The 115343-nt window shown below is 33.4% G+C and carries 89 protein-coding genes, 4 tRNA genes and 1 pseudogene (1 of these 94 running past the window's edge); 41 read left to right on the forward strand and 53 right to left on the reverse strand.

All coding sequences use genetic code 11. The features are described from left to right. Positions 1-519: 519 nt before the first annotated feature. Together BXU01_RS17345 and BXU01_RS17350 are read right to left on the reverse strand one after the other, a co-directional pair. Positions 520-1527: an LLM class flavin-dependent oxidoreductase gene (locus BXU01_RS17345; protein WP_083694349.1), complete on the reverse strand. Its 1008-nt coding sequence runs from the start codon at positions 1525-1527 to the stop codon at positions 520-522. 93 nt (positions 1528-1620) lie between these two features. Beyond that, on the reverse strand, positions 1621-2859 hold the full coding sequence (locus BXU01_RS17350; protein ID WP_083694350.1) for a polysaccharide deacetylase family protein: 1239 nt from the start codon (positions 2857-2859) through the stop codon (positions 1621-1623). A gap of 180 nt (positions 2860-3039) precedes the next feature. Between BXU01_RS17350 and BXU01_RS17355 the strand changes: the two genes are divergently transcribed. The 10 genes from BXU01_RS17355 to BXU01_RS17400 all read left to right on the forward strand — a co-directional run bounded on the left by BXU01_RS17355 (position 3040) and on the right by BXU01_RS17400 (position 15997). Then, on the forward strand, positions 3040-4383 hold the full coding sequence (locus tag BXU01_RS17355) for a sigma-54 dependent transcriptional regulator (RefSeq protein WP_083694351.1): 1344 nt from the start codon (positions 3040-3042) through the stop codon (positions 4381-4383). Positions 4384-4772: 389 nt separating this feature from the next. Continuing rightward, the gene (locus BXU01_RS17360; RefSeq protein WP_055094560.1) at positions 4773-5054 is read left to right on the forward strand and encodes a hypothetical protein; all 282 of its coding nucleotides are present in this window, start codon (positions 4773-4775) and stop codon (positions 5052-5054) included. Between the two features lie 190 nt (positions 5055-5244). Beyond that, the gene (gene kdpF / locus BXU01_RS17365) at positions 5245-5322 is read left to right on the forward strand and encodes a K(+)-transporting ATPase subunit F (protein WP_082421266.1); all 78 of its coding nucleotides are present in this window, start codon (positions 5245-5247) and stop codon (positions 5320-5322) included. A gap of 91 nt (positions 5323-5413) precedes the next feature. Continuing rightward, on the forward strand, positions 5414-7135 hold the full coding sequence (gene kdpA / locus BXU01_RS17370) for a potassium-transporting ATPase subunit KdpA (protein ID WP_083694352.1): 1722 nt from the start codon (positions 5414-5416) through the stop codon (positions 7133-7135). Positions 7136-7287: 152 nt separating this feature from the next. Then, entirely contained in the window at positions 7288-9321 is a 2034-nt protein-coding gene (kdpB, locus tag BXU01_RS17375; RefSeq protein ID WP_083694353.1) for a potassium-transporting ATPase subunit KdpB, read from the forward strand. Between the two features lie 125 nt (positions 9322-9446). Then, on the forward strand, positions 9447-10010 hold the full coding sequence (locus BXU01_RS17380; protein WP_083694354.1) for a K(+)-transporting ATPase subunit C: 564 nt from the start codon (positions 9447-9449) through the stop codon (positions 10008-10010). A gap of 396 nt (positions 10011-10406) precedes the next feature. Further along, a complete protein-coding gene (locus BXU01_RS17385; protein ID WP_083694355.1) occupies positions 10407-11483 on the forward strand; it encodes a porin in 1077 nt (358 codons plus the stop codon). A gap of 184 nt (positions 11484-11667) precedes the next feature. Next, a complete protein-coding gene (locus BXU01_RS17390; RefSeq protein WP_083694356.1) occupies positions 11668-12795 on the forward strand; it encodes a sensor protein KdpD in 1128 nt (375 codons plus the stop codon). A gap of 221 nt (positions 12796-13016) precedes the next feature. Next, positions 13017-14738 carry an ATP-binding protein gene (locus tag BXU01_RS17395; protein ID WP_083694357.1) on the forward strand — a complete coding sequence of 574 codons (1722 nt, stop codon included), beginning with the start codon at positions 13017-13019 and terminating at the stop codon, positions 14736-14738. 497 nt (positions 14739-15235) lie between these two features. After that, positions 15236-15997 (forward strand): phosphatase PAP2 family protein, encoded by a 762-nt coding sequence (locus BXU01_RS17400; protein ID WP_083694358.1) that lies wholly within the window; start codon positions 15236-15238, stop codon positions 15995-15997. A 178-nt stretch (positions 15998-16175) separates the two neighbouring features. On the opposite strand, the gene BXU01_RS17405 is transcribed toward BXU01_RS17400, so the two are convergent. Continuing rightward, entirely contained in the window at positions 16176-16949 is a 774-nt protein-coding gene (locus BXU01_RS17405; RefSeq protein WP_083694359.1) for a LexA family transcriptional regulator, read from the reverse strand. A gap of 98 nt (positions 16950-17047) precedes the next feature. Between BXU01_RS17405 and BXU01_RS17410 the strand changes: the two genes are divergently transcribed. The 6 genes from BXU01_RS17410 to BXU01_RS17435 all read left to right on the forward strand — a co-directional run bounded on the left by BXU01_RS17410 (position 17048) and on the right by BXU01_RS17435 (position 22393). Then, positions 17048-17497, forward strand: coding sequence for a LexA family transcriptional regulator (locus tag BXU01_RS17410; protein ID WP_083694360.1), 450 nt, complete (start codon positions 17048-17050; stop codon positions 17495-17497). A 73-nt stretch (positions 17498-17570) separates the two neighbouring features. Next, the gene (locus BXU01_RS17415; protein ID WP_083694361.1) at positions 17571-18830 is read left to right on the forward strand and encodes a Y-family DNA polymerase; all 1260 of its coding nucleotides are present in this window, start codon (positions 17571-17573) and stop codon (positions 18828-18830) included. Positions 18831-18914: 84 nt separating this feature from the next. Continuing rightward, entirely contained in the window at positions 18915-20294 is a 1380-nt protein-coding gene (locus BXU01_RS17420) for an exonuclease domain-containing protein (RefSeq protein ID WP_083694362.1), read from the forward strand. A 47-nt stretch (positions 20295-20341) separates the two neighbouring features. Then, positions 20342-21142 (forward strand): exodeoxyribonuclease III, encoded by an 801-nt coding sequence (gene xth / locus BXU01_RS17425; protein ID WP_255373794.1) that lies wholly within the window; start codon positions 20342-20344, stop codon positions 21140-21142. 7 nt (positions 21143-21149) lie between these two features. Continuing rightward, positions 21150-21776, forward strand: coding sequence for an alpha-ketoglutarate-dependent dioxygenase AlkB (locus tag BXU01_RS17430; RefSeq protein WP_083694364.1), 627 nt, complete (start codon positions 21150-21152; stop codon positions 21774-21776). A 155-nt stretch (positions 21777-21931) separates the two neighbouring features. Next, a complete protein-coding gene (locus BXU01_RS17435) occupies positions 21932-22393 on the forward strand; it encodes a DUF1810 domain-containing protein (RefSeq protein WP_083694365.1) in 462 nt (153 codons plus the stop codon). Positions 22394-22695: 302 nt separating this feature from the next. On the opposite strand, the gene BXU01_RS17440 is transcribed toward BXU01_RS17435, so the two are convergent. After that, the gene (locus BXU01_RS17440) at positions 22696-24108 is read right to left on the reverse strand and encodes an APC family permease (protein WP_083694366.1); all 1413 of its coding nucleotides are present in this window, start codon (positions 24106-24108) and stop codon (positions 22696-22698) included. 295 nt (positions 24109-24403) lie between these two features. Between BXU01_RS17440 and BXU01_RS17445 the strand changes: the two genes are divergently transcribed. The 7 genes from BXU01_RS17445 (at position 24404) to BXU01_RS17475 (ending at position 31092) form a co-directional block, all read left to right on the forward strand. Further along, on the forward strand, positions 24404-24856 hold the full coding sequence (locus tag BXU01_RS17445) for a hypothetical protein (RefSeq protein ID WP_083694367.1): 453 nt from the start codon (positions 24404-24406) through the stop codon (positions 24854-24856). Positions 24857-24877: 21 nt separating this feature from the next. Next, positions 24878-26578 (forward strand): hypothetical protein, encoded by a 1701-nt coding sequence (locus tag BXU01_RS17450; RefSeq protein ID WP_123774093.1) that lies wholly within the window; start codon positions 24878-24880, stop codon positions 26576-26578. Positions 26579-26588: 10 nt separating this feature from the next. Further along, positions 26589-26777 (forward strand): hypothetical protein, encoded by a 189-nt coding sequence (locus tag BXU01_RS17455; RefSeq protein ID WP_083694369.1) that lies wholly within the window; start codon positions 26589-26591, stop codon positions 26775-26777. Next, entirely contained in the window at positions 26777-27310 is a 534-nt protein-coding gene (locus tag BXU01_RS17460; protein WP_083694370.1) for a hypothetical protein, read from the forward strand. Before BXU01_RS17455 ends, BXU01_RS17460 begins: the two co-directional genes overlap by 1 nt. Before the next feature lies 1 nt (position 27311). Further along, entirely contained in the window at positions 27312-28865 is a 1554-nt protein-coding gene (locus BXU01_RS17465; protein WP_083694371.1) for an ATP-binding protein, read from the forward strand. Between the two features lie 423 nt (positions 28866-29288). Beyond that, positions 29289-30701, forward strand: coding sequence for a HAMP domain-containing sensor histidine kinase (locus BXU01_RS17470; RefSeq protein WP_083694372.1), 1413 nt, complete (start codon positions 29289-29291; stop codon positions 30699-30701). Between the two features lies 1 nt (position 30702). Beyond that, a complete protein-coding gene (locus tag BXU01_RS17475) occupies positions 30703-31092 on the forward strand; it encodes a response regulator (RefSeq protein ID WP_083694373.1) in 390 nt (129 codons plus the stop codon). A 14-nt stretch (positions 31093-31106) separates the two neighbouring features. Here BXU01_RS17475 and BXU01_RS17480 read toward each other — a convergent pair whose 3' ends face one another. After that, a complete protein-coding gene (locus BXU01_RS17480; protein WP_083694374.1) occupies positions 31107-32546 on the reverse strand; it encodes a peptidoglycan endopeptidase in 1440 nt (479 codons plus the stop codon). Positions 32547-32804: 258 nt separating this feature from the next. Between BXU01_RS17480 and BXU01_RS17485 the strand changes: the two genes are divergently transcribed. Next, positions 32805-34184, forward strand: a complete 1380-nt coding sequence (locus BXU01_RS17485; protein WP_083694375.1) for a kelch repeat-containing protein — start codon at positions 32805-32807, stop codon at positions 34182-34184. Positions 34185-34267: 83 nt separating this feature from the next. On the opposite strand, the gene BXU01_RS17490 is transcribed toward BXU01_RS17485, so the two are convergent. Next, positions 34268-36532: an aconitate hydratase gene (locus BXU01_RS17490; protein WP_083694491.1), complete on the reverse strand. Its 2265-nt coding sequence runs from the start codon at positions 36530-36532 to the stop codon at positions 34268-34270. 130 nt (positions 36533-36662) lie between these two features. Further along, complete coding sequence (locus BXU01_RS17495; RefSeq protein WP_083694493.1) at positions 36663-39434, reverse strand: bifunctional aconitate hydratase 2/2-methylisocitrate dehydratase; 2772 nt, start codon at positions 39432-39434, stop codon at positions 36663-36665. Positions 39435-39879: 445 nt separating this feature from the next. On the opposite strand from BXU01_RS17495, the gene BXU01_RS17500 reads away from it, so the two are divergent. Next, a complete protein-coding gene (locus BXU01_RS17500) occupies positions 39880-42378 on the forward strand; it encodes an XrtN system VIT domain-containing protein (protein ID WP_083694376.1) in 2499 nt (832 codons plus the stop codon). Beyond that, complete coding sequence (xrtN, locus tag BXU01_RS17505) at positions 42378-43616, forward strand: exosortase N (RefSeq protein WP_165689803.1); 1239 nt, start codon at positions 42378-42380, stop codon at positions 43614-43616. Before BXU01_RS17500 ends, xrtN begins: the two co-directional genes overlap by 1 nt. A 44-nt stretch (positions 43617-43660) precedes the next feature. Here xrtN and BXU01_RS17510 read toward each other — a convergent pair whose 3' ends face one another. Next, on the reverse strand, positions 43661-44614 hold the full coding sequence (locus tag BXU01_RS17510; RefSeq protein WP_083694378.1) for a MoxR family ATPase: 954 nt from the start codon (positions 44612-44614) through the stop codon (positions 43661-43663). A gap of 78 nt (positions 44615-44692) precedes the next feature. Then, complete coding sequence (locus BXU01_RS17515; RefSeq protein ID WP_083694379.1) at positions 44693-46123, reverse strand: peptidylprolyl isomerase; 1431 nt, start codon at positions 46121-46123, stop codon at positions 44693-44695. A 543-nt stretch (positions 46124-46666) separates the two neighbouring features. Between BXU01_RS17515 and BXU01_RS17520 the strand changes: the two are divergent. Together BXU01_RS17520 and BXU01_RS17525 are read left to right on the forward strand one after the other, a co-directional pair. Further along, a pseudogene (locus tag BXU01_RS17520) lies at positions 46667-48106 on the forward strand (alpha-amylase). Between the two features lie 151 nt (positions 48107-48257). Then, on the forward strand, positions 48258-49847 hold the full coding sequence (locus BXU01_RS17525; RefSeq protein ID WP_083694380.1) for a peptide chain release factor 3: 1590 nt from the start codon (positions 48258-48260) through the stop codon (positions 49845-49847). 149 nt (positions 49848-49996) lie between these two features. On the opposite strand, the gene BXU01_RS17530 is transcribed toward BXU01_RS17525, so the two are convergent. From BXU01_RS17530 to BXU01_RS17630, 21 genes are all read right to left on the reverse strand, one after another. Beyond that, positions 49997-51715, reverse strand: a complete 1719-nt coding sequence (locus BXU01_RS17530; RefSeq protein WP_083694381.1) for a LamG-like jellyroll fold domain-containing protein — start codon at positions 51713-51715, stop codon at positions 49997-49999. 27 nt (positions 51716-51742) lie between these two features. Then, positions 51743-53284 (reverse strand): apolipoprotein N-acyltransferase, encoded by a 1542-nt coding sequence (lnt, locus tag BXU01_RS17535; protein WP_083694382.1) that lies wholly within the window; start codon positions 53282-53284, stop codon positions 51743-51745. Between the two features lie 651 nt (positions 53285-53935). Then, complete coding sequence (locus tag BXU01_RS17540; protein ID WP_055094614.1) at positions 53936-54247, reverse strand: DUF3467 domain-containing protein; 312 nt, start codon at positions 54245-54247, stop codon at positions 53936-53938. 10 nt (positions 54248-54257) lie between these two features. After that, positions 54258-58568, reverse strand: coding sequence for a DNA-directed RNA polymerase subunit beta' (gene rpoC, locus BXU01_RS17545; RefSeq protein ID WP_083694383.1), 4311 nt, complete (start codon positions 58566-58568; stop codon positions 54258-54260). A 270-nt stretch (positions 58569-58838) separates the two neighbouring features. Next, positions 58839-62651, reverse strand: a complete 3813-nt coding sequence (gene rpoB, locus BXU01_RS17550) for a DNA-directed RNA polymerase subunit beta (RefSeq protein WP_083694384.1) — start codon at positions 62649-62651, stop codon at positions 58839-58841. A 264-nt stretch (positions 62652-62915) separates the two neighbouring features. Further along, positions 62916-63287 carry a 50S ribosomal protein L7/L12 gene (gene rplL, locus BXU01_RS17555; RefSeq protein ID WP_007807437.1) on the reverse strand — a complete coding sequence of 124 codons (372 nt, stop codon included), beginning with the start codon at positions 63285-63287 and terminating at the stop codon, positions 62916-62918. A 91-nt stretch (positions 63288-63378) separates the two neighbouring features. After that, positions 63379-63882, reverse strand: a complete 504-nt coding sequence (gene rplJ, locus BXU01_RS17560) for a 50S ribosomal protein L10 (protein ID WP_026985794.1) — start codon at positions 63880-63882, stop codon at positions 63379-63381. Between the two features lie 22 nt (positions 63883-63904). Further along, positions 63905-64594 carry a 50S ribosomal protein L1 gene (rplA, locus tag BXU01_RS17565; protein ID WP_055094620.1) on the reverse strand — a complete coding sequence of 230 codons (690 nt, stop codon included), beginning with the start codon at positions 64592-64594 and terminating at the stop codon, positions 63905-63907. A gap of 13 nt (positions 64595-64607) precedes the next feature. Next, entirely contained in the window at positions 64608-65045 is a 438-nt protein-coding gene (gene rplK / locus BXU01_RS17570) for a 50S ribosomal protein L11 (protein WP_007807442.1), read from the reverse strand. A gap of 67 nt (positions 65046-65112) precedes the next feature. Further along, positions 65113-65664, reverse strand: coding sequence for a transcription termination/antitermination protein NusG (gene nusG / locus BXU01_RS17575; RefSeq protein WP_029273444.1), 552 nt, complete (start codon positions 65662-65664; stop codon positions 65113-65115). Between the two features lie 10 nt (positions 65665-65674). Then, positions 65675-65872, reverse strand: a complete 198-nt coding sequence (secE, locus tag BXU01_RS17580; RefSeq protein WP_041517377.1) for a preprotein translocase subunit SecE — start codon at positions 65870-65872, stop codon at positions 65675-65677. 18 nt (positions 65873-65890) lie between these two features. Continuing rightward, positions 65891-65961 (reverse strand) — tRNA-Trp (locus BXU01_RS17585). A 56-nt stretch (positions 65962-66017) separates the two neighbouring features. Then, positions 66018-67205 (reverse strand): elongation factor Tu, encoded by a 1188-nt coding sequence (gene tuf / locus BXU01_RS17590; RefSeq protein WP_031456758.1) that lies wholly within the window; start codon positions 67203-67205, stop codon positions 66018-66020. A gap of 54 nt (positions 67206-67259) precedes the next feature. Beyond that, positions 67260-67331, reverse strand: a tRNA-Thr gene (locus BXU01_RS17595). Positions 67332-67414: 83 nt separating this feature from the next. Then, positions 67415-67495, reverse strand: a tRNA-Tyr gene (locus BXU01_RS17600). 54 nt (positions 67496-67549) lie between these two features. Continuing rightward, a tRNA-Thr gene (locus BXU01_RS17605) sits at positions 67550-67623 on the reverse strand. A gap of 91 nt (positions 67624-67714) precedes the next feature. Next, positions 67715-68017 carry a ribosome hibernation-promoting factor, HPF/YfiA family gene (gene hpf, locus BXU01_RS17610; RefSeq protein ID WP_055095163.1) on the reverse strand — a complete coding sequence of 101 codons (303 nt, stop codon included), beginning with the start codon at positions 68015-68017 and terminating at the stop codon, positions 67715-67717. A 37-nt stretch (positions 68018-68054) separates the two neighbouring features. Then, entirely contained in the window at positions 68055-68948 is an 894-nt protein-coding gene (locus BXU01_RS17615) for a tyrosine-type recombinase/integrase (protein ID WP_083694385.1), read from the reverse strand. Between the two features lie 137 nt (positions 68949-69085). Further along, positions 69086-69280 carry a 30S ribosomal protein S21 gene (gene rpsU, locus BXU01_RS17620; RefSeq protein ID WP_026985791.1) on the reverse strand — a complete coding sequence of 65 codons (195 nt, stop codon included), beginning with the start codon at positions 69278-69280 and terminating at the stop codon, positions 69086-69088. Positions 69281-69657: 377 nt separating this feature from the next. Next, complete coding sequence (locus BXU01_RS17625) at positions 69658-70797, reverse strand: acyl-CoA dehydrogenase family protein (protein WP_083694386.1); 1140 nt, start codon at positions 70795-70797, stop codon at positions 69658-69660. Between the two features lie 14 nt (positions 70798-70811). After that, positions 70812-71699 (reverse strand): helix-hairpin-helix domain-containing protein, encoded by an 888-nt coding sequence (locus tag BXU01_RS17630; protein WP_083694387.1) that lies wholly within the window; start codon positions 71697-71699, stop codon positions 70812-70814. 274 nt (positions 71700-71973) lie between these two features. Here BXU01_RS17630 and BXU01_RS17635 point away from each other — a divergent pair, with 274 nt between their 5' ends. Further along, complete coding sequence (locus BXU01_RS17635) at positions 71974-73425, forward strand: amino acid permease (protein ID WP_083694388.1); 1452 nt, start codon at positions 71974-71976, stop codon at positions 73423-73425. A gap of 85 nt (positions 73426-73510) precedes the next feature. Here BXU01_RS17635 and BXU01_RS17640 read toward each other — a convergent pair whose 3' ends face one another. From BXU01_RS17640 to BXU01_RS17670, 7 genes are all read right to left on the reverse strand, one after another. Continuing rightward, positions 73511-73738 (reverse strand): PspC family transcriptional regulator, encoded by a 228-nt coding sequence (locus tag BXU01_RS17640; RefSeq protein ID WP_007810860.1) that lies wholly within the window; start codon positions 73736-73738, stop codon positions 73511-73513. A 92-nt stretch (positions 73739-73830) separates the two neighbouring features. Next, positions 73831-75102, reverse strand: a complete 1272-nt coding sequence (locus BXU01_RS17645; protein WP_083694389.1) for a DUF2851 family protein — start codon at positions 75100-75102, stop codon at positions 73831-73833. A 77-nt stretch (positions 75103-75179) separates the two neighbouring features. After that, positions 75180-75662, reverse strand: a complete 483-nt coding sequence (locus BXU01_RS17650) for a 3'-5' exonuclease (RefSeq protein WP_083694390.1) — start codon at positions 75660-75662, stop codon at positions 75180-75182. Between the two features lie 83 nt (positions 75663-75745). Beyond that, positions 75746-77107, reverse strand: coding sequence for a pyridoxal-phosphate dependent enzyme (locus tag BXU01_RS17655; RefSeq protein ID WP_056245741.1), 1362 nt, complete (start codon positions 77105-77107; stop codon positions 75746-75748). A gap of 49 nt (positions 77108-77156) precedes the next feature. After that, positions 77157-79127 carry a putative porin gene (locus BXU01_RS17660; RefSeq protein WP_083694391.1) on the reverse strand — a complete coding sequence of 657 codons (1971 nt, stop codon included), beginning with the start codon at positions 79125-79127 and terminating at the stop codon, positions 77157-77159. A 181-nt stretch (positions 79128-79308) separates the two neighbouring features. Continuing rightward, complete coding sequence (locus BXU01_RS17665; protein WP_083694392.1) at positions 79309-80901, reverse strand: RagB/SusD family nutrient uptake outer membrane protein; 1593 nt, start codon at positions 80899-80901, stop codon at positions 79309-79311. A 9-nt stretch (positions 80902-80910) separates the two neighbouring features. Then, on the reverse strand, positions 80911-84015 hold the full coding sequence (locus tag BXU01_RS17670) for a TonB-dependent receptor (protein ID WP_083694393.1): 3105 nt from the start codon (positions 84013-84015) through the stop codon (positions 80911-80913). Positions 84016-84399: 384 nt separating this feature from the next. Here BXU01_RS17670 and BXU01_RS17675 point away from each other — a divergent pair, with 384 nt between their 5' ends. Then, positions 84400-85059 (forward strand): ribonuclease HII, encoded by a 660-nt coding sequence (locus BXU01_RS17675; protein WP_083694394.1) that lies wholly within the window; start codon positions 84400-84402, stop codon positions 85057-85059. Here BXU01_RS17675 and BXU01_RS17680 read toward each other — a convergent pair. From BXU01_RS17680 to BXU01_RS17695, 4 genes are all read right to left on the reverse strand, one after another. Next, on the reverse strand, positions 85056-85652 hold the full coding sequence (locus BXU01_RS17680; RefSeq protein ID WP_083694395.1) for an NAD(P)H-dependent oxidoreductase: 597 nt from the start codon (positions 85650-85652) through the stop codon (positions 85056-85058). The two genes, BXU01_RS17675 and BXU01_RS17680, sit on opposite strands and share 4 nt — an antisense overlap. A gap of 79 nt (positions 85653-85731) precedes the next feature. Beyond that, complete coding sequence (locus BXU01_RS17685) at positions 85732-86550, reverse strand: AraC family transcriptional regulator (protein ID WP_083694396.1); 819 nt, start codon at positions 86548-86550, stop codon at positions 85732-85734. A gap of 26 nt (positions 86551-86576) precedes the next feature. Further along, positions 86577-87275: a lipoyl(octanoyl) transferase LipB gene (gene lipB / locus BXU01_RS17690; protein WP_083694495.1), complete on the reverse strand. Its 699-nt coding sequence runs from the start codon at positions 87273-87275 to the stop codon at positions 86577-86579. Between the two features lie 4 nt (positions 87276-87279). Beyond that, positions 87280-88035, reverse strand: a complete 756-nt coding sequence (locus BXU01_RS17695) for a hypothetical protein (RefSeq protein ID WP_083694397.1) — start codon at positions 88033-88035, stop codon at positions 87280-87282. Between the two features lie 348 nt (positions 88036-88383). Here BXU01_RS17695 and lysS point away from each other — a divergent pair, with 348 nt between their 5' ends. The 3 genes from lysS to BXU01_RS17710 all read left to right on the forward strand — a co-directional run bounded on the left by lysS (position 88384) and on the right by BXU01_RS17710 (position 90710). Beyond that, positions 88384-90087, forward strand: coding sequence for a lysine--tRNA ligase (gene lysS / locus BXU01_RS17700; RefSeq protein WP_083694398.1), 1704 nt, complete (start codon positions 88384-88386; stop codon positions 90085-90087). A gap of 99 nt (positions 90088-90186) precedes the next feature. Next, positions 90187-90420: a hypothetical protein gene (locus tag BXU01_RS17705; protein ID WP_083694399.1), complete on the forward strand. Its 234-nt coding sequence runs from the start codon at positions 90187-90189 to the stop codon at positions 90418-90420. Beyond that, positions 90405-90710: a type II toxin-antitoxin system RelE/ParE family toxin gene (locus BXU01_RS17710; RefSeq protein ID WP_083694400.1), complete on the forward strand. Its 306-nt coding sequence runs from the start codon at positions 90405-90407 to the stop codon at positions 90708-90710. Before BXU01_RS17705 ends, BXU01_RS17710 begins: the two co-directional genes overlap by 16 nt. A 47-nt stretch (positions 90711-90757) precedes the next feature. Here the strand turns inward: BXU01_RS17710 and BXU01_RS17715 are convergent, their stop codons facing one another. The 3 genes from BXU01_RS17715 to BXU01_RS17725 all read right to left on the reverse strand — a co-directional run bounded on the left by BXU01_RS17715 (position 90758) and on the right by BXU01_RS17725 (position 93465). Further along, positions 90758-91360: a hypothetical protein gene (locus tag BXU01_RS17715; protein WP_083694401.1), complete on the reverse strand. Its 603-nt coding sequence runs from the start codon at positions 91358-91360 to the stop codon at positions 90758-90760. A gap of 36 nt (positions 91361-91396) precedes the next feature. Continuing rightward, positions 91397-92422, reverse strand: a complete 1026-nt coding sequence (locus tag BXU01_RS17720; RefSeq protein ID WP_083694402.1) for a 2-hydroxyacid dehydrogenase — start codon at positions 92420-92422, stop codon at positions 91397-91399. A gap of 119 nt (positions 92423-92541) precedes the next feature. Next, entirely contained in the window at positions 92542-93465 is a 924-nt protein-coding gene (locus BXU01_RS17725; protein WP_083694403.1) for a DUF4274 domain-containing protein, read from the reverse strand. A gap of 237 nt (positions 93466-93702) precedes the next feature. On the opposite strand from BXU01_RS17725, the gene BXU01_RS17730 reads away from it, so the two are divergent. Then, positions 93703-94143 (forward strand): hypothetical protein, encoded by a 441-nt coding sequence (locus tag BXU01_RS17730; RefSeq protein WP_083694404.1) that lies wholly within the window; start codon positions 93703-93705, stop codon positions 94141-94143. 164 nt (positions 94144-94307) lie between these two features. After that, positions 94308-95051, forward strand: a complete 744-nt coding sequence (locus BXU01_RS23900) for a hypothetical protein (protein ID WP_255373795.1) — start codon at positions 94308-94310, stop codon at positions 95049-95051. Between the two features lie 54 nt (positions 95052-95105). Here the strand turns inward: BXU01_RS23900 and BXU01_RS17740 are convergent, their stop codons facing one another. The 5 genes from BXU01_RS17740 to BXU01_RS17765 form a co-directional block, all read right to left on the reverse strand. Then, positions 95106-97583 (reverse strand): zinc-dependent metalloprotease, encoded by a 2478-nt coding sequence (locus tag BXU01_RS17740; RefSeq protein WP_083694405.1) that lies wholly within the window; start codon positions 97581-97583, stop codon positions 95106-95108. A gap of 177 nt (positions 97584-97760) precedes the next feature. Next, complete coding sequence (gene hemL / locus BXU01_RS17750; protein ID WP_083694407.1) at positions 97761-99047, reverse strand: glutamate-1-semialdehyde 2,1-aminomutase; 1287 nt, start codon at positions 99045-99047, stop codon at positions 97761-97763. 73 nt (positions 99048-99120) lie between these two features. Next, positions 99121-100017, reverse strand: coding sequence for a glucosaminidase domain-containing protein (locus BXU01_RS17755; RefSeq protein WP_083694408.1), 897 nt, complete (start codon positions 100015-100017; stop codon positions 99121-99123). Then, positions 100010-100906 (reverse strand): 1-aminocyclopropane-1-carboxylate deaminase/D-cysteine desulfhydrase, encoded by an 897-nt coding sequence (locus BXU01_RS17760; RefSeq protein WP_123774095.1) that lies wholly within the window; start codon positions 100904-100906, stop codon positions 100010-100012. Before BXU01_RS17760 ends, BXU01_RS17755 begins: the two co-directional genes overlap by 8 nt. 10 nt (positions 100907-100916) lie before the next feature. Continuing rightward, on the reverse strand, positions 100917-101252 hold the full coding sequence (locus tag BXU01_RS17765; protein WP_083694410.1) for a hypothetical protein: 336 nt from the start codon (positions 101250-101252) through the stop codon (positions 100917-100919). A gap of 101 nt (positions 101253-101353) precedes the next feature. Here BXU01_RS17765 and BXU01_RS17770 point away from each other — a divergent pair, with 101 nt between their 5' ends. The 4 genes from BXU01_RS17770 to ilvA all read left to right on the forward strand — a co-directional run bounded on the left by BXU01_RS17770 (position 101354) and on the right by ilvA (position 106206). Beyond that, complete coding sequence (locus tag BXU01_RS17770) at positions 101354-101536, forward strand: DUF5522 domain-containing protein (protein ID WP_083694411.1); 183 nt, start codon at positions 101354-101356, stop codon at positions 101534-101536. 539 nt (positions 101537-102075) lie between these two features. After that, entirely contained in the window at positions 102076-104052 is a 1977-nt protein-coding gene (locus BXU01_RS17775) for a urocanate hydratase (protein ID WP_083694412.1), read from the forward strand. 35 nt (positions 104053-104087) lie between these two features. After that, on the forward strand, positions 104088-104627 hold the full coding sequence (locus tag BXU01_RS17780; protein WP_083694413.1) for a DUF4136 domain-containing protein: 540 nt from the start codon (positions 104088-104090) through the stop codon (positions 104625-104627). 334 nt (positions 104628-104961) lie between these two features. After that, on the forward strand, positions 104962-106206 hold the full coding sequence (gene ilvA, locus BXU01_RS17785) for a threonine ammonia-lyase IlvA (RefSeq protein WP_083694414.1): 1245 nt from the start codon (positions 104962-104964) through the stop codon (positions 106204-106206). An 84-nt stretch (positions 106207-106290) separates the two neighbouring features. Here ilvA and BXU01_RS17790 read toward each other — a convergent pair whose 3' ends face one another. Then, positions 106291-108438, reverse strand: coding sequence for an RICIN domain-containing protein (locus tag BXU01_RS17790; protein ID WP_083694415.1), 2148 nt, complete (start codon positions 108436-108438; stop codon positions 106291-106293). A gap of 393 nt (positions 108439-108831) precedes the next feature. On the opposite strand from BXU01_RS17790, the gene BXU01_RS17795 reads away from it, so the two are divergent. Continuing rightward, positions 108832-109212, forward strand: coding sequence for a group III truncated hemoglobin (locus BXU01_RS17795; protein ID WP_083694416.1), 381 nt, complete (start codon positions 108832-108834; stop codon positions 109210-109212). Between the two features lie 4 nt (positions 109213-109216). Here BXU01_RS17795 and BXU01_RS17800 read toward each other — a convergent pair whose 3' ends face one another. Continuing rightward, a complete protein-coding gene (locus tag BXU01_RS17800) occupies positions 109217-110299 on the reverse strand; it encodes a DKNYY domain-containing protein (RefSeq protein WP_083694417.1) in 1083 nt (360 codons plus the stop codon). A 234-nt stretch (positions 110300-110533) separates the two neighbouring features. Between BXU01_RS17800 and BXU01_RS17805 the strand changes: the two genes are divergently transcribed. Next, the gene (locus BXU01_RS17805; RefSeq protein WP_083694418.1) at positions 110534-112291 is read left to right on the forward strand and encodes an aromatic amino acid hydroxylase; all 1758 of its coding nucleotides are present in this window, start codon (positions 110534-110536) and stop codon (positions 112289-112291) included. A gap of 322 nt (positions 112292-112613) precedes the next feature. Here the strand turns inward: BXU01_RS17805 and BXU01_RS17810 are convergent, their stop codons facing one another. Then, positions 112614-113243 (reverse strand): DUF4230 domain-containing protein, encoded by a 630-nt coding sequence (locus BXU01_RS17810; protein WP_055094690.1) that lies wholly within the window; start codon positions 113241-113243, stop codon positions 112614-112616. 231 nt (positions 113244-113474) lie between these two features. Further along, on the reverse strand, positions 113475-115343 hold the 3' portion of the coding sequence (locus BXU01_RS17815) for a BamA/TamA family outer membrane protein (RefSeq protein ID WP_083694419.1). 450 nt of this gene lie beyond the right edge of the window; the window shows 1869 of its 2319 coding nt (coding positions 451-2319); its start codon lies beyond the right edge, outside the window — the gene reads right to left on this strand; it ends in the stop codon at positions 113475-113477.

Genomic DNA, 115343 nt, shown 5'->3' on the forward strand with positions numbered 1-115343 from the left:
TTTTTATAAGTGGCTGGTTTGTAGTTTTTTACAATACAAAGTTTTTTTGATGCTTGTGAGGTTTTAGGTGGTTTGGGCTGATTTTACCGCAAAGACGCCAAGGATTTTCCTTTTTGGGTTTGTTTCGCAAAGAACGCCAGGCTACATTTTGACTTTTTTTTAATCTCGCAGAGACGCAAAGGCGCTAAGTTTTGATTTTGAAGCGTTTTTATTTCTCTTTATCTCAAATGTTCTTTTGAAAGCTGCTCTCCTAGCCCCGATAGTAGTGGAAATCCTTTTGCTTTTTCCTTTAAAAAGCAAAAGATTGAAACGGATAGCGGGAAATAGCTCCTGATCCTTAAAACTAAATTCCAAATTTTTCAAATTCCAAAATCTAAAATCTAAAGGCTTCGACTTCGCTCAGCGGGACAATAGTTGCTCTTATATATAGGTACAAAAATAAACCCGACAGCTTTTGAAAAACTGTCGGGTTTGGGGTTTGAAATCTTACCTTATATATTAGGAGAGAGAAAACTGTCCTTATATATTGTTTATACTATCTATTACTTCTTTTGTAATGTGGATGCTTTTGAGTTTGGCTTGATGATCGAAAATTGGACCTGTTGCCATTAGCTCGTCTACACGTGCGTAGTCGATGAACTTTTTAAGATCTGTTACTAGCTGTTCTTTGTTTCCTGTAAAGGTACATGCAGTCATTTGATTGACATGGAAACGTTCTTCTTCGCTCATAATATCGTCTAGTGAATCTACGGGTGGCTGTAAACCTTTACGGTCGTTTCTAATTAGGTTGAGAAACATTTGATATAAACTTGTAGATAACTTTTCGGCTTCTTCATTTGTATCGGCGGCAATGATATTGACGCAGGCCATTGTTTTTGGCTTATCTAAAACTGATGATGGCTGAAAATTTTCGCGGTAGAACTCAAAGGCCTGTATCATTTGGCGTGGTGCAAAATGTCCTGCAAATGCATACGGTAATCCGTAAGCTGCGGCAAGGGCGGCACTATCCATGCTTGAACCCAGAATCCAGATTGGAACATTGGTTCCCTCGGCTGGAAAGGCTCTTACTTTTGCTGTGGCATTTTCGGCTGAGAAGTAATCCTGAAGTTTGGTAACGTTTTGAGGAAAACGTTGTGCTTGCTCAAAAAAGTCTTTTCGGATGGCTTCGGCAGTTGGCTGATCTGTTCCCGGTGCTCTTCCTAATCCTAAATCGATTCTATTGGGATAAAGTGTTTCCAGGGTTCCGAATTGCTCGGCTACTATTAGAGGAGAGTGATTGGGTAACATGATTCCGCCTGAACCTACTCGTATGTCTTTCGTTTGACTGGCGATATAACCAATTAAGACTACGGTTGCAGAACTGGCAACGTGTGCCATATTGTGATGTTCGGCCAGCCAAAAACGCTTATAACCTAAGTTGTCTGCAAGTTGGGCTATTTCTTTTGTTTTTTGAAATGTTTCGGGTGCATTGCTATCTTGTGTGATGATAGCTAATTCTAATATCGAGATTGAAATTGGGTCTTTCATATATAATGTAGCTTTTATGCAAAATTAATTCATTTACGACAAAGCCTAAATTCTTTCGTGTTAATAGAATTATAATATTTGTACCTACAAGTATTATGGATTGAATTGAAGGTTAATGAGTTTATGTGTTGTTTTGCCATCATTGGAAATGGCAATATTGGATTCTTTTGATTCTATTTCGAATTTTGACTTTGTATCTACAATTAATGAAATAGCGCGATATCTAAATGTTTCGGGAATTTCAGGAAGTTCGATTGTAACTAAAACTTCTTTATCTTTTTGTTCATAGTTGATTTTGACTTTATCCCGCAACCAAATATACTCGTATACTTCTTGCCAAGGTGCCATCCAGATGGAATCATTTCCGGTTGAACCGTATTTGTTTGCGATTGTTGTCATGTAATATTTGAAATCGGGAAAACGCATACTTAAATTCCAAAGATCGTCATTCCCTACTCCGTGTGTAAATTCGTTGTACCAAATTGGATTGGGTAATTTTGCCACCGAATCAAACGTTGCTAAAAAGCGATCCATTGTTTTGAAACCAACTGTGTCTTTTGAACTCTGCACAAAAGTTCGGGCATAAATCATTTTATCTAGATTTACTTTTTGATCTACTTTGATAACCGGCCCTGCTCCTACATAAGACGCAACGGAAAAAGAACCATTGGCAAGGGCGTCTCTTTCGTATTCTAACTGATATCCGGGATCGCTTTCACCGCCTGGAACTACAAATTGCGACATGGTAAATCCTAAGTTTTTCTTTATCGAGGTTGTATTCTCTGTTACTTCGGTCAGGAAATTTGTTCCGTGTTTGGTAGCGTGATGCAAACCGTGATTTAAAATATCCCAACCTGCATCGTACATTTCTTTTACCTCAGCCCAGGAAAGATGTCCTCTATTTTGTGGTGCATCGCCAATTGCTCCTCCGTTTATGGCTAAAGCTAATTTGAAGGGGATTTTATTTCCTAAACCGTCTGAATAAAAAAGTCCTTTTGAGTTTGTACCATCTCCGCCTTGGTCATTTTTCCATTCACTTATTGAGGGAGCACTTATTTTTCCTCCATTTAATAAAGAAAAAGCGGCTAAGTAAGCAGATCGATAACCATCATCAAGCGTAAAACTATAGGCTAAATGTTTATTATATTTTAAAGGTGCTGTTTCAATTTTTACTTTTTGGGCTGATTTTAATTTGATTTTAAATGAAATCAAATTCGATTTGGGAGGATCTATTGTTCTTGTGATATTATTTGCTGAACAGAAAAACACTCCATTAATTATAAGTAACGCTGCTACTAAAATTGGTTTTGTTATTGGTTGTGGTTTTTTCATTTGAGGGGACTGATTTAGAGATTTTAAAGATACGTTTCTTTTACTAAATTGATCATGGTGAGGATTAATGTAATGATTTTGAAAATTTCGAAAGAATTTCTGATGAATCAAAAAAGAGAACTGATTTAAGTTCTAAATTTGTATCTCAAAAATAAATTTCTATTCTAGAATTTTCCTCAAATGACACATAAAATTTTAATTATAGACGACGAAGAAAAACTGAGAAGTCTGTTGGCGCGCATTATAAAATCAGAAGGGTTTGAAGTTTTTGAAGCCAAAGATCTTAAATCAGGTTTTAAGAAACTGGAACAAACTGAGATTGATGTTGTTTTATGTGATGTAAAACTGCCTGACGGAAATGGTGTTGATTTTCTGCAAAACATAAAAGGAAGTTTTCCTTTGATTGAAGTTATTCTGTTAACTGCTTTTGGCAATATTCCGGATGGCGTTCAGGCCATGAAAAATGGCGCTTTTGATTATATTGTAAAAGGTGATGATAATGACAAAATTATTCCGCTTTTATACAAAGCGGTCGAAAAAGCACATTTGCAGAAAAAGGTCAAACAGCTCGAAAAACGTATTGGCGATAAATACTCTTTTAATACCATTATAGGAAAATCAAAAGGAATTGAACAGGTTATTGATCTTGCCAAAAAAGTAGCCAAAACCGATTCTACCGTTTTACTTACCGGAGAAACGGGAACCGGAAAAGAGGTTTTTGCACAAGCGATTCATGAAAATAGTAATCGTGTTGGTAAATCGTTCGTGGCTCTAAACTGCAGTACTTTTAGCAAGGAAATTTTAGAGAGTGAACTTTTTGGACATAAACAAGGTGCTTTTACGGGAGCTTTAAAAGATAAAAAAGGATTTATTGAAGAAGCAAATGGCGGAACTTTGTTTCTGGATGAAATTGGAGAAATGCCAATTGAACTTCAAGCCAAATTATTACGTGTTTTAGAAACCAGCGAATATATTCCGGTTGGAGATACGACTCCCAAAAAATCAAATTTCAGATTGATTGCTGCAACAAACCGGGATTTGAAAACAGAAAGTGATGAACACCGTTTTCGTTCTGATTTGTACTTTCGTTTGAATATTTTCGAAATAAAACTTCCTCCGTTAAGGGAAAGAATTAAAGATATTGCTCCGATAACTCAATATTTCGTACAACAGTTTTCTGAAAAAACGAATAAAAAGACTTTGAACATTTCTGATGATTTTCTTCAGAAATTAGAAAATTATTCATGGCCGGGAAACATTCGCGAACTTAAAAACATTATAGAAAGATCTGTAATTTTAAGTAACGGAGATATTTTGACCGCTGATGTTTTGCCTTACGAAATGCAACATCAACCTGAAAAACCAACCAAATCTATGTCGGCTTTCTCGATGCAAAGTGTCGAAAAATTACATATTCAGAAGGTTTTAAATTATACGAAAGGCAATAAAGCAGAAACTGCTCGTTTACTCGAAATTGGAATTGCTACTTTATATCGAAAATTAGAAGAATATAGTATTCAATAATAGTATTTAAATTTCAATATCAATGACAAATTTCAAATTCAATTTTTAAAGCTTCAGAGAAGTGCCATATTTATAGATCGTTTATTGCTAATGATAAAAGCTCCAGCGGAGCGACACCTACACAATCCAAAAAAATGTCACCCCTCTGGGGCTCTCTAATATGGATTCAACATTTTCTATAAATATGACATCCCGCTGGGACTTTTAAAATTCATAATACAAATTCTAATACCTATCATTTCAATAAAAGCTTATCATTTTGATAGGCTTTTTTTATGCCTGATTTTTGGCACGAACACGCAATCCTTTTATTGACAGCACTTTGCTTATTATCTCTCTTTTTCGGTCTGACTTTTGGCATAAGTGGGAAGAACATAAAAATTCATCTCATGAAAAATCAAGTCACTTCAATCTACAAACAAGCGGAACGTTTTGCTGATATTACCAAAAAATCAATTATTTCCGGTAACATCGTTCGTGCAAAAAAATGTCTGGCACTTGCTGAACGCCTTTTTATTAACGGAAGTATCGAAACTAAAAACGCCATTTCTAATGTGTACGTTTTCTCGGTTTCTTCATTTATGGAGGTTCGTCACTGTAATATCTCCCACCTTTTTCCTCAAACGCTAAAAGCGGAATATATCAAGCAAGTTAATACTTCGGGAGTATAAAAAAGTTTAATCGGTTAATTGTTTATTCGGTTAATCGCTAAAAGTTTTAAATCTAAAATCAATCCCGAGGCTTCGGGACTAAAATCTAAAATCATCTAATATGTTAATCACTTTTCTTTTACTCGCATTAGCCGTTGTGTTGTTTGCGATTTGTTTTAAATCAGTTGAATTTTTTGAAAAAATCTAAATCATGACTGCACTATTTATTGTTTCCATCGTCGTTTTTGGCTATTTGGTTTATGTATTAATTAAACCTGAAAAATTTTAAATCATGTAAAAAATCAGATGTGAAATGTTAGATGTCTTACATCTTAATTACTTACAAATCACATTTTGCATTTTACAAAAACTCACATATTATGAACACAGAATTACTAGGCATCATCAGTATTTTTATCGTTTCAATAATTTTAGCCATTCCGTTAGGAAAATATATTGCTAAAGTTTATTTGGGAGATAAAACATTGTTTGATCCGATTTTCAATCCAATTGAAAAATTTATTTTTAAAATCAGCGGTATTAATTCGACTGAAGAAATGAACTGGAAACAACACTTAAAAGCTCTTTTAAGTATCAATATGATTTGGTTCTTTCTTTGCTTTTTTGTTTTATTATTTCAGGGATCGTTGTTTTTAAATCCTGATAACAACCCGTCAATGTCACCGGATTTGGCTTTTAATACCGCCATTTCATTTGTTGTCAATTGTAACTTGCAGCATTATTCAGGTGAAAGCGGTGTTTCTTACTTATCACAAATGTTCTTAATGTTCTTGCAATTTGTTTCTGCTGGTGTCGGTATGGCTGCTGCAGCAATGATTTTTACTGCAATGAAAGAGAGAACTACAGATAAATTGGGGAATTTCTATAATTATTTCATTAAAAGCTGTACACGTATATTGTTACCACTTTCAGTAATTGTTGCTACTATTTTAGCATTCAGCGGTACTCCGATGGATTTTGATAGTAAAGATGCTATCACAACTTTGCAAGGTGACCACGTAGAAGTTTCCCGAGGACCTGCAGCTGCTTTTATAGCCATTAAACATTTAGGTACAAATGGTGGTGGATTTTTTGGAGCCAACTCAGCGCATCCGTTAGAAAACCCAACTTATTTTACCAATGCTGTGGAACTTTGGTCACAATTAATTGTTCCGTTTGCGATGATTTTTGCTTTAGGTTTTTATCTAAAGAAAAAGAAATTATCATACGTAATTTTTGGAGTAATGACGATTGGTTTCTTATTACTGGTTATTCCAACAGTAGTGAGTGAAATCAACGGAAATCCGGCTATAGAAAAAATGGGAATTGCCCAAACAACCGGAGCGATGGAAGGAAAAGAAGTTCGGTTTGGACCAGCGGTTTCAGGTTTCTGGAGCATCGCAACAACCGTAATTTCTACAGGTTCTGTAAATAGTATGCACGATAGTTCAATGCCGGTTTCCGGAGCTATGGAATTGCTTGCCATGATGGTAAATGCGTTTTATGGTGGTTGTGGTGTTGGTATTCTTAACTTCTATATTTTCATTATTCTGGCAGTATTTATTTCCGGATTAATGGTTGGTCGAACACCAGAATTTTTAGGAAAGAAAATTGAAGCACGGGAAGTTAAAATTGCAGCTTTTATCGCAATCCTTCATCCTTTATTAATATTATCAGGTACTGCTTTGGCTTCTTATTTTGCTGCAAACGACACTGCAATGGGTTACTGGTTTAGCGGAAACGCAACAGGCTGGCTGAACAATCCAGGACATCACGGATTCTCTGAAATGTTATACGAATATACTTCTAGCGCTGCCAATAACGGTTCTGGTTTTGAAGGTTTGGGAGATAACAATCCGTTTTGGAATATCACTACAGGAATTGTGTTGTTATTGAGCCGTTTCATTCCTATCGTTGGGCCATTGGCAATTGCAGGATTGTTGGCTAATAAAAAATACATTCCGGAAAGTGCAGGAACTTTAAAAACCGACACTTCTATTTTTGGAATAATGGTTTTTGCCGTAATCGCAATTATTGCCGCTTTATCATTCTTCCCAGCGTTGGCACTTGGACCTTTAGCGGAGTACTTTACACTAAAATAATGCTCAATAAACATAGCTCGTGGTTTCAACCACGAGGACAAATTATGATATACGTTGCGCTCCAACGGTTGAAACCGTTGGCTATGTTTTCTAATCTATTTGTTTTCCAACGCATAACATTTAACAAATAACATTTAACTTTTTACAAGAAAATGACAACTAATAAATCCAATTCATTGTTTGAAAGCAAACAGGTAAAAGAAGCTTTAGTGCAATCTTTTGTCAAGCTGAATCCAAAAATGATGATCAAAAATCCGGTAATGTTTACCGTAGAAATAGGAACTGCCATTATGTTCGCCGTTTGTGTTTCCATTTTAATGGGAGCAACTGACCAAGGTAGTTTCATCTATAATTTAATTGTGTTCTTAATTTTACTTGCAACACTTTTGTTTGCCAATTTCGCCGAAGCTATTGCTGAAGCAAGAGGAAAAGCACAAGCGGATAGTTTAAGAAAAACACGTGAAGAAACTCCAGCAAGACAAATTTTGCCTAACGGAGAAATCAAAAATATCAGTTCATCTGAATTGAAAAAAGGAGATATTTTCGTTTGTGAATCAGGAGATTTAATTGCAACTGATGGTGAAATCATCGAAGGTTTAGCAACGATTGACGAAAGTGCCATTACAGGAGAAAGTGCTCCGGTAATTCGGGAAGCTGGTGGTGATAAATCATCAGTAACCGGAGGAACAAAAGTATTATCTGATAAAATTAAAGTAATCGTAACCTCTGAACCTGGCGAAAGCTTTTTGGACAAAATGATTGCTTTAGTTGAAGGTGCCAGTCGTCAGAAAACACCAAACGAAATTGCCTTAACGATTCTATTAGCTGCATTTACTTTAATCTTCGTGATTGTGTGCGTTACGCTAAAACCGTTTGCCGACTATGCAAATGCGCCTATCACGATTGCAGCTTTTATCGCGTTATTCGTTTGTTTGATTCCAACCACAATTGGTGGTTTGTTATCAGCAATTGGTATTGCAGGAATGGACAGAGCGTTGCGTGCTAACGTAATTACAAAATCTGGAAAAGCGGTTGAAACTGCCGGAGATATTGATGTATTGCTTTTGGATAAAACCGGAACAATCACGATTGGAAACAGAAAAGCAACAAACTTCTACCCTGCAAAAGGTGTTACTGAAGAAGATTTTATAAAATCTGCTGTGTTAAGTTCACTAGCAGATGACACTCCGGAAGGGAAAAGTATCGTGGAACTGGCAGGAGCCGAAACTGCCAATAAATTATCAATTGAAGGTGCTACTTTAATCAAATTTACTGCTGAAACCAGAACTTCCGGAGTTATTTTAAAAGATGGAACTAATATTAGAAAAGGTGCTCAGGATGCTGCAAAAAATATTGCAAAACAAGCCGGAAACTCTTTCCCTGAAGATACTGCTCAAAAAGTAATCGATATTTCGTCTAAAGGAGGAACGCCATTGGTTGTAATTAAAAACGATCAGGTTCAAGGTGTTATCGAATTGCAGGATATCATTAAAACAGGAATGAAAGAACGTTTTGACCGATTGAGAAAAATGGGTGTAAAAACGGTGATGGTTACTGGAGATAATCCGCTTACGGCGAAATTTATTGCCGAAGCTGCCGGTGTTGATGATTTTATTGCCGAAGCGAAACCTGAGGATAAAATGAATTACATCAAAAACGAACAAAACCTGGGTAAACTTGTTGCCATGATGGGTGACGGAACGAACGATGCTCCTGCCCTTGCGCAAGCGAATGTGGGTGTTGCCATGAACAGCGGAACGCAAGCTGCGAAAGAAGCCGGAAATATGGTCGATCTTGACAATGACCCTACTAAACTAATCGAGATTATTGAAATTGGAAAACAGCTTTTAATGACTCGAGGTACTTTAACTACTTTTTCTATTGCAAATGACGTTGCGAAATATTTTGCTATTGTTCCTGCTCTTTTTATTACTGCGATTCCTGCGCTTGAAGGCTTAAATATCATGCGTTTGCATAGCCCTGAAAGTGCGATTTTATCAGCTGTAATTTTTAACGCAATCATCATTCCTATATTGATTCCATTAGCGTTGAGAGGTGTTGATTATAAACCAATTGGTGCAAGTGCAATCCTAAAAAGAAACTTGTTGATTTATGGTTTAGGCGGATTGATTGTCCCTTTTATCGGAATTAAATTAATTGATTTGGTTGTAGCTCTGTTTATGTAGCTACTAAGATGCTAAGTTGCTAAGGTTCTAAGTTTTTTTTCTTAGCATCTTAGAAACTTGCCGCTCACAATCTTCAAAAAAATCTTAGAAACTTAGAGACTTAGTCCCTTAGAAACTTTAAAAAAATGAAAACAATATTTTCACTATTAAAATTGACACTGCTTACCGTAATTCTGTTTGCAGTTATTTATCCCCTTGCGATTTACGGAATTGCACAATTTGCTCCTAATCACGGAAAAGGAGAAACTATTTCGGTTAACGGAAAAGTGGTTGGTTACCAAAAAATAGGTCAGAAATTTGATAAGTCGAATTATTTCTGGGGAAGACCTTCGGCTGTGGATTATAATGCTGCCGGAAGTGCCGGAAGTAACAAAGGGCCAAGTAATGCTGAATATCTAGCTTTGGTTCAAAAAAGAATTGACACGTTTTTAGTGGTTCACCCTTATTTGAAAAAATCTGAAATTCCATCAGATATGGTAACAGCTTCAGGAAGTGGATTAGATCCTAATATTTCTCCTCAAGGTGCTTTGATTCAGGTGAAACGTATTGCCAAAGAAAGAAAATTGGATGAAGCTAAAGTAAAAGCTTTGGTTGAAGCAAACATTAATACGGCTGTTATGGGACCTGAAACAGTTAATGTTTTGGAATTGAATGTGGCTTTAGATGAGCTTTCTAAAAAAGGTTCTTAGATTCTGAGTCACTAAGGTTCTAAGGTTTTAAAAACCTGTTGGGTTTGACAAAGATATTCGCCTGTTTTGTCATTGCGAGGAACGAAGCAACCTCACTAACAATTATACATAAAGTTGATTTTGCAAATATGATTGCTTCGTTCCTCGCAATGACAAATCTATGGGCTGATCTATTGGAACGATTATAAACTTTATAAATAAAATAAATACCTAACAGGTTTTATCCCGAAGTTTCGGGACTGTTAGGATAATAAATACCCTTTTTTACCCCAAATCTCTAGCCCCGATAGTAGTGGAAATCCTTTTACTTTTTTCTTTAAAAAGTAAAAGATTGAAACGGATAGCGGGAAATAGCTCCTAAAAAAATCTACTAATAAATAATTGAATACCACAAAAATGAAAAAAATAATACTTACCGCTTTAATCGCTTTTGGTTTTAGCAACTTACATGCTCAGGAAGAAACAAAAAGTCCGTTTACGTTTTCAGGATATGTAGAGACTTATTATAGTTATGATTTTGGAAAACCGGAAGATCATACGCGCCCGAGCTTTTTTTACAATTATAATAAAAGTAATGAAGTGAATATTAATTTAGGTTTGGCAAAAGTGAATTACTCGAAAGATAATATTCGCGGAAATTTTGCTTTAATGGCGGGAACTTATGCCGAATATAACATGGCGGCTGAACAAGGTTTATTGAAAAATATATACGAGGCAAATGTGGGTGTGAAGATTTCGCAAAGCCATAATTTATGGATTGATGCTGGAATTATGCCGGCTCACATAGGTTTTGAAAGTGCTATTGGAAAAGATTGCCAGACTTTGACCCGAAGCATTTTGGCTGAAAACTCGCCTTATTATGAAACGGGAGTTAAAATTGGCTATACGTCTGAATCTGGGAAATGGTATTTGGCCGGAATGTATTTGAATGGATGGCAGCGTATTGAGAAGGTAAAAGGAAATCAAACGCCTGCTTTTGGAACGCAAATTACCTACAAACCATCGGACAAAGTAGTTTTGAACTGGAGCACTTATGTTGGAAATGAGCAACCGGATATTGACAAAAAATGGCGTTATTTTAATAATTTCTACGGACAATTTAAAGTAACGGATAAAACAAATGTTACGGCTGGTTTTGATGTTGGATCGCAACAGGCGGCTAAAAACAGTAATAAATACGACACGTGGTTTTCGCCAGTTTTGATTCTGCAATACAAACCAACTGATAAAATTCAGCTTGCCGCTCGTGGCGAATATTATAGTGATGAAAAAGGTGTTATCATCGCAACTGAAACACCAAATGGTTTTAAAACTTACGGATTTTCGGCTAACTTTGATTACTTAGTTACTGATAATGTAATGTTTAGATTAGAAGCAAGAAATCTTTCTAGTAAAGATCAGATCTTCACAAAAGATAACGTTCCAACGGATACGAATGCGTTTGTAACGAGTTCTTTGGCGATTAGCTTCTAGAAGAATATCATCCACAGATTAAAAGGTTTTTTTTCGCCACGAATTCACGAATTATTTTAAATCAAAATTCGTGAATTCGTGGCAAATAAATCTACACAAAGCCATTCAATAATCTTTTTAATTTGTGAATCTGTAGCTAAAAAAATAAAAAAAACTTTGTGACTTAGCACCTTCACACAAACATATGGAACAAGAAAAAGAAAATAACGCACAGCACTTTCTCGATTTAATTCAGAAATCACGAAAAGGGAAGTTTAAGGTCTACATTGGGATGAGCGCCGGTGTGGGGAAAACGTACCGGATGCTGCAAGAAGCACATTCGTTATTGAAGAACGGAATTGATGTAAAAATTGGTTACATCGAAACGCATATGCGAAAGGAAACGCATGAACTTTTATCTGGTTTGCCCGTAATTCCGCGGCGAACCATTTTCTATAAAGGGAAAGAGCTGGAAGAACTCGATGTTCAGGCGATTATCAACCTTAGACCCGAAGTGGTAATTGTTGATGAATTAGCGCACACTAATATTGAGGGAAGCAAAAACGAAAAACGCTGGCAGGATGTTTTGGAGATTCTGGAAGCAGGAATCAACGTAATTTCGGCAGTTAATATTCAGCATATTGAGAGTTTAAATGAAGATGTAAAACGTATTACAGGAATTGATGTTCAGGAACGCATTCCGGATAATGTTTTGCGATTGGCAGATGAAGTCGTGAATATCGATTTGACTTCTGAGGATTTGATTGCCCGTTTAAAAGAAGGAAAAATTTATACGGCTGATAAAATTCAGACGGCTTTGGCAAACTTCTTTAAGTCGGATCAAATTTTACAATTGCGTGAATTGGCTTTGAAAGAAGTAGCAAGTCAGGTGGTTCGAAAAGTTGAAAATGAAGTGCCTCAACTACATGCTTTAAGACACGAAAAACTTTTGGCCTGCATTAGCAGTAATGATAAAACGGCTAAAATTGTGATTCGAAAAGCAGCGCGTCTCGCGAGTTATTACAACGGATCCTGGTATGTTTTGTATGTAGAAACTCCGCAGGAAAGCAGTACTAAAATTGCGTTGGACAAACAACGTCACTTGATAAATAATTTTAAACTTGCCGTGCAATTGGGCGCAGAAGTTATTAAAATTGAACATAAAAATATTGCGGATGCGATTTTGATTGCCACCGAAGAAAAACAAATTACAACTGTTTGCATCGGAAAACCGCATTTTAATTTATTTAAAGTAATTTTGGCTACAACGATTTTCAGACGTTTATTAAACAGGCTGTCTTTATCGAATGTTGACCTTGTTATTTTATCTTAAAAATTTTTCTAACCATATAAGTTATATAAGTTCATTTAAATTGGAGGTGTGAAATTTAACCGCAAAGGACGCAAGGTTTTACACAAAGTTCGCTAGAGTTTTTGCTCGCAAAGTCGCAAGGACGCAAAGTTTTTTCTGCCTGTCTTAATTATGCGCTCTCTTATATTTTCTTATATTACTGATATGGTTCAAATAAAAAAACTTGTTTTTAAATAAACGTCATGAGAATTAAAACTAAATTGAATCTGGGAGTTGGGTTATTATTTTTACTAATAATAATACTCACATTGGTGAGTGCCTTTTATATTTTCTCGATAAAAAAAGACACTGAGAATATTCTGAAAGCAAATTATAATACGCTTGAATATTCTAGAAATATGCTTTTGTCATTAGACGAAATTAATTCTAATAAAGAGAATGCGATTGTTACTTTTAAAGAAAATCTTCAGAAGCAAACACAAAATGTTACTGAAGAAGGAGAGAAAAAAGGAACCGATAGTCTTAAGAGAAACTTTGCTCTTTTAGAAAAAAACAGTTCTGATGAGTCTTTAAAAATGCAAATCAGACAAGACATTTTCGAGATTATGAAACTCAATATGAATGCCATAAAGAAAAAAAGTGATATCGCTAAACATACGGCTGAAACCGCCAATTTATGGATTGCAATTGTGGGAACTCTGTGCTTTCTGATTGCTTTTAATTTACTGATTAATTTACCCAATAATATTGCAAATCCTATTAAGGAATTGACTTTGAGTATTAAGGAAATTGCGAATAAAAATTATTCGGAACGTGTGCATTTTACCAATCATAACGAATATGGAGATTTGGCAAAATCGTTTAATACAATGGCACAAAAACTGGAGGAATACAATAGTAGTAACTTATACAAATTGTTTTTCGAGAAAAAACGACTGGAAACGCTTATCAATAACATGCACGATCCTATTATTGGATTGGATCAGGAAGGTGTTATTTTATTTGTGAATGATGAAGCGCTGAAAATTATCGGAATGAAATCTGAGGATGTTATCGGGAAATCGGCTTCAACTTTGGCTTTATCAAATGATTTGATTCGGTCTTTGATTTTAACGGAATTAGCAACTGATTCTCAGAAAAAACAACCTTTGAAAATTTTTGCTAACGGAAAAGAAAGTTATTTCGATAAAGAAAAAATCAATATCACCATAACGCCAACGGGAGAAGAGAAAGAAATCAATATTGGTGACGTCATTATTCTGCGAAATATTACCTTATTTAAAGAACTTGATTTTGCGAAAACTAATTTTATTGCCACAGTTTCGCACGAATTAAAAACACCAATTGCCTCTATAAAACTAAGTCTTCAATTGCTTCAAAATTCCAAAACAGGTGATATGAATGATGATCAGAAACAATTGGTTGAAAGCATTAAAGATGATAGTCAGCGATTGTTGAAAATCACAGGTGAATTACTCAATTTATCACAATTAGAAACTGGAAATATTCAGTTGAATATCGAAAAAAGCAATCCTTATGCTATTGTAAATTATGCTACCGAAGCTGTAAAAGTTCAAGCCGATCAAAAACAAATCAAACTTATTATTGATGCCGATGAAAATCTCCAAAACGTAAAAGCTGACAGCGAAAAAACAGGCTGGGTTTTGATTAATTATCTATCGAATGCGATTACGTATTCTTCTGAAAAAAGTACGATTATCATTAAATTAAAAGAAGAAAAGGATCAGATTATTTTTCAGGTAATCGATACCGGAAAAGGAATTGATGCGAGATATAAAGACAAAGTTTTTGATAAATATTTCCAAATTCCGGGAAGTCAAAAATCAGGAACGGGATTAGGATTGGCAATTAGCAAAGAATTTATCGAAGCTCAAAACGGAGTTATTGGCGTTGAAAGTAATTTAGGTTTGGGAAGTACTTTTTGGTTTTCGTTGAAGGTTTAAGATTAATTGTGAATTGTGAATTGTTAAACGAAAAAAATATAAAAAGCTCGCGCGGTTTATTAGTCATTATTTTAGCGAAATCGATGATCTGTAGTCCCTACAGCACATTTTTACTGACGTTGGTTCTTTTTCTACCGACATTTAACCCCTAACGGGGTACTAATATTTAATTTCTATAAATATCTCGGAGAGATTATATGTTGGTAGAAATTTTATACATTAACAATATTTTTGTCCCGTAGGGACTACACCTATTATCTATTTAAAAATTGCGATTTTCATTTCTATTGTTCGTCTGAGCGAAGTCGAAGACCTTTAATGATATAAGTCCCTTCGACTTCGCTCAGGGTGACATTTAAACGATATAATATTTAGCCAATCTTAATACAACTATCCTATTTAAAACCAACAGATTAATATTGACTTAAGGTTCAATTAAGCCAAAAATACTTGAATCGAACATTCGTTATTATTGCAACTTATAACAATAAAGAAAGATGTTTTACAAAGCGGTTTCTCTGGTATTTTTATTCGGTTTTTTGAGTGCAAATGCACAACAAAATGACTCCATAACAAAAATTGACACTACATCAAATCACTTAAAATTCAATTACAAGCAATTAATCATTCCGGGAGTATTGATCGGTTATGGTGTTATTGGTCTTGAAAGTGATCAATTATTAACTTTTAATCATCAAATTAAAGCTGAAGTTACAGAAGATATTGATAATAAAATCACTATTGATGATTTCTCGCAATATGCGCCTGCAGCTTCTGTTTATGCTTTGAATGCTTTTGGCGTAAAAGGGAAGAACAATATGCGGGATCGGTCAGTAATATTTGTGACTTCGTATGCGATTATGGCGACAACGGTATTGGGTTTAAAATCACTTGTTCATGAAGAACGTCCGGACGGAAGTTCGAATAATTCTTTCCCTTCCGGACATACGGCAACCGCTTTTGCCGGAGCGGAGTTTTTATGGCAGGAATACAAAGACAAATCGATTTGGTATGGAATTGCCGGTTATGCCGTAGCAACCGGAACCGGATTATTTAGAATTTACAACAATCGTCATTGGTTAACCGATGTTGCTGCCGGAGCCGGAATTGGGATTTTGAGTACCAAATTGGCATATTGGATGAATCCGTACATTACCAGAAAACTTTTTAAATCATCTTCTGAAAGTAAATCAACTTCTATGATAATGCCTTTTTATAACGGGCAACAATATGGATTGGGTTTCGTGAAGGTTTTTTAGATTTTTTTTCCGCGACTAAGACGATAAGGCTCAAAGTTTTTTTAAGCTGCTTTTGTCTGGATTTTCCGCCACGACCCGAGCGATAGCGAATAGGCGAAGCAATTCACGAATTATTTTAAACCAAAATTCGTGAATTCGTGGCGGAAAAAAAATATTTAATTTGTGGTAAAAAACTTTTTTATGTATTCGCGGTATTATTTTTAATCTCCATAACTTCTCGTTTTACTTCTAAAAGCAAATCCTTCATACTTTGAGATTCTGTCACTTCATGTCGTTTATCACTTCGGCCAATGCTGCATTCGTATTCCCAGATTTCAAGAATATCAGAAGCTTTCACTTCATAATTTGGATAAAAACGATTGTCTGATTCCAGAACCAAAGCATTCTTTTTATTCTTGTTCAATCGTTTGTAGACCATTCCTTCATTTTTGGTAATCAGGATATACGTTCTACCATCCATCACCTCTCCCAGTCTTTCTACATAACGTCCAATAATAATCGAACCGTCTTCATGCGGCGGCATCGAATCACCTTCTACAGGAAATCCGCGGTGTTTTCCCGGTCCTAAAAACGGAAGCGAAACCTGTTGCAGACTTTCAATATATTCCGGATCGGCATAACCATTTAAATAACCTGCTTTTGCTTTTTGAGATACAATTTCGATATAATTCTCTCCAAAACTATCTACCTGAATGGGCAAAATAAGTCGGTTACCTTCTAATTTTATCAGGTTTTCAATGTGTATCTTTCGTATATCGACAGACAAAAGTAAATCGATACTCATATGAAAATATAAAGCAATCTGCTTCAAAATATCATATGGTGCCTCGGAGGTTCCATCTTCGTACTTAACGTATCTTCCTCGGGTAATTCTAAGGTTTTCAGCTAATTTCTCCTGAGATATTTTATGCTTAACCCTCAATGCTCTGATGTTATCTGAAAATAAGGACATAATTAATTTGTTATAATTTGGAACAACAAATATACAAAAAAATGTTATCATCTGTACTAATTTTGTAATGTCCAAAAAAACAAATTTTTAAAGTGGTTATGAAATTGAGAACTATAAATACCGAAAAATCAATAGAATTGTATATTCCGGATGTAAGTTCAGAAGTAAAATTACCTTTTTTTGACGTTGGAATCAGTGCAGGTTTTCCTTCACCTGCTGATGATTTTATCGAATTATCGATTGATCTCAATAAAGAATTCATCAAACATAAGTACACAACTTATTTTGCCCGGGTAAAAGGACATTCTATGAAAAATGTTGGTATTAATGACGGTGATTTATTAATTATTGATAAAAGCCTGGAACCGCAAAACAATAAAATTGCTGTTTGCCAAATTGATGGTGAATTTACTGTAAAGCGTATCAGGATAGAAAAAGACATCATTTGGCTCATTGCCGAAAATGAAGATTATCGGCCTATAAAAGTAACTCCGGAAAATAATTTTGTGATTTGGGGAATTGTGATTCATAGTATTAAATCTTTTTGAGATTCTTCTCCCGAAGCTTTGGGATCACTCAGGGTGACAAAACAGAAATAGAAATAAAAAAACACGTTTAGAAATGTTTGCTTTAGTCGATTGTAACAATTTTTATGCTTCTTGCCAAAGAGTATTTGAGCCGCGTTTAAGAGGAAAACCCATCGTTATTCTCTCTAACAATGATGGCTGTGTTATTTCGCGCTCTGATGAAGCTCGAGCTCTTGGCGTACCAATGGCTATTCCGGCTTTTAAGTATGAATCTATTTTTAAAGAAAAAAACATTTTTGTTTATTCTTCCAATTATCCGCTATACGGCGATATGAGCAATCGGGTGATGAACCTGCTTCAAACTTATACACCAGAAATCGAGATTTATAGTATTGATGAAGCTTTCCTGAAATTTTCAGGTTATAATTTATTTGATCTGAATACACTAGGCTTAAAAATGCGGAAAGAAGTAACACAAGGAACCGGAATTCCTGTTAGTATAGGTTTCGCTCCTACAAAAGCTTTGTCTAAAATGGCGAATAAAATTGCCCGAAAATTTGCAGATCGCACACAGGGTGTTTATTGTATTGACTCTGAAGAAAAAAGGATTAAAGCATTAAAGTGGACAAAAATTGAAGATGTCTGGGGAATTGGAAGAAAACATGCCAAACGACTTAAATCAAATAAAATAAACACAGCGTATGAATTTACCCAGCTTCCGGATGCGTGGGTAAGAAAAGAAATGTCTGTGGTGGGGCTTCGGTTAAAACACGAATTAGAAGGAAAACCAACTTTGGAACTAGAAGATGCTGTCGACCGGAAAATGATTGCCACAACGAGATCTTTTGAAAAAAAATATACCACTTATGAAGAAATCTCAGAACGAATCAGCACATTTACAGCTTCCTGTGCTGAGAAATTAAGGCGTCAGGATTGTCATTGTAATATGGTAACTGTTTTTATTCAGACTAGCTTTTTAAAGAATGAGCAATCGCACTATTCACGAAGTATTACTATCACTACTAATTTTCCGACCAACTCGACAATAGAGCTTAATAAGGCCGCACAAAAAGGATTTAAAGCTATTTTTAAAAAAGGTTATCGGTATAAAAAAGCGGGTGTAATTGTAATGGGATTAACGCCCAATAGTGAAACACAGCTTAATTTATTCGAAACTTCAAATCCTAAACATCAGTCTTTAATGAGCGCGATTGATAAAATGAACCAAAGTTATGGTAATAATAAAATTAAATTTGGTGTGCAGTCTTTAGGACGGCAATGGAAAATGAAGCAGAACAGATTGTCTCCCAAATTTTCTACTTTACTAAAAGATGTTATTACGATTAAAGTTTAAATGTTCTTAGATAAAAATAAAATAACTATAGATTTAAATTTTAATAAAACAACATAAAAACAATCGATTTTACGTTACATACAGATGAAAAAGCAAGAATATGCCATAGTAGATATCGAAACCACCGGTGGTAACGCCAGTGGCAGCCGCATTACCGAAATTGCGATCATCATTCATGACGGAGAAAACGTGATTGAACGTTATGAAACGCTTGTTAATCCGGAAAAAGAAATACCAATTTCGATTTTTGCACTGACAGGAATTAATAATGAAATGGTTGCCAATGCGCCAATCTTTGATGATATTTCAGAGAAAGTTCTGGAAATGCTTACTGATCGTGTTTTCGTGGCACATAATGTTAACTTCGATTATTCATTTGTTCGTCATCAACTCGAACAAGCAGGTTTTAAATGGACAGCAAGAAAATTATGTACGGTTCGCGCAGCAAGAAAAATCAGACCCGGATTGGGATCGTATAGTTTAGGAAATCTTTGCAATTCACTGGATATTTCTTTAGAAAACAGGCATCGTGCTGGTGGTGATGCAGATGCTACGGCCATATTATTTTCGAGATTACTCGAATGGGATGATGAAGGTCATATCGAAAAAATGATCAAAAATACGTCCCAAGATCAGCGTTTACCTCCTAACCTTCCGCCAGAAGATTTTAATAACTTACCGGAAAAACCGGGCGTATATTATTTTTATAATGAGGTAAAAAAAGTAATCTATGTGGGAAAAGCAATCAACTTAAAAAAACGTGTGGCTTCTCATTTTAGCGGTCATAAGATTAATCCGCAAAGACAACATTTTTTACGGGATATATATTCAATTTCATTTGAAGTATGTGGTAATGAGTTAATGGCTCTTTTACTGGAATGTACAGAAATTAAACACCTTTGGCCAACCTACAATAGAGCATTAAAGCGTTTTGAACCTAAATTTGGATTGTATCAATATGAAGCCCGAAACGGATATAAATATCTGGCGATCGGGAAACTCAATAAATTTCAGTCGTGTATTGAGCATTTCAGCAGCATACACGAAGGGACAAATATATTACGGAGTCTGGCAGAACAATTTGAAATTGATTATAGATTTTGCAAATATTTAAAACCTGAAGACGGAGAAATATTTAAAAATAATGATATAACAGATTTGCCAGATGTTGCACTCCATAATGAACAAGTCGACAATGCTATTGATTTTTTATTAAGCAACAGACCCACTTTTGCCATTATAGAGAAAGGAAGAACATCGCAAGAGCGAAGTTGTATCTGGATAGAAAATGGTCATTTTTATGGTATGGGATATATTCCTTTAGATGTTGCGATTACTGACCCTTTAGAAGTAAAAAATTATACTACGCCTTATAAAAGCAATCAATATATTGTACAATTGATTTTTGCTTATGCAGAAAAAAATCCGCGTAAAGTATTCTTTAACAAACAGTTTCTGAAATAAGAATATTAATTTATGTAAATATAAAGGCGCAAAAAGCTGTAAATTTAATGATACAACTAATTAAATCTACTATGAAAATAGCTACTTATAATGTAAACGGAGTCAACGGACGCTTAAATGTTTTATTGAAATGGCTTGAAGAAGCTGCCCCTGATATTGTTTGTCTGCAAGAATTAAAAGCACCACAGGATAATTTTCCGCTTAAGGCTATTAATGATGCCGGATATAATGCTATTTGGCACGGACAAAAGCAATGGAATGGCGTTGCAATACTGGCACGTAATATGGAAATAGAGGAAGTAACACATATTCTTCCGGGAGATGATGAAGATATTCAAAGTCGTTATATCGAAGCTGTGATTAATGGTATTGTTATCGCATGTCTTTATTTACCAAACGGAAATCCTGCGCCTGGACCAAAATTAGAATATAAACTAAAATGGTTTGAACGTTTAGCCGATCGTGCAGAAACATTATTGAGTTTAAAAGTTCCGGTAATATTGGTTGGCGATTATAATGTGATGCCAACAGAGCTGGATGTTTATAAACCTGAAAAATGGGTAAATGACGCCCTTTTTTTACCCGAAGTCCGGAAAGCTTTTGCAGCTATTGTCTCGCAGGGATGGACAGATGCTATTCGTACTTTATATCCTGATGAAAAAATTTACACCTTTTGGGATTATTTTAGAAAGGCTTACGAGCGGGATGCAGGCTTAAGAATTGACCATTTTTTACTAAGCCCGCAAATAGCAGAAAAATTGCTTTCCGGAGGAGTTGACCGCTATGTGCGGGGATGGGAAAAAACAAGCGACCATGCTCCGGTATGGATTGAAATTGACACAAAATAATCGAACAATGACACTATTTAGCGATACTGAATTATTTGCCACAGGTTTAGCAGGAAAGAAAGTATTCGACCTGCCTGATGCAGAACTTATTTTGATCGATAATTTCTTTACCAAAGAAGAATCTGATCGCTTTTACGAAAGAATACTCCACAAGACCAAATGGAGAGAATATGAAATGGAAATTTATGATAAAATCTATACTGTTCCCCGAATGATTTGCTGGTATGAGGACAAGGATAATCCCGGAGCAGATCAAAACGGACCTGACTGGACTTATGAATTATTGACTATCAGAGGCAGGGTCGAAAAAGAAACTCAGCTTGATTTTAATAGTCTTCTATTAAATTTATACCGGGACGGAAATGATGGCGTTGGCTGGCACAGCGACAAAGAACACAATACGGGACCGAATCCGATTATTGCTTCGGTGACTTTTGGCGAAACCAGGATGTTCAAACTCCGCCATAAATTTCGAAAAGAAATTCCGCAAGTAGAGATTCCTTTACATCACGGATCTTTTTTATTAATGGCAGGAACAACCAATAGTTTTTGGCAACATCAGGTTCCTAAAACAGCCAAAAATGTATTACCCAGAATTAATTTAACCTTTAGAAGAACTAAACGAAGTGAATGATTATAAAGCACTCAAAATGAGTTTTTTTTGATTACGAAACCACGAGGAAAATTCCTCCTCTAAAAGTTAAAATACTCAGTACATGAACCTTTTATTAGGCAGACCTCATCTTTTTTACTACTTTTGCAACCTTTTTTTATATATAAATTACCACAATGGCTTACTCCAACAATGATTTATTGCGTTTTTTAGATGCGCAAAACAAACTTTATCTTACTGCTTTTTCTGAAATCAAAAAAGGAAAAAAAGAGACACACTGGATGTGGTTCATTTTTCCTCAGATTAAAGGATTAGGTCAGAGTGATACTGCAAATTATTATGCCATTAACGATCTAAAAGAAGCAACTGAATTCCTTGAACATCCTATTTTAGGAAAACATCTTATCGAAATTTCAGAGTTGTTTTTAACCTTTAAAAGAAAATCAGCAGATGGAATTTTAGGAGATTTAGATGCACGTAAATTACGTTCTTCTATGACGTTGTTTTCTTTAGTAGAAAATACAAATCCAATATTTCAGGAAGTATTAGAAACTTTTTTCTCCGGAGAATCTGATCCATTAACTTTGTCTATTATTAATTCATCTATAAAATCTTCTCTTGAGACTGAAATGGTATAATTACCATTAAAAATTCATTAGATTATTACTTTTAAAGACACTACATTTTTTGCTTTTGCAAATTGTAGTGTTTTTTTTATGCCCACAGGTTTTACTGATGAAACGGATTTGCACGGATCATTTATTACTCAAAATAAACCATAAAAAAATGCCTTGCTAAAACAAGGCATTTATATTTTGAAGTAAAATTAAAGTAAAAAAAAGAAAACCTGTGTTAATCCGCTTAATCCGTACAACCCGCGGGCTAACTTTTATCACATTTAAACTTAGAAACTTAGTATCTCAGCACCTTACACCTCTTTTTAAACTTCTTTCGGTTTTGTTAAGTAATATACCGGAATTCCTGTTAGCATAATTAATACTCCCCAACCACAAGTCGAAAATTTTGTAATTAGTAGCGAAATACAAACTGCTGTTGCAATAACGATATATAACATTGGTAAAAAAGGATATCCAAATGCTTTATATGGTCTTTCTGCATCTGGCATTTTTTTACGTAAGATAAAAATTCCGTAGATCGTTAAAATATAGAAAATCAAAACAATGATAATTACAAAGTCCAGCAAATCACCATATTTACCTGTCAGACATAAAGCCGAAGCCCAAATACATTGCGCCCAAAGTGCCCAGGCCGGAACACTTGATTTATTTAAAATAGCTGCTTTTTTAAAGAAAAGTCCATCGTTTGCCATAGTATAATAAACTCTTGCACCAGCCATGATTAGTCCGTTGTTGCAGGCAAAAGTCGAAATCATAATCATAATTGCAATAATCAAAGTTCCAATATCGCCAAAAATATATTGTGAGGCTACCACCGCTACTCTATCAGATTTTGCAGTTGCAATTTCGTCTAACGGAACAACCGCCAAATACATTAAATTAGTCAGAACATAAATAATAGTCACAATAAAAGTTCCTAAGAACAAACTGAAACCAACATTTCGTTTTGGGTTTTTAATTTCTCCTGCAATAAAAGTAACGCCATTCCATGCATCGCTGGAAAATAACGATCCAACCATTGCGGCCGAAATTCCCGTAATCAAAGCTGTTCCGCTAATAGGCAACCATGATCCTGTATCTTTATTAAACGAACGTGTTGTCCAGGCATCTGTCCAGTTAGCATCCCAAACCGAAGCTTTGGCTGCCAGCGTTAATCCAAAGACAATTAATCCCAACAATGACAGAATTTTGATGATAGTTAGAACAGTTTGCAGAATTTTTCCGTTTTTAACTCCACGGCTATTGATAAAAGTTAGTAAAACAATCGTTAATATCGAAACAATCTGTGCCGCATTGAGTTTAAAAGATCCTAACTCGTACAATATATTTTCATCACTCAATGGTTCATAAAGATAAGCTGCAAACTTCGAGAAAGCAACACCAACAGCGGCGATCGTTCCAGTCTGAATTACAGCAAAAAAACTCCAACCGTATAAAAAAGCAATTAACTTGTTATAAGCTTCTTTCAGATAAACATATTGTCCTCCAGCTTTTGGAAACATAGCACTGAGCTCGCCATAACTTACGGCGGCAATAATGGTAATTAATCCAGAGATCAGCCAAATTAAAGTTAGCCATCCGGCAGAACCTACTTGTCTGGCGATATCAGCACTCACGATAAATATCCCTGATCCGATCATAGAACCAACCACTAGCATGGTTCCGTCTAATAATCCGAGTTCTCTTTTAAAATTTTCCTGGTCTTTTTCTTGCATGGTTTGTTTTTTTTGGTTGGCTAAAGATATACTTTTTTCTGAAATTTTAGATTTTAGATTGTTGATTTTAGATTCTTATTAAAAGCCTCATTGTTCTGTTTCTCTTCACAAAAGAATACCAACTTAATCAAAATTCACTGAATTCTGATAAAAATAAAATATAGTAAAGTAATCTCCCTGAAAATCTTTTCATCATTAGAAATTTGAGCTTTAAAATCTAGTTTACGGATTTCCATAAAATTATACTTTTTCATCGGTTTACATTTGATAATCAGAAATTAAAATAATAAATAGTATGACGAGAATCATTTTACAAAACAACGATATAAATATTAATACAGAGAAAAAACAGCATTTAACAACTGGCTTTATAAGTGACAGAGATGTTCTAAAGAAACGCTCAAAAAAATACCTCGATCTCATTGCCGGACTTGATTCCAAATCATTATCAGATACTAAAGGAATGAATGAACTCATTGAAGCTATTCAGGAAGAGTTTGGAACAGCAGAACTCCCAAGTTTACCAATAGGAATCGTTTCTAAATGTTTTCTTGGTCATCCTTATGAAGTACACACACTTGATTTAAGTGGCAGCCAAATTATTAAGCATTATAAAACATCAGAAACAATGGAAGCCGACTTCGAAAAAGCCAGAACAGTTGCTCAACATAATGCTTATGCAATGGTTGAAGTATATAAAGACAAAATCATTTTAATTCGCGAAGACGGAACTGCAACAAAATTATAAAACCAATTAACTAAAATAACTATGTCTCAACAAGTAATCTCATATGCAGACCTCTCTATTATAAATAGTGCATTAAGGTCAATTAGATCAGATATGTCCGGAGTACATTCTGAATTAGGAACATTAAATTTCAAACAAGACCAATTAGAAAGTGAACTGGTAAAACTAGCTGATTCGTTTACAGATTTTGTAGCAGCTGATTTAAAACACAAAGCTTTACAATTAGCCGAAACCAGACAAGGAAATCTAAAGCAAGATTTGCAAATTAAGTTTGGATATTATGCTGAAGTACGAAGAATGGCGACAGGAATTCTTCAGGGAGTAGATACAGGAATAATAAGTGATGATACTCTAAAATTTACCACAGAAGAGGTAATGATAAAGGCACCGGGATATTGGTTAGCTCCAGCATTAGTGTCTTTAGCTGCCTGGGTTAGAAATGATAAAAATACAACTGAGAAAGCTTTAAATGAAGCCCTAAAAAGAGATGATTACAAAACCACTCTTTTCTTTATGATGGTGATGCGAAGATTAGCGCGAAATGAATCCAGCTTAAAATGGCTGGAACGTTATTTTATGCATCAAAACCCTCATAATCTTGACAGAGAATTTATAATTATCCTGGAAGCCGTTACAACCGGTGTTTTCCCTCCTGCTGCAAGACAATTAATGATGATCAATGTTAAAAATTGGTTAGATCAACTTACCCAAGGCGATACATTTATAAATGAACAAAAATTGCAGTGGGTCAAATTCTTTGAAGCCTTGGGTCCGCTATCAGAAGGCAAATATCCTTTACTTGAAAAATTTGCATCTAATTGGAATCATTTAGAAAATTCTTTAAAAGAAGCAAAGACACACAATATCTTAGAGAAACATTTCAAAAGTATAATTTCATCATCTGCAGACTATTCAAAGGGTGTTAAAGTTCAGCTAGATGAAATTCTGTCCTTATTAGTTACAAACTTTGACGATGAAGAACTGCCACTGCAAGAACAAGTAAGATTTAATCAATTAATTATTCAAATGGATGGTGACAAAACAGCTGCACAAGCTGTAATGGATGCAGAAAAGCACATTTTTGATGAACAAGTCGATTTTTTACAATTATTGACTAATGCATCATTTAATCCTGAATTATCCGGTGCAACTAAAGTAACTCAAGCACTGGCAGTTTCAATAAGTCAGCCTTGGATAGTTGAAGCTCACAATACTTTTACTGCACAAAGTAGAAACAGAATTCCACAATATGTTGATTTTTCAATAGATGATTTTAAAACTTCAACAAAAGATGGAAGTGACGAAATTGAGCTTCTAAAAAAACAAGATGAATTTTACCAAAATATTTTAGAAGTTCAGCTAGCAGCGCTTTCATTTCCATATGCTGGTGTTATCATAGGAATATTAATATGTCTGCTTGGATTTTGGGCATTTACTTTTCATACTATTGTAGCTATTTTAGGAATAGGCATTGGAGGTGTTATAGTTTGGAATTCTGTAAATAATCATAAGAAAGCAAAAAACAATATTATCGAAAATATAGAAGAGCGAAAAGCAAAAGCAAAAGAAGTTTTAAGAGGTTGTATCGCTGAAACTGTAGATTACAGAAACGAACACGAAAATGAAGATAATAATGCCGAAGTAGTAAGACAGCTTTTATCTTCGATTACTCCTGAAGATTTTTCAAGTGTGTCAAAAGAAACAGTAAGAAACATTATTTAAATTAAAAAAAATGACAAAAATAATTTTAGGGAATCATTCAGAAGAATCTGAAAATACCATTCAGGAAATAAAAAAAGAAAACACTGTAAAACCAAATTTATTTCAGGGCAGAACAGAATCTGAATCAGGGAATGCAAAATTTCCGGATTGGGATATCGTCCCTCCAAACCAATTTATAAATCCACGAATAAAACCATAATGAAAACCGGACCAACAACTTATTCTGCATGGACAAAATTACTTGATCAATTTGGTGATGGCGATGATTCTGTTTTAACAGAATTGAATGAAGGCAGTTTTATAATTGATGCAGGAACAGCAACTCGCTTTTATATTAAGGTTGAAGAAATATATAAGAAGCGGAAACAGAATTGGCTGGATAAATTTCAACGCTCTTTTCAATTACAAAACTTTAAAACAGAAGATGATTTTGAAATAGCATTAAGAAACGGAAAGCAAAATCTTACTACAATTAGTAAATTTATAGCTATAGAAGGTTTACCGAATGATTTAAAAAAAGCATTGAAAAAGGATCTCGAGGAATTTGTAAATGAAATTAAAACTTCATTAAAAAATAACATCTCAGGAATTTCAAAAGGAAGAGAAAAAATATTAATCTTATTGAATTCTTTTGACCTGAATAGCACTTATAAAGAAATTACGGATATAAAAAATAAAGAACAAAGCACAAATGAAATAATTGCTTCAACGGGCAGAAAAATAATATTTTAAAATGGCAAATAAAGCAGAATTTAAGACTTCGCTTTTGCGAATGTTTAGAGCCAGAATACCCTTCATATCTATACGAAGTATCGAAAGAACAAGAGTTCTTGAAGTAATTCATCAATTAGCAGAAGAAATAAACATTCCTATTTACTTTCATAGTTTATCTCATGGAACTATTGATATTAAATCAAAAAAAAGTGTAAATGATGATCGATCAGTCGCAGGAGCTTTAGATTTTGCAGTGCAAAATATTTCTCAAAGACAAAACTTAACTTTTGTTTTTACAGAAGTCAGTGACATTGAAGATGACAATTTGGTTTCAAGACATCTTTATGATTGTGTAATTCAAGCCATAGAAAGAGGCGGAAGTATTTGTTTAATTACAACCAAAACAATTTGGCCTCAATTACAACGACTAGGAATGACTATTACACTTGATGCTCCAAATGAAGAAGAAATGCTCGAAGTTGTTAAGGAATGTGTAACGCCTTATAAAGGTTCGATTCCTCTTGAATGGGACGAAACAGATTATAAAATGGCGGCGACTATCTTGGCCAATATGACTAAAATAGAGGCCGAAAATGTTTTAGCAACTCAAATGGCAAAGGGTTCTTTAACAAAGGATGACATTAAAGAGTTGAGTAATGCAAAAGATAAATTATTTAGCGACATATCCGGATTAGAAAAAGTAAAACTAGATCCTTCTACACTTTCTGTTGCCGGATTAAGTGGTTTACAACATTGGCTAGATAATCAAAAACAACTTTTAACGGCTGACTTAAAAGCAAGAAAAATGAGACCTCCAAGAGGGGTTTTATTAGTTGGAGTTCCAGGTTGTGGTAAATCTTTATCGGCTAAATTTATCGCAGCAAATTGGAATTTACCATTATACAGACTAGATCTTGCAGCTATTCAGGGGCAATATCTTGGTCAATCTGAAAATAGACTAAAAGAGGCATTGGCATCTGCAGATAATGCAGCGCCTTGTATATTGTGGATTGATGAAATTGAAAAAGGTCTATCTGGTGCATCAGGTTCTAATGATGGTGGCACATCTACCAGAATGGTTGGACAATTTTTGTTTTGGCTTCAAGAAAGTATGGCAAAAGTTTTTGTTGTTTCTACAGCGAACGATGTAAGTAAACTTCCTCCTGAGCTTTTACGCAGAGGTCGTTTTGATGAACTCTTTTTTGTTGACTTACCAGGAGAACTGGAGAGAAAAGACATAATTAATTTATATATAAAACGCAATTTATTACTACAGCCATCTGCTAATACCTTAAATCAACTCGTTGAAATTTCTGAAGGTTTTGCAGGTTCTGATCTTGAAGGTGCAGTTAGAGATGTTGCTATTCAGGCAGTAATTCACGGTGATGATATTGTAGATGATCATTTATTTGAAAAATGCTTTAAAAATATTGTTCCTTTGAGTAAAACTGCTCCTGAAAAAATTGAGGCTATCAGAACATGGGGTCGTGAGAGAGCTGTACCCGCTTCCGGGGTCTCCTGGGAAGTCACATCAAATGATAAATTAACAGGCAAACGGTCTATTATTATTTAATTAGTTTGCAAACCCTTTAAAAGCTACAACTCTTAATTGATGTTGTAGCTTTTTTATCATATAACCTTTTGCTATATACATTAAACAAAAATATTTATTCTTTGTTTAACCAACTTTTATAGTTTTAACTTCAGTAATTTAAACTATCTAACAACAAACAACACAAATAACTGATAAACAAATACTTAAATTATAAAAATAAATTTAACAGGAAAAAATAAGTCAGTCGTCGAAACGTATCTTTTTTTTATTAAATTTGATATAAGTGTTCATCAGTCTTAAAAAAACAAACATTTTATTAACAGTTGTTTACTTTTTAACTCTGCTAAATCAGCTAAACCCCTAAGCTTATTTACAGAAAGACACGTTCAGACAAGCACTCTTATCAGACAGAGAAAATTATTAACCTACAAATCTAAAGTTATGTCTAAGAGTTCGTTTTTTAGAAACATACGTTTCCCGAATGTTTTCATTCTTTTGCTTATTGTATTTGTGTCTTGTGCTTTGCTTATTTGCATCAACTTCTTTACTATAAAAATACTATCTGCTAACAGAGCATATGTTAATGGGGAATCACATTACTCGAAAGGACAAAAAGATGCCTCCAGACACCTCATTACATATCTCTATACGAAGGATCCAAATCAATGGAAACTATATCTGGAAGAATTAAAAGTTCCTCAGGGTGATGGTATTGCAAGAAAAACACTTTTAAAAGCAGGTGATAATAAAATAGCACGAGAAGGATTTTTAATTGGACGAAATCATAGAGATGATTTAGATGATCTTGTTTGGTTGTTTGTGAATTTCCAGCAAGTTTCTTTTTTAGCTAAAGCCATTAATGAATGGGGACAGGGAGATGAGCTCATTTTTAAATTATTTATTGTTGGTCAACAAATTAATGCCGAGATCAGTCACAATCTTTTAACCCCCGCCAGCCAGCAAATTTATTTAAAACAAATTAGTTCTATCAGTGATAAACTTACCATCAACGAACGTAATTTTTCAAATACACTCGGCGAAGGAACCCGTAAAATCAAGAATCTCTTAATTATTACCAATATTGTATTCATTTTAATAATAGTATTAAGTGTGTGTTCTTATTATTCGATAATGGTAAAAAGGTTACTGGTTTCTAAAAAAGAAATTGAGATTAAAAATGAAAATCTGGTTATTGTTAATCGCGAATTAGATCGATTTGTATACAGTGCATCACATGATTTGAGATCACCAATAACATCATTAAAAGGTTTGATAGAAATCACTCAGTTAGAAGATGATGTTGACCAGATTAAAACTTATTTAGAATTGATGCACAAAAGCCTGACGAAACAGGATCAGTTTATAATTGACATTATCGATTACTCAAAAAACAAACGAAAACAAGTCGTAACAGAACCTGTAAGCCTACAGGAATTGTTTGATGAAGCTATCTCACAATTAATGCATATTGAAAATGCCAACAGAATAACTTTTACAAAAGAATTACTAGTAGACGAAATTCAAAGCGATGGATTACGTCTGCAAATCATTATTTCTAATTTACTTTCAAACGCAATAAAATATGCGGATATTAATAAACAGGAAATGTTTATTAGTGTCAAAACCTACTTCATTGATGGCTGCAATAAAATTGAAGTAACGGATAACGGAATTGGAATCAAAGAAGAATTCAAGGATAACATTTTTGAAATGTACTTTGGGACAAATAAAAACAAAGGTTCAGGATTAGGACTTTATATCGTAAAAGAAGCTGTAGAAAATATAAAAGGGAATATTTCAGTATTCTCTGAAAGCACTATTGGAAGCAGTTTTATTGTAACAATACCAAACTAATATGCAACTTAAACCTATATTTCTTGTCATTGAGGACAATTTAATCGATCAGCTTGTAATTACTCAATTATTAAAAAAAGTACTGGAGATCGATCAAATTATAATCGTTAATAATGGTAAGGAAGGAATTGACTGGCTTAAGATTCAGCAAAAGACTGCATCATTAATTATTTTATTAGACATACAAATGCCATTAATGAATGGTTTTGAATTTCTGGATGAGTTTCACAAATTAAGTAAAGAAACTAAGAAAGAAACTCAAATTTATGTCCTTTCATCAACTTTGGATCATGATGAACTGGAACACATTAATAAAAATGATTATGTGACCGGATTTTTAAACAAGCCTTTTCCGATTGAAGAATTTAAAAGGAATTTTAAATTCACTTAATAACTAAATTATTATTACTGCAGAATTCGATTTACCTGCGAAAATGTCCTTTGATAATAAGGTTCTTTAGTAGAAGAAATCATTACACCTCCATGAGTTGAAGAATGTACAAATTTAATTTCTCCATCTGTTACTTCAACTACCATTCCTACATGGTTAATTTGACGTCTTCCATTGGTTTTAAAGAAAATCAAATCTCCTTTTTGAGCTTCATCAGTACCAACTTTGGTTCCAATTCTGGATTGCTCAATAGAACTTCTTGGCAATTTAATATCAAAATTATTAAAAGTACAAATCATTAATCCTGAACAATCAAAACCAGCTTTTGTAGTTCCGCCCGATCGGTAACGAGTTCCAATATTTTCAGTTGCATTAACAATCAACTGATTTACTAAATCGGAATGATTGCTTATTCGGAACACTGAAGTGGTGTCTTTTTTAATTTCTGTATTATCAGCGACTTGAGATGGCTGCGCTAAACTATCATTAATTTGTGGAGTTGTAATTGCCGCCGCATTAGCCTTGTCTTTTGAAGTACGAATTTTTAATACATAACCAACTGGCAATTTACCTTTAATAAACGGATTTTGTTTTTCAAGTTCTGCAACTGTTATTCCGTATCTCTTTGCGATTGCAAATTTAGTTTCTTTTGGCTGTACCTCAACAACGACTTCTACATTATCTGAAGATGCAATTTCAGGTTTCGCTTCATCAGTTTTACTTATATTTTCTGAATTAGCAACTGCCGTTTCAGCAATCTGAGTTTGAGGCGTAACAGAACTATTGCTGATTTGCTGATTTGCTTTTTCTTTTGAAGTTCTAATTTTTAAAAGATAACCAACTGGTAGTTTTCCTTTAATAAATGGATTTTGCTTTTCCAGTTCTGCTACTGTTATTCCGTATTTTTTCGCAATAAGATATTTTGTTTCTTTCGGTTTTACTTCAACTATAACCTCAACATCTGTTGAAGGAATTAGTTCCGGTTTTTCTGTATTCTGATTTTTCGTTAGATTTTCAGTTGATGCAATAGCAGCATTAGACGGAATATTAAGTTTTTGTCCTATTTTCAAACCTTCACTTTCCAGTGTTGGATTTGCTTTTTTTAATTCGTCAACAGAGATATTATATTTTTTTGAGATTGCCCAAAGGCTTTCTTTTTGCTGCACTTCGTGTAAACCTGAATTTGGAACTTCGGAGGGAGTTGTATTGGCAACAATGTCAGTTTTTTTTGTAGTATCCTTTTTATTATTATTTGGAATTAATAAAACTGAATTTAGTTTTAGAACTTTAGGAGCATCCGGATTAGCGTCTTCAATATCTTTCGCTTTTACACCATATTTTTTAGCAATTACAGTAAGGTTCTCTCCTTTTGATATTTTGTGCCTGATAAACTTCTCCTGAGAAAAAACACCAACACTAAAAAAAAACAATACTATAATTAATCTAAAAACCATACCTGTTAAATTTAATTAATACTCCTTTAAGTTTAAATAATATAACTTTAAGCCTAAATAATATAACTTGAGAAAAAGCAAATATATTATGTAAAAAGCGAATTTAACTTTTTAATGTAAAAGATACACGTTTTTTAACAACTAATTTACCTCGAATTAACGCTATCGAGAAAAAAAACTAGTCAACACTTTGAAAATAGGTCTTTTAAAAGTAATGTAGTATTTTTATCAAAAACTAACATTAAATCAAAAAACAGCGTGAAAAAACTAGCTCTAATTTTCATTTTTTGTCCATTATTATCAATTGCTCAAAATATAAGCGGAACTATTGTTTCTCAAAATACCAACCTTCCGGTTGAAAATACCAATGTACTTGCATTATCAAGCAATATTGGAACAATAACGAATGACAGTGGAAAGTTTTCTTTACAACTTCTTCCAAAATATAATAATGATGAAATATTAGAATTCTCTCATATTGGATACCTTACAATTAAAATTTCTTTAGCAGATTTAAAAAAACTAGATTATAAAGTTTTATTACAAGAGGATATTCAAAATTTATCAGGACTAACTATTTCTGCAAATCAGAAATTGAAGTTAAAATCGAAACTTGCATTTAATAAATTAACTTCCTTAAAAAATCCAATCTTTGCATTTAGCTCATTTTTAAATGATGATAAAATTTATGTTATAGGCGGAAATGCTACTTTTGAAGCAGATGCATGGGAAAAAATTCGGTATGAAAAACCCGATTTCACAATGAAAGAATATTTAGATGAAGTTCGACATAATGCTACTTTTGAATATTACAAAGGAGACTTTTCTATTTATGATATTAAAACAAACACCTGGAAAAACTTAGATTTAAAACTAAAAAAAAGAGCTTATCATAATATTCATTATTATAACAATTCAATATATATTATAGGAGGAAAAAGAATTTCTGTAAATGGAAAATTTGAATATTTACAAGATCAGATTGAAGTTTTAGATCCTGATAAACAAATCATTAAAACCGATAATACAAATCCTCATCAAGCTGCTAATTTTGCTTCTTTTACTTATAAAGATAATATTATTGCAATAGGAGGTTCTGTAAAAATGAACGAAAGCGGTAAAAAAGATTTTACGAATAAGGTCCATTTATACAACATAACTTCAGGATATTGGTATGAACTTGCGAATATGCCAACAGCAAAAGAAACCACAGGAATTTTAATAGAGGACAAGATTTATCTTATTGGAGGGTATAACAGAAAACCGGTATCGGAGATAGAAAGTTTTAATTTAACAACGGAAAAATGGCAAATTGAAGGCGAATTATTTTCAGGATTAGAAAGACCGGCTATAACGTATCACAATGAAATAATTTACTTTTTTGAGGATCGAAAAATGTATGTCTATGATCTAAAACTAAAACAGTTAAAAGAATATGAAATTGAATTAGGCCTGAAATATTCAGCTATGTATTTTAACAATAATAAATTATATATTTTGGGAGGACGTACTGAAAATTATTATTCTAAAACACCTTCTTCAAATGTTTTTAGTATTGATATTGAAGAATTTCAAACTACAAAACCCAACAACATAAAAACTTTGTCATCAGAAACATATGTGAATAAAACTCCTTGATAGTTTAAAAAAAGATTTTAATATATAAAAAAAACGCCCTGTTATCACAGAGCGTTTTCTAATATAATTCAAGCTTTTAAAAATTAAGCTTTTCCGGCAGCAATTAAATTTAATGCTGAACCTGCAACGAACCAACCAATCTGACCAGCGTTGTAAGTGTGGTTTGCCAAAATAATATCTTTGGTACCATCAGCATGAACGAACTCTAATGTTAATGGTTTTCCCGGAGCGAACTCAGTTAAATCAGTAAAATTAATAGTATCGTTCTCCTGGATTTTATCATAATCCGTTTCGTTTGCGAATGTTAATCCTAAAAGACCTTGTTTTTTAAGGTTTGTTTCGTGGATACGGGCAAAAGATTTTACCAATACCGCTTTAACACCTAAGAAACGTGGCTCCATTGCAGCATGCTCACGAGAGGAACCTTCACCATAATTGTGATCTCCCACAACGATAGACGGAACTCCAGCCGCTTTATATGCACGAGCTACAGCAGGAACTGCATCATATGCTCCTGTTAATTGATTTTTAACCGAATTAGTTTTTTGGTTGAATGCATTTACAGCACCAATCAACATATTATTTGAAATATTATCTAAGTGTCCGCGGAAACGTAACCATGGTCCAGCCATAGAAATATGATCTGTTGTACATTTTCCGAATGCTTTGATTAATAATTTTGCACCTGTAATGTTTTTACCATCCCAGGCATCAAAAGGAGCTAATAATTGCAAACGCTCTGATGTTGGACTTACGACAACCTGAACCCCTGAACCATCTTCTGCAGGAACCTGGAATCCCGGATCTTTAACATCAAATCCTCTTGGAGGCAATTCGTCTCCTGTTGGTGCTTCAAGTCTTACTTCTTCTCCATCTTCGTTAATTAACGTATCTGTTAAAGGGTTAAAACCAAGATCTCCCGCAATAGCCATAGCGGTTACCAATTCAGGCGAACCTACGAAAGCTAAAGTATTTGGGTTACCATCTGCACGTTTTGAGAAGTTACGGTTGAAAGAGTGAACGATTGTGTTTCTTTCTTCTTTTTCTGCTCCATCTCTGTCCCACATACCAATACATGGTCCGCAGGCATTCGCAAAAACAGTTGCTCCAATTTTTTCGAAAGTATCGATAAATCCATCTCTTTCAATTGTATAACGAACTACTTCTGATCCCGGAGTAATGGTAAACTGAGATTTAGTTTTTAAGTTTTTAGCACTTACTTGTCTAGCCAAAGATGCTGCACGTGAGATATCTTCGTAAGATGAGTTTGTACAAGAACCAATTAAACCTACCTGAATTTGTAATGGCCAGTTGTTTTTGATGGCTGTTTCTTTCATTTTAGAAATTGGAGTCGCTAAATCCGGTGTAAAAGGACCATTTAAATGTGGTTCTAATTCTGTTAAGTTGATTTCGATCACCTGATCAAAATATTGTTCTGGATTAGCGTAAACTTCCGGATCTCCGGTTAAGTAAGAAGCTACTTTGTCTGCCGCATCAGCAACATCAGCTCTGTTTGTAGAACGCAAATAACGACTCATAGAATCATCGTATCCAAAAGTTGAAGTTGTAGCTCCAATTTCTGCTCCCATATTACAAATTGTACCTTTACCAGTACAAGACATAGAAGTTGCACCTTCTCCAAAATATTCAACGATTGCACCAGTTCCTCCTTTTACAGTAAGAATACCGGCAACTTTAAGGATAACATCTTTAGGAGCAGTCCATCCTGATAATTTACCAGTTAATTTTACTCCAATTAATTTAGGAAATTTCAATTCCCAAGCCATACCGGACATAACGTCTACAGCATCTGCTCCACCAACACCTATAGCTACCATTCCTAAACCACCTGCATTTACAGTGTGAGAATCGGTACCAATCATCATTCCGCCCGGGAAAGCATAATTTTCAAGTACTACCTGATGAATAATTCCTGCTCCCGGTTTCCAGAAACCAATTCCGTATTTATTAGAAACTGACGACAAGAAGTCGAAAACTTCATTACTTTGTGTTTTTGCTCGTGCTAAATCGGTTGCGGCATCTACTTTTGCCTGAATCAAGTGGTCGCAGTGAACCGTTGTAGGAACTGCCACCTTAGCTTTTCCGGCGTGCATAAATTGCAACAATGCCATTTGAGCAGTTGCATCCTGACATGCTACACGATCCGGCGCAAAATCAACATAATCTACTCCTCTTCCAAACGCCTGAGTTGGATTTCCATCCCAAAGGTGATTGTATAAAATTTTCTCTGTTAAGGTAAGTGGACGCCCAACAATCTCGCGTGCTTTATCAACACGACCCGGCATGTTCTCATACACTTTTTTAATCATTTCAATATCAAAAGCCATAAGTATAATTGTTTTTGTTTTTGTTATTTTGAACATGACAAGTTACGAAAAATAGAGTAGCCAGAAAAGAAAAAGCCTGAGTTTATTGACTCAGGCTTTTTATCTATAATGATTATAACTAATCGCGTGATTACATCACTAACAGTTTATGAGAAGGCGCAAATCTGGTTAGACTGATACCATCTACTGCAGCTGTATATTCAGCAAGTGTAGGAGTTCTACCCAAAATTGTAGACAAAACTACTACCGGCGTAGAAGAAAGCAATGATTCTCCTTTTTTACCTTCAGTATCTTCTACTACTCTTCCCTGGAAAAGACGTGTTGAAGTTGCCATTACAGTATCTCCTTTTGCTGCTTTTTCCTGGTTACCCATACAAAGGTTACATCCTGGACGTTCTAAGTATAACATGTTTTCATATTCTGTACGCGCTGCACCTTTAGGAGCATTATCGTCAAATTCGAAACCAGAATATTTCTGTAAAACTTCCCAGTCACCTTCAGCTTTAAGTTCATCTACAATATTATATGTAGGCGGCGCTACTACAAGCGGTGCTTTAAACTCCACTTTACCATGTTGGTTTTCTATATTTTTAAGCATTTGAGCCAAAATTTTCATATCGCCCTTATGAACCATACAAGAACCAATAAATCCAAGATCTACTTTTTTCTCTCCTCCGTAGAAAGAAAGAGGTCTAATAGTATCGTGTGTATATCTTTTAGATACATCAATGTTATTTACGTCCGGATCAGCAATCATAGGCTCGATAATCTGGTCAAGATCAACTACAACTTCAGCATAATATTTCGCATTTGCATCTGGAGTAAGAGCTGGTTTCTCAGCTGATTTAATCTCTGTGATTCTCTTATCTGCTTTATTGATCAATCCCTGAAGAACTTGTTTTTCATTGTCCATTCCTTTGTCGATCATGATCTGGATTCTGCTTTTTGCAATCTCAAGAGATTCAATTAAAGTATCATCTTCAGAAATACAGATAGAAGCTTTTGCTTTCATCTCTGCAGTCCAGTCTGTAAATGTAAAGGCCTGATCAGCAGTAAGAGTACCAAGATGAACCTCGATAATTCTACCTTGGAAAACATTTTCACCACCAAATTTCTTAAGCATTTGAGCTTGTGTTGAATGAACTACATCACGGAAGTCCATGTAACCTTTCATTTCTCCTTTAAAAGTCACTTTTACAGATTCCGGAATTGGCATAGAAGCCTCTCCTGTAGCAAGTGCAAGAGCAACTGTTCCTGAGTCAGCACCAAAAGCAACACCTTTTGACATTCTTGTATGAGAGTCACCACCAATAATGATCGCCCACTCATCAATCGTAATATCGTTAAGTACTTTATGAATAACATCGGTCATTGCGTGGTAAACTCCTTTAGGGTCACGAGCAGTAATTAAACCGAAATCGTTCATGAATTTCATCAATTTTGGAATATTTGCCTGAGCTTTTTTATCCCAAACTGAAGCGGTGTGACATCCTGATTGGTAAGCACCATCAACGATTGGTGAAATAACTGTAGCAGCCATAGATTCTAATTCCTGAGCAGTCATAAGACCAGTCGTATCCTGAGAACCTACAATATTAACCTCTACACGAACATCTGAACCTGCGTGTAAAACTTTACCCGGAGATATACCAACAGCGTTTCTGTTAAAGATTTTTTCTACTGCTGTAAGACCTTGTCCTTCAATAGAAATCTCTTTTGATGGAGCAAACACAAGAGGAGCTTCAATATCTAAAATTTTCGCTGCTAATGTTTGAAGCTTTTTACCAAATACAATTGCATATGATCCTCCAGCTTTTATAAATTCCATTTTTTGAGGCGTGAATGCCTTAGAAATGTCAATTAATTCTTTATCTCCATTATAAAGCTTCTTAGTTTTTGTATTGATAGTTAATACAGTACCAGTAGCAACAGAATACGCTTCTTCTAAGATTGGCTCATTATTCTCGTTACGAATAATATTACCATCTGCGTCAAGCTTTTTTACCCAGTTTTTAAGGTCTAAACCAATACCACCTGTAACATCAACAGTTGTTAGGAAAATTGGCGAAATACCGTTTGTTCCTGCAACGATTGGAGCAATATTAATAAATGGAACATATGGACTTGCTTGTTTACCTGTCCAAAGTGCCACGTTATTTACTCCTGACATTCTAGATGAACCTACACCCATTGTACCTTTTTCAGCAATCAACATAACGCTTGCGTCAGGATGTTTTGCCTGTAATGCTTTGATTTCCTCTTGTGCCTGAGGCGTAATCATGCATTTACCATGAAGTTCACGGTCAGAACGTGAGTGCGCCTGGTTACCCGGAGAAAGCAAATCTGTAGAAATGTCTCCTTCACCGGCAATATATGTAACTACTTTAATTTCTTCAACTACTTCTGGCAGTGTAGTAAAAAACTCTGCCTGCGCATAACTTTTAATAATTTCAATGGCAATTGGGTTACCATTTTTAAATGCTTCTTTCAAACGATCTGTGTCTGCCTCATAAAGGTAAACTTGTGTTTTAAGAACATTTGCAGCTTCTTTTGCAATAGAAGTATGATCACCAAGTGCTAAATCTAACAGCACTCTAATTGAGGATCCACCTTTCATGTGTGATAATAACTCAAAAGCAAATGCAGGAGTTATTTCTTTTACCACAGATTCACCGAGAATAATTTCCTTTAAAAATTGAGATTTCACACCAGCGGCACTAGTGGTTCCCGGTACAACATTATAAATAAAAAAGTGAAGAGAATTTTCTCTGTACTCGTTATTCACATCTTTAATTTGTTCAATGATTTCGCTTAATAATTCAGCTCCATCAATTGGTTTCGGGTTAAGCCCTTGACCTTTTCGTTCTTCAATCTCTTGGATGTAATCCTGATAAATATTCATAATAAAAGTCTTTTCTAGGTATTTTATTTTTTTGTATGCAAATTTACATATTAAAGCCGACAATTAAAAAAAATATAATAGAAGTCGCCTTTTCAAAAATTATTATTGTTAAAAAACGATTTTGACTGCTTGTTTTTGCCAAAATATCAATTTTGTATTAAAAAAATGAATTATTGATATTTTAAGATCTTTTCTTTAACAAAGTCGAAATTTAATGTGATAAACGAAGTGGGATTTTACTTCGTTTTTAACTAAGAACCTTTCTAAATTAGAAATTACATCGTTATAGTTACCAAATTATGTGACTTTCTTACTTCATAATCTCAACCAAACCCCACTACTTAATTTTAAAAATTCCGAACATTAAAAAAAATGAAATAAAAAACTTGTAATTCAAATTTTCTAATAACTTTGCATTTCAAAGTACTTTTAAAAAAATATAACTATGAAACACAAATTAGAATTATCAGAATATTATACTCAAAAAACCGGAGTCGTAATTAGTTTAATCGTAACACTAATTAGTAGTCTTTTCTTAATTAGCTCTCTTGTCTGCAAAGAGTACCGTTTGCACGATTTTGAACCCATTGCTTTACTAAGTCTTATATTTGAATTTGTATATGGAGTTGGACTTTCTTTTATAATCCTCAGAAGGAAAGAAACTTATATACACCTCACTCCTTTTTTAATCCTAAACTGGCTTATTGGCTGTTTCTGCTTAAATACATTTATTCCCGTTTTTCATGATCTTCCGGCATGGGTTTATTTAGCAACTCTGGCATTTTGCGTTTCTAATTTTTTCATCTACGGAAATTCATCCACAGGCAAAAACACTTCAATTGCCTTTTTTATAAATGGATTGTCGTTTTTGATGATCTTATATTTCGCTGTATACCTGATTCCTATTATGCCTTTTTCTTTTATGGCAATTTTAGCTTTAGGATTAGGATTTTATGGATTGGTATCCGCACTAGTACTTATTATTCATATCGCAACAATTTTTCGATACTTCAACAGGGACAAAATTTATGCTGTTTCTTTTAGTGGAGGTTTTTTAGTGGTACTAATTAGCATAATTGTTTTTACTGTAGGCTTAAATATTGAAAGCCGCAAAATAGCGCAATCAGCCACATTAAATTCTTTTGATCAAAATAATGATCTTCCGGATTACATCTCTATTTCTCAGCATTTAAAACCTAATTTTTTCAATGAAATTCTACTAAAAAAAGATATCGTTTACATTCCGCTTCATGATATATTCTCTTTTGGAGGATTTGATTCCTTTGGAAATAAACAATATAATGAGCGTAAAACACATAATCCTATTATATCCATTGCTTATTTGTTTTGCAATGACCTTAATCTAACAAATGATGATAAAATAAACATTCTAAAATCAAACTTTGACAAACGATTAGAAACGGAAGAGCAATTATGGAGCGGCGAAGATTTATTTACCAAAACTATCAAAGAAGATGTAAAACTATATCCGGAAGCACGTTTGGCGTATACCGAAATTACAATGAAAATTGCCTGCACAGAAGATTCATGGCGTGATCAGGAAGCCATTTATTCTTTTCAGCTTCCTGAAGGTTCAGTCGCGACATCACTTTCATTATGGGTCAATGGCATAGAAAGAAAAGGAGTTTTGACTACTAAAGAAAAAGCTGAAAAAGCATATAAACAAATTGTTGGTGTAGAATACCGCGATCCGTCCTTAATGCAATGGAAAGAAGGAAACAAAGTCGTGGTTAGGGTTTTTCCAATTAATTATAAAACGCCACGAATATTTAAATGCGGATTTACAACTCCGTTAAAAGTAGAAGATAATCAAATGAAATATCAAAGTCTTTCGATAAAAGGACCCAACATTTCGAATGCTGAAACGATATCAAGAATCCAGACTGTTGGAAATACAAAAATAGAAACAAGCAAGGATTTTGAACTTAATAAGGATTACTACATTAATCAATCGAAAGGATTAGACGATTGGCAAGCTTCTATGCCTTTATCTAAAACTTTAGAATCAAATTCGTTTGTGTGGAAAGATAAAGTTTATGAAGTCAAAGACATTCAGAAAACAACTATACCGTTTATACCTTCAGAAATTATATTAGATTTAAACAGCAGTTGGACTACCAAACAAATAGAATCTTTTGTGAACTTAAACAAAAAGAATTTATTTGTAATGATAAATGGCAAAAAGAAAGAAATTAATAAGGACAATTTTAAAGCTATAGAATTAGAATTTGAAGATTTGCATTATTCTTTATTACCTCTTTATAAAATAACTCAAAACAGTTTGATTATAACAAAATGCGGTACATTTTCGGCCAATTTTGAAGAACTTGGAGATTCTGATTATTTAAATAAAATAAGAACCGGAACAAAAAACAGAAATTTAAAAGTAATTAATATTTCATCGGATATCAATCCGTTTTGGCAAACCGTAAAAGAACAAAAATATGTAGATTATTTTCAGACGAGTTTAAAAAACAGTTTAGAACTCATTAATAAAAATCAATATATATTATTTAAGACGGAGAGAAATACGGTCAATATTGAATCTGCTAATATTTCTATCAAAGAAAGCCAACAAGACACTATTTCAAAAAGTAACGGACCAAATCATATTTACAGAATGTACGCTTTAGGAAAAGTTCTTGATGAACAAGTTAAAATTCAAAATGACACTTTAGCAAATAATCAATATGTAGAATTAGCAAAAGATGCCAATATTGTAACGCCAATATCTTCTTTAATAGTTCTTGAAACTGATGAAGACTATAAAAACAACGGAATCGAGAAAAACGTCGATACTCTTGGAAATGCTTCTGTAAGTAATGATGGATCTGTTCCTGAACCACATGAATGGCTATTGATTATCCTGGGATCTACAATACTTTTCTTTTATTACAGAAAAAACAAAAAACAAGTTATTTAATGAAACTTATATTTCAATATAAAAACGCAATTGCACTATTGATTCTGGTTTGCTTATTGGCTATAAACTCAAGTATTGTTTTATCCGGTCTTGACAGCAATCTTTTCGGAATTACATTTTCGATAACGTTATTTCTTATCGGGGGTAGAAAAACTTCATTTAATATGAACTATCCCCTTTTAGGACTAATTTTTCTATTAGAATTTATAAGCTATCGCTTACATACCAAATCTTTGCATTTTTTAGCTTTAGCTTTATTTGCATGTTTCATCTATTATAGCATTACAAGAAAATTTTCGTTCATTGCGTTTATTTGTATTTTCCTATTCTCTTCTATATTTAATACCTTTTTTGATTATTTAACTGTCGAAATTAAACAGACACTTTGTTATGGTGTTTACTTAGTTTTAAAAAACAGTATTCCGATTACCAAAATAGAAGGTGTAAATTTTTATATCAATAATGCAAAGATTACCATTGATACTGCATGTATGGGATTATCGATGTTTAAAACCGGATTACTTGTTGGTGCTTTCTTACTGACTTTAGAGGAACGTAAACAACATAAATATTTCAATATAAAACAAATCTTCCTGTTTTGTTTTATGGTGATTTTATTAAATATCATTTCGAATTATTTCAGAATCGTAACTTTAATTTTATTTGATTGCACAGAAGAGAATACTTTACATTATAGTATTGGTTTACTCTGTTTTGTATTTTATCAAATTATACCAATGCTCTTTATAGTACGTTTTTTTAAACCTAATCAGGAAGAAATATCAAACCAAACTTCTAATAAATTCATCTTCTTTCCTATCATAATAGCATTTTCAATAGTATTAGCAACGAGTTTAGAAATTAAAAAAGAATTAAAACATGATTTACTCGATAATCTAAATACAGTTTATAATGTTAAAAGTGGAATCTGGATTAATTCTGAAGTTTTTAAAATTACAACTCCGGAAAAACTTATTTACATAAAAACTCCCTCTCACAATCCTTTGATTTGCTGGACGGGAAATGGTTATAAAATAATTGAATCAAAAGTGATTAAAAAAAATAATGAAGAAATATGTTTTGTCAGAATGGAGAAAAACAAGATTCAATATTATTCATATTGGTGGTATGAATGCGGTGATAAAAAATACACCTCACTTGTAGAAGTTCTTTTAATAAAACTTTTTCACAATAAATCTGTTCGGTTAATAAACGAAACCAGCAATAGAGAGTTATAAAATAAAAAAGCCTGATACTATTTGCATCAGGCTTTTTTATTTTTTTACATTAGCTTCTGGATAATAATCTCTTCTGTGATTCCTTCAGCGTCAGCTTTATAGTTTTTAATAATTCTGTGTCGTAATATTCCGGTTGCAACTGCTTTTACATCTTCTATATCTGGTGAAAATTTACCATTAAAAGCGGCATGGGCTTTCGCAGCTAAAATCAAATTTTGAGATGCTCTTGGACCTGCTCCCCAATCCAGATAATTCTTTACAAAATCATTTGATAATACATTATCCGGACGCGTTTTACTTACCAGAGTTACTGCATATTCAATCACATTATCGGCTACGGGAATTCTACGAATTAAATGCTGAAAATCGATAATTTCCTGTGCGGTAAACAACGGATTAATAGTTGTTTTAGCATCTGATGTTGTACGTTTTACTACCTGAACTTCTTCTTCAAAAGTTGGATATTCTAATTTAATAGCAAACATAAAACGGTCTAACTGCGCTTCAGGCAAAGGATACGTTCCTTCTTGCTCAATTGGGTTTTGAGTTGCTAATACAAAATAAGGTAAATCTAATTTATAATTTTGCCCTGCAATGGTAACTGAGCGCTCCTGCATTGCTTCAAGTAAAGCTGCCTGAGTTTTTGGAGGTGTTCTGTTAATCTCATCAGCTAAAACAATATTCGAAAAAATTGGACCTTTTATAAATTTAAAATGTCTGTTTTCATCGAGAATTTCACTTCCCAGAATATCCGATGGCATTAAATCTGGCGTAAACTGAATTCTTTTAAAATCTAAACCTAAAGCCTGAGACAGGGTATTTATCATTAATGTTTTTGCCAATCCCGGAACACCAATTAAAAGGGCGTGTCCTCCGGAAAATATACAAAGTAAAATTTGATCTACAACGGCATCTTGCCCTACAATGATTTTTGCTATTTCGGTTTTTAATTCATTTCTTTTTTGAACTAATTTATGAATTGCTGCTACGTCAGACATTTAGATATGTTTTTAAAATTGAAAAGAGTTAGCTCTATGAATTCATAAAACTAACTCTTTTTATTTATTTAATAAAAATTATTTTTTTAACCAATTGTATACAAAATTACAATCTCTGTATTCTCCAATAATTTTAATATAGGTATCTTTTATTTTTGTATCAAACCATTTTGAAATTGTTGTGATTTGCTTTTCTTTCAATGCTAATTCTTTAATTTTAGTATAATCTTTAGCATAATCAGCAGTATGTGCATCAATTCTATTGGTAACAGTGATTAATTTATACGTTTTTTTCCCTTTATCATCTGTATTTAAAAGTGGTTGAGAAATTTCGTTATCTTTTAGATTAGAAACCTGGCTGTATAAAGTTGGATCCATTTTGGTCAACTCGAAACGTGTATCCTGAGTATTTGGATTCACTAAAGTTCCTCCGTTTGCTCTGGTTTCTTTTTCGTCAGACTCTGTTCTCGCAGCTTCAGCAAAAGTAATTTCTTTGTTTTCTATTTTATTTCTGATATTGGTAATTCTTTCTTTAGCATCTTTCAATGCTGTTTCAGAAACAGTTGGTGAGATCAAAATATGACGTAGCTCTACTTCCTGCCCTTTTATTTTATCTACCATAATAATATGATATCCAAATGTAGTTTTAAAAGGTTCTGAAACTTCACCTTCACCCAAACTAAAAGCAACATCTTTAAATTCTTTTACGAATGGTGTTTTTCTGGTCATTTTATAAAAACCTCCATTTGGTGAAGATCCCGGATCTTGCGAATACAAAACTGCTTTTGTAGCAAAACTTGAACCTTCAAGAACATCTTTTCTAATCGCATTTAATCTGTCAATTACCTTTTGTTCATCTTCTTTTGAAACTTTTGGCTCTACAACAATTTGTGCTACTTCCATTTCAGCTCCAAAAGTTGGCAATTCATCTTTTGGTATTTTTTTAAAGAAATTACGAACTTCTTCCGGTGTAATTTCTACTGCATCTACAATTTTTTTAGTCATTTCTGACGCCAGCTTTTGCTCTTTTAAGATATCTGCAAAATAGGTTTTAAACTCCTCTACTGAATTCTTTTTATAATAAGCAACAACTTTATTGATATCTCCAACTTGCTGAACCATATAATTCAACCTTTCATCCATCATACTTCTTACTTCGGCATCACTAACAACAATACTATCCTGAATGGCCTGATGTGCATAAAGTTTATCTTCTAAAAGTTTACCAAGCATTTGACATCTTGTAATATCTTTTGTAGAACCTCCTTGGGCAGAAATCTCTAAATATCCTTTGTCAATATCTGAATCTAAAACAATATAATCTCCAACGGTGGCAATAATACCATCAATTTTTTGCTTTTGACCAGAAGGAATTGCAACTGGTTTTTGAATCACAGTATCTTTAATAATTTCCTGAGCTGAGATAATTGAGGTGAAAAAAAATAAAAAACACATTGTCAACACTAACTTGAAATCAATTGTTTTTAACTGTAATTTTTTTAATAACATTATTTTAAATTTAATTTGAATGTAAAGATCTTGCTTTAGAGTTTCGTTTAAACTACAATCATTTTAAAAATGCATTTTCAATTCGTTAATGTGAAAATACTAAATAATTAAGATCTAGTTCTTTTTAACTTATAACGAACAAAAATAACAATTCAATTACATAATACAACTATCGTCTATACTATTAACAAAAAATTATATGGAACGTAATTGTTTTTACTATAAGCAGCTTGTTTCTCAAGAATAAACTTATGTAAAAAAGCATATAATATCCTTTCAAAAATTGCATAAAAAACAAATTCAACAACTTCAAATATTTACCGTCAGATTACTCTCTGCCAATCCAATAAAAAAAAGTTATTAATACTACAACGTTTTCGTGGTATAAATATTTTCTTATAAAAACAAATCGAATTAAAAATCATATACTTTAGATTAATAATTGATAATTTATTGATCTAAAAATTACGAATAACTCTTTTTTATAGACCAATAAATATGAATATTAAACTTTATTTATCTAACCTTAACCGAATTTACATTATGAGAAAACCTATTGTAAGGATTTGTTTATTAGCAATTACGACACTCTTGTATTCTTGCTCACAAAATGAAACAAACGAAACAGACACAAAAGCTGAAAGTCAGCAATTTAAAATTATTGATGTAACACATCATGATGGAAAACCTTTTAGTACAGGAAATTCCAATGCTTCTTTAACCGGTAAATATGTTGATAACCCAGGTGGCGGAGTCATGATGCAGGCTTTTTATTGGGATGTTCCGGCCGGTGGAAATTGGTGGAATACTGTTGCGACCAAAGTTACAGACTGGTCGAATGCCGGGATTGGTTCTATATGGCTTCCTCCTGCTTCAAAAGCTCAAAACGGTGCATTTTCTATGGGATATGACCCAACAGATTATTTTGATTTTGGAGATTACAACCAAAATGGAACTACAGAAACCAGATTTGGTTCTAAAACAGAATTGGTAACTTTAATTACAAAAGCACATACTGAAAATATCAAGGTATATGCCGACATTGTAATTAACCACAATAGTGGCGGACAATCTGAAGCAAATCCGTTTACGGGAACGAATACCTGGACAAATTTTAACGGAATTGCATCTGGAAAATTCAAACGTACCTATACTAATTTCTATAAAAATAGTTACGGAAATAATGACGAAGGAAGTTTTGGAGGTTTTCCTGATTTATGCCATGCTGATCCGTATGTGCAGGATTGGTTATGGAAAAGAGCTGACGGAGTTGGTAAATATTATAAAAACACCATGAAATTTGATGGCTGGAGATTTGACTATGTAAAAGGTTTTGGCTCGTGGGTTGTAAGAGACTGGAATGCAAATGTAGGCGGATTTTCTGTAGGTGAATTATGGGATTCTAATGTAAACATATTAAATGATTGGGCTAATAATGCCAACAGTTCTGTATTCGATTTTGCTTGTTACTATAAAATGAATGATGCTTTTGACGGAAATAATCTCGCACTATTGAATGATGATATGATGTGGAAAAGAAATCCATATAAAGCCGTAACTTTTGTTACGAATCATGATACTGACGAAATTTCGAGTAAATTATTAGCGTATTCTTATATTTTAACACACGAAGGATATCCTACAATATTTTACAGAGATTATGAAGAATGGCTGGACAAAAACAAATTAAACAATCTAATCTGGATTCATAATAACAAAGCAACCGGTACTACTTCTATCTTATATTCTGACAATGACGAATATGTTGCCAGAAGAAACGGATACAATGGAAACCCAGGATTAGTAGTTTACATCAACAACTCAACATCCTGGCAGGAAAGATGGGTTGAGACGAATTGGGCAAATACTCAAATTAAGGATTTTACAGGAAACTCAACCTGGTTTCCTACAACTTAAGCAGATAAATGGGTAAAAATTCAATGTCCGCCTAAAGGATATACAGTTTGGTCAATTAATCAATAATTGATAATCATTATAAGGTCGTTCTAAAAAAACGGCCTTATTTTTTGCTGGCAACTTATCTTTACTAAAATAAAAGAGTTCCTAATTTAAGAAGTGAATATTTTTATTAAGCCGTAATTAATAGTACTTTTGCAACCTATTTATACGAAATATGAGCTTTTTAAAAGAAATACAACGCAGAAGAACATTTGGAATTATATCGCATCCTGATGCCGGTAAGACAACTTTAACAGAGAAGTTATTGTTATTTGGGGGAGCAATTCAGGAAGCAGGAGCTGTAAAAAACAATAAAATTAAAAAAGGAGCAACGAGTGATTTTATGGAAATCGAACGCCAAAGAGGTATTTCGGTTTCAACATCAGTACTTGCCTTTAATTATAAAGATAAAAAAATCAACATTCTTGATACTCCTGGACACAAGGATTTTGCCGAAGATACTTTTAGAACTTTAACGGCTGTTGATAGTGTTATTGTTGTAATCGACGTTGCAAAAGGGGTTGAGGAACAAACAGAAAAATTAGTAGCTGTTTGTAGAATGAGGAATATTCCGATGATTGTTTTCATCAACAAATTAGACCGTGAAGGAAAAGATGCTTTTGACTTAATGGATGAAGTAGAACAAAAATTAGGTCTAACTGTTACACCTTTGAGTTTCCCTATTGGTATGGGTTATGACTTTCAGGGAATTTACAATTTATGGGAGCAAAACATTAATATTTTTAGCGGAGACAGTCGCAAAAATATTGAAGAAACAATTGCTTTTTCAGATGTTCAAAGTCCTGAATTAGAAAAAATTATTGGTCCAAAACCAGCCGACAGATTACGTGAGGAATTAGAATTAATAGATGAAGTATATCCAAAATTTGATCGTCAGGATTATTTAGATGGAAAATTACAACCTGTGTTTTTTGGTTCAGCTTTAAATAACTTTGGAGTTCGCGAATTGTTAGATTGTTTTGTTACAATCGCTCCATCTCCAAGACCTAAAGATTCTGAAACTCGTTTGGTAGATCCTGTTGAAGAAAAAATGACAGGTTTTGTGTTCAAAATCCATGCAAATATGGATCCAAAACACAGGGATCGTTTAGCCTTTATTAAAATCGTTTCGGGAACTTTCGAAAGAAACAAACCTTATTACCACGTTCGTCAAAAGAAAAATTTAAAATTTTCGAGTCCGAATGCCTTTTTTGCTGAGAAAAAAGAAATCGTTGATATTTCGTATCCTGGTGATATTGTAGGTTTGCACGATACAGGAAACTTTAAAATTGGTGATACTTTAACCGAAGGTGAAATCATGAGTTTCAAAGGTATTCCGAGTTTCTCTCCGGAGCACTTTAGATACATCAACAATGCTGATCCTATGAAAGCCAAACAACTCGACAAAGGTATTGATCAGCTGATGGATGAAGGTGTTGCGCAGTTGTTTACTTTAGAGATGAACAACCGTAAAGTAATTGGAACTGTTGGGGCACTTCAATATGAGGTTATTCAGTATCGTTTAGAGCATGAATATGGTGCTAAATGTACGTATGAAAATTTCCCTGTTCATAAAGCGTGTTGGGTAAAACCTGATGATGCTAAAAATGATGAATTTAAAGAATTCAAACGTATTAAGCAGAAGTTTTTAGCTCATGACAAATATGGTCAATTGGTATTCCTGGCTGATTCTGACTTTACGATTCAAATGACTCAAAATAAATATCCAAGTGTGAAATTATTCTTTACTTCAGAATTTGACTAAAATATTTTAATAAAAAATGCCAGCTTTTAAGTTGGCATTTTTGTTTAGATAAATCGTCTTCATAAAATAAACAGCAAACAAAATGACTTTTAAATCATTCTGTTTGCTGTTTTTAAATTTCTATTTTTTTAAATTCAAAATAATTAAATTTAATTTTTAATCAGTTTAACCGTTTTTGACTGATTGTTTTCATTCGTTATCTTTAGTAAATAAATTCCGTTTGGAGTGTTTCCTAAATTTAATGTAGTCGTTCCAACATTCACTTTTTGTGTTTGAATCGTTTTTCCTAATATATCAAATAAAACAGCTGTACCATTAGTATCGCTATTGATAAAAAATGCACTGCTAGATGGATTAGGATATACTTTTAAACTAGAAATCCCATCTAAATTATGATCATCTAAACCAAGTGTTGTGCAAGTATTACCCGTTTGAATAATTGAACCCGTTATCCAGTTAGAAGTGTTTGCTGATAAATCAAAATCTGTTAATATACCATCATTTCCATTTCCACTTGAATCTGTCAAGGTTGCAACTGCTGAATTATCTGCTCCTTCAACTCCATGATTGAATTTATAATAATTTATCAATCCAGGTTGAGCACCTGATAATTCGCAATTCATATTGTTCTGGATTTCAGTCTGTGTTAAAACTTTATTCCAAATACGAACTTCATCCATTACACCACTAAATAGATTTCCGCCCTGGTCAAATGCCCCAATCCTAACAACATTTCCTATAAAGGCAGGTACGTTATTATTTTCAGAAATAGCAACGCCATTTTTATACAATATCATTGTAGAAGTAGCTAAATCATAAGTTACAGCAACATGATACCAGGTATCTGCATTTAATGTTTCACTATCTTCTACTGCATCCCATTGTCCATTATGTCCTGAAGATAATACACCGCCAGGTAGATAAATTGCATGCTCGCCTTCTACACCGCCACCTGAAATAATATTATTTACCGGTGAAAAATCATTTATTTTTATCCAGGCTTCTTTGGTATACGTTGCAGGCATATTATTAGGAAGTTCTACATAACCTCCTTGAAACTCTAAGGAAGTACCATTAAGATCAACAACATTTACCTGTACTTCAGTACGTAAGCTTTCGCAAGATAAAGTTTGTGAAACATAATATAAACCTGTTGATAAAGGAGTAGTAACAGCTAATGGAGTGCCCCCAACAGCGTCAGCATACCATTTTATGTCAGTTCCAGTTGCTGCCAGATCAGAAACTTTTGTATTTATATTTAATTTTTGAGTTGAAGCTACTGTGGCTGCAGGAGTTGTACATATACCCACAGTACTTGTAAGCGTAGGAATATTTAATGCGTTAGGAACATTAGCAATTCTAAAAGTATAGGTTGTGCCTATTTTAATGAATGCAGTAGGCTTTAAAGAAAATTCCTGCTCAGTAAATTTATTTTGACCAGTAGCTAAGGTTATCATGCTACTTGAATCTGCGCTTAAAAATAAACCTGGGACAAACATACCAGGACTTGCTGTAGAAATTTGCTGTGTAGTTGCTGTTTCATGAGGTAAATCAGGATTAATTTCGAAAACAAATGGAGAATTCGAAATTAAAATGCTTTGCCAGCTGTTTCCGTTATTCTCAGAAAATTCAATCTTCGAGCTTATCCCTACTGTGCCCGAAGTACCAGTAGAATACTCTTCTGCAGCTATTCTAATTCTTAAAGCGTCAAAGTTATTGATTTGTATAGCAGTATTAAGTGGCGCTTTCCAGGTAGCTGTAGTTTCACTACCATTATTATTTCGCCAACGATAAGCTGAAATTCTTGTATTTGCATTCGCAAAAAAGAAATTAGCAAGCAGTAATGTAAAGAGTAAAGTTTTATTCATATTAAATTTATTTAAATTAATTATTTGTTATTTTTTTAATTCTTCATGTGTGTCTGCTCTTATAGTTTTAGGTTTTAAATATGTTAAATAAATGAATACAAAAATGATGAGAAGTATATTAAATAATAAAGGATACTTCGTAAATAATGATAAATTAGCGTTGGGATGAATAGACCCAAAAACCAATGTACTTCTTGTGTCTTTTTTTTCTGAAACAATTGTTCCATCACTATTTATAATAGCATTAATACCACAATTATTAGCAACAGCAATATCTTTACGGTTTTCTACTGCTTGTAATCGGGCGTAATAAAAATGAAGATCTGAAATGTAATTATCTTTAAACCAACCATCATTACTAAAATTAAATAAAAAATTAGCACCACTTCTTACTTGTTCTGAGCCACAATTTTCAGAAACAACTTCATTGCAGATTAAATTTCCAGCTTTCCCAAATTTCGTTTGAATTGGCACTTGATTCTTACCTCTTGACAAAACAAAACCTTCCTGACTCAAAAAAGGAATCAAAAAATTACCCAAAGGTTCCTCAATACCTTTTAGCAAAATTTGTTTGTTGTAAATTCCATTTACCTTGTTGTATTTATCAATATAAAAAACAGAATTAAAGAGTTTTTTATCCTCACTGTTTTCATTATTAATACCAATGACGTGAGTAATGTCCTTGGCGTTGCTTATTCTTACAATTTCTTTTAAAAGATCATCTTCACTAGAATAAGTCCAGGGCAATGCTGTCTCCGGCCAAATAATAAAATCAGGACCAAGTTTCGAAGCATCCTTGCATAATTGAAAATATTTGTTAGCAAAAGCATTTCCATTTTCACTATTCCATTTTATTTCAGGATTGGTGTTATCAGAGACGATGGCAATTTTAAATGATTTTCCAGCTGCTATTGGCGTGTAACTATAAAAACAAAGGCTTCCTATTACAAACATTAAGAATAAAACAGAGCCTGTATATATTAGATACAGTTGCTTTTTTTGCAAATAAAGTTCCGCTACAAAAAGATTTATTAAGACCGTTAAAAAACTTAATAAGGCTAAGCCACCAATACTAGTTAGCTGAATAAAATAAATATTTGTAACAAAAGGAAAACCTATTCTGAAATAATGCAAAGGAAAGTATTGCAATGCAAATGCTAAAACAGATTCTAAAACTGTCCATAATGCTGCTATACACAACCTATTTAAAAATAATGATTTGTTTGGTTTAGTATTTTTTATATAAATATTTGCAATGATCCAGGAAACTAAAGAAAAATAAAGTCCTAAAAAAATACTACTAATAAGATAAACAAAGCTTCCATAAATAAATCCATTTCCTGTATAATGATTAATTCCCTTTATCATCCAGAAGAACATGCCCAATCCAATTCCAAAACCAAAGAGAAAACCATTAAAGATTGATCGTTTTTTTGAGCTTTCATTTAGTAAAACAAATAAAGGAACAATGCTAAAACAAACGACTAAAATCGAAAGATGAGTATTGGCAAAATTAAGCGCCAATCCAGAAAACAATAATAGAATAGAAAACTTTAAGTTTTTTCCCATTTATAATAATTATTGAAAAATAAAAACAAATATTAACACATTTAACAAAGTAAATATAACCTATTAACATCTAAATACATAAGTTCATAACTTGTCATCAAAAAAAGATATGTAGGATAAAATCACCTTTTTAGATGCCTGAATATAATGTTAACCAAATCATCTATGCAATTAATAACATCTATTAAACTAATACACAATCAATTAAAAACTAAAATTCCCAATTAAGAATTTTAAAATATGACTTTGTTATTCTATAATAATAAAATTAAATTTTTGAAAAAAATCATATTTTTTTAAAGATGTAAAATAAGTTTTACAAAGAAAAAATAAATTCTATCACTAAATAATTTTAAAAATAATACACAGCAAATCGATAAATTCTAATGTTTTTTAAATGCTATAAAAAAAGCGCTAACTTCGATATTAGCGCTTTTTTTTAATTTGAATTAACCAACCTTGTAAGTTATTTTATTCCAAAAATCTCTCCTTTATATTAGGAGATACCAATATTAGAATAATAAATCGCAAACGAGAAATATAGTCGATGAAAGTAAAACTAAATCAGTTGAAATACATTATTTAAAGGTCAATAAGAAAAATTCTCTTTAAAATAAAAAAGTCCCATTTAAAAAATGGGACTTTAATAATTTATGCTTGTCCTGTAGGACCAAAATTAAGCGGTATTGGTGCTTGTTCTGTCTCTTTGATTTCGCCATGAGCGGCTTCAAAACGATGAATATTTTCTCCAATTGCTTTTAATAATCTTTTAGCATGTTGTGGTGTCAAGACAATTCTTGACTTTACCTTGGCTTTAGGAATACCCGGCATAATGCTCACAAAATCTAAAACAAACTCTGATGATGAGTGGTTGATTATTGCAAGATTAGAATAAATTCCTTCTGCAATTGTTTCGTCTAGCTCAATATTAATTTGCTCTTGTTGTTGTTTCGGATTACTCATAGTTTCCTAATTAATAGATATATTCTTCTTTATTAGCCATCATTTCATTATAATCGTCTTTAGATCCTACGATAGTGTTATCATATTCTCTCATACCAGTTCCAGCAGGAATTCTGTGTCCAACGATTACATTTTCTTTCAATCCTTCTAAATCATCTACTTTACCAGCTACAGCAGCTTCGTTAAGTACTTTTGTTGTTTCCTGGAAGGAAGCAGCAGAGATGAATGATTTAGTTTGTAACGAAGCTCTTGTAATACCTTGTAAAACTGGCGTTGCAGTTGCAGTAATTACGTCTCTTGCTACAACAAGATTTTTATCATTTCGTTTCAACAATGAGTTTTCATCACGTAAATCACGAGGAGAAATAATCTGACCTGGTTTTAATACAGCAGAATCTCCTGAATCTTCAACTACTTTCATACCGTATAATTTATCATTTTGAACGATAAAGTCTTTAGTGTGAATTAATTGATCTTCTAAGAATAATGTATCTCCTGGATCCTGAACTCTTACTTTACGCATCATTTGACGAATAACTACCTCAAAGTGCTTGTCATTAATTTTTACCCCTTGTAAACGGTATACCTCTTGAATTTCATTTACCAAGTACTGTTGAACAGCAGCTGGTCCTTGAATTCTTAAGATGTCATCTGGTGTAATTGCACCGTCAGACAATGGCACTCCTGCTCTTACGAAGTCATTTTCCTGTACTAAGATTTGGCTTGAAAGTTTAACTAAATACTTTTTAATCTCACCAAATTTAGATTCGATAACAATTTCACGGTTACCTCTTTTGATTTTTCCAAAAGATACAACACCGTCAATTTCAGAAACAACCGCTGGGTTAGAAGGGTTACGAGCCTCAAGCAACTCAGTAATTCTTGGTAAACCTCCCGTGATATCGCCTGCTTTAGAAGAACGACGTGGGATTTTTACTAATACTTTACCTGCTTTAATTTTCTCTCCGTTCTCAACCATAAGGTGGGCTCCTACTGGTAAGTTATACGAACGAATTAATTCACCTTCTTTACCGTAAACCAATAAAGTTGGAATTAATTTTTTATTTCTTGCTTCAGAAATTACTTTTTCCTGGAATCCTGTTTGCTCATCGATTTCAACCATGAACGATTGTCCTTGCTCTAAATCCTCGTAAGCAATCTTACCAGTAAATTCAGAAACAATTACACCATTATATGGATCCCACTTACAGATCACAGATCCTTTAGTAACTACTTCACCATCCTTAACGAAAATACTAGATCCGTAAGGAATATTGTGTGTATTTAAGACAATTCCGGTTTTCTCATCAACTAATTTTAATTCAGTTGAACGTGATACTACGATATCTACCGCATTACCTTCATTATCTTCACCTTTTACAGTTTTTAAATCTTCAATCTCAAGTCTACCGTTGAATCTTGTAACAATACTAGATTCTTCAGAAATACCTCCTGCAACCCCTCCAACGTGGAACGTACGAAGTGTTAACTGTGTACCTGGCTCTCCAATAGACTGAGCTGCAATAACTCCTACTGCTTCACCTCTTTGTGTCATCTTACCAGTAGCTAAGTTTCTACCGTAACATTTAGCACAAATACCTTTTAAAGCCTCACAAGTTAATGGAGATCTAACTTCTACTCTTTCAATCGGAGAAGCTTCAATAACTCTCATGATTGCTTCAGTAATTTGATGACCTGATTGAACTAATACTTCATTAGTAAGAGGATTAATAACATCTTGCAATGCAACACGTCCTAAAATTCTTTCTCCTAAAGATTCAACAATTTCCTCATTTTTCTTCAAAGCAGAAACTTCAACACCTCTAAGAGTACCACAATCTTCGATGTTTACAATAACATCTTGTGATACGTCATGAAGTCTTCTTGTTAAGTATCCGGCATCGGCAGTTTTAAGAGCCGTATCCGCAAGTCCTTTACGAGCACCGTGAGTAGAAATAAAGTACTCAAGGATCGAAAGTCCTTCCTTAAAGTTAGAAAGAATCGGGTTTTCAATAATCTCACCACCACCGGCAGTAGATTTTTTAGGCTTAGCCATCAAACCACGCATACCTGTTAACTGACGAATCTGTTCCTTAGAACCCCTCGCCCCAGAGTCAAGCATCATATATACAGAGTTGAAACCTTGTTGGTCTTCTCTAATATTTTTCATTGCTAATTCTGTTAACTGAGCATTTGCTGAAGTCCATACGTCAATAACTTGATTGTAACGCTCGTTATTGGTAATAAGACCCATGTTATAATTCACAGAAATACCTTCAACTTGCTCTCTGGCATCTGCAATTAATTTTGTTTTTTGTTCTGGAATTCTAATATCACCAAGAGAGAATGACAAACCTCCTCTAAATGCGAATTTATACCCCATGTCTTTCATATTGTCCAAGAAAGCAGCAGTAGTAGGTACATTAGTCACACTCAAAATGTGTCCAATAATATCTCTAAGGTTTTTCTTAGTCAATACATCATTGATATATCCGGCTGCTTCAGGTACTACTTCGTTAAATAATACACGACCTGCAGTTGTTTGGATAATTTTGTACACTAATTCTCCAGCTTCATTAAAATCTTTTGCTCTAATTTTCACACGAGCATTCAATTCTAATCTTCCTTCGTTTAATGCAATATTTACTTCTTCAGCAGAATAGAAAGTTAAGTCTTGACCTAAAATTATGTGTTCTGGCGTAGAGATACGTTCTTTGGTCATATAATATAGACCCAAGACCATATCCTGAGAAGGTACAGTAATTGGAGCACCATTTGCAGGGTTCAAGATATTGTGAGAAGCCAACATTAATAATTGTGCCTCTAAAATAGCCTCTGGTCCTAATGGCAAGTGAACTGCCATCTGATCCCCATCAAAATCGGCGTTGAAAGCCGTACATACTAATGGGTGCAATTGGATCGCTTTTCCTTCAATTAATTTTGGCTGGAAAGCTTGAATACCAAGTCTGTGTAACGTAGGAGCACGGTTAAGTAATACTGGGTGACCTTTAATTACATTTTCAAGGATATCCCAAACTACAGGCTCTTTTTTGTCTATGATTTTCTTAGCAGATTTTACTGTTTTAACAATACCTCTTTCGATCAATTTACGGATAACAAAAGGTTTGTATAACTCAGATGCCATATCTTTTGGCAATCCACATTCAAATAATTTTAATTCAGGACCAACAACAATTACCGAACGAGCAGAATAATCCACACGTTTTCCAAGTAAGTTTTGACGGAAACGTCCTTGCTTACCTTTTAAGGAATCAGATAATGATTTTAATGGTCTGTTTGATTCTGTCTTAACAGCAGAAGCTTTACGCGTGTTGTCAAACAATGAATCTACAGATTCCTGTAACATACGTTTTTCGTTTCTTAAGATAACTTCTGGAGCTTTAATCTCCATTAATCTTTTCAAACGGTTGTTACGGATAATTACACGACGGTATAAGTCATTTAAATCTGAAGTTGCAAAACGACCTCCATCAAGTGGCACAAGCGGACGTAATTCTGGTGGAATAACAGGAACCACTTTCATAATCATCCACTCAGGACGGTTTTCGCGGTTTAAGTTAGACTCACGGAAAGACTCAACAACTTGTAATCTTTTTAAAGCTTCAGTTTTTCGTTGTTTAGATGTTTCGTTATTAGCACTGTGTCTCAATTGGTAAGACAACTCATCTAAGTCGATACGAGCTAATAAATCCATAATACACTCTGCTCCCATTTTGGCAACAAATTTATTAGGATCCATATCATCTAAATATTGATTTTCCTGCGGAAGAGTATCTAAAATATTTAAATATTCTTCTTCAGTTAAGAAATCTAATCTTTGTAATGATTCTCCATCTGCATTTTTAGCAATACCAGCTTGAATTACTACATATCTTTCGTAGTAAATAATCATATCTAATTTCTTAGATGGAAGACCAAGGATATAACCAATTTTGTTTGGAAGAGAACGGAAGTACCAGATATGAGCAATTGGCACAACAAGGTTGATGTGTCCTACTCTGTCACGACGTACTTTTTTCTCAGTAACTTCAACACCACAACGGTCGCAAATGATACCTTTGTAACGAATTCTTTTATATTTACCACAAGCACACTCAAAATCCTTAACAGGTCCGAAGATTCTTTCACAGAAAAGTCCGTCACGTTCTGGTTTGTGAGTTCTGTAGTTGATAGTTTCTGGTTTCAAAACCTCTCCTCTTGATTCTTTCAAGATAGATTCAGGTGAAGCCAATCCAATTGAGATTTTATTAAATCTTTTAACTGGATTTTTATCCTTATTATTGTTTCTATTATTCATCATAGTTTTTACTATTGATTTATCTGCAATTAAAAATTGATTTTAACTTATAACCCATCTTATTAAAAAGACTAAATTATAAGTCGCTACCTCGGATTACTTCTCTAAACTTCAAACTAAATTTTGAAGTGCTAATTATAAAACTTTTCAGGTTTAAATAAAAAATCGGAACGGGTTACGGGTATAAATCCTAAAAACTTTTATTTTCATAAACAGCTTCAGTCTCAGCTTTCAGTGTGAACTGAATACTGAGACTGTAACTGAAAACTTTATTTATTCTTCTAAACGAATGTCAAGTCCAAGACCTTTCAATTCATGCATTAATACATTGAATGATTCTGGTAATCCTGGTTCTGGCATAGACTCTCCCTTAACGATAGCTTCGTAAGTTTTAGCTCTACCAATAACGTCATCCGATTTAACTGTTAAGATCTCACGTAGCGTACTTGATGCTCCATAAGCTTCAAGTGCCCAAACCTCCATCTCTCCAAAACGCTGACCTCCAAATTGAGCTTTACCTCCAAGTGGTTGTTGAGTAATCAACGAGTATGGACCAATAGAACGTGCGTGCATCTTATCATCAACCATGTGTCCTAATTTAAGCATGTAAATTACACCCACAGTTGCTGCTTGATGGAAACGCTCTCCAGTACCACCATCATAAAGGTGTGTATGTCCAAAACGTGGTACTCCAGCTTCATCAGTCAAGGCATTGATTTGATCTAAAGAAGCACCATCAAAAATTGGAGTAGCAAATTTTCTACCTAAATTTTGACCAGCCCATCCAAGAACAGTCTCATAAATCTGACCAATATTCATACGTGAAGGTACCCCAAGTGGATTCAATACGATATCAACCGGTGTTCCGTCTTCAAGGAAAGGCATATCTTCATGACGAACGATTCTTGCAACAATACCTTTGTTACCGTGACGTCCTGCCATTTTATCCCCTACTTTCAGTTTACGTTTTTTAGCGATATAAATTTTCGCTAATTTCAAGATTCCAGATGGTAATTCATCTCCAACTGTAATAGTGAATTTTTCTCTTCTTAAAGATCCTTGTAAGTCGTTCAGCTTAATTTTATAGTTATGAATTAAATCATTAACCATTTTATTAGTAGCGTCATCAGCAACCCATTGACCTTTGCTTAAGTGAGCAAAATCTTCTACTGCGTAAAGCATTTTTTGAGTATATTTTTTACCTTTTGGTAAAACTTCTTCACCCAAATCATTCATTACACCCTGAGATGTTTTTCCGTTAACGATAAGGAATAATTTCTCAACTAACCTGTCTTTTAATTCAACAAATTTAGTTTCGAATTCCATTTCTAAAGCGCCTAAAGCATCTTTATCCTGAGTACGTTTACGTTTATCTTTTACGGCTCTTGCAAATAATTTTTTATCAAGAACTACACCGTGTAAGGATGGAGACGCTTTTAATGAAGCATCTTTTACATCTCCTGCTTTATCCCCGAAGATTGCACGAAGCAATTTCTCTTCAGGAGTAGGATCTGATTCTCCTTTTGGTGTAATTTTTCCGATCAAAATGTCGCCAGGTTTAACCTCTGCTCCAATTCTGATCATACCGTTTTCATCTAAATCTTTAGTAGCTTCTTCAGAAACGTTAGGAATATCGTTTGTTAACTCTTCATTACCTAACTTAGTATCTCTAACCTCTAATGAATAATCATCAACGTGGATAGAAGTAAAAATATCATCACGAACTACTTTTTCAGAAATTACAATTGCATCCTCAAAGTTATACCCTTTCCATGGCATGAACGCAACTTTTAAGTTTCTACCTAAAGCTAATTCACCATTTTGAGTAGCATATCCTTCTGATAATACCTGACCAAGAATTACTCTGTCCCCTTTTCTTACGATTGGTTTCAGGTTAATACTTGTTCCCTGATTGGTTTTTCTAAATTTAATTAAGTTGTATGTTTTTTCATCAGCATCAAAACTTACCATTCTTTCTTCTTCAGTACGGTCGTATTTGATAGTAATGATGTTTGCATCAACATATTCTACAGTTCCATCTCCTTCAGCATTAATTAATACTCTGGAATCTGAAGCTACCTGACGCTCTAAACCTGTACCTACAATTGGTGCTTCCGGACGGATCAAAGGAACCGCCTGACGCATCATGTTAGATCCCATCAAGGCTCTATTCGCATCATCATGTTCCAGGAAAGGAATCAATGAAGCCGAAATCGAAGCAATCTGGTTAGGAGCAACGTCTGTATAATGTACTGCAGAAGGTTCAACAACCGGGAAGTCACCTTCCTCACGAGCAATAACATTAGTCGCCGTGATTTTACCAGTCTCATCCATTTCAATGTTTGCCTGAGCAATCATCTTTCCTTCTTCTTCTTCAGCACTTAAATAGATAGGAGTACTTTCTAAATCAACTACACCATCTGTTACTTTACGGTAAGGAGTTTCAATGAAACCCATTCCGTTAACTTTTGCATAAACACCAAGAGATGAAATCAAACCAATGTTTGGTCCCTCTGGAGTTTCAATCGGACATAAACGACCATAGTGTGTATAGTGAACGTCACGAACCTCAAATCCGGCTCTTTCTCTCGAAAGTCCACCAGGTCCAAGGGCAGAAAGTCTTCTTTTGTGTGTAATCTCAGCTAATGGATTCGTTTGATCCATAAATTGAGATAACTGGTTCGTACCAAAGAAAGAGTTGATAACCGATGATAATGTTTTAGCATTAATCAAATCGATTGGTGTAAACACCTCGTTATCTCTAACGTTCATTCTCTCACGAATAGTTCTCGCCATACGTGCTAAACCAACACCGAATTGTTGAGACAATTGTTCCCCAACTGTTCTAACACGACGGTTTGATAAGTGATCAATATCATCAATCTCTGCTTTAGAGTTGATCAATTCGATCAAATATTTTACAATGGTAATGATATCTTCTTTGGTAAGCACTTGCTTTTCCATTGGGATATCTAAACCAAGTTTTTTGTTCATTCTGTAACGACCAACTTCACCTAAGTTATAACGTTGATCAGAGAAGAACAATTTATCTATAATACCACGAGCAGTTTCTTCATCAGGCGGTTCTGCATTACGCAATTGTCTGTAGATATGCTCAACAGCTTCTTTTTCAGAGTTTGTTGGATCTTTTTGTAATGTATTGTGGATAATAGCATAATCTGCTTGATTATTATCCTCTTTATGTAACAAAATAGATTTAACGTTAGAATCAATGATTTCTTCAACATTATCTTTGTCGATAATAGTGTCACGATCAAGGATAATTTCGTTACGTTCGATAGAAACTACCTCACCGGTATCTTCATCAACGAAATCCTCGTGCCAAGTGTTCAATACACGTGCAGCAAGTCTTCTTCCAATATATTTTTTAATACCTGTTTTAGAAACTTTAATTTCCTCAGCAAGGTCGAAAATTTCAAGGATATCCTTATCTCTTTCGAATCCAATAGCACGGAATAAAGTTGTAACCGGTAATTTTTTCTTTCTATCGATATAAGCATACATTACGCTGTTGATATCTGTAGAAAATTCTATCCAGGATCCTTTAAAAGGAATTACTCTGGCAGAATAAAGTTTTGTTCCATTTGCGTGGAATGATTGACCAAAGAAAACCCCAGGAGAACGGTGTAGTTGAGATACTACTACACGCTCAGCACCATTGATAACAAAAGTACCGCTTGGAGTCATATAAGGTATTGTTCCAAGATAAACATCTTGTACAATAGTTTCAAAATCTTCGTGTTCTGGATCTGTACAGTATAGTTTTAACCTGGCTTTTAAAGGCACACTATAAGTAAGACCTCTCTCTATACATTCTTGAATTGTATAACGTGGCGGATCTACAAAATAATCTAGGAACTCCAATACAAAGTTATTTCTTGTATCTGTAATTGGGAAGTTTTCCATGAAGGTGTTGTATAACCCTTCGTTGCCTCTTTCATCAGATTTAGTTTCTAATTGAAAAAAATCTTTAAAAGATTTAACCTGAACATCTAAGAAATCTGGATAGTCAGGAATATTTTTTGTAGAGGCAAAATTCAATCTTTCAGTCTGATTTGTTATCATCAATGGACAAAATTTTGATTAAAAAAAAGTAATTTTTTGTGTAAACACACACTGTTTAATCTATACTTTCTTATTATAATCAATACATCTTTAAAAATAAACCAGTAAAATTAGTTCAATTTTTTTTCTTCGTATTGATCAAAAACTTTTTCGTATTTTAAACTATTTGATAATAAAACTTGATATATTTTATTATACGAAAAATGGTTTAGGCCATTGAGCGTTCACTCAAGACCTAAACCTAGTTCTTAAAACTGAGTTGAATTATTTAAGCTCAACTACAGCTCCAGCTTCTTCTAATGATTTTTTAAGACCTTCCGCCTCTTCTTTAGAAACACCTTCTTTAACGTTACTTGGAGCACCGTCAACTACATCTTTAGCTTCTTTAAGACCTAAACCTGTAAGTTCTTTTACTAATTTTACAACTGCTAATTTAGAAGCTCCAGCTTCTTTTAATACAACTGTAAATTCAGTTTGTGCTTCTTCAGCAGCACCTTCTCCACCACCAGCAGCAACTACTACAGCTGCAGCAGCAGGCTCGATACCATACTCGTCTTTTAATATTGTTGCTAATTCGTTAACTTCTTTAACTGTTAAGTTAACTAATTGTTCTGCGAATTGTTTCAAATCTGCCATTTTTTCTATCGTTTAAAATGATTTGTAAAATATAATTTATTTATTGTGCGCTAATTAAGCTACAAGGAAATTCAATTCCTCGTACGAATTATTATGCTTCAGCTTCTTCTTCGCTACCAGCGAATTTGTTTTGTAAAGCAGAAATAATTCTTTGTGCTGGTGATTGCAATAATCCAATAAGTTCTCCAAGAAGTTCTTCTTTAGATTTGATAGTTGCTAATGCATCTAATTGATCATCTCCAATATAAATTTCAGAATTAATATAAGCTCCTTTTAATACAGGTTTAGCCGATTTTTTTCTAAAATCTTTAATTATTTTTCCAGGTGCATTTGCAACATCTGAAATAAATATAGCACTATTACCAGTCAATACTGAAGGTAAATCACCATAGTCATTAGCAGAAGCTTCCATTGCTTTTGCAAGCAAAGTATTTTTTACAACCTCTAATTTAATACCTGCTTTAAAGCAAGCTCTTCTCAAGTTTGAAGTTGTTTCTGCGTTTAATCCAGAAATATCAGATACATAAATAATATTTGTACCAGCTAACTGTGCAGTTAAATCTTCAATCGCGATTGATTTTTCTTCTCTAGTCATACTAAAAATTATTAACTACCAATTATACTGCTTTAGGGTCCAATGCAATTGCAGGACTCATAGTGCTTGTAAGGTGAATACCTTTAATGTAGGTACCTTTAGCAGCAGTTGGTTTAAGTTTGATTAATGTTTGAATAATTTCGTGTGCATTGTCATAAATTTGCTCAGCTCCAAAAGAAACTTTACCAATTCCTGCATGTACGATACCAGTTTTATCAACTTTAAAGTCAATTTTACCAGCTTTCACCTCTTGAACAGCTTTTGCAACATCCATAGTTACAGTACCTGTTTTAGGGTTTGGCATTAAACCTCTAGGTCCTAAAATACGACCTAATGGACCTAATTTACCCATAACAGCTGGCATAGTGATGATAACATCAACATCTGTCCAACCATCTTTAATTTTTTGTAAATAATCGTCAAGACCTACATAATCAGCTCCAGCTTCTTTAGCTTCCGCTTCTTTATCTGGAGTAACCAATGCTAATACTTTAACGTCTTTACCTGTTCCGTGAGGTAATGTAACTACACCTCTAACCATTTGATTCGCTTTTCTTGGATCTACACCCAAACGAACTGCGATATCAACAGACTCATCAAATTTTGCAGAAGCTATAACTTTAATTAATGCAGCTGCATCTTTTAAAGAGTATAGTTTGTTCTTTTCAATTTTTGAAGCAGCCTCTTTTTGCTTTTTTGTTAATTTTGCCATTTCTTTCTCTTAATTAAAAAGGAGCATCTCCTGATACAGTTATACCCATAGATCTAGCAGTTCCAGCGATCATGCTCATTGCAGATTCGATTGTGAATGCATTTAGATCTACCATTTTATCTTCAGCAATAGCTTTGATAACGTCCCAAGTAACACTTGCTACTTTTTTACGATTTGGTTCACCTGATCCAGACTTTAGCTTTGCAGCTTCCAATAATTGGACAGCAGCTGGAGGAGTCTTAACAACAAAATCAAATGATTTGTCTTTATACACAGTAATTTGTACTGGGCATATTTTGCCAGGTTTATCTTGTGTTCTAGCATTGAATTGCTTACAGAACTCCATGATATTAACCCCAGCAGCTCCTAAAGCAGGTCCAACCGGTGGCGACGGATTCGCAGCACCTCCCTTAACTTGTAGTTTAACTACCTTACTAATTTCTTTAGCCATTTTTTAAAAAATTTAACACCATAATCATTGGAAGCGATTACAGTGGTTATTATAGATGTAACAAAAATTATACTTTTTCAACTTGCATAAAACTCAATTCTAATGGAGTTTTTCTTCCGAAAATTTTCACCATTACCTCTAGTTTACGCTTTTCTTCATTGATTTTTTCAACTGTACCGTTAAATCCGTTAAAAGGACCATCGATCACTTTAACTGTTTCTCCTAAGTTGAAAGGAATAGCACGAGTATCTGTATTTACAGCCAACTCATCTACTTTACCTAACATTCTATTTACTTCAGAAAGTCTCAAAGGAACAGGTTCTCCACCTTTGATCTCACCTAAAAATCCAATTACACTAGTAATAGACTTAATAATATGAGGTATCTCACCAACTAAATTGGCTTCGATCATAACATATCCAGGGAAATAAACTTTATCCTTAGACATTTTCTTTCCTTCTTTTACAGTAACTACTTTTTCTGTAGGCACTAAAACTTGGGAAACATAATCACCCATACCTAATCTGGCAATCTCAGTTTCGATGTAAGCTTTGACTTTATTCTCTTGTCCGCTTACAGCTCTAACCACATACCATTTTTTCACATTATTATCTGCCATCACAAAAAAATTATCCTTTTAACCAGTTAAAAAATCCAGCTAAAGCTTTTGCAAAAAATTCGTCTACTCCCCATGTTGCCAAGGCGAATAAAACCGAAAATACAGCCACAACAATTGTCAATTTTTGAACCTCAGCCCAAGCAGGCCAAGTAACATTTGACTTTAACTCTTCGAAAGCCTCTGATAAATAATTCGTAACTTTTGTCATTTGATATATTTTTTATTGCACGGGCGGAGGGATTCGAACCCCCATCAACGGTTTTGGAGACCGCTATTCTACCCTTGAACTACGCCCGTAATTAAAGCCAGTGATATCAGTTAAGAATCAACTGGCTTTTATAATTTTTATAGGATTATCCTACGATTTCAGTTACCTGACCTGCACCTACAGTTCTACCACCTTCACGGATAGCAAAACGTAAACCTACGCTCATTGCGATTGGGCTTAATAAAGCAACATTGATAGTCAAGTTATCTCCTGGCATTACCATCTCTACTCCTTCTGGTAAAGTAATAACTCCTGTTACGTCAGTTGTACGTACGTAGAACTGTGGACGGTAGTTATTATGGAACGGAGTATGACGTCCACCTTCTTCTTTTTTCAAGATATAAACCTCAGCTTTGAAAGTAGCGTGTGGTTTTACTGATCCTGGCTTAATGATAACCATTCCTCTTTTGATAGATTCTTTATCAATACCTCTTAACAATAAACCTACGTTATCTCCAGCTTCACCTCTATCAAGGATTTTACGGAACATCTCAACTCCTGTAATAGTAGAAGTTAATTTATCAGCTCCCATACCAATGATTTCAACTGGATCTCCTGTATTAGCAATACCTGTTTCGATACGACCTGTAGCAACAGTTCCACGACCAGTAATTGTAAATACATCTTCAACCGGCATCAAGAATGGTTTAGCTACGTCACGCACTGGCTCTTCGATCCAAGCATCAACAGCTTCCATTAATTCAATGATTTTTGGTACCCAAGCAGGATCATTATTCAATCCTCCTAAAGCAGAACCTTGAACTACAGGACCATTATCTCCATCATATTCGTAGAAAGATAATAAATCTCTGATTTCCATCTCAACAAGCTCTAACAATTCAGCATCATCAACCATATCCACTTTGTTCATGAAAACAACGATTCTTGGAATACCTACCTGACGACCTAAAAGGATGTGCTCACGAGTTTGTGGCATTGGACCATCTGTAGCAGCAACTACTAAGATAGCTCCGTCCATTTGAGCTGCTCCAGTAACCATGTTCTTTACGTAATCCGCGTGACCTGGACAGTCAACGTGAGCGTAGTGACGGTTAGCTGTTTCATACTCTACGTGTGATGTATTAATAGTAATACCTCTTTCTTTCTCCTCTGGAGCGTTATCGATTTGATCAAACGATTTTGCTTGACAGTAACCAGCATCAGACAATACTTTTGTAATTGCTGCAGTTAATGTAGTTTTTCCGTGATCCACGTGTCCAATTGTACCTATGTTTAAGTGCGGTTTGGAACGATTAAAATTCTCCTTTGCCATTTTACTTAATTTTTAATCTTAGTTATATATTAATTTCAATTTCCTACTTACTTGAGCCAATGTCGGGAATTGAACCCGAGACCTCTTCCTTACCAAGGAAGCACTCTACCCCTGAGCTACACCGGCAGAATCCTTGATTTAAGAGTCTAATTCAGCATTTTGTTTTATTTATCCAAAATCCGAAAAACATAATCTAAAAATTCGTTTTGTGGGGAGAGCAGGATTCGAACCTGCGAAGTTCACACAGCAGATTTACAGTCTGCCCTCGTTGGCCGCTTGAGTATCTCCCCTTTTTTTATCAATAATTGCATGAACAAATTTCAAATCGCATTTGAAATATTTTGAGCCGGCGGAGGGACTCGAACCCACGACCTGCTGATTACAAATCAGCTGCTCTAGCCAACTGAGCTACGCTGGCAATATCAATAAAAAAGTCCGCTATTTCTAACGGACTGCAAATGTAGCTATTTTATCTTTGAATCAAAACATTTTTTTAAAAAAATTTTCAATTATATGTGTGCTCTTATTTTTTCTTTCCTTTTTACTAATACACGTTCTAAAGATTCTGCCGAAAGTTCGACTGCCTCTTCAAATGTCTTGCATTGCTTTTTAACCAAAAACTCATCTCCAGGAACATTAATCTTAATCTCTACTGCCTTATTCTCCTTATCACTGGTTCGTTCGACTTTTAAAAAAATGTCAGCCGAAACAACTCGATCGTAATATTTTTCTAATTTATCCATTCTTTCCTGAATAAAATCCACCAACTTTCTGTCAACAGTAAAGTTAACTGCATGAACATCTACCTTCATAATACAAATTTTAGGGTTAATAAACATTTTAGAATCATTACTTATTCCTTGGATGCGCATCTCCATAAACTTTTTTAAGTTCTGCCAAACTATTATGAGTATAGACCTGCGTAGATGCCAAACTTGAATGTCCTAATAATTCTTTTACTGAATTTAAATCTGCTCCGTTATTTAATAAGTGAGTAGCAAAAGTATGCCGAAGCACATGCGGACTCTTTTTTACTTTTTCAGAGACTTTACTAAAGTATGAATTTATTAATCGATACACAAAAGATTCGCTCAATTTTAACCCTTTTTTCGAAATAAAAAAATAATCCTCGTCAACTATATTTTCAACAGAAGCCCTTTCCTGCAAATACAAATTAAACTGCCCAACAATTATTGGCAAAACAGGAATTATACGCTCTTTATTTCTCTTACCTAAAACTTTAATAACATTATTAGACAAATCAACATTATACTTCATCAGATGTATCAGCTCTGCCCTACGCATTCCGGTTGTATAAAAAAGATCCACAATAAGCTTATCTCTCACTCCTTCAAACCCATCAGGACTACCAACTTCACGCATGAGATCTGTTAATTCTTTTTCAGAAAATGGAATTTGAACAATTTTAGGTGTTTTTAATGCTTTATGCTTTAACATTGGACTCACCTCTATTTGCTTTGTCTTTAAGAGAAACCTGTAAAACGCTTTTAAGGAAGACATTTTTCGATTCACAGAAACATTAGAAATATCTTGATCAACAAGCGAAACAATCCAATTCCTAATCTGACTATAATTTACCTGCTCTATACTCTCCTGCTCAAAATGTTTTTTATTAAATACTTCAAAGCACAAGATGTCATTCAAATAAGCATTGACGGTATGTGGAGAATATTTTTTCTCTAATTGAAGATAATCACGAAACGCTTCTTTATTTGATTTCATAAAAATATATACTTTTTCATTTCACACAAACTTATATCCGACGACCAAAGAATATTACTTATCTCAAAATTAAGCATAAAAAAACCGTTAGTATCAAGATTTGATAACTAACGGTAATTATTTTTGAAAAGCTAATACTAACTCTCTAAACCATCTCTCATGTTTTGGATGTAAGCAGCTTTTTGAATTTGTGCTCTTTTGATAACAGAAGGCTTAATAAAAGCAGTACGTGCTCTTAATTGACGAACAGTTCCTGTTTTATCAAATTTTCTTTTATAGCGCTTTAATGCTCTATCGATATTTTCTCCGTCTTTAATTGGTATAATTAACATAATATTGACACCTCCTCTCGTTAAGGGTGCAAAAGTATATATTTATTATGAATTATGAGTTATGAATTGTGATTTTTTTTTGAGTATAGAAAAAAGAATATAGAAAACAGACTTTAAACCATCTTTAGCCTCACAAAACATTCATAACAAATTTAATTATTACTAATTTAAAAAAACTTACTAATTCACTAAGTTCTTACTACTGCTGAGCGCGTGAGGGATTGCAATGGAAATCCTTTTATGTTGTTTCTTTAAGAACATAAAAGATTGCAATGGAAAGCCCGACCCCCAAAAAGTAAAAAGCCACTCAACGTTTAGTGAATGGCTTTTTGTTTTTTTTAGGGCACGCCCAAATTATGATTCTACCCTATATTATATTACTTAAGTAAATTTCTTGAAATAACTAACTTTTGAATCTCAGTAGTTCCTTCACCTATCGTACATAGTTTTGAATCACGATAGAATTTCTCTACCGGAAAATCTTTAGTATAACCATAGCCCCCATGAACCTGAACGGCTTCGTTTGCAATTTTTACACAAGCTTCTGAAGCATACATTTTAGCCATCGCCCCAAGTGTTGTGACCGGTTTATGCTGTTGCTTTAAGAAAGCAGCTTTATGAAGTAACAATTCTGAAGCTTCGATTTCTGTTGCCATATCAGCTAGTTTAAACGAAATTCCCTGAAAACTACTAATAGGCTGCCCAAACTGATGTCTTTCTTTTGAGTATTTAAGAGCAGCTTCATAGGCTCCTTTTGCAATTCCTAATGACAAAGCTCCAATTGAAATACGGCCTCCATCAAGTATCTTCATAGCCTGAACAAATCCCTGACCTACTTCTCCTAACCTATTTGCATCAGGAACACGACAGCCGTCAAAAACTAACTCTGCGGTTTCACTGGCTCGCATTCCAAGTTTATTTTCTTTTTTTCCTGAAGTAAATCCTTTCATTCCTTTTTCAAAAACAAAAGCTGTCATTCCTTTAGAATCTCCTTTTTCTCCGGTACGCACAATTACCACAGCGATATCTCCAGAGATAGCATGTGTGATAAAATTCTTAGCTCCGTTTACAATCCATTCATCACCATCTTTTACTGCTGTTGTATTCATTCCGCCAGCATCAGATCCTGTATTATGTTCTGTTAATCCCCAAGCTCCAATATGTTCAGCGGTAGCAAGTTTAGGCAACCATTTTTTCTTTTGCTCTTCATTTCCAAAAGTAAGAATATGATTTGTACATAAAGAATTGTGAGCCGCAACAGAAAGACCAATTGAAGGATCTACTTTTGAAATTTCCTCAACAACCGTAATATACTCATGATACCCTAATCCTGATCCTCCGTATTCTTCAGGAACTAAAACTCCCATAAATCCCATTTCACCTAATTTTTTAAATAGGTCAATTGGAAAAATTTGAGCCTCGTCCCATTCCATGATGTTTGGTCTGATATTTTTTTCGGCGAAATCTTTTATAGATTGGGCAATCATTGACTGCGTTTCGTTATAATCAAAGTTCATTGTTTGCTAATTTTTTAGAACTCCAAATATAAACTAATTATTTTTGCTTTATCAACAGGAAAACCTTTAATTTTTGATAAATCCTCAATATTATTAATATTTCCATTCATACTTCTGTATGTTACGATTTGTTTTGCCAAGGTATATCTGAAATATGAAAATTGAGATAATTCTTTTAAAGAGGCTTCATTTATAGATATTTTTTTTAAATCTGCTGGTATTATTACCTTAAAATGGGTGTTTAATTCACTTATAACTTCAGGCGAAAGTCCCCAAACTTCATCCATTTGTTCCATAGAAACAAAACATCCTAAAATGGCTTTTTGTTTTAATATCCGTAAAGACAAAGCTTCACCAATACCATATATTTTAACTAAATCTTCCTGACTTGCCTGATTAATATCTAAAACTACAATTTTTTCTTTTTTGAGAAATGGTTTCTGAACAAACTCCTTTTTATTGGTTTTAAAATTTGATTTATCCTGAATCCAATCCGGAAATTTAAAAAGTGGCGAAATCACCTTTAATAATGAATCTGAGATTCTTGTTACATCCTGAAATTCTTTTGCAGAAGTTACATATTTATTCTCTTTTCTAAAAGCTAACAAACGATCAATCTCCAGAATAGACATTCCTAATTTATATCCTTTATAATCTGAAATAAAATTAGGGTTAAAGAGATACACTTTAGGTTTTTCTTTTGATTTAGCTAGTTTCACAGCATCAATTTCAGATTGCAAAGACAACCATTGTTCTTTTTGAGGAAAAGATTTTTCAGGCAGACTAAAATCAATGAAAAAATAAATTGTCTGCAACACTATAATAATAGCAAAAAGTAAAAAAATTCCTGTACGTTGATGATTTGTAAACTTCAAATCTTTTATTAATCCTTTAAAATTCATTTTTTATACCGTTTTGTATTTTTAATTAAACGCCTAAATTAAAGGAAAAAACATTAATTTAACAAGAATATTACTAAATAAAATATAAATTTAAAAATTACACATTTCACTATTAAAGCTTAATTAATTTAATGAATCTCAGGTTCTAAAGAATAATTACCACCTGTTTTATCATAAATTTTAATATTTTATAACTTAAAAAGAGATAATTGTTTTTATTTTTTACAAAAAACGATACATTTGGAGCTTAATAACAATAAACCAATATAATAGTATGTCAATTTGGAAAACTAAACCACTTTCGGTATTGCTTGACGAAGCATCCGAATCTGAAAAAGGCTTAAAAAGGACCCTGTCTTCACGCTCGCTTGTTGCGCTTGGAGTTGGAGCCATTATTGGAGCCGGATTATTCTCGTTAACAGGAATTGCTGCCGCAGAACACGCTGGTCCTGCAGTTACTCTTTCTTTTATTTTAGCAGCAGTTGGTTGTGCTTTTGCAGGACTATGTTATGCAGAATTCGCCTCTATGATTCCGGTTGCGGGTAGTGCATATACTTATTCTTATGCTACAATGGGAGAATTTATGGCTTGGATTATTGGTTGGGATTTAGTTTTAGAATATGCATTAGGAGCCGCAACTGTTGGTGTAAGTTGGTCCCGATACTTACTAGAATTACTAAATAAATACGGAATTCATCTCCCGCACGAATTTATATGTTCGCCCTGGGAAACTTTAAAACTAAGCGACGGAACTGTAATTGAAGGCGGTATTGTAAATTTACCGGCAATCTTCATTGTATCTATGTTATCATTATTATTGATAAGAGGAACAAAAGAATCTGCATCTTTAAATAACTTTTTAGTTGTTGTAAAAGTTGCTGTAGTTCTTGTTTTTATCGTATTGGGATGGAGTTTTATTGATCAATCAAACTATACACCTTATATCCCGGCTAACACCGGTGTTTTTGGTGAATTTGGATGGTCAGGAATTGCTGCTGGTGCCGGAACTGTATTCTTTGCCTTTATTGGTTTTGATGCTGTATCTACAGCTGCACAAGAAGCTAAAAACCCTCAAAAAGGAATGCCAATTGGTATTTTAGGATCGCTTATTATATGTACCTTATTATATGTGTTTTTTGCTCACGTAATGACAGGTCTTGTTAATTATAAAGAATTTGCTGGTGATGCTAAACCTGCTGCAACTGCTTTTGCAAAAACAGGTTACGACTTTTTACAAACTGGTTTAATTGTAGCTATTTTAGCGGGTTATACTTCTGTAATATTAGTAATGCTTTTGGGTCAAAGCCGTGTATTTTATACCATGAGTAAAGATGGTTTACTACCTCCATTCTTCAGTTCTATTCACTCTAAATTTCGTACTCCGTGGAAAACTAACCTTTTCTTCTTAGTATTTGTAAGTTTATTTGCTGGATTAGTTCCGGTAAGTGATTTAGGACACATGGTAAGCATTGGAACATTATTAGCCTTTGTACTTGTTTGTATTGGTGTAATGGTTATGCGTAAGAGAATGCCAGATGCTCCAAGATCTTTCAGAACTCCTTTAGTACCATTTGTACCTATTGCCGGTATTGTAATTTGCTTGGCTTTAATGTATTCATTACCTAACGAAAGCTGGATAAGACTTATAGTTTGGATGGCATTAGGAATAGCAATCTATTTTCTTTACGGTAAGAAAAACAGTAAATTAAATAATCCCGGGAAATAATTTTTCTAAGAGATATTAAATAAAAAAAGGATCATAGAGTTAAAAACTTTATGATCCTTTTTTTATTTTTATATTCTATATTAATTTATAAATCAAAAACTGAAGTACGTTTCGCACGAATTAAATCTTTTAGACGAATCCAAAATGCTAATGTCAGATAAACTCCAAATCCTAAACCGGCAGTAACAAATGAGATATAAATAAAAAACAATCTTACACTTGTTACGCGCATTCCTAATTTATCTGCAAGGCGTGATGAAACATGAAATCCATATTTCTCAAAGAAAAACTTAAGCTTTAAAATTGCTGACATGATGCATTAGATTTATCCTTCGACTTAGCTCGGAATGACATTAGTATTTGTTAAGAAATGCAAAAATACAAAATTATCTCATTGAATGTTTTCTAATTATTCTTTAGCAACTCCATTCCTAAAGCACATCTTAAACAGGCTTTTTGATTACAGTATTCATTTTTGAGTTCTAACAGGGTTTGGGTTTCAAAAGCATTTTTGCAAGAAACTCCAAAAGTTTCAAACTTATTTATAATGGCATTTTTTTCAGGCGAAACTTCATTCATAAAAGCAATTAAATCTTCAGAAACTGATTGTCCCATTACATTCGAATAGGCGAACTGAATGGGGATTATAGTATTTATAATAATCAAATCTAAGAAAGATTTTGATAAAGATTTTGGCTTTTTTATGCTCTCTTTATCAAACTGATAATGATTTTGCCAATATAAACTAGCACTGACACTCAACAAATCATAAACACTTTTAACCGATTTCAATACTATTATTTTCGAAAATAAATTTTGATGTTTCTGATATAAATTAGCCAACTGGGAAAGCCTGATCGTTGGAAAATTATCCGGACGATGTTTGAAAAATTGTACTGAATCTACATGATGTTTTTCTAACTGATATTTATTTAAAAGATAATAATACCTAATTTTTAAATCTGTAAAATAGACATCTTCTTTTTCATCATCGAGCAAACCTGAGGTACCCAAAAACAATGCTTCGAGATTTTCAATTTCTAAGCTTTCTTTTCTAATAACAGGAAATGGTATGGATTTCGCAATTTGCAAAAAAGCATTACTATTCGTATTTAAACCAAAATTTTTTGCAAGCAATAAAAACAGAACTGCTTCCCAATCTTGATTTGTTTCATCTAATAAATCATAAATAAATTTTGATTTTCGTTCTAGTCTGTCAAAAAATAATCTTTCCTGCCAATTTTTAAATATAAAATCATTTACCTCTCCAATACTTTTTTCGCAAAATATCCAGGATTTAGGAGTTACTAAAGAATTATAGTTGGACAAAATTTCTAAAGAAACGTAATCTTTTAATATCAAAACAGGAATTCTTCTGTTGTTTTTACCAAATATTTCCGTGTCATGTTCCCAAACTACATGTAAAATTACATTTTCATAGGCTACATCATTTTCATGACCATGAACATACCAATCAGATGATTTTAGGTGAATTTCAACATTTCCAGCCCATTTTTGATTTTCAATTTTTATTAGGGCATTAAAAAAATCAGGTCCGGCAAGTTCTAAATAATCTCCTGTCTTAATGATTATAATTTGCTCTTGTTGGGTAGTTCTTAAATTGAGTGTATCAAATTTCTTGAATCTCCAGAGATAATGAAGAAAATCTTCTTTCATTTTTTTGGCTTTTACTATGATTTATAAAAACCTAAATTTAATTAAAAAATAATACTAATCTTACAAATTATTTTTTATTATCTCAACATAAATAATTTAGCACAAGCTCGTGCATCAGATAATGCTTCGTGGTGGTTTAACTGAATTTTCATTTCCCGGCAACAATCACTTAATTTCGTTGGCTTAAATCCTTTTGCCTTGTATATCTTAACGGTACATTCCCACTTTTCGGCTATATTTAAATCTTCATAATTCAAGCCATAAAGTGCCATTGATTTGGTTAAAACATTTCGATCAAAACTTTCGTTATGCGCTACAATTACTCTGTTTTTTAATCTTTTTTCAATTTCAGGATAAACCTGTACAAATGATTTTGCATTGATGGTATCCTTTGGATAAATTCCATGAACGCGAATAGTAAATGGATTATATATATTATTTGGAGGTTTAATCAAAGTAACATATTCATCTATAATTATTCCGTTCTCTACAGTAACGATTCCAACCGAGCATGGATGGTGCCCTGTTGCAGTTTCAAAATCTATTGCAGTAAAATTCATTTTCGAATATATTAAGCTAAAAATCCATAAACCTAATCACTAGAATTAGACTTATGGATTTTGTAAAATTATTAAAAGCTATCTTATTTTATTGATCCAATAATATCATATTTAGTAATAATATGATGATTACCATTTCCAAGATCCACTAAAACAGCATCATTCTCTTTGGTAAATAATTTAGAAACCTCTTCAATAGGAGTTCCCATTTTTACAATTGGGAAAGGTTTACCCATTACTTCTTTAATTGGTTTTTCGGCTACGTTCTTATCCGCAACATAACTTCTAAACAAATCGGTCTCATCTACAGAACCAACAAATCCATTGATGTCTACAACAGGAATTTGCGAAATTTTGTATTTACGCATACGCTCAATTGCGTGCGACACTAATTCCTCTGTACGAACAACGATTAATTCTTTATCGATATGATCTTTAATAACATCTTCGGCCTTTGTAATATTTTCTTCTAAAAAACCACGTTCACGCATCCAGTCATCATTAAACATTTTACCCACATAACGACTTCCTGAATCATGAAATAATACTACAACTACATCTTCTGGTTTAAAATGCTCTTTTAGCTGCAGCAAACCTTTTATACAAGCACCGGCAGAGTTCCCAACAAAAATAGCTTCTTCAAGAGCAATTTTTCTGGTATAAACAGCAGCATCTTTATCTGTTACCTTTGTGAATCCGTCGATTAAAGAAAAATCAACATTTTTAGGTAAAATATCTTCTCCAATTCCTTCTGTTATATAAGAGTAGATTTCGTTTTCATCAAAAATACCCGTTTCGTGGTATTTTTTAAAAACGGATCCGTAAGTATCGATTCCCCAAATTTTAATATTTGGATTTTTTTCTTTTAAGTATTTTCCAACTCCGGAAATAGTTCCACCAGTTCCTACTCCAACTACAAAATGAGTAATTTTTCCATCTGTTTGTTTCCAGATTTCTGGTCCGGTTTGCTCGTAATGTGCCAAAGAATTTGACATATTATCGTACTGATTTACATACCACGAATTAGGTGTTTCAGTAGCTAATCGTTTTGACACAGAATAATAAGAACGTGGATCTGTTGGTTCAACGTCAGTAGGACAAACAACTACTTTAGCTCCTACAGCACGCAAAATATCCATTTTTTCTTTAGACTGTTTATCTGAGATTACACAGATTAATTTATACCCTTTAATGATAGCCACAAGCGCTAATCCCATTCCGGTATTTCCAGAAGTACCTTCAATAATAGTTCCTCCGGGTTGTAAACGGCCATCTGCCTCTGCATCTTCAATCATCTTTACAGCCATTCTGTCTTTTACAGAATTTCCAGGATTAAAAGTTTCGACTTTTGCCAATACTAACGCGTCAATTTCAGCAACAATTTTGTTGAGTTTTACCAATGGTGTATTACCAATTGTTTCTAAAATGTTATTTGAAAAGTCCATTTCTATTTAATTTTAATGTTTGGTTTTTAATATAATTAAGGCCCTGTTTTTATTGGAAGAAATTCCAAACTAAACCAAATCGGATAACAAAATCACGATAAGGATTATTAGGCGCTGCATAATAGTCGCTTTTAGAAAAAAGAGCATTTATATGTTCTGCTTTAAAATAAAATCGAGTTTGACGAATTCTTGCATTTACAAAAAGATCAAATAATGGATAACCACCAATTTCTTTGTTTTTTTGAACAAAAAATTCTCCTACAACCGGATTGTAATCATTTCCGTAATATTTTGTAAAATAATTAAAAATAACTCCAGTTTGCATAAACAATGCTTTCTTAAAAAAATGACCTGAGTAGTAAAATGTATTTCTGGTTACAAAATCCGGTACATTTAAAATCAAATCTGACTGATCTACTTTTTGATACAATAATGTATTATCTAATGCAAAACGACCAAATTTAAATTCACGACTTGCTTTTATTTCTAAGTAGTTAATGGCATTTCCGTACTGGGCAGGATTTATAATTTGTGTATTAGCGGCAATTTGTGCCGGCGATGAAACATCAGCAAAATATAAATGATCTTTTAGTACCGTATATTGAACTTCTCCATTTAACCAAGGCGTATTAACACTGGCACTAAGAGAATTAATCTTTTCATTTTTAAAATTATTAGACCAGTTATATTCTACATAACTACTTTGATATAAATTGTAGTTATTATTAGGTAATTTATTGATGTTACGATATCTAAAATCAAATTGAATTTTCTCGTTCCAATCATATTTTAATTTAGCATCTAAATTAGACAATGACTGATTTGTAATTGATCTTGAATATAAAAAACGTCCATTCCATTTGTTTTTCTGATATTCGTATTGTCCGCCTACATTATTGATCTGAAGAAATAAATTATCAGGAATAACGGTTTTTCCATTATCTTTTACTATAATTCTTCCGTATTCATAATTAGATCTGTAATCATCTACAAAAAAATTGAATTTCCCTAAAAGAGAATTTTCATAAGCAACTCCTACCTTATTATACAGTCTTTCATAATGGGTCTGATCATTTATACCATTAGTAAGATAGGATTCGCCAAAACGTTGTACCGGCGTTGTACCAACAGTTGAGAGTACAGTTGCCTGATTGTATTCGAAAAATTTATTCTCGTAATTAAATTGATGGTTTACGTATAAATTATTATTGCCATCAGTTGGATTTATTCTAAAAGCATGATCAAAAAACAAACGTTTTCCTTTTAAAAATGACTTTGCATCTGTAAGATAGACTTGTAATCTCTGACGGTTTTTATAATCTTTATTATCACTTTCAAAATCCGAAGGTGTTGTTATTCCGCCATTTTCTTCATTCGAAATATCCTGATACGTATAATGCGCATTGATCGCGTATCTTCTGTCAGTTGTAAAATAACTCGTTGTAAACCTGAAATTTCCCGCACTAACTAATTGATTGATGTAATCTCCCTCTGAACGCAAACCTTTGTAAGCAATAGAAAAATTAAGGTTTTTAGACGTATTTAATGTAATAAATGAATCTACGTTTTGACCTTTGTTTATTGTTGTATTAAAGAATAATTCTGTTAATGGAGTTGCTACTGAATAATAATTAATTTGATCAGCCTCTAAATAATTAAAATGTTTACCACCAAAACCAATTTCAGGATATGGAGAAAAATTAGTCCTACTGTATTGCAAAGTATTAAAAGTCTGCCCAATATTTGAAAAAGGCAAAAGTCCAAAATCGTCTTTTCGAAGGTGATTTTGTTTGTATGCACTTTTTAATGTTAAAGAAGTATCTACATATGTTGTATCATGTTCCAGAGTAATAATCTGATATTGATCTATTGTCGCAATTTTATCTTTTTTCTTTTTTACAGTATCTGTAATACTTGAATATTTAGTATTCATATCTAAACTATTTTTAGAAGTAGTTTTTTCCTGAGAAAACAATAAAGTTGGTACAACTAATAGATATAGAAAAACGAATATTCTCATTTGATGGCTTTATATGTAATTATTTCGATAAAATTTGTCAAGCAAAGGTAAAAGATAAAAACGTATAAAAAAACAAATCATTGTTATTGAGAGGTTTTTCAAAACAATTTTATTCAAGCAAAAACCCCCAACCAGAAAAGTGGTTGAGGGCTTTCAAAAAAATCAAAATATTTATTTTATCCTACCAGTCTGGATTTTGTCCTAAACCTGGATTAGTGTTCAATTCGATTTGTGGTATTGGCCATAAGAACTTAAAGCTTTCATATGCTATAGGAGCAATAGAAGTAGTAACAACAAAACTATTTCCTAGTACATATGCAGCAGCAGCTGGTGCACCATTAGCAAATTTTGCAGGGACTCCCTTATTAGCATCAGCAATAGATGCTATTGGATCACCTTGTAATCTATGAATATCTGTCCATCTACGTCCTTCTTGTAAAAATTCTATTCTTCTTTCTTTAAGAATAGCCTCAACTAAAGCAGCATCTGAAGCAAAAGAAGCAGCAGTGTAAGCTTGAGTAGCCGGAATAGCCAAAGATCTGTTTCTTACAGAGTTTAACAAAGTCAAAGCAGCTGTTGGATTAGACAAACGAGCCTGAGCTTCAGCCATATTCAATACTACCTCAGCATATCTGATAACCGGAGCAGCATCTGTTCTGTTAGTAATATCTGTATATTTATTAGAATATTTAATCCCTGTAGTAGGAGCAGTATAAATAAACTTTCCATTTTCTCTTCGTTTATCATCAGCTAACCACTTAGAATCTCTCCAAAGAATTGGACTAATACAAACTAAAGCCCTGTCTTTTAATATGCTAGCTAATGCAGCATTTGAACCAGGATTAGATATAGCAGAATGCTGAATAGAAAAAATAGATTCTGAGTTACTAGGTGCAGGACTTGTAGTATTCTGAAACGGAGCATAAGGATCAGCAGTAATTGCAAAAGCTGCAGTTAATTTATTTCCTTCAACTATTACATTTGCCCAATCTCTCTTTTGAAGATAAAGTCTTGTTTTAAATGCAATTGCAGCCCACTTAGAAGCTCTACCTACAACTCTAGATGTAAAAGTAGCTGAGTTACCTGTTGTAATTAAAGTTTCTGCATCGTTTAAGTCTGTTAAAACTTTTGCATAAACTTCAGCAACTGTATTTCTTGGTTTCACTGATTCTGTTGCAATTTCTTCACTTGTATTAACCCCAACTTCTCTGTAAGGAATACCTGGATGAGTAGCACCAGGAGTGAAAAAATATGGTCTTGCAAAATAAGTAAGTAATTCTAAATGCGTGATCGCTCTTAAAAACTTACATTGTCCAATGTAATCATTTGCTACAGCCTGAGTAATTATGCCCTTAGCAACAGCATCTGTTGATCCTTCGATCATGATATTACATCTGTTGATTAATCTGTATCCATCAACCCAGTAGTAAACATTATTAGCCGTTGTTGGATCATAAGTTCCTCTGTATGTTAACTCGTAAAAAGTTTGCATATTTACAACATCTTCACCTCTTGTTTCACCTTGTTCTACAAACGCAGCTCCCCAAACATAACCTCTACCACCATTAGGGCTCGTTGGTGCAGCATTATATTGCCCGATAGCTGCAGCATTATAAACACCGTTCATGTAGGTAGAAATTAACGTAGGCGTTTTAAAAGCATCAGGACTTAGAATATTGTTTACTGGTTTTAAATCCAATATTTTTTCTTCTGTACATGAGCTCATCCCGAGTACAACTACAGAAAGTAGAATTGTTTTTATTATATTTTTCATATGTCTTTATTATAAACTTACATTTAATCCAACTGATATCACTTTAGCACGTGGTGTACCATTAACATCTACTCCAGATGTTTCCATTTCAGGGTTTATACCTTTATAGTTTGAAATCAACCAGATATTTTGTCCCTGAACAAAAAGTCTAAAAGTATCAACACCAATTTTATCCATTAACATTTTTGGCAACGTGTAACCTAAACTAATATTATCAAGAGAGATAAAATCACCTTTCTCAACAAAACGAGTAGTTGCACTTCCTGAAAGGTTTGTAAATGTATTTGAACTTGCATATAATCTTGGCGTCCATCCGTCTCCAGGATTATCAACACTTTGCCATCTTCCTAAAATTTCAGTTCCGTTATTATTAAAGTTTTGGTTCATTAACTCTCTTCTTGTAGAGTTAAAAATTTTGTTTCCTCCACTGAATCTAACCATAAAACCAAAATCAAGATTTTTGTATTTCATTGTAGATGTAAATGATCCATAATATGTTGGTAAAGTATTTCCTAAAATAGTTTTATCAGCAGTTCCTAAAGAAGCTGTTTTTGCTACATTAGCAGGATCAGCAGGATCATAAACAGCATAAGTTGTTGTATTAAGATTTCCTTGTACTAAACTACCATCAGCTTTGTAATAAACCGGGTTACCATTTGTTTTGTTAACACCCCAATATCTATATCCGTATAAAGAGTTAATTGATTCTCCTTCTTTGATAATAATGTTAGGTGCAATATTTGTATCTGTAGATGAACCACCTATGATTGGTTGTCCGCCATATAAAGCCGTAACTTTGTTTTTAGTAAGCGTTAAGTTAGAAGAAACATCCCAAGAAAAGTTTGCATTGTTAATTGCTTTAAAACTAGCAGCAAACTCATAACCCTGATTGTACATTTTACCAACGTTTTGATTGATAGTATTATTTGGAATACCGATAGAAGGAGGAGTTGGCGCTGCCAAAACTAAATTATCAATATCATTTTTATAATAATCAAATGCTAAAGTCAAACGGTTGTTAAACAAACCTAAGTCTACACCATAATCAATTTTAGTAGAAGTTTCCCATTGTAATAAAGGATTACCAAATTGATAATAACCAATACCATTAGAACTAGCATATGGAGAACCAACTGTAAGATCTTTTGAAGGATAAGATGCACTATTTAAAACGTCAACGTTACCCACTTCAGAATAAGAACCTCTGAATTTCAAATCAGATATTGTACTGCTAATTCCTTCCATGAATCCTTCTTTAGAAACTGTCCAACCTGCAGAAACTCCAGGAAAGTTATGGTATCTAACATCTGATTCAAACTGAGAAATTCCGTCACGTCTAAGAGATCCCTGAATAAAATATTTCTCTTTATAGTTGTATGTCGCACGACCTAAGTATGATATAATCCCTTTTTCTAAAATACCACCACCAGTATCTTTAGTGTTAAAACTATTACTTACTAAATTCTTATCGAAGAAATCACTGATGATATCACTTCCCTGACCCCATAATGTTTTATCTTGTGATTTTTGATACTCAGCAACACCTGTTAAACCAAGGTTATGATCTTCAGCAAAAGTATGCTTGTAGTTCAAAATATTTTGCCAGTTCCATCTTAAAAGATTTCTGTTTTCCTGGTAAACATATCCGTTAAATGAACGTCCGTCTCCATGAATAGGATTCCAGTATTGATACCCATCAGTTGATGCGTTATCCGCACTAACTTGTAATTTATAACTTAAGTCAGAAGTAATTTTTGCATTTGCAAATACACTAGCGATAATTCTGGTTGTTGTTGATTTATATTTATTATGATCAAGAACATATACAATATTTGTAATAGCATCTCCTACAGCAGCTAAGTTATCCCATTGACCAACAGCAGTATTATTTGCATTAAGGTTATATCCTGTTGGGTCAAGAGCATCATAAATTGGTGTATTTGGTAACTGTCTGATAGTATTAAAAATATTACCTGACAAACCACTTGCACTACTATTCAATCCATTGTACTCTGTTCTGTTTACATTTAAATTTGTACCAAAACTTAACCATCTGTTTACATCCTGATCGATATTAGCTCTAACAGAATATTTTTTCATGCTATTTGATAAATTGATACCATCTAAATCTGTAATTCCTAAAGACAAATAGTATTTTGTTTTATCAGAACCTCCACTAAAATTAAGATTATGAGTAGTTTGAGGAGCATTTCTTAAAACAGCACTTTGCCAGTCTGTATTATAGGTGTTACCAGCTGCCCAAGGAGACAGTCCTGCATTTGTTCTTTTTTCGTTAGAAATAACCAAGAAATCAGGAGTTTGTAACACATCATATTTTTTAGCTGCGCTAGCAACACCAAAAACACTTGAATAAGATACTTTTAAAGTTCCTTTCTTTCCGCTTTTAGTAGTAATCAAGATTACACCATTTGCAGCTCTTGAACCATAAATAGCCGTTGCAGCACCATCTTTCAAAACATCAAAAGATTCAATATCTTCAGGGTTGATATCTGCCAAACCATTTGTAGCTGACACACCACCAATATCACCTGAATAAATAGGGATACCATCTACAACAATTAAAGGCTCAGTACTTCCAGAAATAGATCCAACACCTCTAATTCTGATTTTTGGAGCAGCTCCAAGAAGACCAGTATTAGTTAATACCTGAACCCCTGTTGCTCTACCAGCCAAAACACCCTCGAAACTTGGAGTTACCAGGTTAGCAATGTCTTTTCCGGCAATTTTAGAAATGGAACCGGTTACTTCCTTTCTTTTTTGTACACCGTACCCAACAACAACAACCTCATTCATTAATTGAGCCTCAGACTCCAATTCGACATTTACTGTGTTTGATGTACCAACAGTAACTTGTTTGTTATTCATACCTACGTATGAAAATACTAACACATCTCCTGTTTTTGCTTTTACAGAATAACTTCCGTCAAAATCTGTTTGAGTATTTGCCTTTGATCCTTTTACAGCAACATTTACTCCCGGAACGACACCTGTTTTATCAGATACCTTTCCAGTTACAGTTCTCTCCTGAGCAAAAGAAAACTGCATAGACAACGCTACTAATAGCGTACAAATCCATTGTAATTTTAATTTCATTTTAATTTATTTTGAATTAGTATGGGGCAAACATCTTAATTTTTTCTTAAAATAACAAATCATTTTAACTTAATTTTAATGCAAGATATTAAACATCTTTTAGTATCTGTCTTAAAATGACAAATTTTCATCATTTTTAATAGCAATATTCCTTATAATTTAGAATAATTTAAAATTTAAACAAATCAAACACTTAACATTTTTTTAACAACTACAATAACAAATCAATCAACCCCATAAAAAACCACAATCTCTTTTATGAACATCATTAAAATAGATGGCTTTTTTAAACTTTTGACAATTACAAGTTTTTTGTTTAAAAAAATATTCAAATTTGTTTTAGAAATTTTGTAATATTTGTGAATTAAAAGAAATAAAGAGAAAATGCTTGCAAAAAACTTTTCCGGATTTGTTATGGAAACCGGAACCGATGAGGCTGGACGTGGTTGTCTGGCAGGACCAGTAACAGCAGCAGCTGTAATTTTACCAGCAGATTTTGAAAATCAGATTTTAAATGACAGTAAACAATTGTCTGAAAAAACCAGAATATTATTAAAACCAATTATAGAGCAACATGCTGTATGTTTTGCAGTTACTCATTTATTACCAGACGAAATAGACGAAATAAACATACTTAACGCCTCGATGAAAGGAATGCAGGAATGTATTTTAAAGTTAAATCACGTTCCTGAATTTATTATTGTAGATGGTAATCGTTCTCTAAATGCAAAATTAGGTTTGAAAAATAGCTTTGGAAGACAATTCTCTTCAACTGAAATTGAGCTTTTAAAATCTATTCCCAATCAAAGCATTATAAAAGGAGATGCAAAATTTTTAAGTATTGCCGCAGCTTCTGTTTTAGCCAAAACTTATCGAGATGAATACATGGATCAAATTCATGAAGAATTCCCGATGTATAATTGGAAACAGAACAAAGGTTATCCTACCAAAGAACATCGGGAAGCTATTAAAAAATACGGAACTACAAAATATCACCGAATGAGTTTCAGACTCTTGCCGGAACAACTTTCGCTAGAATTCTAAAGCTTTTCATGCATTTCATTTTCTTTTAAAATTGAGATTAATTCATATTCCCATTTCAAAATATCTTCAGCAGAAGCCCTGTCAGCTTTATCAAAATAAAAGTGTTTCTGAATTTCTAATCCTGAATAAATAAAAATTCCAATATCAGATGTTAACGTTAAAGCTTTATCCATGCCGATTGCTTCATATTCTGCATTTGATTTTCCGTGAGAATTAATAATAATTGTTTTCTTGCCGGTTAATAAGCCTTTTTGAACACCCTGATCGTATCGATAAGCAAATCCGTAACTAAAAACACGATCGATATAACCTTTCATAATAGCCGGCATTCCTGTCCACCAAATTGGATAGATAAAAATAATGCGATCAGCCCATGTAATAAAATCCTGTTCTATTTTAACATCATCTGCAACTTTTCCTATTCTTTGTCCGTTCATATCTTCCAGAGATAAAACCGGATTAAAGTTGATTTCGTTCAAATCACGAATAACAATTTCCTGACCGGATTCCTGAAGATTTTCGACTAGAGTTTGTTTGAAGAAATGATTTAAACTACCTGAATTTGGGTGTGCATAAATAACTAAATTTTTCATGTTTTTATTTTTTAAGATTGAACATGACAAATTTAGAAAGCAAGGTTTGGGTACAATTGTAAGAAAACGAAAACCAAATCTAATCTGCTTTTGAACTGCAGATATCACTTTGGAATTTCAGAAATTTTGTTGGCGAAATATTCATATAATATTTAAAGTCGTGTATCAACTGACTTTGATCATAATAACCACAATGATCAACTATAGTAATCCAATCTGTAGTTGTGGAACTGACAGTATTTTTTTGAATTAGTTCAACTGCTTTCAAAAATCTTTCATAACGACTAGCCTCCTTAATTGTGTAACCAAAAAACTTCTTTTGATTAAGCTGGATATTTCTTTCGCTCTGATTTATTTTTGAAGCAATCGCTTTTATGGGATTTAAATTATCCTCTTTAAAATCGCCTAAAAGTGATGTTATAGTATTTTGTTCACGTAAATAAGGTTTACAAAACTCTAAAATATAATTTACCTGATCTTGTGTATTAGCTATTTCTTTTAACTCTTCCCATAAAGATGTAAAACAATTTTTCTGAATTAACACATCAGGATGAATAGGTAAAGCATCAAAAAGTACGCTCCCAAAGAATCGATAAAAAGCATCTTCTTTAAAATTGGCCACCAAAATCTCAGAGTCCGGATCTAAAGTATAATCGAAAGCTTGTTTTATAGGTCCTAAAACCAAACACTTTTCTACTTCCAGAAAATTATTTTGTTCAGATTTGAGAAAAGCTCGTGACCCAAAATTAAAAACCAGAATAGTCTGAAAACTTGGCAATAATGTTTTTGTTATTGGATGTGCCGTTTTATTTTCGGCAAAGTAAAAGTGAGAGAAAACATTTTCAAATGCTGAAGGAACGTTAATTCTATAATTGTTATCTTCTTCAGCATTTTTCATACTATGTTATATTTGAAAAGTAATTCTTAGACAAACTCAGCTTCAAACAATTGAGTCATGTGTTTTACAATTTTGTCTTTAACTTCTTGTTCATCAACTTTTTCTACACCAAGTTCTACTTGAAGAGAAGTTACACCTTTACCACGAATTCCACACGGAATAATATTATCAAAATATCCTAAATCAACGTTTACATTTAAGGCAAATCCATGCATGGTTACCCAGCGTGAAGCGCGTACACCTAATGCACAAATTTTTCGCGCAAAGGGAGTTCCTACATCCAGCCAAACTCCGGTTTCACCCTCGCTCCTTCCACATTTCAAGCCATATTCTTCTAAAGTCAAAATTATAGATTCCTCCAGAAAACGTAAATATTTATGAATATCCGTAAAGAAATTTTCTAAATCTAAAATAGGATAACCTACAATTTGCCCAGGTCCATGATAGGTAATATCTCCGCCACGATTGATTTTATAGAAAGTTGCTCCTTTAGCTTCCAGTTGTTTTTCGTTTAATAAAAGATTTTCAAGATCACCGCTTTTTCCTAAAGTATAAACATGCGGATGTTCTACAAACAACAAATAATTTGGCGTTTCCAGATCAAGTTCTTCTCTTCTGTTTTTGATTTTTAAATCTACTATATCCTTAAAAAGATCTTCCTGATATTCCCAGGTCGATTTATAGTCTTTATTTCCTAAATCTCGAAGTTGAATTTTTTTATTCATTTTATTATTTTTCAAACTCTACATCAAAGTTGAGTTTGTCAGGATTCTCCATATAATCCGTAAAAGGGAATTGAATTGTAATTGATTTACGATCGTCGCTAAACAAAGCATTTGGGTTAGACACTTTTTTGATACGTTTAGGAAAATGGTACTTTATAATATAGGTAGAAGAAGCAAAAATCATTTTTGACATATCTGCTGTAGAATCTTTTGCCTTCGCAGCTAATTTTTGTTTATCTATTACAGCTTTACGCGTAAATTTCTTTCCGTCATATGTATAGCTTAATGTACTATTATTATCTCCTAAACCATTCCCGAAAGGCGCTGCTGCACTTCCTGCTCCTTCTAATTTTTGAAGCGCACTTAAAGATTGCAAAACATCATGTAATTCATTTACCTTTTTAAAGTCAGTAGAAAGCGTCATTAAAAACTCTTTATTCTCTGCATTCATCTTGGTATTTACTACAAAGTTTTCCAGTTTTTTAAGCTCCTTTTGAGTTTCAGGAGACAATTTTGCGATACTGTCTTTTTTCTCTTCAAATAATTGTTTAAAGGTAAAAGTAGAGTCAATATTTTTTTTCGCGTCGGCTCCCATTTGATCGCCAAGCTGATCTCCTGCCATTGCCATTAAAGAAGAACCGTCCATATCAACAGAAAACTTTCCGGTTCCGTTATCATTTACATATATGTTTTCGGTCAAAGTGCAACTTACAAGAGTTGCTATTAAAAAAGAAAAACTAAGTAACTTGTATAATTTCATATCGTTAATTTTTATCAAAGATACAAAGACTATTCTATTTGGCGAATCGTTTATTTGATGAATTGTCTAATCATATTATTGCTTGTACTTATGATTGCTTTCTCTTTCTTGTCATCCTTAGACACTATTAAACAACGCTGCACAAATCTCTTTTAAAAACTAAAATTTCTCCTCTAGCCCCGATAGAAGCGGTATCCTTTTTTGCTTTTTCGGCAAAAAAGATACAAGCGGATAGCGGGACAAAAGGGTATTGAAAAACCTAAAATTTGTGCTTCAAAAAATCTAAAAACTGCATTCTGAAATCTACATTCTTTTCTTTATCTTTGCACACTTAAAAAAGAGCACAAAATGGCATTATCAGAACAAGAAATCATCCGAAGAGAAAAACTTCAAAACTTACGCAACTTAGGAATCAATCCTTATCCGGCTAATCTTTTTCCTGTAAATCATACTTCGAAACAGATAAAGGAATCTTTTGAGGAAGGTAAGAAAGTTATTGTTGCCGGGCGTTTGATGAGTGTTAGAGATCAGGGGAAAGCTTGTTTTGCCGAATTACAGGATAGTGAAGGTCGCTTGCAATTGTACGTGAATCGCGATGTTTTGTGTGAAGGTGATGACAAAACTTTATACAATACTGTATTTAAAAAACTAACTGATTTAGGTGACTTTATTGGTATTGAAGGTGAATTGTTTACTACAAAAGTTGGAGCACAATGTATTCGTGTGGACGGATTTACTTTTTTAAGTAAAACATTGCGTCCGTTACCTTTACCCAAAGTTGATGAAGACGGAAACATACACGATGCTTTTAATGATCCTGAGTTACGTTACAGAATGCGTTATGTAGATTTAACGGTGAATCCACAAGTTAAAGAAAACTTTATCAAACGTACGAAGTTGTATACTGCAATGCGTGGTTATTTTAACGATGCAGGATATCTTGAAGTTGAAACTCCGGTTTTACAATCAATTCCTGGTGGAGCTTCGGCAAGACCTTTTATCACGCATCATAATTCGCTTGACATTCCGCTTTACATGCGTATTGCAAACGAATTATATTTAAAAAGATTAATTGTTGGTGGTTTTGAGGGTGTTTATGAGTTCTCTAAAAACTTTAGAAATGAAGGAATGGACAGAACGCATAATCCTGAATTTACTGCAATGGAAATATATGTAGCTTATAAAGACTACAACTGGATGATGGAATTTGCCGAAGGTTTACTGGAACATTGTGCAATTGCCGTAAACGGAACCAGCGAAGTTACTTTTGGTGAACACCAAATTAACTTTAAAGCACCTTATGCACGTGTAACAATGACGGATTCTATCAAACATTTTACTGGTTTTGATATCTCAGGAAAAAATGAAGAGGAATTGTTTGAAGCAGCCAGAGGAATGGGAATTGACGTGGATAAAACAATGGGGAAAGGAAAATTGATTGATGAAATTTTTGGCGCTAAATGCGAAGGAAATTATATTCAGCCAACTTTTATCACTGATTATCCTAAAGAAATGTCTCCTTTATGTAAAGAACACCGTGATAATCCTGAGCTTACAGAACGTTTTGAATTGATGGTTTGTGGTAAAGAAATAGCAAATGCTTATTCTGAATTAAATGACCCAATTGATCAGCGTGAGCGTTTTGAAGACCAAATGCGTTTGTCTGAAAAAGGTGATGATGAAGCTAACGGAATTATCGATGAAGATTTCTTAAGAGCTCTTGAATATGGAATGCCGCCAACATCCGGAATGGGAATTGGAATGGATCGTTTGATTATGTATTTAACAAACAACGCTTCTATCCAAGAAGTTTTATTGTTCCCGCAAATGCGTCCGGAGAAAAAACAAGCTCAAATTGAATTGTCTGATGAAGAGAAATTTATCCTGGATTTATTGAAAGGAAATGAAAATAAAATGGATCTTCAGCAATTAAAAATTACTGCGAATTTAAGCGGTAAAAAATGGGATGCGTCTATGAAAAACTTATCTAAACATGGTTTGACAAAAGTGGCTGTTGAAGGTGATTTTAAATTTGTGGAATTAGTGGAGTAACTTTGTCTTATGTTATTATATATTAAACCCGATAAGCTTAAAAAGTTATCGGGTTTTTTGTTTAAATTTACATGAATTTTATTTATTAAAATAATCATTATGGGAGCTTTAGAGATAAAACTGGAGATATTTGATAAACTTAAAAACATTGAAGATTTAAGTTTACTTGAAAATATTAGAAACCTATTAAAAAATGCAGATACGTCTGGAGTATATCAATTTGAAGAACACGAATTAGATATGTTAAGAGAAGGCGAAGAAGATATAAAATACGGAAGAACTATTTCTCAAGAAGATTTAGATAAAGAAGATTTAGAATGGTTATCAAAATAATTTGGACTAATAGCGCTGTTGTTCAAAGAAGAAAAATATTAACTTACTGGAATAAAAGAAATAAATCAAAAACTTTTTCGAAAAAACTAGTTTTCGAAATTAAAGAAAGAGTTCAATTTTTAGTTAATAATCCCGAAATTTACATAGAAACAAACTTCCCAAATATAAGAGCATCTACATTAGGACATTATAACATCTTTTATAAAATAGTTCAACATGAATTGATTATCATCGCATTTTGGGACAATCGTCGAAATCCTAAAATACTTTATAAAATACTAGAAAAGTAAATAATATTCAAACCCGACAGGTTTTAAGAACCTGTCGGGTTTGAATATTAAAACGAATATTTCTCTAATTTCTTCCCATCAATATCCAAAACCTTTGCACTTTCTCTTGAAGCTTCTTCTTTGACAACTTCCTGAACAGATGGATTTGATGGATATTTTCCGTTTTTAAGTTTTAGAAGATGAAATTTCCCTCCACTTACCGCTATTAGATCATAAAATTTTTCAGATACTGAAGTGGTTACATAAATAGGAAAATCAGTTACAGAAAATTTATTAATTAAACTTCCGTCATCATTCAGAATAAATCCTGAGCAACCTCCGCTTCCGCAAAAATAAGCATTTGAGAAACCTACAAAATACTCGTCTTTTTTATCATTGTTTAAATCGAAAGCTTCGTAATAAAAAAACCGATCCTGTTTTGTCAGTGCAGGCAAATCTTTCTTTAATAAAACATTCAATTGTTTTCGAATCAGTTCTACTGCCTTATCGTATTTTACAGGAGCATCACTAACATCTGCAGTTCCTGCAACGGTTTTTGACAATGTATCTTCGGCAATTGTTTTAATTATACTTTTAGATTCTGTTTTATCTTTATTTTGACATGAAATGATTCCTAAAATTATAAATGCCACTAAAATTTTTATTTTCATAATTTCTCTTTTTTAATTCTTAAGATTACGTTTTTTTTAAACCAGCAAAGCCGCTTTATTTTCTATCTCATTATTGGTCAGCAAAGACTTTATATTATTAAAAGTAACCAAAGCAATCTGTGTTAAAGCCTCATTGGTAAAAAAAGCCTGATGCGCGGTAACCAGAACATTAGGAAAACTCATTAAACGCTGAATCGCATCATCCTGAATAATGTCTGCAGATAAATCTCTAAAGAATAATTTCTCTTCCTGTTCGTAAACGTCAATTCCCAAATAACCAATTTTACCTTCTTTTAAACCTTCAATAACGCAAGCTGTTTCTATCAATCCTCCCCTGCTTGTATTGATAATCATCACGCTGTCTTTCATTAAATCAATAGAATCTTTATTGATGATATGTTTCGTGTATTCGTTGAGCGGACAATGCAATGAAATAATATCGCTCGTTTTAAAAATTTCTTCTAGTGATACAAACTCAATTCCGTCCTTTATCATCGCATCATTTGTGACAATGTCATAAGCTAAAACTTTACACCCAAAACCAACTGCGATTTTTGCAAAAGCTTTTCCGATATTTCCCGTCCCAATGATTCCAATTGTTTTTCCGAATAAATCAAAACCTAATAATCCGTTTAGCGAAAAGTTTTGTTCACGAACTCTGTTATACGCTTTATGAGTCTTTCTATTTAAAGTCAAAATCATCGCCATAGCATGTTCTGCAACTGCCTGAGGAGAATATGCCGGAACGCGACATACTTTTATATGGTATTTTTTTGCAGCTTCTAAATCAGCATTGTTAAAACCGGCGCAACGTAATGCAATTATTTTTACATTCTTTTCTGCCAATTGCCTGATTACGGATTCGTTGACAATATCATTTACAAAAACACAAACTATAGAAGCATTTTCGATTAAAATTACGGTTTGAGGATTGAGTTGCGTTTCAAAAAAATCCAATTCAAAACCAAAATCCTTATTATACTTATCAAAGAAAGTTTTATCATAAGGCTGAGTCGAAAAAAAAGCAATTTTATTGTTGTTTGATGATATGTTCAAGCTCATAATAATTTATTTCAGGTTGTTAAATTCTAGTTTCACTAAATTACGGAATTAATTCTGAAGTAAATTTCTGATAATTAAAAAAGAGTTTCAATTGAAACCCTTTTGTCAAAATTCTTGGCTTATTCTCTAAATTTTAAATGATCTGTACTAAACAATAATCCAATACCACTGTAAGGATCTCTTTTTAAATCATAAAAATTGTTTACTCCTTCTAAATCTTTATACAAATCAAAAATTATTGATGAAGGCTGAAAACTATCTATGGTATGATTTATAATAGTATCTGATAAACATGTCAGTTCTTTTGTAATATTTGTAACTCCAATATTATTTCCAGTTTCCCAATCCCAAATAATCCAGTTCCAATTGTGTTTTTTATGAACACAATCCATCCATAAATACGATAGATTTTTAATTTTTATTTTTCCTAAATCTTTATCCTTCCAATATTCCACACTTTCTATTATGGCTTTTATCGCATCATCTGTTTGATTGTACACAAAATCAGGATTCGAAATTTGAATGGTTTTTATGGCATCAGCAACTTTTGTATTAATCGTTTTTAATTCTTTTTCGTTGGGATTTCTCAAGAAAGCAAACTCAATATCGAGTCGCTCAAAAACAATTCCCGACGATTTTACAAGCATTTCTGCAGGAATGCATTTTGTATTAGAATATTCATTTAAAAACTCTTCCTTTGGATCAAAAGAAAAATTCTCTTCTTTATAAAAACCGGAAATATATCTTTCTTCAATTTCTTTAATCAACTTATAAGAATCATAATTGAGATCTTCTTTTACTTCATCTTCATTTTTAAATTTACAAAAATAATCAGGCTGCAACAGCCAATACAAACAAAGCGCTGTTCCTTTATCCAGATATTTTTGTTTAATAATCCATTTAAAAGGCTCGATTCCGTCATCATAATTCCAATGCTGTACAAATTGATGCAACTCAGCAGCAGTTAATTTTTGATACGACATCTCGCTGTTTACTGCTTTAAGAACTCGATTTTTATTCTTCTTATTAAATAAATGTTCCATATTTATTTTTGTAATTCTATTTTTAAATTTCCAATATATAAGCAAATTTAAAAACCTATTCTCTTAAAAACATCACAATCAAACATAATTACTACAATTAAAAAACCCATACCAATCAAGGAACAATATTGCCGAAGATTTTTTCGTTTTGTTAAATAATTTACAATTCTGATTATCAGATTAAACCTATTCAATTTGATAAAGTCTAATTGCTATAACAATTAAAAAACGTACCTCATGAAAAAATTATTTATCGCAGCTTTGTTATTCGTTGGAATAGCGAGTTTTGCACAAGAAGCGGATCAAAAACCTGCACGCGAACCAAGAGAAAAATTAACTCCGGAACAACGCAATGAAAAACAGTTGAAAAAAATTACGTCAGAATTAAACTTAGATGCTAAGCAACAAGCCGAGGTAAAACTACTTTTAGCAGAAAGAAGCGCTAAAGCAGAAAAGTTAAGAGAAGAACGTAAAGATCGAAAAGACAGTAATACAAAACCGACGGCCGCAGAAAGAGAAGCTTTTAAGAATGAATTAAAAGTGGAAAAAGATGCTAATGATGCTAAAATGAAAGCGATTCTAAATGCTGATCAATACAAAAAATGGACGGCTATTCAGGAAGAAAAAAGAGAAAAAGCAAAAGAGAAAATGAAAGAATACAAACAAGAAAATAACTAATTACAGTTTACAAAAAGAGGCTCTGAAAGCCTCTTTTTTATTTTAGAATGTCATTATGTTTTCCTTAATACTTTGTGTTAATTAAAAGATAAATCAGACAATTCGATTAAACTTAATAAAATCATGGCAGTCTAATTGCTATAAACCTTTTAAAAAAACGAATTATGAAAAAATTATTTATCGCAGCTTTATTATTCGTTGGAGTAATAAGTTTTGCACAAGACATCAATCAGAAAGTAACACGTGATCAACGAGAAAAACTAACTCCGGAACAGCGTAATGAAAAACATTTACAAAAGTTAACTTCTGAATTGAGTTTAGATAAAAAACAGCAAGAGCAAGTAAAACAATTACTCGCAGAAAGAAGTGCTAAAGCAGAAAAGTTGAGAGATGCTAAAAAAGACAGTAAAACAAAACCAACTGCCGCAGAGAGAGAAGCTTTTAAAAAACAAATGGAAACTGAAAAAGCAGCAAACGATGCTAAAATGAAAGCAATTCTAAACGCCGATCAGTACACAAAATGGACTGCTCTTAAAAAAGAACACAGAGATCATATGGGTAAAGGTGATCACAGAGGCAAAAGAGATATGAAATCTCCACAAGAACGCAATCAGGCACATTTGCAAAAGCTAACAACGGAATTAAATTTAAATGCCGATCAGCAAAAACAAGTAAGCCAGCTTTTATCTGACAGAAGTGCAAAAATTGAAACGCTTAGAAAAAGCAGAGGTGATGCAAAACCAACTGATGCTGAAAAAGCAGCCATGAAAAAACAGATGGAAGAAGATCACAAAGCAACAGATGCTAAAATGAAATCTATTTTGAATACAGATCAATATAAAAAATGGAGTGCAATTCAAAAAGAGCACAAAGACAAAATGAAAGATCACCGAAAAGATAAAATGTAATTGAGATCAAAAAAAAGAGGCTTTAAAAGCCTCTTTTTTGTTTTTTATAAAATCTTATTTCGGATTTAAAATCAAATCAATTCGCTTGATACAATCTTCATAATGGTACTTTGTTTCTGTATTTACCGGCTTTGCTTTTGCTGCTGTAAGAGTTGATCTTAATGCAGATAATTCACCACGGACTAACGCTCTTACATCAGATTGTGCTACATTATAATAGATTACAGATCTGTCTGTTGGTTTAATTTCTTCAGTCATTAAAGCACCCATTCTGTCAATATAACCACGTTGCAGGTTTCTTCTGTATATCGTTACATTCGCCGGCGTAGCAGCTGCTTCCTTCCAGATTCCTTTTCGTGTATCTCTCATTAAATCCAAAGCTTTATACGTATCTGCACCAAGGATTTCATTATCCATCAATCGGCCAATTCGGCCAATACTCAATAAATTATTCAGATGCCTAATCTGCAAAGCTCTAAATCTTTCTGTATAACCTGAAACATCTGTGTTTTTTAAAGTATTGATGTTTACAATCCAGGTTGGTGACGCAAAAGCATTTGTCTGAAGCCAGTTCATTGCTTCTGTTTGTTTTGCTTTTGGAACCACTTCGTAAATATTTCCGGCTTGATTTGGTTTTTTAGTGTTTTCATAAACTCCTCCAACATTGGTTACAACATGACCTACATATCTGCTCCAGGCTTCCAGCATTTCTTTATATAATTCATCTAAATCTCCGTAATCATTGGTTACATTGCTTGTCCATTCACTTAAGTGACCCGCCACATATTCGAGATTTTTAAGTCCGTATGAACTTGCTTTCATCGAATTATTCCCAATGTCTTCTGTTTGGGTTGTAGGATCAAAAGCACTACTTTGTTTACCAAATTTATACAACGGATTTCCTGCTTTTTCTAAAATCCATTTGTCTAAAGCTGGAGTTTCATCCTGAGGAGATTTAGCATTTGGGATTACTCTGTATCCCCAATTTACTGCATATTGATCATACGCTCCCATTTTACGAACAAAACGAATATTTTTATCTCCCGGTTGAGCGATGTAATTAAAACGGGCATAATCCATTATACTTGCAGAGATTCCGTTTTGCTGTGTAAAATCACCATTTCTGTAACTCTCTACATCATAAGCACAACTTGCTCCCATATTATGAGGAAAACCTAAAGCATGACCTACTTCATGAGCAATTACCATTCGCATCATTTCTCCCATTTCTTCATCGCTGGTTTGCAAAGTTCTTGCCGAAGGATTTGCTGCTCCGGTTTCTAACAAATATCTGTTTCTGTACGAACGCAAATGATTGTGATACCAGATAACATCACTCTCGATAATTTCTCCTGTTCTGGGATCAGAAACACTTGGCCCAACTGCATTACGCGTTGTACTTGCTACATAACGAATCACAGAATAACGAATATCTTCAGGGCTAAAATCAGGATCTTGCTCTTTTGTTGGCGCATCTTTGGCAATAATAGCATTCTTGAAACCAGCAGCTTCAAAAGGTTTCTGCCATTCTTCGATTCCTTGTTTAATATATTTTCTCAGCTTTTCAGGTGTTGCAGGGTCTAAATAATACACAATTGGTTTTATAGGCTCAACTAATTCTCCTCTATTATAAGCTTCAGGATCTTTAGGTTCTAATCTCCAGCGGCGAATGTATGTTTTAAGATCAGATTTTAATTCATTACTTCCGTAATCGTATTGACTCACAGTAAACCATCCAACTCTGGGATCTGCTAATCTTGGTTTCATTGGTACTTCCGGCAATAAAACCATCGATTGATTCATTTGTATACTTATAGATTCTGTATCTTCTAACATTGATGGTTTCGAAGCATTATATGTCATATCCTGAATCACTTCGATATTCATTGGAAAACTTTTGATCGTGTTAATAAAACTTCTCGAATCATCAAGTCCTTTTACTTTATAAGTTTCACGCATTTCTGCAGATATTCCGCTGATCGCCTTAACATCTGTACTATAAAATTTAGTAACATCAATAACGGTATTTGCTGAATCTTTGCTAAAAGCTACAATGTCAAAAGCAAATAAAGTTGGCTCATAATTGTTCGATTTTACCGAAATACTGATTGGTAAAGTATCATTGGCAACGGCATTGTATGATTTTGATTTGATAAGGATTTTATCCTGAAAACGCTGCCAGATTATTAATTGCTCATTAGTTTCAGAACCGGCGTTTACATATCCACCACCCAAATTTGAAGGTAATTTTGAAAGTCTGCTTACTAAAAGCATGTCTTTATCTAAATATTTATTGGGAATCTCGAAGTAGTATTTTTTATCGACTTTATGAACAGTAAAAAGTCCCGGATCAGAAACAGCATCTTTAGTAATTACTTTACTGTATTCTTTAATTGTAGATTCTGATTTTTTCTCTGTCGGAGCAACTGTAGGTTCTCCTTTTTTGGGATCTTTCTTTTTAGATTGCGCAAATTGTTTAGTAGAAAACAGCATGAAAACTGCCATTGTAATAAAAATGAAAAATTTCTTCATTTATTGTAGGTTTAGTGGTTATTCGATAAACAAAAATAATTTTTATTCTAAATACAGAAAGAAAAACACCCTTATTAACTTTTCATTAACTAATTTAAAACAGCCCAATAAAAAAGGTTCAGCTTTAATTAAAAAGCTGAACCTTAATCGAAAAAGTATATTTTTAGTTTTTAAAATTTAAAATGTCTTTGACACTTTATCAATTGCATTAATTGTAAAATCTAAATCTTCATATGTTAATGCATCTGTAATAAACCAGGTTTCATAAGCAGATGGAGCGATATAAATACCTTCGTTTAATAAACCGTGAAAGAATTTCTTAAACGTTTCATTATCTCCTTTTGCAGCAGTTTGAAAATCTGTCACCGGATTTGCATCAAAGTGAACAGAAATCATTGAACCTACTCTATTAATCGTAAAAGCAACATTATTTGCTTTTAAAACTCTATCGATTCCAGCGGCTAAATAAGCTGTTTTTTCTTCTAAACGAGTAAAAATTTCACGATCATTATCAAGTGCCTGCAACATTGCCAATCCTGCAGCCATCGCTAACGGATTTCCTGACAATGTTCCTGCCTGATAAACCGGACCAAGCGGTGCTAAATAATTCATGATTTCTTCGCGTGCAGCAAAAGCACCAACCGGTAAACCTCCACCAATTACTTTCCCGAAAGTGACAATATCTGCATTGATATTATACAATTCCTGAACTCCTCCACGAGCCAAACGGAAACCAGTCATAACCTCATCAAAAATCAGTAAGATTCCGTTTGCGGTACACAATTCTCTTAATCCTTCTAAGAAACCTTTTGCTGGTGAAATACAACCCATATTCCCGGCAACTGCTTCAATAATAATTGCTGCGATTTCGCCTTTATTAGCTTCGATTAAAGTTTTTACATTCTCTAAATCATTGTATTTTGCCAACAAAGTATCTTTTGCAGTTCCTTCTGTAACTCCCGGGCTATTTGGCGATCCAAATGTTACAGCTCCACTTCCGGCCTGAATCAAAAATGAATCTGAATGTCCGTGGTAACAACCTGCAAATTTTATTATTTTATCTCTTTTTGTAAATCCGCGAGCCAGACGAATCGCACTCATACAAGCTTCTGTACCTGAATTTACAAATCTTATTTTGTCAATATTCGGAACCATCGAAACCGCCAAAGCAGCAATCTGAGTTTCGAGTTCTGTTGGCATTCCAAATGAAGTTCCAAGTTTTGCTTTTTCAATTACGGCATCAACAACCGGCTGATAAGCATGTCCCAAAACCATTGGCCCCCAGGAATTGATGTAATCTATTAACTTATTTCCGTCTTCATCATATAAATAAGCACCTTGGGCACTTTTTACAAAAATTGGAGTTCCTCCTACTGCTTTAAAGGCTCTAACTGGTGAATTTACTCCTCCCGGAATTACTTTTTCTGCTTCAGCAAAAAGCTGACTACTTCTTTTATATAACATTATAAATTTAGATTTCTGATTTTAGATTTTAGATTGATTTCAAAACTGAAAACGGAGACTGAAAACTAAAAAACTACTTCACTTTTAATCTTTGACCAATAGAAATGGCATTGTCTGAAAGATTATTTTTTCGTTTTAAGTCATCAACCAATACGTTGAATTTTTTTGAAATCGAGTACAATGTATCTCCTTGTTGTACTTCGTATAAATTAGGATCGTTTGAATTTGAGTTTGAAGAACTTTTTGCCGGAGTCGACACACTTTTTGCTGGAACCGTTTTATTAATAGGAACATAATTTCTTCCAGTAACCTGACAGTCATATTGATGTAAGTTGTAACGTTCAATATAGCTAATTAATTTATCCGGATAATTAGGATCTGTAGCATAACCTGCCGCTCTTAATCCTTTTGCCCAGGCTTTATAATCATCTTTTTCGTAAGTAAATAAAGTGGCGTATCTATTTTTTCCCACCAAAAATAAAGCATGATCTCTATATGATTCTGAAGCTTCGGGATATTTTCTAAAACATTCCTGAGCAGAATCATCATCGTGACGAACACTTTCTCCCAACCAGTCTTTGTGACATTTTATACCAAAATGATTGTTTGCTTCTACTGCCAAATCTCCTCTTCCGGCACCAGATTCTAAGATTCCCTGTGCCAAAATAATACTTGCGGGAATGCCGTATTTCTGCATATTTCCCATTGCAATATCTTTGAACTGTAAAATATAATTATTGATTAAATCGCTGGTTACAACTGTTTTTGAAGTCGATTGTATGACTTCAGTTGTATTATTTGTAGAAGGGTAGTTTTTACCAATAGGCTTAACCGGAGTTTGCTTTTTTGTTGTTGCTACTCGAGGCCTCTGAACCGCGGCGGCTTTTCTGGTCGTTGCAATAGTAGGTTTACTAGACGAACAGCTTGTCAATGTTGCGATTATGAAAGCTATTATAATTTTTTTAAACATTGCTTTTAAGTATTGGTAATTTTTTCTGCTTCAATTTTATATTCATTCCTGCAATACCCTGCAATCCGCCGGTATGAAGAAGTAATATTTTTGAATGATCAGGAAAATAGTTTTTATGGATTAAATCTATAACGCCAAAAACCATTTTTCCTGTATAAATTGGATCTAAAGGCACTTTTGTTTCTTCAAAAAAAGTGTTGATAAATTCAATTAATTCTAAATTTATCTTCCCATAACCTCCAAAATGATAGTCAGAAATCAAATTCCAGTTATCTTGTTTTGCAAAAATACGAATTTCATCGGTTAAAAAGTCACCTTTTAACGCCGGAAACCCTAAAATTTTCTGATTTGGCAACGCACTATTGATCAATCCGGAAATTGTTCCGCCAGTTCCTACCGCACAACAAACAAAATTAAAAATGGCGTCTTCCTCTGTCAAAATCTCTTCGCAGCCTTTTACAGCCAGTTCGTTTGTTCCGCCTTCGGGAACTAAATAGAAATCGCCAAACTTCTCTTTTAATTTTTCTATAAACGAGATTTCACTTTTCAATCTGTAATCTTCTCTGGAAACAAACTCAAACTGCATTCCGTTTTCCCGAGCAAATCTCAAGGTTGGATTTTCTTCTATTTTATCAAAAAGTTCATCGCCACGAATAACGCCAATAGTTTTAAAACCTTGTTCTTTTCCGGCATATGCAACTGCAGCAATATGATTTGAAAAAGCCCCGCCAAAAGTCAATACCGTTTCTTTATTTTCGGCTTTTGCCTGAAGTAAATTGTATTTTAGCTTTCTAAATTTATTGCCGGAAACAAACGGATGAATCAAATCTTCACGTTTTATTGTAAGCGAAATATCGTTTGGAAAATTAATATGAATTTCCTGGTTCAAAATCTATGTTTTATTTTAATGTTATGTATTTGAGAAACCGAAAGAAAGATCGTTTTTTCAAATAATTTAAATCCGTTTCATTTGCATAAGCTTCTCTTTCAAAACTTATATTTCGATACGCCAAGTCTTTATTTTTATATTGTAGTAACCTAATTGCATATTCAAGTCCATAAAAAATATAAAAAGGTAAAACCAATAATTCTAATTGTTGTCTCAAATGAATTTTTTCATGATTAACAAAAACAGGATTATTTTTATCAAAATCGTATTTTAAAACCACAAACGGAAACACAGCCATTCCGCGATATCCTTTCGGAATTAAATATTTAGCAACAATCAGAAACATTAGCTGTAAAATTTATAAATTTGTAGATAAAAAATGTTCAATTTCATTAAAATCACAATCAATTTGATTTTAAAAGCAGAACATAAAACCAATGCAGATTTATGAAAGAGCAAAGTAATGAAAATAAACTAATCGAAGGCGAAGATTTTTATTATACTCCCGAAGGTTATAAATGCTTTACTGAAAAACACCATCTAAAACGTGGTTATTGCTGCAAAAGTGGTTGCCGCCATTGTCCGTATGGATTTGATAAAAATACAGGTCAAATTAGAAAAAAAGTCTAATTAGGCAATGTGCCAATTTGATAATGAGATAATTTGTTAATGTAAAAATATATCAATTAGATAATTCAACAATCTAAAATCAATAATCTAAAATCTAAAATTGTAAATGGATATTCTCTTGCGAAAATTTAGGATTACCATCCACAAATCCTATCACAGGTCGGATATTCGTTATCCTTAGTTTTAATTAGAAAATGTTACAATGTGCCAATGAGATAATTTGAAAATGAGATAATTATTCAGATTAAATTTTTATTGCAATATTTCGCTCCTGTGGAGCTTATTAAATGTAAATTACCAAATAGATACAAAGCCTTGGAAAGGCGAAATATTTATAGAAAATAATAATTACACAATACAAAAGCTCCAGAGGAGCGAAATATTGGTAGAATCAATTCATCCTCAGTCGCATTATAGATTTAAGTCCGGTAGAACAAAATAATCCAAAAAACAAAAAATTAATCTGTTGTTAATCTTGCTAAATTATCTTAGCAATTTAGTCCCGAAGATTCGGGATAGCAACTTAGCATCTCTAAAAAATGACTTTTCAAGAACAAATAAAACAAGGAATTCCGTCAATATTACCTCCAAAAGCAACATACGATTTAGCCATTAACCACGCGCCAAAACGAAAAGAAATTCTTTCGGCAGAAGAGAAAAAACTCGCGCTAAAAAATGCATTACGTTATTTTGAGGCCAAACATCATGCAGAATTAATTAAAGAATTCTCAGAAGAATTAGAAACTTACGGTCGTATATATATGTATCGCCTACGTCCAGAATACAGAATGTACGCACGACCAATTGACGAATATCCTGGAAAATCTATACAGGCAAAAGCAATTATGCACATGATTCAGAACAATCTGGATTATGCTGTGGCCCAACATCCGCATGAATTGATTACTTATGGTGGTAACGGAGCTGTATTCCAGAACTGGGCGCAATATTTATTGACGATGCAATATTTGTCTGAAATGACAGATGAGCAGACTTTGACGATGTATTCAGGTCATCCCATGGGATTATTTCCTTCGCACAAAGAAGCGCCAAGAGTTGTCGTTACAAACGGAATGGTAATCCCAAATTATTCTAAACCGGACGATTGGGAAAAAATGAATGCTTTGGGTGTTTCGCAATACGGGCAAATGACGGCGGGAAGTTATATGTATATTGGACCTCAAGGAATTGTACACGGAACTACTATTACGGTTTTGAATGGTTTTAGAAAAATAAAATTAAATCCTGAAGGAAATTTATTTGTGACTTCTGGTCTTGGCGGAATGTCCGGTGCGCAACCAAAAGCAGGAAATATTGCGGGTTGTATTACAGTCTGCGCCGAAGTAAACCCAAAAATCACCAAAATTCGTCACGAACAAGGCTGGATTAACGAGATTGTAACTTCAACTGAAGAATTAGTAAAAAGAGTTACTTTAGCGAAAGCCAATAAGGAAGTGGTTTCGATTGCTTATTTAGGAAATGTGGTCGACGTTTGGGAATGTTTCGATCAGGAAAACATCAAAATTGATTTAGGATCTGATCAGACTTCGCTTCATAATCCTTGGGCTGGAGGTTATTATCCGGTTGGGATTTCGTTTGAAGAAGCATATGAAATGATGGCAAATAATCCTGAATTATTCAAAGAAAAAGTACAGGAATCTTTACGTCGTCAAGCTAAAGCAATAAACAGACATACCGCAAAAGGAACTTACTTTTTTGATTATGGAAATGCCTTTTTACTTGAAGCTTCGCGTGCCGGAGCAGATGTAATGGCAGAGAATAATATCGATTTCAAATATCCGAGTTATGTACAGGATATTATGGGGCCAATGTGTTTCGATTACGGTTTTGGACCTTTTAGATGGGTTTGTACTTCAGGAAAACCAGAAGATTTACAAAAAACAGATACTATTGCAAGTCAGATTTTAGAAGAATTGGCGAAGACTTCTCCTAATGAAATTCAGCAGCAAATGCAGGACAACATTAAATGGATCAAAGGCGCACAGGAAAATAAATTGGTTGTAGGTTCACAAGCCAGAATCCTCTACGCTGATGCAGAAGGCAGAATTAAAATTGCCGAAGCCTTTAATCAGGCAATTGCAAAAGGCGAAATTGGAACAGTTGTTCTAGGTCGCGATCATCATGATGTTTCCGGAACAGATTCGCCTTACAGAGAGACTTCTAACATCTATGACGGATCTCGTTTTACGGCAGATATGGCGATTCAAAACGTGATTGGTGACAGCTTTAGAGGTGCTACCTGGGTTTCGATTCATAATGGTGGCGGAGTTGGCTGGGGAGAGGTTATAAACGGTGGATTTGGTATGGTTCTTGATGGCTCTAAAGAAGCTTCAAAACGTTTAGCATCAATGCTTTTTTGGGATGTTAACAACGGAATTTCAAGAAGAAGCTGGGCCCGAAATGACGAAGCCATTTTTGCTATAAAAAGAGCAATGGAAGTTCAGCCATTATTAAAAGTAACTTTGCCTAATATTGTAGATGAAAATCTCTTTTAGGCAAAGAAGATTAGAACATTAAAATTTTTAAACATATGAAAACATTCAAATTAGTACCCGTTTTTTTGCTTTTGATACTAGCCTCATGCAGCACGGTAAGTGTATATTCTGATTACGATAAAAACGTAGATTTTGCACCTTATAAGACGTATGCTTTTTTTAAGCCCGGAATTGATAAGGTCGAAATTTCTGATTTGGATAAAAGACGTATTCTGCATGCTATAGAGGAAGAAATGCAAGCCAAAGGTTTTACAAAAAGTGAAAACCCGGATTTATTAGTAAATATTTTTACTAAATCAAGAGAACAAGTAAACGTAAACCAATTTAGCGCCGGTTGGGGTTACGGTTGGGGTTGGGGATGGAATCCTTACATGATGTACGGAGGAAATCAAACTACAGTATCTACTTCTACAGAAGGAACTTTGTTTATTGATTTGATCGATGCTAAAAAGAAAGAAATGATCTGGCAAGGTGAAGGAGTTGGAACTCTAACTAAAAACATCGATAAAAAAGATGCTAAGGTAAAAGAAATTGTATCAAAAGTTTTGGCACAATATCCGCCGGTTAAAAAATAGTTTTCAGTCTCAGTTTTCAGTTTTTTATAAAAACTAAAAAAAGTTATTGACTACTTTACAAAATAATCAATACATTTGTCATTCAATTATCTGAAATGAAAAACTTAAATATCATTATTATCTCTATTACTATTATTGCTATTCAGCAATAGTGGCGAGGTATTATATAAATAAGTAAACAAAATACAATTTATCAAACCTCCCACATCGGGAGGTTTTTTTATTTAAAAAACTATTAGCAATAGATTTTTTTGCCACAGATTACACAGATTTTCACAGATTAAAAATCTTTTTAAATCATTTAATCTGTGGCAAAAAATAACAAACAAAAATTATGAATTTATTTAACGAAGTACTTGCTGCAAAAAAGCAACTCGAAAATGTAGTTGCCGCTACTCCACTCACACAAAATTTAAATCTTTCAGAAGAGTTTCAATCGACTATTTTACTGAAACGGGAAGATTTACAAATTGTACGTTCATACAAAATTAGAGGCGCTTACAACAAGATTTCTTCGTTGAACGAAAAAGAAAAAGCAACCGGAATTGTTTGTGCAAGTGCTGGAAATCATGCGCAAGGTGTTGCTTATTCGTGTCATCTTTTGCAGATACAAGGCAAAATCTATATGCCTAAAACAACTCCAAAACAAAAAGTAAAACAAGTTCAGTTGTTTGGTAAATCGTTTGTAGAAATTGTATTAACCGGAGATACTTTTGATGATGCCTATGCTTCGGCAACAGCAGATGCTATCCAAAACCATAAAATATTTATTCATCCTTTTGATGATGAAAAAGTAATTGCAGGTCAGGGAACTGTAGGTTTAGAAATTCTGGAAAGTTTTAAAGAACCTATCGATTATGTTTTTGTGCCAATTGGCGGTGGCGGACTGGCTTCCGGATTATCTGAAGTTTTTAAGCATTTAAGTCCAAATACTAAAATTATTGGTGTTGAACCAAAAGGTGCTCCTTCGATGAAAACTTCGATTGAAGAAAATAAAAACACAGCCTTAAAAACGATTGATAAATTTGTAGACGGCGCGGCTGTAAAACAAGTTGGTGACAAAACTTTTGAAATTTGCAGATATAATCTCGAAGATATTATTCTGGTTCCCGAAGGAAAAGTCTGCACCACAATTTTACGATTATACAATGAAGAAGCTATGGTTGTAGAACCTGCCGGAGCTTTGACAATTGCAGCTTTAGATTTTTATAAGGACAAAATAAAAGGCAAAAATGTAGTTTGCATAGTAAGCGGGAGTAATAATGATATTGAAAGAACTGCAGAAATAAAAGAGCGTTCTTTACTTTACGAAGGATTGATGCATTATTTCATGATTCAGTTTCCGCAGCGGCCGGGAGCTTTGAAAGAATTCGTGAATAACATTTTAGGCCCGGATGATGATATCACTTATTTTCAGTTTGCCAAGAAAAACAGTCGTGAAGTAGGTTCTGTAGTCGTAGGTTTAGAATTGAAAAATAAAAATGACATTCTCGCAATTAAGATGAATATGACGAAAAATGGTTTTGAATTTCAATACCTCAATGATAATCAGGATTTGTTTACCCAACTAATAGGATAAAAACAAAAGGCTGTCAGGATATTACACCAGACAGCCTTTTTAAATGAGAAATAAAATTACTAATTAAATTCCCAAAATTTATAATTATTGCTTCAGTACTTTTTTAGAATAGGATCTCTCACTATCACTAACTTTAACAACATAAAGTCCTTTTGGTAATTTCGAAATTTCTATTTCCGCTTCATTTCCCCTTGTAAAATCAACTGTTCTTTTTAAAACACTTTGACCAGAAGCATTGTAAACTTCGACTTGACCGGAACCTGAATTTGGTGTATTAATTTTTAAATATTCATTTGTCGGATTAATGTAAAGAGAAAAATCTGATGGTGTAGTAACTTCTACATCTCCAACTTTTTTAGCCGCAGAAGCCTCAACTTGTACCAATTGCCACTGCTGATTCAATCCTCCTGTGTAAGACCAAACCTGAATATTAGCGCCGTTTGCAGTAGAAACATTTTCAACATCCAGCGATTTCCCACTGTTTACATTAATGATTTTATAATAACCTCCACCAAGACTTTCAACTGTCCATTTAAACTCATTTGAAGCTGAGAATGCTCTTTGCTGCACTTTTATTCCATCAGCAGTACTATTATTTTCTGTCGCTAGATACATTCCTGTCGATTTTACAATAATGTAATAATTCCCGCTTCCGTCCGGAACAAACTTCCAGCGTTGGTTATTTCCTCCTCCGTTTGTAATATCATATTGCTGAATACGTCCACCGCTTGTAGTCGAATTATCTGCAACATCTAATCCTTTATTACTGTTTCTGGAAATTATGTTATAATATCCGGGAAAAGAAGTTGATGGCGGCGATCCTGCTGACCAATTAAAAGTAACTGCCGATGAAGCCGGAACCGTATAATTAAATGCTGATGATCCGGAAACAATTTTGATTGTATTTGCTGATCCGGAGTTATAAATTACAAGCGCAATCGATCCGTCCGGGTTTTTAAATCCGGCTGAAAGAATAGTTCCGTTTGTACTGGAAGAATTTATTCTTAAAGCTCCCGGTTTTACAAATTTTGAAATTTGCCCAATAATATAATATGCCACATTCTTGGTGTAACTGGTACTATTATTTACGGTAATTGCACCCAAACAAGTGTTGCATCCGCCGGGAGTACGAGGGCCTAAACCTGAATTATTTGCCGCGTTCCATTCCAGAACTGTTTTTGCCCAGTTATTGGTACTTCCAATAACTACGTTTTGCATATGCCAGCCAAAATCCCCGCTAAAACTTCCGCCTGATCCTGTGTATTGTTCTGTAAAATAAACGTTTTTGTTCGTTGCATTTCGCACTGTCGACATTGCTGAAATATTTCCTAAATACAAGTGAAATGCTGCACCATCGACATAACTGCTATTGTTTAAGACATCAATAGGATACGCTGTATTATCGCAATTATGATCAAAAGCAATAATCTTTATATTTCCGTAACCTGCCGCAGCCATTTGTGGTCCAAGTTGTTGATTGATAAAGTTCTTTTGCTCCGTAGAATTCATTAACATACTTGGTTCGTTATTTGGATTTTCAGGTTCGTTTTGAGGTGTGATTCCCCAGATCGAAATTCCCTGAGCCTGCATTGCCGCAAAATATTTTACAAAATATCTCGCATAAGCTGCATAATATTGAGTTTGTAAACTTCCGCCAACCCATGAATTATTGGTTTTCATCCATCTTGGTGCTGACCACGGAGTTGCCAGAATTTTTATATTTGGGTTAATAATTTGTATCTTTTTTATAATTGGGATTAAATACGTTAAATCCGGTCCGTTAAGACTGAAGTTATTCATGTTTACATCACCGGAAGTTTCGTTATAACTGTACGAAGAACTGCTTAAATCTGAAGCAGCAATACTAATACGAACTACACTGGCGTTTAAACCTGTAACTGGATTGTACAAATCATTTAATAATTGATTTTGCTGAGTCGCAGCCATTCCGCTAATTACCTCGCAGCTTCCCTCAGTAAGTGTGTAACCAAATCCGTCCATGGTTTGGTAGGTTGTTCCTGCATTAATTGTGACTGTCGAAGGATTACTTCCGGAATTTGTTCCAAAGTTTACAGTGCCTTGCTGCTGTAGTAATTTAGTCTGATCTCCGCTTGTTATCCACGGAGTAACCGTTTGTGCATTCATCTTAATAGTAAATGAAAATAGAATAATAAAGTACATTATTATTTTAAAGTTCATTTGGTTTGTTCGATTTTGGGTAGTTTTTTTCATCTTTTACTGAGTTTTTAATAATTAAATTTTTCTTATTTTTTAAGATTAATTTTATTAATTCACATCAATATTATGTTAATTTTCCCTAATTATATAATTTTAAAACTTTACAAATACACATCATATCAAGATTTCACCTTTACAAAAACTTATCTAAAAAAAAATCAACATATTGACTAACAATAACATAAAAATTTATTTTCCGGTAAAAATCTTACTTTAATTTTCAACACCTTAAAAAAACAATACACAAATTGATATCATAAAGACTAATTGGCTTATCACTCTCTCTTTTAAGGTAATTAAATAAAAAGAATAATTGAAAATGATAAATATCAGTGAATAAAAGGTTCTTTAAATCGTATTTTTGCATTTGATTTAAATCTTTAAAAAATGGCTCTTCAAGATATTTCAAACATAGAAGATATTAAACTTTTAGTAAACACTTTTTACGATAAAGTACAAAAAGACGATTTGATTGGTCCCATATTCAATGAAAGAATGTTAGGAAGATGGCCAGAACATTTAGAAAAAATGTATCGTTTTTGGCAAACCATACTTCTTGAAGAACATACTTATTCCGGAAGTCCTTTTCCTCCACACAAACAACTTCCTGTGAATCAACTTCATTTTGATCGCTGGATGGAAATTTTTATAGTAACAGTCGATGGATTATTCGTTGGAAAAATAGCTGAAGAAGCCAAAGTTCGTGCTGCAAATATGGCGTATATGTTTAATTATAAAATTGACTATTTTAGAAATTTAGAAAAATAAATTTCTAAGCTTTATTGGGAGATATAACCTGTCCATCTTTATATCGATTCTGTCCATCTTCCCAAATACCATATTCTGATGTTGCTTTAAAAGTATCAGGATTTGCTCCTTTTACGATATTATTCTTAAAATAGACATGTTTAACATCTTTTGAATATTCATTAGAAATAATTTTGAAGCTCAAATAATCAGCCTGAGCAATTTTTTCGCAGTCAAAATAAATACTGTTTTTATCTTTCGAGAAATTATGATCTAAATCTTCAAAAGATTCCACATCAATTTCAGGACGTTGAATGCCTTTGTTAATCAATATGTTATTTACAATTATTTTCCAATAATCAATACTTTTTACTGTCACGATAGAATCAAATGTATGAAGTTCAAATTCAGACTTTGTAAAAGCAGAAACTACTGAATTACCAATCTGAACATAGGTTTCGTTTATTGGCTTAATTTCGCCATCTATCCTTTTATGCTTTCGGATAACTTGATTTACTTCTAACATTTCGATTCCTTCACCCCTATAAGTAATAATTGCATAAATAAAATTGGCATCAATAGCAATCGCATCATTTAAAGGTTTGAAAGTATGAGGATCACCTTCTATTTTTTTATTTTTATAATAAACAGCATTAATATCCTTAAACCAATTAATATGTTGGTAATTTTCTATAGAAGAATCTAATAACTGATATGTTTTTGGGTCAGCATCCTTAATAATTTCCAGCTCATCAAATTTATTACCATTACTATTATACACATAATTCTTATCTTTTATGATAAAACCATCAATTTCAAAAGTATCATAATCAACCAATTGTTTTCTTCCTTTCCAAAAAACACTATTTTTATCTTTCCCAAAATCTTGATTTAAAGGCTGAAAAGTTGCAACATCTGCAGTAGATTCAAAATATCCTAACTCAAACCAATTGCCCATTGGTGAATAAACAATTAACTTTTTTCTGTAATGATGAAAATAGGAATTTGAAACTTTTAAGTTTACCGGTTTTCCTATCTTAAATAGAAAAAACCTAATTACTAAAATGGCTAAAATAACTAGTGCTAAAATGATATATAAAACTTTCATACTGATATAAATCCAAAAAATACGGTCTGTAAAACTAACTAATTTTATTATTATTCGACAATTGTATTTTATTTTTAAAACAGAAAAAAGATTGCTTATTAAACTTGAGTCTAAAAGAAATAAATTAAAGATTGTGTAATAAAACGATCTTATTATTAAAAATCTATAGTAAAAAAAATTATTTTAGTACTCTAAATTCGTAATTTTACATTCTTAATCTACAACGTTTTCGAAATGAATGCAAGTATTGAAACAAACCCGTTATTAGAGCGATTGCCTAAACATTTAAAGCAATTTATTAAACCTCAGGATTATAGCGATTACACTCCTATAAATCAAGCGGTTTGGCGTTATGTAATGCGTAAAAATGTAGATTATTTATCAAAAGTTGCACATCATTCTTATCTGGAAGGTTTACGCAAAACAGGAATCGAGATTGATTCTATCCCAAGTATGTATGGAATGAATAGAATTCTGACCGAAATTGGCTGGGCTGCAGTTGCCGTTGACGGATTTATTCCGCCAAATGCATTTATGGAATTTCAGGCTTATAATGTATTAGTAATTGCTTCAGACATTCGACAATTAGAACACATCGAATATACGCCCGCACCGGACATTATTCATGAAGGTGCCGGCCACGCTCCTATTATTGCCAATCCTGAATATGCCGAATATTTGCGCCGTTTTGGCGAAATTGGCTGTAAAGCTATTTCCTCTCATAAAGATTACCAGATGTATGAGGCAATTCGATTGCTTTCGATTTTAAAAGAAGCCGAAGATACACCTCAGGAAAAAATAGATGAAGCCGAAAAAGCTGTTGCCGATTTGCAGAATAATATGGGCGAATTGTCTGAAATGGCCCAAATTCGAAACCTACATTGGTGGACAGTTGAATATGGTCTTATTGGAACTGTTGAAAATCCAAAAATTTATGGTGCAGGATTACTCTCTTCTATTGGTGAAAGTGCCTGGTGCATGACAGATAACGTGAAGAAAATTCCTTATGACATCTCAGCTGCGAATCAAAATTTTGATATTACACAATTACAACCTCAACTATATGTTACGCCAAATTTCTCCTATTTAAGTTTGATTCTGGAGCAATTTGCTAATAAAATGGCTTTAAGAACCGGAGGACTTTCGGGAATTCAAAAACTAATTCATTCTAATGCTTTAGGAACAATTGAATTAAGTACAGGTTTACAGGTTTCAGGTGTTTTTACAAATGTGATTGAAGAAGAAGGAAAACCTGTTTATATTCAAACCACAGGAAAAACAGCTTTATCATACCGTGAAAAAGAATTGGTAGGTCATGGAACTTTGACTCATCCGGAAGGATTTGGAAGTCCGATAGGGAAACTGAAAGGATTCAATTTAGCGATTGAAGACATGAGTCCAAAGGATTTACAGGCTTATAGCATTGTTGAAAATGAAACGGTTAAACTTGAATTTGAAGGTAACATTATTGTTGAAGGGGAAATCATTACGGGATCCAGAAACCTGCACGGAGAAATTATTCTGATTAGTTTTAGAAATTGTACCGTTATGCATGGCGAAAAGATTTTATTTCAGCCTGAATGGGGAAATTATGATATGGCAATTGGTAAAAAAGTAGTTTCTGCATTTTCCGGTCCAGCCGATGTAAATAGTTTTGATTTGATTAATTCAGTGCCTAAAACGACCACTATAAAAGCAAAACATACAGATGAACGTGATGATCTTGAAGTTCTTTATCAAACTGTTCGCATGGTCAGAGAAAATAAAGATTCTAAATCTGAATTGAAATCTGTATTTGAAAAATTAAAACAAAATCATCCTAACGATTGGTTGCTTTCTGTTGAAATTGCAGAGCTTCTGAAAGATTCAAATGAAGAGCAACTTTTACAGGAAGTGTTGGTTTATCTGGATCAATTGAAAGTAAAACGTCCTGAAGTGGCGCATTTAATTGCCGGTGGCTTGGATTTGATTTTTGACAAGAAAGCAGTTTAAATTATTGCCCGCGGATTTTACGGATTAAACTGGTGAACGCAGATTTTATTTTAATTTGGCGAAGACGCTGGATCGCAAAATTTCTCCTAATGTTAATGAAAATATTTCACGCAGATTTTGCTGATTGAAGCTGATATTTGCAGATTTTTTAATCTCGCGAAGACGCTAAGTCGCTAATTTTTTTCTCATTTTATGTCATTTCGACCGAAGGGAGAAATCACACTCGTAAATTGACAAAGGTTAAAGACTTTCTTTGCGGAGTTTCCAGTGAGATCGTAAAAACCTTTGAACCTCTGCAACTTTGAACCTCTGAACCCTTCCTCTACAATTTTAGGTCTTCATTAAAATCTTTATCAGATTCGATTGTTTTTCCTTCGTATTGTAATTTCCAGCCCATTGAATTAGTCAGGATTAAAATCTTGGACAATTCGCTTATTAAACGGTTTTGAGCATTCGTTTTCAAAGTAGATTTCTCTATTTTTTTAGCCAGATTCGCTTTTACAGATTTATTGATTTTATTATAGTCATCTCCAGTAAAAGGATTCAGTTTACTTTGCTCTACATCATAAAACTGAATATCCGGATTGATTGTAATTTCTTCTTTTGGAATGTTTAAAATCGTTATTGTTTTATTTTTTTCGTCGATATCATATTTCATTTTGTGTAAATCGTAGGCAACCGTAACATTTGCATTTACAACTACAAGTGCTTTTTTCTCAAAAGAAACCATATCCATCAAATATTTCTGCTGATTTTTATAAGTTATAACTTCTGAAAAATGTCCCTCTGTAACCACCAGTTTTCCAACATTCAGGATTTGCTGCTGAATTAGATTTGTATTGTAATCAATGGTAGAATCGTCTTCTTTTTTAAACTCGCAATATTTGAAAGCCAGAACTATTACCAGTACAAGCGCAGCTAAAACTATTATTCTCTTTATTAAATTTTGCATTACTTTATTTTATTAGACCAATTTACTTCTTTTTACAAGAGCTTAAAAGTTTTTCACCATGAAGTTTTTTTTCTTATATTTTTTTGCCACGAATTTCACAAATTTTCACTAATGCTTTATGTATAATTTTAATAACGTGAATTTAAAAATTCGTGAAATTGCTTATTATGCGCAAACTATGAATTAGGGAAAATTCGTGGCAAAAAAGAAAAAAAAACCGTGATACTTTTTCTAAAATGGATATCCAATCGCGATGTTTAAAATCAAATTATCTTTTCTCCAGGGTCCGCTTCCAAAATTAATATCATCGATTACCCATCTTTCTCCTTGAGGCAAATACGGTTTTCTTAACGGAAAAGCCAGATCTGTTCTTAAAACCAGAAAAGACAAATCAAAACGTAATCCTGCTCCCGCACCAACGGCGATATCTTTCATAAAATCTTTGGTAATCTGTCCTCCAGGTTTATTAGGATCTGCATTCATCAACCAGACATTTCCAGCATCAACAAATAAAGCTCCACGAACAATACTAAAAAGTTTTGCCCTGTATTCTGTACTAAATTCTAATTTTAAATCTCCGGATTGATCAGGCAAATAATTATTTGTTGTTTCTGCATTCACGTAACTTCCCGGACCAAGAGATCTTGCCCTAAAGGCACGAATACTATTCGTTCCTCCCACAACAAATTGTTTTGATGTTGGCAATGCGCCTGAATTTCCATAAGGAAGTCCGGCTCCTACAATAATTCTGCTCGCTAATTCGCTTTCTTTACTTAGTTTTAAATAATGCCTGAAATCAGCTTTTAACTTTACAAATTGACTAAACGGAACGTCAAATATTTTTATAGTATCATTCTTTTTGACATTTGCGCCTGTAACCAAACCTGTAATATTTCCCGCCAAATCTAGTTCACCATTAAAATAGAATGTATTCTTTTTACGTTTTTGCATCGTATTGGTATAGGTATACGAATACGTTGGACCAAATATTAATTGCTTTTCGATTACTTTCCCCAGTGAAGCATCTTCCTCAATGTCCTGTTTATATTCTGCTGTCACATTATTTGGACTTACATACGTCACATCAAGAATATTCAATTGATGTTCTTTTCTAATGTTCTCTTTCCATTGATAACCAAAAGAGGTTTTAAAAGAGTTTAAAGCATATAATTGTGTCCTGTTTTGAAATTCGTATCGCACAGTTGCCTTCGTTCTTGGCACATATTCGCTCGAGCCTTCGATATGAAAAAATGGAATGATAAATCTTGGCCATGTTAAACTGGTTTCTGTTCCCAGTTTATAGATGTTTTTTCCATTATTAGCTCCGGAAAGTTGAAAATCGGCACCGCCAAAAACAGAAACCGTAAGCAATTCAGCACCGCGAAATAAGTTTCTGTTATTCCAGTTTACATTTACTTCTGTTCCGGTATAACTTGCGGAATTTGTTTTTCCTAAAACCTCAACCCGAATAAATTTCTTAGGCAAAAGTGTCAGGTAATAATAAGAATCCAAACTGTTTTTTAAACTGTCTGAAGGTTTAAATTCATTTTTCACAAAACTAAAAGTTCCCAAATTTACGAAACGATTTAGTGTTAGATTATGATCTTTTCTACTGTATAAATCTCCTTTTTTAAAAAAAATTGCCCGATCAAAAACCCTTGGTTTAAAAGTATTTGCGGTATCAATAATTGTAAAATCCTTATATTGAACAATATCTTTTTGAGTGTATTTTACACTGTCTTTAGAAACAGTAAAATTGGGATATACAACAATCTTATTAATTTTGTACGCCGTAAGCGCTTTTGGCGGAGCATCAGCTTTTATGACCAATTTAATTTTTACTTCATGATCGCCTTTACTGCTGTCCACCTGAGCTAAAATATAATCTGGATTAAAGTAAAAATATCCTCTCTCTTTAAGTCTTGCATCTATTCTTTCTCTTTCGGCTTTTATAATATCCAGGTCATACGGTTTTCCTACTTTTAATAAACTTCTTCGGCTTGATCTTCCAATTATTCTTGACATTGCCAGGGAATCATCCGGAAATGTCACGCTTTTAATGATATATTGTTTTTTGGGTATAACTGTATATTCAGCTGT

The sequence above is a fragment of the [Flexibacter] sp. ATCC 35103 genome (assembly GCF_001975985.1).
Taxonomy (GTDB): Bacteria; Bacteroidota; Bacteroidia; order Flavobacteriales; family Flavobacteriaceae; genus Flavobacterium.

Excerpts from the sequence above, each read along its gene's own strand:
- BXU01_RS17640 (WP_007810860.1), bottom strand. The coding sequence starts at position 73,738 with ATGTCAGCAATTTTAAAGCTTAAGTTTTTCTTTGAGAAATATGGATTT.
- hemL (WP_083694407.1), bottom strand. The coding sequence starts at position 99,047 with ATGTTATATAAAAGAAGTAGTCAGCTTTTTGCTGAAGCAGAAAAAGTA.
- BXU01_RS17460 (WP_083694370.1), top strand. The coding sequence starts at position 26,777 with ATGAAAACCGGACCAACAACTTATTCTGCATGGACAAAATTACTTGAT.
- rpsU (WP_026985791.1), bottom strand. The coding sequence starts at position 69,280 with ATGTTAATTATACCAATTAAAGACGGAGAAAATATCGATAGAGCATTA.
- rplJ (WP_026985794.1), bottom strand. The coding sequence starts at position 63,882 with ATGACTAGAGAAGAAAAATCAATCGCGATTGAAGATTTAACTGCACAG.
- secE (WP_041517377.1), bottom strand. The coding sequence starts at position 65,872 with ATGACAAAAGTTACGAATTATTTATCAGAGGCTTTCGAAGAGTTAAAG.
- BXU01_RS17345 (WP_083694349.1), bottom strand. The coding sequence starts at position 1,527 with ATGAAAGACCCAATTTCAATCTCGATATTAGAATTAGCTATCATCACA.
- BXU01_RS17475 (WP_083694373.1), top strand. The coding sequence starts at position 30,703 with ATGCAACTTAAACCTATATTTCTTGTCATTGAGGACAATTTAATCGAT.
- kdpF (WP_082421266.1), top strand. The coding sequence starts at position 5,245 with ATGACTGCACTATTTATTGTTTCCATCGTCGTTTTTGGCTATTTGGTT.
- BXU01_RS17770 (WP_083694411.1), top strand. The coding sequence starts at position 101,354 with ATGAAAGAGCAAAGTAATGAAAATAAACTAATCGAAGGCGAAGATTTT.
- BXU01_RS17440 (WP_083694366.1), bottom strand. The coding sequence starts at position 24,108 with ATGCAAGAAAAAGACCAGGAAAATTTTAAAAGAGAACTCGGATTATTA.
- BXU01_RS17765 (WP_083694410.1), bottom strand. The coding sequence starts at position 101,252 with ATGTTTCTGATTGTTGCTAAATATTTAATTCCGAAAGGATATCGCGGA.
- BXU01_RS17795 (WP_083694416.1), top strand. The coding sequence starts at position 108,832 with ATGGCTCTTCAAGATATTTCAAACATAGAAGATATTAAACTTTTAGTA.
- BXU01_RS17655 (WP_056245741.1), bottom strand. The coding sequence starts at position 77,107 with ATGGACTTTTCAAATAACATTTTAGAAACAATTGGTAATACACCATTG.
- lysS (WP_083694398.1), top strand. The coding sequence starts at position 88,384 with ATGGCATTATCAGAACAAGAAATCATCCGAAGAGAAAAACTTCAAAAC.
- BXU01_RS17615 (WP_083694385.1), bottom strand. The coding sequence starts at position 68,948 with ATGAAATCAAATAAAGAAGCGTTTCGTGATTATCTTCAATTAGAGAAA.
- BXU01_RS23900 (WP_255373795.1), top strand. The coding sequence starts at position 94,308 with ATGAAAAAATTATTTATCGCAGCTTTATTATTCGTTGGAGTAATAAGT.
- BXU01_RS17715 (WP_083694401.1), bottom strand. The coding sequence starts at position 91,360 with ATGAAAATAAAAATTTTAGTGGCATTTATAATTTTAGGAATCATTTCA.
- BXU01_RS17490 (WP_083694491.1), bottom strand. The coding sequence starts at position 36,532 with ATGGCTTTTGATATTGAAATGATTAAAAAAGTGTATGAGAACATGCCG.
- BXU01_RS17350 (WP_083694350.1), bottom strand. The coding sequence starts at position 2,859 with ATGAAAAAACCACAACCAATAACAAAACCAATTTTAGTAGCAGCGTTA.
- BXU01_RS17515 (WP_083694379.1), bottom strand. The coding sequence starts at position 46,123 with ATGTTATTAAAAAAATTACAGTTAAAAACAATTGATTTCAAGTTAGTG.
- BXU01_RS17385 (WP_083694355.1), top strand. The coding sequence starts at position 10,407 with ATGAAAAAAATAATACTTACCGCTTTAATCGCTTTTGGTTTTAGCAAC.
- BXU01_RS17740 (WP_083694405.1), bottom strand. The coding sequence starts at position 97,583 with ATGAAGAAATTTTTCATTTTTATTACAATGGCAGTTTTCATGCTGTTT.
- BXU01_RS17390 (WP_083694356.1), top strand. The coding sequence starts at position 11,668 with ATGGAACAAGAAAAAGAAAATAACGCACAGCACTTTCTCGATTTAATT.
- BXU01_RS17525 (WP_083694380.1), top strand. The coding sequence starts at position 48,258 with ATGAGCTTTTTAAAAGAAATACAACGCAGAAGAACATTTGGAATTATA.
- BXU01_RS17675 (WP_083694394.1), top strand. The coding sequence starts at position 84,400 with ATGCTTGCAAAAAACTTTTCCGGATTTGTTATGGAAACCGGAACCGAT.
- BXU01_RS17500 (WP_083694376.1), top strand. The coding sequence starts at position 39,880 with ATGAAACACAAATTAGAATTATCAGAATATTATACTCAAAAAACCGGA.
- BXU01_RS17810 (WP_055094690.1), bottom strand. The coding sequence starts at position 113,243 with ATGCAAAATTTAATAAAGAGAATAATAGTTTTAGCTGCGCTTGTACTG.
- BXU01_RS17780 (WP_083694413.1), top strand. The coding sequence starts at position 104,088 with ATGAAAACATTCAAATTAGTACCCGTTTTTTTGCTTTTGATACTAGCC.
- BXU01_RS17665 (WP_083694392.1), bottom strand. The coding sequence starts at position 80,901 with ATGAAAAATATAATAAAAACAATTCTACTTTCTGTAGTTGTACTCGGG.
- BXU01_RS17755 (WP_083694408.1), bottom strand. The coding sequence starts at position 100,017 with ATGTTTAAAAAAATTATAATAGCTTTCATAATCGCAACATTGACAAGC.
- BXU01_RS17395 (WP_083694357.1), top strand. The coding sequence starts at position 13,017 with ATGAGAATTAAAACTAAATTGAATCTGGGAGTTGGGTTATTATTTTTA.
- BXU01_RS17495 (WP_083694493.1), bottom strand. The coding sequence starts at position 39,434 with ATGAATATTTATCAGGATTACATCCAAGAGATTGAAGAACGAAAAGGT.
- kdpA (WP_083694352.1), top strand. The coding sequence starts at position 5,414 with ATGAACACAGAATTACTAGGCATCATCAGTATTTTTATCGTTTCAATA.
- BXU01_RS17435 (WP_083694365.1), top strand. The coding sequence starts at position 21,932 with ATGGCTTACTCCAACAATGATTTATTGCGTTTTTTAGATGCGCAAAAC.
- BXU01_RS17465 (WP_083694371.1), top strand. The coding sequence starts at position 27,312 with ATGGCAAATAAAGCAGAATTTAAGACTTCGCTTTTGCGAATGTTTAGA.
- BXU01_RS17645 (WP_083694389.1), bottom strand. The coding sequence starts at position 75,102 with ATGAAAGAAGATTTTCTTCATTATCTCTGGAGATTCAAGAAATTTGAT.
- BXU01_RS17530 (WP_083694381.1), bottom strand. The coding sequence starts at position 51,715 with ATGAATAAAACTTTACTCTTTACATTACTGCTTGCTAATTTCTTTTTT.
- nusG (WP_029273444.1), bottom strand. The coding sequence starts at position 65,664 with ATGGCAGATAATAATGTGAAAAAATGGTATGTGGTTAGAGCTGTAAGC.
- xrtN (WP_165689803.1), top strand. The coding sequence starts at position 42,378 with ATGAAACTTATATTTCAATATAAAAACGCAATTGCACTATTGATTCTG.
- ilvA (WP_083694414.1), top strand. The coding sequence starts at position 104,962 with ATGAATTTATTTAACGAAGTACTTGCTGCAAAAAAGCAACTCGAAAAT.
- BXU01_RS17710 (WP_083694400.1), top strand. The coding sequence starts at position 90,405 with ATGGTTATCAAAATAATTTGGACTAATAGCGCTGTTGTTCAAAGAAGA.
- BXU01_RS17695 (WP_083694397.1), bottom strand. The coding sequence starts at position 88,035 with ATGAAATTATACAAGTTACTTAGTTTTTCTTTTTTAATAGCAACTCTT.
- BXU01_RS17445 (WP_083694367.1), top strand. The coding sequence starts at position 24,404 with ATGACGAGAATCATTTTACAAAACAACGATATAAATATTAATACAGAG.
- rpoC (WP_083694383.1), bottom strand. The coding sequence starts at position 58,568 with ATGATGAATAATAGAAACAATAATAAGGATAAAAATCCAGTTAAAAGA.
- xth (WP_255373794.1), top strand. The coding sequence starts at position 20,342 with ATGATACAACTAATTAAATCTACTATGAAAATAGCTACTTATAATGTA.
- BXU01_RS17480 (WP_083694374.1), bottom strand. The coding sequence starts at position 32,546 with ATGGTTTTTAGATTAATTATAGTATTGTTTTTTTTTAGTGTTGGTGTT.
- BXU01_RS17805 (WP_083694418.1), top strand. The coding sequence starts at position 110,534 with ATGAATGCAAGTATTGAAACAAACCCGTTATTAGAGCGATTGCCTAAA.
- lipB (WP_083694495.1), bottom strand. The coding sequence starts at position 87,275 with ATGAATAAAAAAATTCAACTTCGAGATTTAGGAAATAAAGACTATAAA.
- kdpB (WP_083694353.1), top strand. The coding sequence starts at position 7,288 with ATGACAACTAATAAATCCAATTCATTGTTTGAAAGCAAACAGGTAAAA.
- BXU01_RS17380 (WP_083694354.1), top strand. The coding sequence starts at position 9,447 with ATGAAAACAATATTTTCACTATTAAAATTGACACTGCTTACCGTAATT.
- hpf (WP_055095163.1), bottom strand. The coding sequence starts at position 68,017 with ATGAAGGTAGATGTTCATGCAGTTAACTTTACTGTTGACAGAAAGTTG.
- rplK (WP_007807442.1), bottom strand. The coding sequence starts at position 65,045 with ATGGCTAAAGAAATTAGTAAGGTAGTTAAACTACAAGTTAAGGGAGGT.
- BXU01_RS17730 (WP_083694404.1), top strand. The coding sequence starts at position 93,703 with ATGAAAAAATTATTTATCGCAGCTTTGTTATTCGTTGGAATAGCGAGT.
- BXU01_RS17625 (WP_083694386.1), bottom strand. The coding sequence starts at position 70,797 with ATGAACTTTGATTATAACGAAACGCAGTCAATGATTGCCCAATCTATA.
- rpoB (WP_083694384.1), bottom strand. The coding sequence starts at position 62,651 with ATGATAACAAATCAGACTGAAAGATTGAATTTTGCCTCTACAAAAAAT.
- BXU01_RS17660 (WP_083694391.1), bottom strand. The coding sequence starts at position 79,127 with ATGAGAATATTCGTTTTTCTATATCTATTAGTTGTACCAACTTTATTG.
- BXU01_RS17800 (WP_083694417.1), bottom strand. The coding sequence starts at position 110,299 with ATGAAAGTTTTATATATCATTTTAGCACTAGTTATTTTAGCCATTTTA.
- rplA (WP_055094620.1), bottom strand. The coding sequence starts at position 64,594 with ATGGCAAAATTAACAAAAAAGCAAAAAGAGGCTGCTTCAAAAATTGAA.
- BXU01_RS17470 (WP_083694372.1), top strand. The coding sequence starts at position 29,289 with ATGTCTAAGAGTTCGTTTTTTAGAAACATACGTTTCCCGAATGTTTTC.
- BXU01_RS17510 (WP_083694378.1), bottom strand. The coding sequence starts at position 44,614 with ATGTCTGACGTAGCAGCAATTCATAAATTAGTTCAAAAAAGAAATGAA.
- BXU01_RS17790 (WP_083694415.1), bottom strand. The coding sequence starts at position 108,438 with ATGAAAAAAACTACCCAAAATCGAACAAACCAAATGAACTTTAAAATA.
- BXU01_RS17450 (WP_123774093.1), top strand. The coding sequence starts at position 24,878 with ATGTCTCAACAAGTAATCTCATATGCAGACCTCTCTATTATAAATAGT.
- BXU01_RS17680 (WP_083694395.1), bottom strand. The coding sequence starts at position 85,652 with ATGAAAAATTTAGTTATTTATGCACACCCAAATTCAGGTAGTTTAAAT.
- lnt (WP_083694382.1), bottom strand. The coding sequence starts at position 53,284 with ATGGGAAAAAACTTAAAGTTTTCTATTCTATTATTGTTTTCTGGATTG.
- BXU01_RS17650 (WP_083694390.1), bottom strand. The coding sequence starts at position 75,662 with ATGAATTTTACTGCAATAGATTTTGAAACTGCAACAGGGCACCATCCA.
- BXU01_RS17430 (WP_083694364.1), top strand. The coding sequence starts at position 21,150 with ATGACACTATTTAGCGATACTGAATTATTTGCCACAGGTTTAGCAGGA.
- BXU01_RS17410 (WP_083694360.1), top strand. The coding sequence starts at position 17,048 with ATGAAATTGAGAACTATAAATACCGAAAAATCAATAGAATTGTATATT.
- BXU01_RS17420 (WP_083694362.1), top strand. The coding sequence starts at position 18,915 with ATGAAAAAGCAAGAATATGCCATAGTAGATATCGAAACCACCGGTGGT.
- BXU01_RS17720 (WP_083694402.1), bottom strand. The coding sequence starts at position 92,422 with ATGAGCTTGAACATATCATCAAACAACAATAAAATTGCTTTTTTTTCG.
- BXU01_RS17415 (WP_083694361.1), top strand. The coding sequence starts at position 17,571 with ATGTTTGCTTTAGTCGATTGTAACAATTTTTATGCTTCTTGCCAAAGA.
- rplL (WP_007807437.1), bottom strand. The coding sequence starts at position 63,287 with ATGGCAGATTTGAAACAATTCGCAGAACAATTAGTTAACTTAACAGTT.
- BXU01_RS17635 (WP_083694388.1), top strand. The coding sequence starts at position 71,974 with ATGTCAATTTGGAAAACTAAACCACTTTCGGTATTGCTTGACGAAGCA.
- BXU01_RS17670 (WP_083694393.1), bottom strand. The coding sequence starts at position 84,015 with ATGAAATTAAAATTACAATGGATTTGTACGCTATTAGTAGCGTTGTCT.
- BXU01_RS17400 (WP_083694358.1), top strand. The coding sequence starts at position 15,236 with ATGTTTTACAAAGCGGTTTCTCTGGTATTTTTATTCGGTTTTTTGAGT.
- BXU01_RS17455 (WP_083694369.1), top strand. The coding sequence starts at position 26,589 with ATGACAAAAATAATTTTAGGGAATCATTCAGAAGAATCTGAAAATACC.
- BXU01_RS17725 (WP_083694403.1), bottom strand. The coding sequence starts at position 93,465 with ATGGAACATTTATTTAATAAGAAGAATAAAAATCGAGTTCTTAAAGCA.
- BXU01_RS17685 (WP_083694396.1), bottom strand. The coding sequence starts at position 86,550 with ATGAAAAATGCTGAAGAAGATAACAATTATAGAATTAACGTTCCTTCA.
- BXU01_RS17540 (WP_055094614.1), bottom strand. The coding sequence starts at position 54,247 with ATGAGTAATCCGAAACAACAACAAGAGCAAATTAATATTGAGCTAGAC.
- BXU01_RS17630 (WP_083694387.1), bottom strand. The coding sequence starts at position 71,699 with ATGAATTTTAAAGGATTAATAAAAGATTTGAAGTTTACAAATCATCAA.
- BXU01_RS17355 (WP_083694351.1), top strand. The coding sequence starts at position 3,040 with ATGACACATAAAATTTTAATTATAGACGACGAAGAAAAACTGAGAAGT.
- BXU01_RS17705 (WP_083694399.1), top strand. The coding sequence starts at position 90,187 with ATGGGAGCTTTAGAGATAAAACTGGAGATATTTGATAAACTTAAAAAC.
- BXU01_RS17360 (WP_055094560.1), top strand. The coding sequence starts at position 4,773 with ATGAAAAATCAAGTCACTTCAATCTACAAACAAGCGGAACGTTTTGCT.
- BXU01_RS17405 (WP_083694359.1), bottom strand. The coding sequence starts at position 16,949 with ATGTCCTTATTTTCAGATAACATCAGAGCATTGAGGGTTAAGCATAAA.
- BXU01_RS17775 (WP_083694412.1), top strand. The coding sequence starts at position 102,076 with ATGACTTTTCAAGAACAAATAAAACAAGGAATTCCGTCAATATTACCT.
- tuf (WP_031456758.1), bottom strand. The coding sequence starts at position 67,205 with ATGGCAAAGGAGAATTTTAATCGTTCCAAACCGCACTTAAACATAGGT.